Here is a 103,289-nt window from a genome sequence, read left to right as displayed (position 1 = left end):
ACTGCTGCCTCATCGCTGGACCTCGGGCCAGGCCTGAGCGCAGCGTCGCCGTCAAGATGGTGCGGCTAGCCGCTCACCCTGTTTGTGTAGTGGACGATCATTGGGGTACAGACCATTGGGTTTGGATTGGATTGGGTTCCACACTCATTCCCGGCTGGATTCGACACTGGGATCAATGAGCCACATGCAGTACGACGGTCACTGGTTGACGATGCAACTGAAGGCTACTGCTTGAAGACCGGGATATGCGCTCCGATTTTCAGGGGCAAAGGCGAAACTTCAGCGCTCCCTGCACCCAAGCACTCAGCGCAACTCCGCCTGCCAGAGATAGGGCAACTCGGCTATGCCCACATCACCGACCTGAAGAAGCACTTAAGAGCGTTCTGCCCATCGCTATTGCGCAGCATTCGATTATTGGATCATGCGATCTGAAATCGCTTGGAATAGATTCGTATGACACTGTGCGTCGAAGATGTCTCAAACCGATAGCAACGCAGCATTTCCAACGAAACACCGATTGATTTCCAGCGATTTCGAACAGAGATCAAGCCCGGGTCTTCGTCGATAACTGAGGCACTGGCAATTCGCTCGCCAGCGATGACGCCGAAATTCATCTCGGCTGACATGGCATAACAGTCACAAAACAGAAGTGTCACTTCGTCACCTTGAGGCCAGACAACGCGCAGCCGGACCTCGTCACGCTCTCCAGCAGCACGCCGATCTACCAAGAGTTCCAACAACTCAGCATCATGCCAAGGCAGTGAATTGAAGATGTCGCTCATGGATCAAACCCTGGATCTTTGTCGCCCGGTTTAGGGCTGTAGTGTGTGCCTTTGCTGTCCCGATGATAGTGCGAATAGTTCGGCCCCTTTTGCCCTGGCGGCGTTGGCGGGTCAATGCGAAGTCGTTCCTTGAATCTCCCTTCAACGACCTCGCCATAGCTACCGGCGCGATACGGGTTCTGAACATAACCATCAGGAATCTGATGCTTTGCGCCGGGAGGAAGGGCAACGCCATCCTTTGTAATATGAATCGCCTCACTCGAACTCTTCGCGAAAGTGCCCCCTACACTAGGTGCAACTGGTAAGGCGGTATCCACCGATGCACTGCCGCCCGCAAGCCCCGATACCGCCCCCAGCGCCGGCCCCAGTATCGCCCCATCTCCCGCCGCATCCAACACCCCAGCCACGCCTCGCCACTGCACCTGGCCCGTGCTCAGGTATTGCGTGGCCGCGTTGATGGCCCCGCTGATCGCCGCGTTACCCACGGTCCAGACCAGAGGGATCAGCAACACCGGCGATCGACCGTCCGGGTCCACGTACTTGAACGGGTTGTTGTTGGCGTAGGCGTAGCGATTGAAGCTGTGCACATCCTCCGGGTCCACCTCTTTGGGGTCCATGCCGATGAAACGGCCCAGCGCCGGGGCGTAGTAGCGCGCCCCCATGTAGCTCAGGCCCGTGCTGGGCTCATACAACTTGCCCGTGAACCAAAGGCTGTTGTTGGCGTTGGCAACGGCGCCACCCGAACCCGTGTTGACCGTGCGCTCACCGAAGGGGCGGTAGCTCTCCTTCCACAATGGCCGGCCTGTCGCGTCTGTGGCCATCAGGGGCGTGCCCGCAATGTCGTTGTGGAAGTACGTGACGGTGGGGGTGCTGCTGCCCGTGACCTTCAGGGTCATTGAGGGCGAAGTGCTGGAGGCCCAGGAGGGCGTGCCGGCGTAGCGGGCCACCAAGGTCCGATTGCCCACCACGTTGAACGAGGTGCTCAGGCTTGCCACACCGGCGTTCAGCGCGGCCGAGCCGAGTGTGGTGTCACCGTCCATGAACGACACAGAACCCTCGGCCTGAGGTGGATCCACCTTGGCGGTGAGGGTGACCGTGGCACCCACAGAGACCGGGTTGGGTTTTGCAGTCAGGCTGAGTGCGGTGGCGCAGGTTGCCGCAGGCGGGCATACGGTCTGCACCATGGCCGCCGAGGCACTGGGGGCGAACTGGCCATCACCACTGTAGGCGGCCGTCAACGGGTGACTGCCAAGCACTTTGAAGATGGTGCTCAAACGGGCGGCCCCTGCACTGACGGTCGCACTGCCCAGGCTGACGCCATTGTCCAAGAACACCACGGTTCCGGTGGCCTCAGCCGGGGTCACACGGGCCGTCAATTGGGTGGGGGCCCCCAGAGGAACCGGGTTGATGGAACTCGACAGCGTGGTGGTGCTGGCGGTGCTGCCTTGAGCCTGAACGACCTGATCGAGCACGACAGATGCGCTGGGCCCGTGGTTGGCATCGCCGGCATAGGAGGCCGTCAATGCATGGGTGCCGGCGGTGTTGAAATTGGTCATGAGCGACGCCAGCCCGCCCGTCAAAGGCACTGCGGCCAGCACAGTCGCCCCGTTCTTGAAGGTCACCTGCCCGGTGGCTTCGGGGGGGGAGACTCTGGCGTTCAAGCCGACGAGCCCCCCCACCGTTGCCGGGTTCGCAGAGGTGGTGAGTAGGGTCGTGGTGTCGGCAGCGACGACTTTCTGCACCCAGGCTTCAGAGGTGGCCGCAGCGTAGCCATCACCGCCCTGGTACCGGGCAGTCAACAGATGCTCGCCCACCGAGGCCAACCGCGTGCCCTGAGTCGCAAGGCCTGCCGTGAGCCGCGCCGTGCCCAGCGCGACGCCTTGACCCATGAAGATCACCTCGCCCGTCGCCTCTGGCGGGGTCACCTTGGCACTGAGCGTCAGCAATTGCCCGACCTTGATGGGGTCAGCCGCCCCAGTGATCGTGATGCGGGTGGCCAACGGACTGAGGGCCGTCAGATTCAGCACGTCGGACGTGCTGGGAGCATAGTTGGCCGTGCTGCTGAACCGAGCGCTCAAGGCATGCTCACCGACCGAATCGAGACGGGCATCGAGCGTGGCGACGCCTGCAAGAAGTTCAGCACTCCCAAGTGGGATGTCCCCATCCAAAAAGACGACCGTCCCTGGTGCTTTTGCCGGACTCACATGGGCTGACAGGTTGAAGACTCTCCCCACAGGCATGGAGCCAGCAGACGCCTTAAGGATGACCGAGGTAGGGCTGGGCGGATCTTTGAAAACCAGTTGCGCCAATTGAGGCGAGGAACCGGCCGAATGGTCGCCGTCACCGGAATAGCTCACAGTGAGGGTGTGAAGGCCCTCCGTATTGAATCGGGTGCTCAAGGTCGCGACACCGCCGATGATTGCGGCGGTCCCCAGCGCAATCGACCCGTCACTGAAGGCCACGGTGCCGGTAGCACTGGAGGGAGTGAGCACGGCTTTCAAAACGGTGTCCTGGGCGAGTTGGCTCGGGTTGACCGACGAGGTCAAACGGATCGAACTGGACGACTGCCCGACGGTGACATGAGCGACAGGTGAAGTGCTGGGGCCGTAAGCCGCCGTCGCCCCTGCAAACGATGCCGTGATGGAGTGAATGCCTGCCGTGTTGAGCTGGGTGCTCAACTGGGCCTGCCCCTCTGACACCGGCACAGCTCCCAGCACCAGACTGCCGTCGAGGAAGGTCACGGTCCCGGTTGCCATCGCAGGACTGACCTGAGCCGTTAATTGAAGCGGCTGTAAGACCTTGACGGTGTCGCTTGAGACCTTCAGTGACGTCGAAGTGGTGGTGGGGGATACGACGTTCACAGTCAGGGCATTCGAATCACCCCCCGCAAAATCGCCATCACCTCTGTAGGCGGCAGTCAGTCGATGCGCGCCCGATTGAGAGAACTTGACGTTGAAGGTGGCTATACCAGAGGAAAATTCGCCTGTACTGATCCAGGTATTGCCGTCGTAGAGGTAGACGATTCCAGTGGCGGATCGAGGGTCAATGTGGACCGCTCCGGAGTTGGGCTGAAGGTCCAGCTTGACCGCCAGAAGGTGGCTTTGCCCGACGATGGCGGGATCTCCGCTGGAACTCAAGGTCAGATTGGTCGGCCAGCCGTTGTAAACCGTCTGCTTCAGAGCGGACGAGCTTGTCGTCCAGGCTTTGGAGACAGGGGTGAAGGTGGCGGTGATGGTTCTATCGCCGACCCAGGACAGGATGCCGGCCTGGACAGTGCTCAAGGCAGCGATGCCATTGACCACCACGTTGGAGCCAATGTCGTAGAGGTCTGCTTTGAAAGTGACGTAGCCGTTGGCATTGGGGGGTGACACCTGGGCGGTCAAGGCAAATGACTGTTTGGTGAGAACAGGGTTGCGCGAGGATGTCAGCTGCAATGAGGTCTGAACAGGTTCGACAAAGCTGATCGACCAGGGGGGGGACGTGCCAGCCGCGTATTGGGTGGATCCGCTGTAAACCGCATGGGCTGTGTAGGTCCCTGGCCCCGGTGCCGTGAAGCGGGTCGCCGCATTGCCATTCATGTTGAGCGGAACGGTCGCGACAGCGGCGGAGTTCACGTAGAAGGTGAGCGTTCCTCCATCGGGGACGGGCGTGACACTGGTTGCAAGTGTCATCGGCTCGCCCAGTGCCTGCGGATTTGGGGTCGCAGTGACGGGCTTCACTGACGTCGGAGTCAACAGAGGCGGCAACGCCGAAACGGACAAGCTGGACAGCAAGGTGCCAGTCCAACGACCTGTATCCGTGGCAGGGGGGACCCCGGCGTGATTGCGCAACTCGAAGAAATTGCCTTCTGCGCCGACCCAGGGCCAGGTTTGGGTCTGCGTCCCCGGCCCTGAACAAGCCCACAACTGACCCGGTGCCGGGACTGTCTTCCAGACACAGGCCATCTGGGTGTTCTGTGACGACCAGGTGATTTGCGTCGAACACAGGGCCTGTCCTCTGAGAAGAACACAACGGCTTGGATTGGCCGACAGGCCGCCTGACACCTGCGCATGGACAAGGCCACTGAAGGCAATGATGAACATCACCAACAATGGCGCGAATAGGGACCGGAGGCCCGTGAAGAGCTTGTTCATGAGCGGTCCTCAATAACTTACTTTTTGGGCGATGCGCTGACGCCCCAGGTAGATGTATTCGGTCGTCGCCTGGGTGGTGGGCGAATAGCTCATGAGGAGCCGGTCTTGCCAGTCATGAAACTCGTAGGTCTTGACCCCCTCTTGGGTCACCAACACGCGGTGGCGATCTGGGTCATAGGCGTAGTCGATCCGGGCGCTGTGGTTGCACTGAACACATTTCAGGTTGGGGCTGTCGTCCCAGAGGTAATTGGAGTCAGACACCGCGCTGACGTTGCCGTAGGCGTCATATTGGAAGGTCTGACTCTGAGAGTCCATCGAGAGCGTCGTGAGGCGGTTGCTGCCGTCGTAGCCGTAAGTCCGGCTCAAACTGCCCCAATTGGCCTGCCTCAGATTGCCGGTCGCGTCATAGCCGACCCCACCAGCGCCCCATGGCCCGGAGCTGGTGATCAGCCGATTCATGGCGTCGTAGGTTGATGCACGATTGAAGATGGCATCGGCTGCGTCGCTGAGGGAGGTGAGGTTGCCGACGCCGTCGTAGACATAGCTGCTGTCGATACCTGCGCCGGTGAGGACGCCCACAACCTTCATGCTGCTGGGAAACAAGCGACTGTTCTGGCCGAAGCTGGTACGGCTGCCATTCAGGTAGGCGATCTGCTGCAGTTGGCCGGAAGGCCAGAAGGCCACCTGGCTGGCATAGCCCGAAACCTGGGTGGGTCGCCCAAGGGGGTTGGGCGCATAGTTCACCTGGCTGGCTGTTTTCGGGTAGGTGAGGGCGCTGAGTTGATCATTGCCGTCATAGGCGTAGGCGGCCGTCCAATTGAAGCCGTCGAGCGCCAGGGTTTCAGAACGGAGGTTCCTGTTGCTGTCGTAGGTGTAGGTCCGCGTGGCGACCGAGCTGACAGAACTGACGCGCTGATTCGCACGATCGTAGGTATGGGTGATGGCAGGTGTGCTTCCGGGATAGGTGACGCTGACCAGCCGGTTCTGGCCGTCATAGACGTAGCTGGTGACGCCTGAGGAGCCGACAGATCGCGAGATCATGTTGCCGGCCTCATCGCGGCCAAATTGTGTGGTCCCTGTTTCAGGGTGGATGGCGCTGATCAGGTACCCGGCACCGTTGTAGCCGTAGCTGCGCGTCAGACCTGCCTGGGTGATCGAAAGCACCTGATCCCGGGTATTTCGGGTGAGGCGAAGTGCGGAGCCCGTATCCGGAGGCGTCAACGCCATGAGGACACGATATTCCGGATCCCCATAGGATCGGTATTCACGGGACCAACTGTTGTTGCGCTCATCCGTGATTGTGTGGCGGCCTGGACCGAAGGCCACACCGATTCGAGCGCCATCGGCATGAGTGACTCCGATGACGCGGTCCAACGCGTCGTATTGATAGGAGGTACCGCTCCCCGAACCCGGGTTGGAGGCAAAGACGATCCGGCCCAGGCTGTCGACCCGGTAGGTGTGGCTGATGCCACCGCTCTCGACACCGATGGTCCGACCGAAGCCATCATGGCGGGTGACTTGCGTCAAGGCCCCCCGGGTCGCGGTTTTGCTCGTGGCGTCGTAGGTGATGGACACCGGGTTGCCCATCGGATAGCGGATCGAGGTCAGACGGCTGAGTGCGTCGTAGGCATAGCTGGTGCTGTGCCCATTGCCATCGGTCTGCTGGGTCACGTTGCCAAAGCTGTCCACGGTGCGGGACAGTTCAATGCCCTCGGGCTGGGATTCAGATTGCGCGATGCCGCGCAAATAGGAGCGATAGCTGTGCGTCTTGTTGCCCGGCAAGGTGACCGAGGCCACGTTACCTTGGGAATCGTAGCTGTAGCGCGTGCTGATGCCGTTGCGCGTCTCAAAGAGCAGATTGCCACTCGGATCAAAGCCTCGCTGAATCTGGACACCAGAACTGCTCTCATTCTGTCGTTGACGGAAGATCCATTTGTCCGTACTGACAAAGTAGCTGATGCTGGTGTTGCGGCTTCCGCCACCCGGACCGGTCTCGGACACTTCAGCTGGGTTGCCATAGCGGTCGAAGCTACTGTAGTTGGTGGTGTACGTTGCACCATCACGCACCACGACTTTTTGGCCCATCACTGGGGCAAGAACAGCACCAGCGTCAACTTTCAGAACAAACGCACCTGGCCGAAAGTTGTTTTGGCTGGATATCTTGATGGGTGTCCAACTGTAGGTTTCACTCTGCTGAGTACCAATGGTCTTGGACATCAGCAAGCCCACCATCCAGACCTTGCCAGAACTCGAAAAATTGGGGCCTATGTGTCGATATATGGCCAAGCCACCGGGCGAGTTGACGCTGGTGGTGTCGTATTGACCAGGTGCACCAGGCTGATAGCGAAAGCTCCAGTTGCCACCATCACTCGCGTTCTTTCGGGTGACCACATCGCTGCGACTCATTGGATTCGCCTGGGAATCGAAATAGACCCAGTCGTACCCATAGCTGACGGAGCCACCTTGGGGATAGACCATCGAGCGCATCAAGAAGCTGCCGGCAGCACTTGTACCCAGGTTGGCGTTGTAGACATAGCTCCAGCTGCGGCCATCAGGACGGGTGACCGAGCTCAATTGGTAGGTGTCGAGATAGCCCTCGATGCGGGTGTAGCTGTAGAGCCATGTCGCGCCGCCACTGGTAATGCTTGTGATGCGGCTGCCGGCCCGACCCAGGTCGGTGTAGTTGAAGAGGACCGTGCGGTTGTCGCTGCTCGTGACGCTTCTGATCTCAGGGCCCGCAGGGTTCACATAGCTGATGTTGAGCGTGTTGCCATTGCGATCGGTGATCCGGGTGGCGTACCAGGCGAAGGTGTTGTTGGTGCCACTCGATGCCCTCACCTGCTGGGTCATGTCGTAGCGCATGCCAGTGGGCGAGTAGACCGTCAGACCCATTCCGGAACCAGCGCAATCCGCACGCCAAAAGCGTGTGGACAGCAGCAGTGGAGAGACCTGTCCGGTGACCGCCAGAATCTGGCGACTGCCATCTGGTAGCTCGAGGACCGCATTGTTGGCGATCGTGGCCCCCTGGTAATTGCAGATGTTGGTGCCGACACGGAGCACCCTTCCGAAATGCAAGGTCCAGCCGACCCCAGCATTGCCGAAATAGGTCGCAGGGTTGCTGGTGTCCACCCCTACGCTGTTGTAAGAGCGAACGATGTCGATATCCAACCCGCCGTTGCCCGGAACACGCAAGTCGACAGCATGGATCTGCAAACTGCCGGTGAAGGGATCGATGTGTTCGTTGACGCTCTGGTTGAGGTAGTCGCGATTGGGATAAAGGCCTGGATCCTTGTAGAAATCGGGGACCACGCTTTGGGCACCGACCCACAACGGAAAGCAGAGCGCGAGGGTGAGCATCACACCGACCATCCAGGTCAGCAGTCGGCTCTGATGGTGATGGCATTGCATGAATCCCCCCCACAGGCAAATTGAAGGCAGTACGGCAGTCGGCCCGGAGATGACATGACCGCTTCATTCGAACGGAACGGGGCAGGCGTACTACGAAGACCCGGATCTGTCCGTCTTGGTTTGCCAATTTAGGAGGGGGGAGGCGTTACAGACTGCTGCGATTCCGTGACATCGTTCTCATCGAGATTGCAACAAGTAAGTTGGGCCCGCGATCGGTGCCGTTAGCTGGACAGACTGGGGCTCACCGAAGTCGCAAAAACCAGCGTCAGCGAAATCACGGATGCCCAGGCGCCGCCCTCAGCCGCGCCAGCGCCCCCGGCAGATCCGCCCAGGCGGGCTGCCCCGGCGCATAGCGCTGGCGCAGCCAACCCGCCAGTTCGACGATCTGGGTGTCGCTCAGGGCCTGGTCGAAGGCGGGCATGAAGCCCAGCTCGGCGGTGGCGGGCTCGCGCACGCCGTGCAGCAGGGTGCGCAGCAGGTTGTCGGGGCGTTCGCTGTGCAGCTTGCTGCTCAACGCCAGGGGCACGTTGGCGCCCAGCAGGCGCGGGCCGTCGCCGTCGTGGTGGCAGGCGGCGCAGGCACCTTCGAACAGGCGTTGCACCCGCCCCGGGGCCGGGGCCTGGGCGGCTGCGGTGGCCACCTGGCGGGCAGCGCGCTCAGGGGCGTCGGGCACGGCAGGGTTGAAACTGGCCAGGTAGGTGGCCATGGCGCGGATGTCGCTGTCGGGCAGGGCCTGCAGCTCGCGCACCACCGGGGCCATGTGGCCCAGGGCAGCGCCATGCTGGGCACTGTGGCCGTGGCGCAGGTAGTCGTACAGGGCCTGGCCTGTCCAGGGCACGGGGGCGCGCGACAGGCCGGTGAGGGCCGGGGCTTCCCAGCCGTCGATCAGGGCACCTGACAAAAACGCCGCCCCGCCCTGCTCGGCCCCCAAGGCGTTGCGCGGGGTGTGGCAGGCGCCGCAGTGGCCCAGGCCCTGCACCAGGTAGGCGCCGCGGTTCCATTCGGGGCTCTGGCCAGGCTCGGGCTGCCAGGGGCTGGGGTCATGGTAGAGCGCGTTCCAGCCCGCCATCAGCCAACGCTGGTTGAACGGAAAGCGCATCTCGGGCGCCGGGGTTTCGGCCCGCACCGGGGGTTGCGACATCAGCCAGGCGTACAGCGCGGTGAGGTCGTCATCGCTCATCTTGGCGAAGGCGGTGTAGGGGAAGGCCGGGTACAGGTGATGGCCGTCGCGCGACAGGCCCTCGCGCATGGCGCGCTGGAAGGCACTGAAGGACCAGCGGCCCAGGCCGGTCTCGGGGTCGGGCGTGAGGTTGCTGGTGTAGAGACGGCCGAAGGGCGTGTCCATGGCCCGCCCGCCCGCGTTGACGGCCCCGCCCGGCGCGGTGTGGCACACCGCACAGTCGCCTGCCGCGGCCAGCAGCCGCCCTCGCTCCAACGTGGCCGCGTTGTAGACCGAGGCCCCGCCTGTGCTCTGCACCGGTGCGATGGCCGGGCGCCAGCCCAGCACGCTGAGACCGAGGCCGACCCCCGCTGCCAGCAGCGCCCCCACACGGGCCCAGGGGCGACGCGGGCGTGGCAGCACGGCGTCCGGTGGCAGACCGGCGGGGGCTGGCAAGGCTGGAGGCAAGGCCTGGGGCGGCGTTTCAGCGCCCGCCCCAGGCCCGGTCGACGGCAAGGGGTTGAGCGCGGCACGCACCACCTCGGACGTGAAGGGCGGCGCCCGAAAGCGCACGCCGGTGGCATCGAAGATGGCGTTGGCAATGGCCGCCGTGCCGGGCACCGACGACGATTCACCGGCCCCCAGCGGGGCTTCGCCGGGGCGCGGCATGTGGACGATCTCGACCACCGGCACTTCGCGGAAGCTCAGGATGGGGTAACTGCCCCAGTCGCGGCTGGCCAGCACCGGCGCAGCCGCCGGAGCCCCCTCGGTGCGCAGCGGGGTCTCGAACTGCAGTTGCTCTTTCAGGGCCCGGCTGGTGGTCTGCACCACGTTGCCATGCACTTGGCGTTCGATGCCCGCGGGGTTGACCATGAGTCCCGCATCGTGCCCCACCACCACCCGGCGCACATGCACCTCGCCGGTTTGGCGGTTCACGTCCACATCGGCCACCCAGGCCGCCCAGGCGGCGCCGAAGCCGGGCCACTGGCTGTGCACATAGCGCGCATAGGCAAAGCCCTGGCCGTGCAGCCAATCGGGCTGGGCCGGGTCGGCCTGCAGGCGGGGGCCGGTGCGGGGCTGCCAGCCGGCCTTCTGCGCCGTGGCCTGCACCAGTTCGATGGCACGCGGGTCGCTCAGGTGCTGCAGCCGGTAGGCCACCGGGTCGATGCCAGCGGCGGCGGCCAGTTCGTCGATGTAGCTTTCGTGGGCAAAGGAGTTGGGCAGGGCCGAGACGCCGCGCAGCCATGAGGCACGGATCACGGGCGGCATGTCGTTCACCGCCACGCGCAGGTTGTCGTAGTCGTAGGGCGGGCGGGCCGTGCGGTCGCCCATCTCGTAGGCCTGGGCCGTGGGCTCGATGCGGCGGGTGAGCAGCAGCGCCAGCGTGGGCGCGCCATTGCTGGGGTAAGAGGTCTCGAAGTCGTAGGCGGCCACCGAGCCGTCGGCATTCAGGCCGCCGCGCACCTGCATGAGTTGGGCCGTGCCCTTGGGCTCCCAGAGATGCTCCTGCTCGCGGGTGAGCTGCACGCGCACCGGGGCCCCCACGGCCCGCGACAGCAGGGCCGCATCGGCGGCCACGTCGTCGGCGCCGTTGCGGCCATAGCAGCCCGAGGCCTCCAGGCGAACCAGGTCGATGTCGACATCGGGCAGTTCCATCAGCCGGGCCAGGTCGGCACGCAGCACATGCGGGTTCTGGGTGCCGGCCCACACGGCCAGGCGCGGGCTGTGCCCCGCCGGCTGCCAATGGGCCACCGCACACGAAGGCCCCAGCGAGGCATGCAGCTGGTAGGGCCAGACATAGGTGCGCGGCATGGGCTGGGCCGCCTGTGCCAGGGCGGCCTCCACATCGCCTTCATCGACCAGGCGGCGCTGGGTGGCCGGGTTGTTGCGCAGCGCCTGCTGCACCGCCTCGGGGTGGCCCAGATCAGGCAGGCCGGGAAAGGGCTTCCAGCGCACGCGCAGCTCGCGCAGGGCCTGCTCGGCGTGCTCCTCGCGCTCGGCCACCACGCCCACGAAATCGCGGATCACCACCACTGCCCGCAGGCCCGGGATGTGGGCTACCGAGGCCTCGTCCACCGACTCCAGGGTGTTGCCGATGAAATCACCGTGGTCGGCGCCCGCATAGGGCGGGCGCAGCACCCGCCCATGCAGCATGCCGGGCAGACGGAAGTCATGCACGAAATCACCCTCGCCCCGCACCTTGGCGGGGATGTCCACCCGGGGCACGGATTGGCCAACCAGGCGGTAGTCGGCGGCCGGCTTGGTGGGGGTGGCCGGGTCCAGCCGCAGCGAGGCCTGGCGGCCTTGCAGCAGCCGGCCCAGGGGCCAGGCCTCGGTGAGGCCGGGCCCTTGCAACAGACCGTCGCGCAGGGTGAGGGACTCGGGCGGGCAACCCGCTTGGGCCGCGGCCTCGGCCAGCAGCCAATGGCGGGCCTGGGCGGCGGCCTGGCGCAGTGGCTGGGCATGAATCTGCAAGGTGGCACTGGCGATGGTGGCGCCCTGGTTGGGCGCCCGCGTGGTGTCGCCCAGCACCATGTGCACGGCGGCCATGGGCAGGTCGAGTTCTTCGGCCACGATCTGCGCCAGGGCGGTGCCGATGCCGGTGCCCAGGTCAACGTGGCCATTGAGCGCGGTGACCGAGCCATCGTCCCACACGGCCAGCAGCAACTCGGGGCCTTCGGCGGGGTTGCTGGGCACGGACAGAGGTTGGCCTGGCGTGGGGGTGCGGGGCGGCGGCGGATCGCGCCAGACCAGCAACACGCCCTGGGCGGCAAAGTAATCGGCGCGGTGCTGGGGGATCTCGGCGCGCCGGGTCAAGGGCCGGGGCGGGGTCATGGGCAGTGTCATTCATCCACCCCAGCGCCACGCAGCAGCACCGCAGCGCGCTGCACCGCGCGCACGATCTCGACATGGGTGCCGCAGCGGCACAGGTTGCGCGAGAGTTCACGCCGGATGGCGGCCTCGTCGGGGTCGGGCTCACGCGCCAGCAGGGCCGCCGCCATCATGACCATGCCGTTGAGGCAGTAGCCGCACTGGGCCGCCTGTTCGTCAATGAAGGCCTGTTGCACCGGGTGCAGACCCGCCGCGTCCGAACCAGGGGCCAGCCCCTCCAGCGTGGTGATGCGGCGCCCGGCCACGCCCTGGGCCGGGATCACGCAGGCCCGTGCCGGCACGCCGTCCACCCACACGGTGCAGGCGCCACACTGGCCCAGGCCACAGCCGTACTTGGGGCCATTCAGGCCGAGGTCGTTGCGCAGCACGTGCAGCAGGGTGGCCTGGGCCGAGTCGGGCAGGGTCACGGCCTGGCCGTTGACCTCAAGAGCGGGGGTGGGCATGGCAGATCTGGCAAGCGGGGCAGAGGTGATAGCAGCCGGTTCATTCAGTGTTCACTGAACTTGAAACGCGTGGCTGCCCAGTGTGGCCGGGCGCGCCCGGTCCGCACAGGGGGTTTTCAGCAGGTCAGGCCAAGGCCAGGTCGCTGGACTGGATGCGCTTGACGCCCTTGGCCGCCATCTGCTTCCAGGCGGCGTCGAGCGAGCCGTTGAGGTCGATGCCGCGGCAGGCGTCTTCGATCACATAGGTGTTGAAGCCCAGGCGCCGGGCATCGAGTGCCGTCCAGGCCACGCAGAAGTCGGTGGCCAGACCGGTCACGAAGACGGTCTTGATGCCGCGGGCCTTGAGGTAGCCGGCCAGGCCGGTGGCCGTCTTGCGGTCGGCCTCTTCGAACGCCGAGTAGCTGTCGACATGCTGGTGAAAGCCCTTGCGCAGAATGATCTGGGCCTGGGGCACCTTGAGGTCCTTGTGCAGGGCCGCGTCGTCGGTGCCTTGCACGCAATGGTCGGGCCACAGCACCTGCTGGCCGTAGCTGAGCTTGGTGGTTTCAAAAGGCTTCTTGCCGGGATAGCTGCTGGCAAACGAGGCATGGGCCTGGGTGTGCCAATCTTGCGTGACCACCACGTTCTCAAAGGCGGGGGCGATGCGGTTGATCACCGGCACCACCTCGTCGCCCTTGGCGACGGGCAAGGTGCCACCGGGCACAAAGCAGTTCTGCACGTCGACCACGATCAGCGCGCTGTCGGCACCGGGCTTGATGGCGGCCGCGAAAGCGCGTTGCGACAGGCCGGCGCCCGCCAACCCGAGCAGGGCGGCAGACTGGAGAAACTGGCGGCGTTGGGACATCGAAAGCGGCAAAGACATGGCATCACTCCTGGGGGTTTGGATGACTGACACAACAACAGATGGGGGACGCACCACGGCAAGCATGAGCCGTGCCGCCCCGCGGGCTTTCACACACTCAGGTAGGCCCGGCGCACCTCTTCGTTGGCGGCCAGTTCGGCCATCGAAGCCTGGTAACGGATCTGGCCTTTTTCAAGCACATAGGCGCGGTCGGAGACCAGCTCGGCAAAGTGCATGTTCTGCTCGGACAGCAGGATGCTCACACCCTGGGCCTTGAGCTCAAGGATCATGTGCGCCATCTGCTCGACGATGACCGGGGCCACGCCTTCGCTGGGCTCGTCAAGCAGCACCAGGTAGGGGTTGCCCATCAGGGTGCGCGCCACCGTCAGCATTTGCTGCTCGCCACCGCTCATGCGGCCACCGGCACGCTGGCGCATCTCGCCCAGGTTGGGGAACAAGGTGTACAGGCGATCGGGCGTCCATTCGGGGGCGGCACTGCCATCGGGCCAACGGCGCGGCGGCTGGCGTCCCACCTCGAGGTTCTCAGTCACGCTGAGGTCGGTGAAAACGCGCCGGTCCTCAGGCACAAAGCCCAGGCCCAGGCGGGCCGCCACATGGGGCTCGCTGCGTGAGATGTCCTGGCCCAGGAACTCGATGTGGCCGCGGCGCTTGGCCAGCATGCCCATCAAGGCCTTGAGGGTGGTCGACTTGCCAGCGCCGTTGCGGCCCATCAGGGCCACCACCTCGCCGCGCTTCACGTCGAGGTCGATGTCGTAGAGGATTTGCGCTGCGCCGTACCAGGCGGCCAGGCCACGGGCCTGCAACAGTGCCGGGGCCAAGGCTTGGGAAGCGGTGCTGGGGTTGCTCATGCCAGGGCCGTCTCTTTCTTTTCGAAGGTCTTGCCGGAGCCGAAATACACCTCCTGCACCTTGGGGTGGTCGCGCAGTTCAAGGGGCTTGCCCTCGGCGATCAGGCGGCCGCGGGCCAGCACGATCATGCGGTCGGCGTAGGCGAACACCACGTCCATGCTGTGCTCGGTGAACAGCACGGCCATGCTGCGGTCGATCACCAGCTGCTTGGTCAGGGCCATCAGATCGTTGCGCTCCTTGGGCGCCATGCCGGCGGTGGGTTCGTCCATCAGCAACAGCTTGGGCGAGTTGGCCATGGCAATCGCCAGTTCGACGCGTTTGACGTCGCCATAGGCCAACTCGCTGCAGGGGCGGTCGGCCTGGGGCTTCATGCCCACCTGATCGAGCAGGGCCAGGGCCTCGTCGCGCTTGTGATCCGAGGCCTTGCGCCAGAACGAAAACAAGCGGTCATCCACCGAGATCAGCGCCATCTGCACGTTCTCGACCACCGTGAGAGAGGCAAAGGTCTCGGCGATCTGGAAGGTGCGCCCCACACCCAGGCGCCAGATGTCGCGCGGCTTGCGGCCCACCAGCTCATGGCCATCGAGCACGATGGAACCACTGTCGGCCGGCAGTTGGCCGTTGACCATGTTGAAGGTGGTGGACTTGCCAGCGCCGTTGGGGCCAATCAGGGCCAGCAGTTCACCCGCCGCCAGTTCGAAATGAATACCGTCGACGGCCTTGACGCCGCCAAAGGCCTTGCCCAGGCCGGACACTTTGAGCAGGCTCATGCGGCCTCCTTGGATGCAGAAACAGGGCTCACCGAGACAGAGGCCTTGGCGCCGCCCCTCTGGTTGAGCGGTTCGCGGGGCTTGCGCCCCTCGCGCCAATGCTCCACCGCATGCTTGATCGAGCCCGCAATGCCCTGCGGGAACAGCAGCACCAGCAGCAAGATGATGCCGCCCAGCATGGCGCGCCAGTAGTCGGTGTTGCGGGCCACGGTGTCGTGCAGCCAGGTGAAGGTGACGGCCCCCACCACCGGGCCCGACAGGGTCTGCAGGCCGCCCAACAAGACCATCACCAGGCCATCGACCGATTTGCCCACAGCCAGGCTTTCGGGCGAGATGCTGCCCTTGGAGAAGGCGAACAGCGCCCCGCCCAGGCCGGCAAAGCCCCCGGCAATGATGAAGGCCACCCACTGCATGCGCTTCACGTCGATGCCGATGGCGTCGGCCCGCAAAGCCGAGTCGCGCCCGGCTCGCAAGGCATAGCCGAAGGGCGAGAACAGCACGCGGCGCAACAGCAGCACGCCGGCAGTGACCAGGGCCAGCGTCAGGTAGTAGTAGTGGGTCTTGTCGGACAGCCACTCGGCCGGCCACACCCCGGTCAAGCCGTTGCTGCCGCCGGTGAAGCCATCCCATTGGTAGCAGATGGCCCAGGTGATCTGGGCAAAGGCCAGGGTCAGCATGGCCAGGTAGACGCCCGACAGTCGCACGCAGAACCAGCCATACAGAAAGGCCCCGGCCGCGGCCACCAGGGGCGCCAGCAGCAGGGTCAGCTCCATGGGCAGGCCGGCGCTGCGCACCAGCAGGGCGGCGGCATAGGCCCCGATGCCAAAGTAGGCGGCGTGGCCGAACGAGTGCATGCCGGCCGGCCCCATGATGAAGTGCAGGCTGGCCGCGAACAGGGCCGCGATCATCAGGTCGATGGCCAGCACCGACAGGTAGGGCGAATCGGCGGCGAGCCAGGGGAGTGCCACCAGCGCCAGCATCAGCAAGGCCCCACCCAGCTTGAACCAGCTGCCGGGGTGACGCAAGGGCGCCTCGGGCAGGCCCACGTTGCGGCTGTTGGCCTGGGGCTTGCCCATCAGGCCCCAGGGGCGCACCACCAGCACCACAGCCATCACCAGGAACTCGACCACCAGGGTGAGCTTGGAAAACGACACGCTGTAACCGAACAGCTCGACCACGCCCAGCCAGATGCACACGGCCTTGATCTCGGCAATCAGCAAGGCGGCGGCGTAGGCGCCCGGGATCGAGCCCATGCCGCCCACCACCACCACCACGAAAGCGGCACCGATGGTGTTGAGGTCCATCTCCAGGGTGGCCGGTTCACGCGGCAATTGCAGGGCGCCCCCCAAGCCGGCCAGCAGGGCCCCCAGGGCGAACACCGCAGTGAACAGCCAGGCCTGGTTGACGCCCAGGGCGCTGACCATCTCGCGGTCTTGCGTGGCAGCGCGCACCAGGGTGCCCCAACGGGTGCGGGTGAGCAGCAGCGTGAGCGCGCCCAGCACCACCGGGCCGACCACGATCAGGAACAGGTCATAGGCCGGGAAGTGGCGACCCAGGATGCTGACCGAGCCGGCGAGGCCTGGCGCCCTTGGGCCCAGCAGTTCCTCCGGGCCCCAGATCCACAGCGCGGCGTCCTTGATGACCAGCACCAGGGCAAAGGTGGCCAGCAGCTGAAACAGCTCGGGGGCCTTGTAGATGCGACGCAGCAGCAGCATCTCGACGGCCGCGCCGATCAGGCCGGCCCCCAACGCGGCCAGCAGCAGGGCGGGCCAGAAGCCCAGGCTGTTGCCCAGCGCGCCCACCAGGCTGTAGGCCAGGTAGATGCCCAGCATGAAAAACGAGCCATGCGCAAAATTGACGATGCGCGTGACGCCGAAGATCAGCGACAAACCCGCAGCCACCAGGAACAGCGAGGACGCCCCCGCCAAGCCGTTGAGCAGCTGCACCACGAAACTCGAAAAGCCCATGCCAAACCCCTCAGGACGTGTCACACCCGGCGGCTCTGCCCGCCAGGGGACGGCGGCGCCAGCGGCGCCGCATTGATCACCCGACCTTCAACCGAACTCAGTCGGCCGGACGCATTTTCTTGACTTCGTCAGCGCTGGGCTGGAACTTGGCGCCATCGAGGTAACGGTAGTCCACCATCACGCCCTTGCCACCTTCGTTCTTGGTGCGACCGATGAAGCCGCCCATCGTGGACTGGTTGTCTTCGGTGCGGTAGGTGATGCGACCGAACGGAGTGGGCACTTGCAGGCCCTTGAAGGAGACCACCAGTTTCTCGGTGTCGGTGCTGCCCGCCTTCTTGATGCCCTCGGCCAGCGACTTGATGGCGCTGTAACCCACGATGGAGCCCAGGCGCGGGTAGTCGTTGAACTTGGCCTGGTAGGCGCTCAGGAAAGCCTTGTGCTCAGGCGTCTGCAGGCCATACCAGGGGTAGCCGGTGACGATCCAGCCGTTGGGGGCTTCGTCCTTGAGCGGGTCGAGGTACTCGGGCTCGCCCGTCAGCAGACTGACCACCGAGCGGCCTTCGAACAGGCCACGGGTGTTGCCCTCGCGCACGAACTTCGAGAGATCGGCGCCGAACAGCACGTTGAACACCGCATCGGGCTTGGCATCGGCCAGGGCCTGCACCACCGAACCGGCATCGACCTTGCCCAGCGGGGGCGCCTGCTCGGCAACAAACTCGACATCGGGCTGCGCCGCCTTGAGCAACTGCTTGAAGGTGGCGGCGGCCGACTGGCCGTATTCGTAGTTGGGGAACACCAGGGCCCAGCGCTTTTTCTTGAGGGCAGCGGCCTCGGGCACCATCATGGCCACCTGCATGTAGGTGGAGGGGCGCAGGCGGTAGGTGTAGCGGTTGCCGTTCTGCCAGACGATCTTGTCGGTCAGCGGCTCGCCGGCCAGGAAGAACACCTTCTTCTGCTTGGCGAAATCGGTCAGTGCCAGGCCGATGTGCGACAGGAACGACCCGGTCAGCACGTCCACCTTCTCACGTGAGAGCAGCTCTTCGGCGGCGCGCACCGCGTCGCCCGGGCTGGCGTTGTCGTCGCGGCTGATCAGCTCGACCTTCTTGCCCAACAGGCCGCCGCCGGCATTGATCTCGGCAATCGCCAGCTCCATGCCTTTCTTGTAGGGCTCAAGGAAGGCGGGCTGCGCCTTGTAGCTGTTGATTTCACCGATTTTGATGACATCGGCCGCGTGAACTGTGCCCAGCACGCCGGTCAGGGTGACCAGGGCGGTGGTGCGGATGAGGTGGGGGGTCAGCTTCATGGTGGGGCTCTCCTGGGTGTGGGGGTGAGATGAGCGGAAAAGCAGAACAGGCAGGGTGAAGAATGGGTCTGGGTCAGCGCAAGCCGTCCTGGCCCTTGATCTCATGGGCCTGCAGGCCGCCGATGCGGGCCAGCGGGCGACCACTGTCGGTGACCACCACGGCCACCACGATCTCGTTGGCCCGCGGGGCATCGGCGACGCGGGCTTCCATGGCGTCGAAATGACTGCGCACATAGGCGGCATCCTTGTGGCCCAGCGGCACGTCGATGGCGGTGCCCAGGCCGCCCAGCTTCTTGGCCGAGGGCACCAGGGCGGCGCCTTTTTCAACGGCCACGCGCAAAGGAGCGCCCAGCTTGGGGTGCAGGATGGCGGCGGCGTGCTCCAGCTCGCCAGCCTCGCCCACGATGGCGGCCTTGCCGTAGCTCTGGGCCTGGGCCGGGGTGATGCCCAGCGCCTTGACGCAGCGCTCACCGAGCAGGCCACCCAGCTCTTCGCCGATGGCAATCAGCTCGTCCAGGTTCTCGGCGTAGCGGCCGGCAAAGGGGTTTTCGATCACGGCCATGGCCAGGGCTTTGCGCACAGGGGGCTGCACGTCCTGGCCCATTTCACGGCGGACTTCGTCGACTTGCACGATGATTTTTCGGATCTTGGCAGACATGGGGGGGGGTTCCTCGGGCTCGGTGTTCTGGACAGGTGGGCGGCAGCGCTCAGCGCAGGCCATCCCACAGGCTGATGTCGGCGGCCTTCAGGCCGCCGACGCGGGCATGCACGCGCGGGCCGGTGCTCATGGCCAGGATGAAGACGATCTCGTCGGCGCGCGGTGCCCCGGGCACGCGCACCTCGATGGCATCGAAATGACTGCGCACATAACTGGCGTTGATGTGCGTGAGCGGCACGTCAAGTGCCGCCCCCGGGCCCCCCACCTTCTTGGTGGACGGCACGATGGCCAGCGCATTGGCAGGCTGCCCGGTCTTGACCTCGGCCTGGCCTTTTTTGTAGGCGTCGCGGTCGCCCTTCCAGCCCAGCAGTTCGCGCATGGCATAGCCACCGGGCACATGCCACAGTGCGCCATGCTCCAGCTCACCCGCCGCCCCCACGATGGCGCCTTTGCCGTAGCCCTCGATGCGCTCGACCGGCACGTCCATGGCAGCGCGCAGCCGCTGCGCCATGTCCAGGCCGACGGACTGCAGTGCCTCCATCATGGGCAGGATGTCTTCCACGTAGCGGCCGGCAAAGGGGTTGGTCAACACGGCGCCGATGGCACCACGCTGGAGCGGCACGGCCGCCGGGGGCCCGAATTCGTGCCGTATTTCTTCAACATGGGTGAAAACGCGTCGGATGTCGATCATGCTGTGAGCCTGTGCATTTCGTTAAGCAAATACTGAACCAACTTTGGCCGAACCGGCCAGGGACAAGGGCTTTGCCGGGCCATCTCCGGTTTCAGGTCCGCCGGTGGCCCGGCTCTGCCCCTGGCAGCAGAGCAAGGCGAACCATACCAGCCCGGCGTCCCTCAATTCTTCCGCTTTTTTCAAGCCCTGGTGCAAAGCGTCGGCCACCACCCCTGCGGGCAGCGAGCCCACCTGCACGGTGACCAGGCGCGCCCCCAGATCGGTGTCGTCACGCAGCGTGTGCGCCGGGGCGCGTTCGATCGCGGGGTGTTCGGCCTGCACCGCGTTGGCGATCACGGTGGCGGCGGCATCGGCCTGGGCAGCCGTGGCGGCCAGCACCGTGACGCTGTCGGCGATGCCCAGCGAAAAGCTGCGCCCGCGCCAGCCACTGGTGGCCACGCCCCGCACCGGCCAGTGGGGCTGGATTTCGAGCTGACCGTCCAGGCTCAGGCCGTGCCGCAACTGGGCGCCATCAAGCCGGGCCAGGTCGGCGTACAAGCCCACACGGACCGACTGGCCCGGTGTCAGGTGCAGGGCGATGTCGCCGCCGTTGTTGACCCAGGCGCGGCGCACGCCGGGGCGACGGTAGGCTTCGAGCACGGTCTGCGCCACGGCACCGGCCACGGCGGCCATGGAGGTGATGAAGGGCTGGCGATAGGGGAAGCAGGCCTGCCACATCAAGCGGGCCACCGGGCCTTGGAGCGGGCAGTTCGCCGCCACGGGCGCACGCAGCGCAGGCAGCTCGGCCACCAACTCGGCCAGCAGGCCCTGAAAGCGTTGCCAGGCCTGCTCATGCGCCTGCGCCACGGCCGGGGCCTGGCCCTCGGCCGCGATCACCAGGTCGATGGGGCCATGCTGGAAGTGCCAGCGTTCGCCTTCGAGGGCCTGTCGGGTGGCTTGCATGGGGCGCGCCTCAGCCCAGCAGGGGCGGACGGCCCAGGGGCCAGGGGTTGGCATCGGACTGGCGCTGCCACTGCAGGGCCTGGGGGGCGCCCTCGTTGTGCCAGGCGCCACGCGACAGCACCTCGGCCAGTGAGCGGATCTGATCCACATGGCCACCCAGCGCGGCATAGTCGCTGCGCCGCATGCTGAATTCGATGGGCGCGACGATGGCCGGCGTGGGCACGGTGCCGAAGCTGTTGTCGGGCATGCGCAACACATCGGCCATCACGGTGATGCCGCCGCCGGGCCACACATAGGCCGGCGCGCCGCCGCAGGTGACATTCACCAGGGCCTGCTTGATGGAGCGGGTGAGCAACACCGGGTTCTCGGTGACGCCGGCGCGCAAGCTGCCCCCGGCCCCGGCCAGGAACAACACCGAGGCCAGCGAGGGCTCGCAGTTCTCGCCAATGCGATCGACGATGCGGCGCACGTCGGTGGGCATCTCGGCCTCGACCGGGCGCAGTTGCTCGTCGAGCACGTACCAGCTGGCGTGCTCACCGGTGGTGCTGGTCATCAGCAGGCGCAGGCCGGGCCAGGCCACCTCGGCGTTCCAGCCTTCGATGATGGCCAGCGGGTCGGCAATGTCGGTGCCACCCCAGCCAGTGCCCGGGTTGGCCACCTGGAAGTACCGCCCCGGGGTGGACTTGCGGCCCAGCATCTGGATGCCCGAGGGCCGCATGTCGAGGCAACGGCCGGCCTGGTGCTCGGTCAACACACCGGTGATGTGGTCGTCGACCACCACCACCTCGTCGGCCAGGCCAAACAACTGGCGCGCGAAGATGCCCACGGCCGCCGAGCCGCAACCCACCCGCATGCGTTGTTCCTCGACCCCGTTGACGATGGGCGCACGCCCGGCCTGGATGAGGATCTGCGAGCCGCCGTCGATGGTGAACTCGACCGCCTGCTTGTTGCCCAGGGCTTGCATCATTTCGGCGGTGATGCGCCCTTCCTTCTTGCTACCCCCGGTGAGGTGGTGCACCCCCCCCAAAGACAGCATCTGCGACCCGTACTCGGCCGTGGTGACGTGCCCCACCACCTCGCCCTTGCAGCGCACATTGGCCTGTTCGGCGCCCAGGAAGCGGTCGGTGTCGATCTTCACCTTGAAGCTGCAGTAGCTGAAGATGCCCTCGGTGACCACGGTGACCATGTCCACCCCCTGCACCTGCGAGCCCACAATGAAAGGGGCCGGCTTGTAGTCGGGGTAGGTGGTGGACGAACCCACACCGGTGACGAACACCTGATCAGCCAGCAGCAGATCACCTGACCAGGCGGGTGTGGCTGCGGTGCCCTGGGTATCAGGGGTATCAGGGGCGTCAGGGCTTGGGGTGCTGTCGGTGCTGCGCCCGGCAAAAGGCACCAGCGGGGTTTCTCCGGCCTCCAGCGTGCGGCGCAACAGCACCACCGGGTCAAGCCGCACCAGCGTGCCGCCCTGGTTGGCATAACGGTCGCAGGCACCGGCGCGGCCTTCGGAAATCTGGCACAGCACCGGGCAGGCGTTGCACTCGACCTTGGCGGTGTTCATGCGTTCGTTGCGCGGGCGGGCCCGCTCGGCCAGCGGTGGCAGGCCGGGCGATTCGAGGCCGGGCAGGCCGTCGGTCTTGGTGTGTTCAGTCATCGCAGGATCCGAATTTCCAGGCCCATGGGGGCACATCGAAGGCTCGAAAAGACAGCTTGTGAAGGCCATCCCATTTGTGTAGCATTCACCAAACAAAAATGTGGTGTTCACTACATTTCCGGCACAATGTAACGTATCGAAACCCTTGCCGCAACCGTATTTTCGCGTGCCCCGCAAGGGTGCCAAAGTGACCCGACCAGGAGCCCCGTTTTGATGCAGAACCTCCGCCACGCCCCGCTTCGGTGCCGTCCCCGACGGACTGGTGAAGCCCCGAAAACCAGGGCTTTCCCGACTTGCGGAACAATGGAGGGTTGCGAGTTCCCTGTTCGAGGTGTGCCAAAGGCCCGAAATCGGCCCCATCAGCACCTCGGCAGCCCCTGTTTATCCACCATTGCCATCTGAAACCATGAGTGCTTTTCACGAAGAACGCGTGCTGACGGTTCACCACTGGACCGATCGCCTTTTCTCCTTCACCACCACGCGCGACCCCGGCCTGCGTTTCTCCAATGGCCATTTCACGATGATCGGCCTGCGCGTGAACAACAAGCCGCTGCTGCGCGCCTACAGCATCGTCAGCCCGAACTACGAAGAGCATCTTGAGTTTCTGAGCATCAAGGTGCAGGACGGCCCGCTGACCTCGCGCCTGCAGCACATCCAGGTGGGCGACAGCATCATCGTCGGCAAGAAGCCCACCGGCACCCTGCTGATCGACTACCTGCTGCCCGCCAAGCGCCTGTACATGCTGTCCACCGGCACGGGCCTGGCCCCCTTCCTGAGCCTGATCCGCGACCCCGACACCTATGAGAAGTTCGAGGAAGTGGTGCTGGTGCACGGCGTGCGCCAGGTCGACGAACTGGCCTACCACGACTACATCACCGAAGAACTGCCCAAGCACGAGTTCCTTGGCGAGATGGTCAGCAAGCAGCTCAAGTACTACCCCACCGTGACCCGCGAGCCCTACAAGCACCAGGGCCGCGTGACCACCGTGATCGAGAACGGCCAGCTGGCCACCGACCTCGGCCTGCCCGCGCTGAACCCGGCCGAAGACCGCGTGATGATCTGCGGCAGCCCCGAGATGCTGCGTGACCTCAAGCACATGATGGAAGCCCGCGGTTTCAAGGAAGGCAACACCACCAAGCCCGGCGACTTCGTGATCGAACGCGCTTTCGCTGAACAGTGACCCCCTGACCAGGCCCGCCCGCCCGGGCTGGCCCGGCCCTTGCTCTGGACCCTTTCATGTCGGCCACCCCCAGAAAGACCCGGACTGCTGCGAAGAAAAGCCCCACCGGCCGCCGTGCGGTCGGCGTGCGCGAGCAGGCAGCCCAGACCACGCGGGACAACATCCTCAAGGCGGCCATCAAGGTGTTCGCCCGCTACGGCTATGACGGCGGCAGCGTCGAGAAGATCTCCAAGGCGGCGAAGTCTTTCGACCGCATGATCTACTACTACTTCGGCAGCAAGGAAGGCCTCTACATCGAGGTCATCGAAGAAATCTACCGCCGCATGAACGAGGCCGAGGAGCAGCTCAACCTGCGCCCCGATCAGCCCCTGGAGGCGCTGCAGGCGGTGATCCGCTTCGTGGTGGGCTATTACCGGCGCCACCCAGAGTTCGTCACCTTGCTCAACACCGAAAACCTGCACAAGGGGCGTCACATCGTGAAGTCGGTGCGGGCCCGCGAGTACTCCTCCCCCGCCATCGAGATCATCCGCCAGCTGCTGGCCAGCGGCCAGGCCCAGGGCCTGTTCCGGCCCGACATCTCGGCCCGCGATCTGTACCTGCTGATCGCCGCCAACGGCTATTTCTACATGTCCAACCGGCACACGCTGTCGGCCTTCCTGGGCGAAGACCTGGAGGCCCCCGAGGCCCTGGCGCACTGGGAAGAGTTCGTGGTCGACACGGTGCTTCGGGCGGTGGCGCCCGCATCCCCTCCCGCACAGCCAGGCTGACGGGCTGACCGATTTCCGGCCGGCAGCCCCTGGCGGCGGCTGGCGTTTTCACCCCACAGAAGCACAGGAGCACACCATGGCAGAAGCAGTCGCCGGCGAGAAGTCCGGCAAGGTCGTCATCCAGAACATCGGTCTTTTGCTGTCGGGCGATCTGGACCGCCCCATCCTCGACGCCGACACCGTGGTGGTGCACGACGGCCTGATCACAGCCGTGGGGCGTTTCAAGGACTGCGACACCGAGGGCGCACGCACCGTGATCGACGCGCGCGGCACCTGCCTGGCCCCCGGCCTGATCGACAGCCACGTGCACCCGGTGTTCGGCGACTGGACGCCGCGCCAGAACCAGCTGGGCTGGATCGAGTCGACCCTGAACGGCGGCGTGACCAGCATGATCTCGGCCGGCGAGGTGCACCTGCCCGGCCGCCCCAAGGACATCGTGGGCCTGAAGGCCCTGGCCATCACGGCGCAACGTGCCTTCGACAACTTCCGCCCCGGTGGGGTGAAGGTGATTGCCGGGGCCCCGGTGATCGAAAAAGGCATGACCGAGCACGACTTCAAGGAGTTGGCCGAAGCCGGCGTGACCCTGCTGGGCGAGGTGGGCCTGGGTTCGGTCAAGGCCGGCTACGAGGCCAAGGAGATGGTGGCCTGGGCCCGCAAACACGGCATCCAGAGCACCATCCACACGGGCGGCCCCTCGATCCCGGGTTCGGGCCTGATCGACAAGGACGTGGTGCTGGAGGCCGACGCCGACGTGATCGGCCACATCAACGGAGGCCACACCTCGCTGCCCTGGAAGCATGTGTGCGAGCTGTGCGAGAAATCGTCGCGCGCAATCGAACTGGTGCACAACGGCAACGAGAAGATCGCCATCGAAGCGGCCCGCGCCGCCATCGAGCTCAAATGCCCCCACCGCGTGATTCTGGGCACCGACGGGCCCGCGGGCTCGGGCGTGCAACCGCTGGGCATGCTGCGCATGATTGCGCTGATCTCCAGCTTTGCCAACATCCCGGCCGAGCTGGTGTTCTGCTTTGCCACCGGCAACACGGCGCGCATCCGTCAGCTGAACTGCGGCCTGATCGAGGTCGGCCGGGCCGCCGACTTTGTCTTCATGGACCGGGCCCAGCACACCGCCGGCGCCACCCTGCTGGAAAGCGTGCAACTGGGCGACCTGCCCGGCATCGGCATGGTGATGATCGACGGCCTGGTGCGCTGCGGGCGCAGCCGCAACACGCCACCCGCCACCGAGATCCCGGTGGTGCTGCACGGCGGGCACTGAGGCCAGGCGTCGCCAGGGCGACGCCCGGGGCGCGGGGCCTTCCTAGAATCGGCTCCACCGACCCATCGACTGATCTCGAGGCCCTGATGCATCCCCCTGCCCTGCTCCACCTGCAAGCCGCTCTGCAAGCCCCCATCGACCAGGGGCTGCTGCCCGGTGCGGTGGCCCTGATCGAGCACCGGGGCCAGCGGGTGCTGCACGCCGCCCTGGGGGCCCAGGGCCCGGCCACAGGCGCCCCGCCCATGGCCCGCGACACAGTGTTCCGCATCTATTCGATGACCAAACCCATCGTCTCGCTGGCGGTGCTGATGCTGATGGAGCAGGGCCGGCTGCAACTGGCCCACCCCGTGTCACGCTACCTGGGCAGCTTTGCCGGCCAGAGCGTGTACAGCCCCGAAGGCGGCCGCCCCGTGCGGCGCGAAGCCACCTTGCATGACCTGCTGCGCCACACCGCAGGCCTGAGCTACGCCTGGGACGAAACCCCGGTGGCCCAGGCCTACCGGGTGGCCCGCATCGGCTCGCGCCAACACAGCAACCAACAACTGGCCCAGAACCTGGGCCCCTTGCCCTTGCTGCGCGACCCGGGCAGTGCCTGGGAATACAGCCGTGCCACCGATGTGCTGGGCGCGGTGCTGGAGGTCATCGAGGGCCAGCCACTGGGCGCCGTGCTGCAGCGCCTGATCCTGGAGCCGCTGGGCATGGACGACACGGGCTTTTCCGTGCCCGAAGCGCAACAGCACCGACTGGCCGAGCCTTTGGCCAAAGATCCCGCCACAGGCACCGCCGTGAACCTGATCGATGTGAGCCGGCCACCGGTGTTTGAGTCGGGCGGCGGCGGTCTGGTGTCCACGGCCGGCGACTACGCCCGTTTTCTGCAGCTGATGCTGGGCGGCGGCGAGCGCGAGGGCGTGCGCCTGGTCAGCCGAGCCACCCTGGCCTTCATGACGGCGGACCACCTGGGCAGCATCCCGGTGGCGGGCGACATCCTGCCGCCCGGCCACGGCTTTGGCCTGGGCGTGTCGGTGCGCCGTGAAACCGGACTGGCCGCACGCCCGGGCTCGGCCGGCCAATACGGCTGGAGCGGCCTGGGGGGCACGGTCTTCTTTGTCGACCCGGCCGAAGAACTGTTCGCGTTGCTGCTGACCCAGGCGCCCGGCCTGCTCAACCACTGGATCGAGCTGTACCCGGCCCTGGTGTACGCGGCGCTCTGAACCCGACCGGCCGGGCCTGGCGTTCAGCGGGAGGTGCCGTAAGCCTTGCCGGTGCCGGTGCCGGTGCCGGTGCCGGTGCCAGCGCCCGTGCCCACACCTGTGCCAGCGCTGGCGGCAGCGCCCCGGTCGGGCGCCAGACGCGGTACCCCGCCCTCCACCACCACGGCGGCCCCCAGGGGCAGGGGCTCAGGCAGTTCAAACACGCGCTGGCTGCCGTCTTCCATGCGGATGTTGACCTCGTAGGCCGCTTGCTGACGCGGCCCGGTGCGCGCACCCACGTTGGCCCCCAGAACGGCACCTGCGGCCGCCGCTGCAGCGCTGCCGCCATACGCACCTGATGTGCCGCCCCGGTTGGCCCCCGCCTGCGCCCCCAGGGCCGCGCCTGCCGCCACGGCAGCCCCGGGTGGCAAGCCGCCCGAGCCCACCGACAAGGACTGCACCGACTCGACCCAACCGCACTGGGCGCAGGCATTCTGGGTGCCATACACCCCCTTGAGCGAGGCGGTGCCCGGCGATGGCGGCAGGGATGCGTGGCGCGATGGCCCCTGCCGCGGCAAGGCAAAGGAAAGCGGAGGCGGGCCGCCCGGGCGGGCCCCCGCCAAGGCCGGCATGCGGGGGGGCGTGGGGTGCAAGTCGGGCGGCGTGAAGGACGACGGATGACCCGGCGCCGGGGCCGTCGAGGTGGCGGCAGGCACGCTGGAGGCGCTCGGAGCGACGGCGGTCTTGAACTCGGCCGGCCGTGTCTTGACCAGCACCAGGCTGGCCGCCACGGCCAGGGCCACCACCCCCAGCAGGCCGGCAAAAGACCTCAGCAGCGCGGGCGTCGCCGCGTCGCCCTGGGGTGGCAGGCCGGGGGGATGAGGGGGGAGATGGGCAGACATCGTCATGATCAGCCTCCTTCAGCAAGGCCCCACCAGGGGCATGGCGCACAGGCTGCCAATGTAGCGCGTCTGTGCTGCACTGCGTCTGCGCCCCGCCAAGCCCCTGTCATGCGCAGAGGCATGGCCGCCCTTCGCCCGGCTCAGAGCTGGGGCGCCAGCAGGCGACGCAGCGCATCCTCGGGCAGGCCGCGGCGCTGGGCCATGTCCTGCAACTGGTCTTCGGCGATCTTGCCCACATTGAAGTAGGTGCTGTCGGGGTGGCTCAGGTAGAAGCCACTGACGCTGGCCGCAGGGGTCATGGCCAGGCTTTCGGTCAGGCCCATGTCGATCTCGGCGCATTGCAGCAGCTCGAACATCTCGCGCTTGACGCTGTGGTCCGGGCAGGCCGGGTAGCCGGGCGCGGGTCGGATGCCCTGGTACTTCTCGTCAATCATGTCCTCGTTGCTGAGCGCCTCCTGGGCGGCGTAGCCCCACAGGTCGCTGCGCACCCGATGGTGCAGGCACTCGGCAAAGGCCTCGGCCAGGCGGTCGGCCAGGGCCTTGAGCATGATGGCGGAGTAATCGTCGTGCTGGTCCATGAAGGCCTGCTCACGCTTTTCAACCCCCAGGCCGGCGGTGACGGCAAACACCCCCACGTAGTCGGCACGCCCGCTGGCCTTGGGAGCCACGAAATCGGCCAGGCAGCGGCTGGGGCGCATCACCCCGTCAATGGCCTGCTTTTCGGTCTGCTGACGCAAACCGTACCAGGTGAGTGCCACCTGCTGGCGGGTGTCGTCGGTGTAGAGCTCGATGTCGTCGTCGTTCACGCTGTTGGCCGGGTAAATGCCCATCACTGCACTGGCACTGAGCCAGCGGCCGTCAATGATCTTCTGCAGCATGCGCTTGCCGTCTTCAAACACCTTGCGCGCCTCGATGCCCACGATCTCGTCGTCCAGGATGGCCGGGTAGGGGCCGGCCAGATCCCAGGTCTGGAAGAACGGGCCCCAATCGATGTAGCGGGCCAGCTCGGCCAGGTCGAAGTTCTTGAACACGCGGCGGCCGATGAACTTGGGCACCGGCGGGGTGTAGGTGACCCAGTCCAGCGGCGTCTTGTTGGCGCGGATCTTGGCCAGCGGCCACATCGGGGTCTGCTTCTTGCTGGCATGCTGGGCGCGCACCTTGTCGTAGTCGGCATTGAGCTCATCCACATAGACCTGGACGTTGTCGGACAGCAGGCTCTGCGCCACGCTCACGCTGCGTGAGGCATCGGGCACATAGACCACGGGGCCCTCGTAGTGCGGCGCGATCTTGACCGCGGTGTGCACCCGGCTGGTGGTGGCGCCTCCGATCAGCAGCGGGATCTTCTTGACGCGGAAATGCGCGTCCTTCTGCATCTCGGCGGCCACGTACTGCATTTCTTCGAGGCTGGGGGTGATCAGGCCCGACAGGCCCACGATGTCAGCGCCCTCGACCTTGGCTCGGGCCAGGATCTCATGGCAGGGCACCATCACGCCCATGTTGACCACCTCGAAGTTGTTGCATTGCAGCACCACGGTGACGATGTTCTTGCCGATGTCGTGCACATCGCCCTTGACGGTGGCGATGATGATCTTGCCCTTGCTGCGCACATCGCGGCCGGCGGCTTCGTCCTGCCGCTTTTCTTCTTCGATGTAGGGGATCAGGTGGGCCACGGCCGACTTCATCACGCGGGCGCTCTTGACCACCTGGGGCAGGAACATCTTGCCCTGGCCGAACAGGTCGCCAACCACGTTCATGCCGTCCATGAGCGGACCTTCGATCACGTGCAACGGGCGCCCACCCTTGGCCAGGATGCCACGGTAGGCCTCTTCGGTGTCTTCGGTGATGAACTCGGTGATGCCGTGCACCAGCGCGTGCGACAGGCGCTGCTCGACCGTGCCGACACGCCATTCGTATTTCTTGCTGTCGTCCTTGGCCGCACCCTTGGCGGTCTCGGCGATTTCGACCAGGCGCTCACCGGCATCGGGGCGGCGGTTCAGCACCACGTCTTCGACGCGCTCGCGCAGCACCGGTTCAAGCTGGTCGTACACGCCCACCATGCCGGCATTGACGATGCCCATGTCCATGCCCGCCTGGATGGCGTGGTACAGGAACACGGTGTGGATGGCCTCACGCACCGGGTCGTTGCCGCGGAAGCTGAAGCTCACATTGGACACGCCGCCCGACACCTTGGCGCCGGGCAGGTTCTGCTTGATCCAGCGCGTGGCGTTGATGAAGTCGACCGCGTAGTTGTTGTGCTCTTCGATGCCGGTGGCAATCGCAAAGATGTTGGGGTCGAAGATGATGTCTTCGGCAGGGAAGTCGACCTGGTCGACCAGCAGGCGGTAGGCGCGTTCGCAGATCTCGATCTTGCGTTCGTAGGTGTCGGCCTGGCCTTTTTCATCGAAGGCCATCACCACGGCGGCAGCGCCGTAGCGTCGCAGCAGCTTCGCCTGCTGGATGAAGGCCGCCTCGCCTTCTTTCATGCTGATCGAGTTGACGATGCCCTTGCCCTGGATGCAGCGCAGGCCGGCCTCGATCACGCTCCACTTGGACGAGTCGATCATGATCGGCACGCGCGCGATGTCGGGCTCGGAGGCGATCAGGTTCAGAAAGCGCACCATGGCGGCCTGGCTGTCGAGCATGGCCTCGTCCATGTTGATGTCGATCACCTGGGCGCCGTTCTCAACCTGCTGGCGGGCCACCACCAAGGCTTCTTCGAACTGCCCGTTGAGGATCATGCGGGCGAAGGCCTTGGAGCCGGTGACATTGGTGCGCTCGCCGATGTTGACGAACAGGCTGCCCTCGCCAATGCGCACGGGCTCCAGGCCGGACAGCAGCATCGGAGGCACAGAATTTGCAGCGTGGTTATCGGCGTCGTTGTTTTCGAGGGCTTGATCAGACATGGGACTCACCTGGAGGGTCGTGCGGAATCAGGTGAGCGTCGTTGACATCGCGTAAACATCTCAAGCCTGACAAGCCCGCGGGCTTGCTGCAACGCTCCTTGAGATACCATTGATTTTACTGTGTGATCCCCTGGCTCACCCCCTGCCCACCACCCACTACCCCCTGCCGGCCTGTTGCGGTCCTCGCCCAAGATGCTCGAAGCCCTGCTGAAGTCACTCAAATCGCGCAAACGCCGTCGCCTGTCGGTGCAGGACTCACCCGCGGCCGAACTGGCAGCGCAGATGTTGCATGCCCCCAGCGCGCTGATCCAGCTTTCGGCCGATGACGCGCGCCGCATCGTCAGCTACATGGAGCCCGTGCGCCTGCTGTCCGGCCAATGCTTCATGCGCGAAGGTCAGACCGAAGACACCGATTACATGCTGCTGATCCTGGAAGGCGACGTGATGGTGGAGAACTTCATCGTCAGCCGCCGCACCCCGATCACCACGGCCGTGATCGGCGCAGGCGCTCTGGTCGGTGAACTGGGCCTGCTGGATGGCTCACCCCGGTCGGCCACCTGCACCACCTGTACCGAGGTGCTGGCGGCCAAGCTCGGTCGGGTCGCACTGGGCGAGTTGCTGGAAGAAGACCCTGCCCTGGGCGTGAAACTGCTGCTCGCCATTGGCGTGCACATGAGCAACCGGGTGCGCGAGCGCACCGAAAAACTGAAAAGCTACGCGGCCCTGATCCAGACCATGCAGCAGGAGATGGACCGGATGTCCTGAACCGGGGCGCTGGCCGCCCGAGGCCGGTCAGGCCGCGCTGCCGGGCAGGCCGAAGACACGGTCGAAGCACCAGTTGAAAACAAAGGTGTAGATCAAGAAGAACACCAGCAGCCCCAGGTCCATGACGAAGGACTGCCAGAGACTGACGTCGAACCACCACGCGAACAGCGGTACAAAGTAGAGCAACAGCCCGCCTTCAAAGCCGATGGCGTGGGCAGCGCGGCGTGCAAAGCCGCGGCCCCGCACGGACTGACGGGCTTCCCAGCGCTCGAACAAGGCGTTGAAAACCAGGTTCCACAGGATCGCGATGGCCGAGGCCGCCAGGCCCATCACGCCGGCATGCGCCAGGCCGTCGCCCGACATCTGGGCCAGGCCCCAACTGGAAAACGCAATGGCGATCGCCTCGTAGAGCGTCACGAACAGCACCCGACGCCGCCAGCCCTGCAGCACAAACAGCCAGGGGCGTGGGAGGGCTTGGGCGGTGGGAACGGATGCGGCGGATGCCGTAGAAGCCGGGGTGGGGGATGGGCAAGACATGGGTTCACTTTATGTTCATCACGCTGACAGTTAAAGTCATCTCCTTTCAGATTTATTGATACATCATGGCTTTCAGTGCCGACAACGTGGATCTGTTTCTCAGCGTGCTGGACCGGGGCTCGTTTTCGGCCGCCGCCCGGGCGCTGGGGCGCGTGCCTTCGGCCGTGAGCATGGCTGTGGCCCAACTGGAGGCCGAGCTGGACCTGGTGCTGTTCGACCGCAGCGGCCGCGAACCCCGCCCCACGGCCGCTGCCCGGGCGCTGGAACCCCAGGCGCGCCTGCTGGCGGTGCAGCTGCGCCAGCTCAACTCGCAGGCCCGCTCGCTCAACCAGGGGCTGGAGGAACGCCTCACGTTGGCCATCGCGCCCGAACTGCTGGCCGGCCCCTGGAGCGGCCCGCTGGCCGCACTGGCGGCCGAACACCCGCTGCTGCAGCTGGAACTGCTGGCAGCCCCGCAGGCCGATGCGCTCAAGCTGCTGCACGAGGGTCGCGCCCAGCTGGCCCTGGTCTTCGAACGCCCGAGCCTGGACGGCCGTGAGGGCTTTCAGGAGGTGGGCAGCGAGACCCTGGTGGCCGTCATGGCCCCAGGCCATCCCATGCTGGCCCACCCACCGGCGCCCGGCGAGCCGGCCCAGACCTTTCGCGAAAACCTGCTGACCGAGGTGCGCCAGATCGTGGTGGCCGGTCGGGACCTGGGCCAGAGCGACCCCCGCTTCGTGTTTGCCCGCCACCACTGGCGCACCGACAACCAGGTGGCCGCCTTGCGCCTGATCGAGGCCGGCCTGGGCTGGGGCTGGCTGCCGCAGTCTTTTGTGCGCAGCCAGGTGGCTGCCGGCAGCCTGGTGGTGCTGCCGTTCGAAAACCTCACCAACGGCCTGGCGCTGTGGGTGGACGTGGTCTGGTCCAAGGAGCGCCCGCTGGGCCTGGGGGCCCGGCGCTTCATCGAGTTGATACAAGACGTCCGCGGCGAACGCTGAGGCCCGCCGCGCGACCCGGCTCGGAGCGATCGCCTGACCCGACCAAGGTCTGAATCTGTCGACCCAACGGTTGGGCGACCGCATCGAACGGCCTCTACGCTCTCTGGGCTCTGACCGCCGGCACCGCTGCCCACGCACGCAGCGCCATTCGGCCCCCGCCTCACAACGGCGGCGCCCCACCCGGGCGCCTGCGTCGAATCCGGCGGCTCAACAACCACCTTGGCATCAACAAGGGCCCGCACGCGGGCTCCGGAGACTCTATTCATGAAATTTCACGCTCGTACTGCCTGCATGGCAGGCTGTCTGGGTTGGCTCGGCCTGATGGGGCCATTCGCCCAGGCCCAGACAGCCGGAAACGGCGTCACCGTGTATGGCATTGCCGACATGGGCTTTCGACAGGCCAGCGGCCTCACGCCGGGCAATGCCCCCAGCACGGGAGACAGCAGCCTGGTCGGCAGCGGCATCGACACCACCAGCCGGCTGGGCTTTCGCGGCCGCGAAGACCTTGGCGCCGGACTGGCTGCGCTCTTCAACCTGGAAACCGGCCTCAACCTGAACGACGGCACCAGCATCAACCGCAACAAATGGTTTGACCGGGCCGCCTTTCTCGGCCTGTCGGGTGAGGCGGGCACGCTGACACTGGGCCGTCAGACCACGCTGCTGGGAGACTCCCTCGGCAAGATCGACCCCCTGGGCTTTCGTTTTGCGCCCTTCAACCCCAATGTGGCACTGGCCGGCTTGAGTGCCCACGGCCTGGGCCAGGAGTACGGACCGGCAGGCTCCGCAACAGGCTCGTTCCGACTGGACAACACCCTCAAATACAGCCTCAAGACCGGGGCCTATGAATGGCGGGCCCTGCGCGCCCTGGGGCAGCGACAAAGCGACGCCCCTTCGCAGGCCGGCGCCACCGAGCTGGGCCTGTTCTACGACACGCCCGACCTGAACGGCAGCCTGTCCCTGAGCCAGTTCAAGACCGCTGAAGGCCTGAACCTGAAAGCCGTCAGCGCCGGCCTGGGCCTGGCCGCCTGGGGCGGGCGCTGGTCCGCCAGCTATGCACGCCACATCGCCCAGACCAGCACCACCCAGGAAACCCGGCGCGACATCCTGTCTTTCGGGGGCGTGCTGCCCTTGAGCGCCCAATTGGACCTGGTGATGGCGCTCTACCACGTGAAACGCCAGCAGACCGGCCTGGCCAACGATGGCTTCAACAGAGCAGTGGGCTTCCTCGAATACAAGCTCTCGCGGCGCAGCCTGGTGTACGCCGAACTGGACCAGACCCAGTGGCAAGGCGCGGCCCACCTGCCGGGCACACGCCGCACCGCCACCGGCGTTTCGCTGGGCATCAAGCACGTGTTTTGAGGCCGCCCAGGACTCACCAACCCGCGCCCAACAGGAATGGCAGGCGCCAAGCCAACTGGGTCGGTCCCCCGAGCTCGGCGCAGGCCCCGGCCCCCAGGCAGGGGTGCAGGGCCTGCGGCCGTCCTGGCGGCAGCACCAGCGCCCGCACGGCCACGCCCTGGCGTGCGGCCTCACGGCAGGCCCGGGCCAGGTCAGCCTGCAGGTAGCCCGCCTCGTGCACATCGATGTCGTGCAGTTCGCCATCGGTGAGCAACACCATCACCCGGCGCCAGCCCGGGTGCCGGGCGGCATCCGCCAGTTGGGCCTGCAAGGCCTGGCGCAGCACGGCGCCCAAGCGGGTTGAGCCGCCGCTTTGCAGGCCCGCCAGCCGCGCCTGCACCTCGGGCGCCAGGGCCGATTCATTCCAATCCTTGAGGCCTTGCAGCGTCACCTGCAGGCGCCCGCGCGACGAAAATGCCCAGGCCGCCTGCCGGTGCCCCAGCGCCTGCAGGGCGGCCAGCGTGTGCGCCACCGAAGGTCGCAAGGCCGCCAGCAGGGGCAAGCCCCCGGGCCCGGGCTCGGCCGTGGAGGCCGACATGTCCAGCAACAGGCTGACCGCCAGCGGCGCCCCCTGCACCCGCTGACGCTGGTACAGCCTGGGGTCGGGGGGCTGGCCGCGGCGCAGGTCCAGCGCGGCTTCGACCAGGGCGGCAGGGTGCAGCACCTCGCCCTCGGCGGCGCAACCCGGGGCACGCTGGCGCGGCCCGGGCAGGCGGGCCAGCGCAGCGCGCAAGGCTGGCGGCGCCGGGGCCCCCGCCAGCGCCGGCCCGCGTGGCAATGCCGGCTCCACCCGCACGCAGCACCAGGCCGGCCGATAGCGGCCGATGCGCTGGTCCCACTCAGGGTGCCAGGCCCCGGCCCCTGTGGGCGGGCTGGCCGGTTCGACCGGCCGTGGCGCAGCCGCCTGCAGGCTGGGCGGCGCCTGCAAATCAAGCTGGGGATCGCGGCTTTGCGCGGCCTCTCCCTGCAGCGGCAGATCGGACGGCGGCAGCTCGGGGTCCCAGCACCACAGGTGCTGGTTGTCATCGCGGTACGCGGGATGGGGCCGGTAGGTGCGGGGGTTGAAGGGCAGGCGCATCTGACCGATGTCATGCCCCAGCACCGATGCGGCCTGGCGCAAAGAGGCGGGGGTGGCCAGCAGCAGGCCCCCGCCATCAGGCCCTTGCACGCCACGGCGCACCTTGTCGACCCAAGGGTGCGGGTCGCGCCAGGCGGGGTCGAGCAGCACCCGGGCCAGGCGGGCCAACAAGGCCTCGAAGCCCAGGCCCTGCAAGGCATCCGGCCCGCCATGAAAGGCTTGCCAGAGCCCACGCAGGCCCGGCAGTTCGGCACAGGCCAGCGCCTCGACACGGGCGTCCTCCAGCACCCCGTACAAGGCTTGCTGCACAGGCTTGAGTCCGGCCCGGGGTTGGGGTACCGCACCAAAACGCTGATGCGCCGCCGCGTGGCTGACCACCGCCTCAGCCCAGCGACGCGGCGGTGCCGGCGCAGCCCAGGGCAGGTGCAGGGTGGGCGTCGTGCCCGGCAAGCCTGCGGGGCCTCCGGTCAGGACCGGCGCCTGCCCAGCACGCGCGTCATGGGCGTCATGGGCGTCCCACAGCACCAGCCGCGCCGGCAAGCCCCACAAGGCTTGCTGGTAGGCGCCCAGCCCCGCCGCAAGCGAGGGCGCCAAAGGGGGCGGCACCCGACCCGGGTCAATCTGGTGGACCAAACACGGCCTCCACCAGCGCCCGCAAGGTGCGCTGCAGACCGGGCTCGTCGCTGAGCGGCGTGGCCACCGCTTGCAAGGCCGCCGCCGCTGGGGACAGGCCGGCGCGCACCAGGGCCGCGGCGTGCACCAGCATGCGCGTGGAGGCGCCCTCTTCCAGCCCATGGTCCTGCAGCCGCCGCGTGCGCTGGCCCAGGGCCACCAGTTGCTGTGCCAGCCCAGGGTCGGTACCCGCCTCGCGGGCCACCACGGCGGCCTCCTGGGCGGGCTCGGGGTAGTCAAATTGCAAGGCCGTGAAACGCTGCCTCATGGAAGGCTTGAGGGCCTTGTGCAAGCCTTGGTAGCCCGGGTTGTAGCTGACCACCAGCAGAAAGTCGGGATGGGCGTTCAGCAGCTCGCCGCGCCGCTCCAGCGGCAGCACCCGGCGGGTATCGGCCAAAGGGTGCAGCAGCACCGTGGCATCGGCGCGGGCTTCGACCAATTCGTCCAGGTAGCAGATGGCGCCGTGGCGTGCCGCCAGGGCCAAGGGACCGTCCTGCCAGTGGGTGCCTCGGGCATCGAGCAACCAGCGCCCAGCCAGGTCGCCGGCACTCAGGTCCTCATGGCAGGCGACGGTGACCAGGGGGCGTTGCAAGCGCCAGGCCATGTGTTCGACAAAGCGGGTCTTGCCACAGCCGGTGGGGCCCTTGAGCAACACCGGCAAGCGGCAGGCGGTGGCGGCCTCGAAGGCCTTCACCTCATCACCTACCGGCTGGTAGAAGGGCTCGCTCTGCAAGCGCCAGGCAGCCAGGGCGTCCGCCCCCGTCGCACAGGGGGCGGACGCCTCAGCGGTGGCCCGCATCGCCCGGGTTGGGAATGCCCTCGATGGGGCATTCCTCGGTCCCCACCATGGGGCGGGTGAAGGCCTCGACCGCCTTTTGCGTGCCTTCGGGATCGTTCACCCAGCGGCTGTAGAAGTCGTAGGGGCAGGTGGCCACGCCCTTGTCGCCATCACGCGAGTTGATGGTGCCGGTGTAGCCGCGGTGCAGCAGCTTGAACAGGTGGTTCTCCGATTGGCCGTTCTTGCGGAAGTCGCGGATCAGGCTGGTCGACAGGGCCGCATACTGCACCCCGTACTCCTCTTCGCCGCATTCGCCGCATTCGCCGAGGGTGCGCCCATCGAAGCCGATCAGCGCGCTGTGGCCGAAGTAGCTGTACACCCCGTCCCAGCCGGCAGCATTGGCCACGGCTACATAGGTGTTGTTGGCAAAAGCCATGGCCTTGCTGATCAGGATCTGCTGCTCTTTGGCCGGGTACATGTAGCCCTGGCAGCGCACGATGAGTTCAGCGCCCTTCATGGCGCAGTCGCGCCAGATCTCGGGGTAGTTGCCATCGTCGCAGATGATGAGGCTGATCTTCAGGCCCTTGGGGCCTTCGCTCACATAGGTGCAGTTGCCGGGGTACCAGCCCTCGACCGGCACCCAGGGCATGATCTTGCGGTACTTCTGCACGATCTCGCCCTGGTCGTTCATGAGGATCAGGGTGTTGTACGGCGCCTTGTAAGGGTGCTCTTCGTGCTGTTCGCCGGTGAGCGAGAACACGCCCCAGACCTTGGCCTTGCGGCAGGCCTCGGCAAAGATCTCGGTCTCGGCCCCGGGCACGGTTGCCGCCGTGTCGTACATCTCCTGGGCGTCGTACATGATGCCGTGGGTGCTGTACTCGGGAAAGATCACCAGGTCCATGCCCGGCAGGCCGGCCTTCATGCCGACCAGCATGTCGGCGATCTTGCGTGCGTTGTCCAGCACCTCGGCCTTGGTGTGCAGGCGTGGCATCTTGTAGTTGACCACCGCCACACCGACGGTGTCTTTGCTGCTGGATATGTCGCCGTGAATCATGGCTTGTGCTCCTTGCCGGCCTGGCCGGTCTTCAGTGACTGATCATCCAGGGCCGCTTGCTCGGGAAGGCCTTGGCCCCGCTGGGTGCGGTGTAGGTGGCGCTGCGTTTTCCGCTGTTGCCGCCGTTGCTGCTGCAGCAACCGCAGCCCGCCGGGTGGCGCATGCGCCCATAAGAGCCTTCAGTGCCGTCGCGTGAGCTGCTGCGGGGCTCATGACGCGCCCGCTCATTGGTGTCATGGGCACGGCGCTGCTCGGGACTGACGCAGGCCAGGTGCGGCGCGTGGGCAAACACCCGCGGCGAGGCCCCGCCGCACTGCGGGCAGGCGGCGGGCTCGTTGCGCTGCGCGAGGCTGCGCAGGGCGTCGAAGCCGCCGCAGGCCGCGCAGTCATAGTCGTAGGTAGGCATGGGCGGTCTCCTGCTGGGATGGCTTACTTGTCTTGCGCAATCGGCAGGTCGACCCCGCCGGTGATGATCTTCTGGGGCCCCGCGGCCGTGGGGTTGATGTCGAAGTCGAAGATCTCGGTGGGCAGCCACAGCGTGGCGCAGGCATTGGGCACGTCGACCACCCCGCTGATGTGGCCTTGCACCGGCGCCGTGCCCAGCAGGGAGTAGGCCTGGGCGCCGCTGTAGCCGAACTTCTTCAGGTACTCGATGGCGTTCAGGCAGGCCTGACGGTAGGCGATGGTGACGTCCAGGTAGTGCTGCTTGCCCGACTCGTCGACCGAGATGCCTTCGAAGATCAGGTAGTCCTTGTAGTTGGGTGTGATCGGGCTGGGCTTGAAGATCGGGTTCTTGATGCCGTACTTGGCCATGCCGCCCTTGATCAGGCTGACCTTCATGTGCACCCAGCCGGCCATCTCGATGGCGCCGCAGAAGGTGATCTCGCCGTCGCCCTGGCTGAAGTGCAGGTCGCCCACCGACAAGCCGGCGCCTTCGACGTAGACAGGGAAAAACACCTGCGAGCCACGCGACAGGTCCTTGATGTCGCAATTGCCGCCGTGCTCACGCGGGGGCACGGTGCGGGCGCCTTCGGCTGCGGCCTTGGCGGCGGCCTCACCCTGCAGCTTGCCCATGTGGGCGGTGCTGGCGAACGGCGGGTTGGCCAGGCCGGGCACGCGCGTCGGGTTGGTGGCAATCAGGTCGGCTTCACGGGTGTTCCAGGCATCGAGCATGGCGCGGTCGGGCAGGCAGCCGATCAGGCCCGGGTGGATCAGGCCGGCAAAGTTGACGCCAGGGATGTGGCGGCTCTTGGTGTAGAGGCCATGGAAGTCCCAGATCGACTTCTGCGCCAGCGGAAAGTGCTCGTCCAGAAAGCCACCACCGTTCTGCTTGGAGAAGAAGCCGTTGAAGCCCCACAGGCTGTCGTCACGTGCCCCGATGTCGAGCAGGTCGACCACCAGCAGGTCGCCGGGCTCGGCCCCCTTGACCCCCACCGGGCCCGACAGGAAGTGGACCGTGGACAGGTCCACGTCGCGCACGTCTTCCGCACTGTCGTCGTTCTTGATGGCACCGCCAGTCCAGTCGTAGGTCTCGAGCTTGAACTCAGCCCCGGGCTCGACCCACACGGCCATCGGGATGTCGGGGTGCCAGCGGTTGTGCACCAGCGGGTTGTCGTAGGGGGACTGGTTCAGGTCAACCTTGATCAGGGTCTCAGCCATGGTGTGCTCCTTGGGAATGAAAGTGGAGAGGTGAAAAAACGTGCGGCGCAGCCCGGTTCATACCGACAGGTAGGCCTTGATGTGCTGCTGGTCGGTGTCGGCGCGGGCGGTTTCATGCACCAGGCGGCCGCCCTCGATCACGAACAGGCGATCGGCCACGTCCATGGCAAAGGACAGCACCTGTTCACTCACGATGATGGTGATCTCGCGCAGCTTGCGGATCTCGTTCAGGGCCTTGGCGATGTCCTTGATGATCGAGGGCTGAATGCCTTCGGTGGGCTCGTCGAGCAACAACACCTTGGGGTCGGTGACCAGGGCGCGGGCAATGGCCAGTTGCTGCTGCTGGCCACCCGACAGGTTGCCGCCCTTGCGCCGGCGCATGTCCCACAGCACGGGGAACAGGGCGTAGATTTCTTCGGGGATCTGGCGCGTCTTCGAATTCTCCAGACCGGTCTGGATGTTCTCCTCGACCGTCAGGGTCGGAAAGATCATGCGGCCTTGCGGCACATAGGCAATGCCCTTGGCGACGCGCCGGAAGCTCTCGTCGCGCGACACGTCCTGGCCGGCCACGCGGATGCTGCCGCTCTTGAGTGGCATCACGCCCATCAGGCTTTTGAACAGCGTGGTCTTGCCCATGCCGTTGCGGCCCATGATGGCCACGGTTTCATTGGCCCGGCCCTCGAACGAGATGCCATGCAGGGCCTCGCTCTGGCCGTAGGCGACAAACAGATCCTTGACTTCCAGCATGCTGCGCTCCTGTGGGTTCGTTTTTCAGTGGTGCTTCAGTGGCCAAGGTAGACGTCGATCACCTTGGGGTCGGCCTGCACCTTGTCCATGGAGCCTTCGGCCAGGATCTTTCCCTGGTGCATGACGGTGACCTTGTGGGCGATGCGCTTGACGAACTCCATGTCGTGCTCGATCACGATCACGGCCCGGTTCTGGCAGATGCGTTGCAGCAGCTCGGCCGTCAGCTCGCGTTCGCGCGCGCTCATGCCGGCGATGGGCTCGTCGAGCATCAGCAGCTCGGGCTCTTGCATCAGCAGCATGCCGATCTCCAGCCACTGCTTCTGGCCGTGCGACAGCAGGCCGGCTTCGGTGTCGAGCTTGTCGCCCAGGCCGATGTCATCGGCCACCGTCTGCACACGCGTTCGCACGGTATCGGTGCACTTGAAGGCCAGGGCTCCGAACACCGAGCGGCCCGACGGAAAGGACACCTCGAGGTTCTGGAACACCGAGAGGTTCTCGTAGATCGAGGGGGTCTGGAACTTGCGGCCGATGCCCAGGCGCACGCGCTTGTGCTCGGCCATCTGGGTGAGTTCTTCGTTCTTGAACTTGATGCTGCCCTTGGTGGCGCGGGTCTTGCCGCAGATCAGGTCCAGCAGGGTGGTCTTGCCGGCGCCATTGGGGCCGATGATCACGCGCAGCTCGTTCTTGTCGACGTACAGGGTCAGGGCGTCGATGGCCTTGAAGCCGTCGAACGAGACGGTCAGGTCTTCCACGGCCAGGGCGAAGTCGGTGTTGCTCATGGGGGGCTCCGTGGGGGTCAGACGCTTTGGCTGCTCACGCCGTCAGGCAGCGTGGCCGGGAGAGGATCGGCGGCGACTGGGGCGGCGACCTGGGCAGCGTTGGCCGGGGTGCTGGCGGGGGCCTGGACGGCGGCCTCCTTCAGGGCCTGGCGGCGGCCCTTCCACCAGGGCACGATGTGCTCCTCCCAGACCCCGGCCAGGCCCATGGGGAAAGCCATGGTCACGCCGATGAACAGGCCGGCCATGAGGAACAGCCAGAGGTCGGGAAAGCTCTCGCTGAAATAGGTCTTGCCCGCATTCACCAGCAAGGTGCCGTACACGGCGCCCACCAGGCTCATGCGCCCGCCCACGGCGGCATAGATCACCATCTCGATCGAGGGCACGATGCCCACGAAGCTGGGCGACATGAAACCCACCTGCAGCGAGAACAGCGCCCCGCCGATGCCCGACAGCGCAGCCGCCAGGCAGAAGGTGAAGATCTTGAAGTTGGCCACGTCGTAGCCCGAGAAACGCACCCGGTCTTCCTTGTCGCGCATGGCCAGCAGCAGGGTGCCGAGCTTGCTGGTCTGGATGAAGCGGCACAGCACGATGGCGCCGATCAGCAAGGCCACGCACAGGTAATAGAGGATGTATTTGGCGCTGTCGGTGCGGGTGTCCCAGCCGAGCACGGTCTTCAGGTCGGTCATGCCGTTGACGCCCCCGGTATAGCCCTGCTGGCCGATGATGAGCACGGTGAGGATCAGGGCCACCGCCTGGGTGATGATGGCAAAGTACACCCCGCCCACACGGCGCTTGAACATGGCAAAGCTCACCAGCCAGGCCAGCAGGGTGGGCACCGCGATCACGGCCGCCAGCGAGAAAGGCAGGCTCTTGAAGGGCACCCAGAGGGCCGGCAACTCAGTGATCTGATTCCAGTCCATGAAGTCGGGGATGCCCGGGGTGGACTGGATCTTGGTGCTGATCGGATCCGAGGCCTCGAGCTTGAGGAACATGGCCATGGCATAGCCGCCCAGGCCGAAGAACACGCCCTGGCCCAGGCTGAGCACGCCGCCGTAGCCCCAGACCATCACCAGGCCGATGGCCACGAAGGCATAGGTGAGGTATTTGCCCACCAGGTTGAGACGGAAGATGTCGAGCGTCAGGGGCAGCACCACGGCGAGCAAGACGGTCAGCAGCACCAGGCTGGCAAGCTGGTAGCGCTGGATCCAGGCTTTGAGGGCATTCATGGGGAGGACTCCGGTGAACTCAGGAACAGGGAAACACGCAGCGACTCAACGCAGCAACTCAACGCAGCAACTCAGCGACGCACCTTGGAGGCGAACAAGCCTTGCGGGCGCACCATCAGGATCAGCACGATCAGCGACAGGGTGATCACCTTGGCCATCGAGCCGGCCAGGAAAAATTCGGTGATCGACTGCGTCTGTGCGATGCCGAAGGCCGACACCACGGTGCCCAGCAGACTGGCCGCACCACCGAAGGTGACCACCAGGAAGGCATCGACGATGTAGAGCGAGCCCGAGGTGGGCCCCGTGGAGCCGATGGTGGTGAAGGCAGCACCGGCCACACCGGCGATGCCGCAGCCGATGGCAAAGGTCAGACGGTCCGTCTTCTTGGTGTCGATGCCGATGGCGTTGGCCATCACGCGGTTGCTCACCGTGGCCCGCACCCGCAGCCCCCAGCGGCTCTTGTGCAGGGCCAGCAGCACGCCCAGCGTGACCACCACCGTCAGGCCCAGCACGAACAGGCCGTTGATGGGAATGTCCAGCCCCTCGGCCGGGGCCCACGAGCCCAGCAGCCAGTCGGGCAATGTGGGGCTGACCTCTTTCGGGCCGATGAAGGTGCGGAACATCTGCTGGATCGCCAGGCTCACGCCCCAGGTGGCCAGCAAGGTGTCCAGCGGGCGCTTGTACAGATGGCGGATCAGCCCCCACTCCACCAGCCAGCCCGCTGCAAACGAGAACCCGAAGGCCGCCAGGATGGCCAGCGGAAAGTAGTAGGGCACCATCTGCGGCGCATGCGTGGACGCCAGCGTCGAGCCCAGGTAGATGGTGTAGGCGCCAATGGTCATGAACTCGCCATGCGCCATGTTGATCACGCCCATCTGCCCGAAGATGATCGCCAGCCCCAACCCCATCAGCAGCAGCACCGCAAACAGGCTCAAGCCGGCAAAGCCCTGCATGAGGCCGATGTTGAGCATTTCAGAAAAAGTCATGGCACGAACTCCCGAAGGGGTGGGTCTGCAAAGTCGAAAGCACGCTCAGGGCGCAGTGCTTGTGTCGCCAAAAACGGAGCCCCGGCAAGCGAAGCGAAGCCCGTTGGGGGATGCGGCGGACCGGCTTTGCCGGTCGGCACGCATCGCCCCCTGGGGGGTATGCCGGCTACACGCAGTGAGCAAGCAACGGGGGGGTCACTGGTACCCTTTGGGGAACGGATCGGGCTTGATCAGGTCCGGCGACTCCGACACCACCTTGAAGGTGGCATCGGGCAGGCCCATGGCGATGCGCGACTTGCTCCACAGGTGGTGGTTCTTGTCGAGCTTCACGTAGCCCTCGGGTGCGGTCTTGAGTTCAATGCCGGTCTCTGAGGCGGCCACCACCTTGTCCACATCGAAGCTGCCGGCCTTCTCGACCGCGGCCTTCCACAGCCACGGGCCCAGGTAGCCGGCCTGGGTCACGTCGCCGATCACCGCGCTGGCGCCGTACTTGGCCTTGAAGGCGGCCACGAACTTCTTGTTGTTCTCGTTGTCCAGGCTCTGGAAGTACTTCATCGACGAGTAGAAGCCGGCGAAGTTCTCGCCGCCCACACCGGTCATTTCGTCCTCGGTCACGGCCAGGGTCACCAGCAGTTGCTTGTCGCCGGTGATGCCGGCGGCCTTGAGCGCCTTGTAGAAGGCCACGTTCGAGCCCCCCACCACGGCGGCAAAGATGCAGTCGGGCTTTTGCACCTTGATCTTGTTCATCAGCGAGCCGAAGTTGGTGCTGCCCAGCGGGTAGTACTCTTCGCCCACGACCTTGCCCTTCTGGAAGTTCTCGATGTGCTTGCGGGCGATCTTCATCGAGGTGCGCGGCCAGATGTAGTCCGAACCGATCAGGAAGAAGGTCTTGGCCTTCTTCTCCTTCTGGGCCCAGTCCAGGCTGTACAGAATCTGTTGCGTGGCTTCCTGACCGGTGTAGATCACATTCTTGGACTGCTCCAGGCCTTCATAGAAGGTGGGGTAGTACAGCAGGCCGTTTTCTTTCTCGAACACCGGCAGCACGGCCTTGCGCGAGGCCGAAGTCCAGCAGCCGAAGACGGCGGCGCAACGGTCGTTGATGAGCAGCTTCTTCGATTTTTCAGCGAAGGTGGGCCAGTCGGAGGCACCGTCTTCCTTGATCACCTTGATCTTGCGGCCCAGGATGCCACCCATGGCGTTGATTTGGTCGATGGCCAGTTGCTCGGCCTGGATGGAGCCGGTCTCGGAGATGGCCATGGTGCCGGTGGCCGAGTGCAACTGGCCCACGGTGACTTCGGCGTCGGTCACGGCCAGCTTGGTGGTGTTGACCTTGTCGGTGGGCTGGGCAAAAGACCAGGCGGGCAGGCCGGCAGCAGAGGCCGTGGCCAAGGCCTGCAGCAGGCGGCGGCGGCTGATCTCAGCCTTGGTGGACCGGGGGTCTTGAACGTCGAAAACGTGCTTCATGAAACGCTCCTTGCAACAGGGTTTTGAAACCGGACGGCGGGAATCGCCGCGCTGGTGCAAAGATTAGGGAGAACCCTGGGAGCGGCCCATACGTCAATTAACGTAGGGGCCTGCGCAAACCCCATCGCCAGGGCATGGCCGGCCCACGCACCAGCACGGGGCGAGAACACTTCTTGCATGGCCCGGCGTCATGCCCAGCACGCCCCCCCGCCACAGCACCACCCAGGCCGCCCCGCAGACGATCTTTCGTTTCCGGCGCGACTACAACTCCTGGGTGGCCGACGAGACCATGGAGGACTACGCGCTGCGCTACACGCCCAAGAGCTTTCGGCGCTGGAGCGAGTTCCGCGTGGCCAACACGGCCTTCGGTTCGCTGTCGTTTCTGGCGCTGGAGGCCATTGGCGGTGCCATCGCGCTGAACTACGGCTTCAGCAACGCGATGTGGGCCATCCTGGTGGTGGGGCTGGTGATCTTTCTGACGGGCCTGCCCATCGCGTACTACGCGGCACGCTACGGGCTGGACATGGACCTGCTGACGCGGGGTGCCGGCTTTGGCTACCTGGGCTCGACCCTCACCTCGCTGATCTACGCGGTGTTCACCTTCATCTTCTTCGCACTGGAGGCGGCCATCATGGCGCTGGCGATGCAGATGGTGGTCGATTGGCCGCTGAACTGGTGCTATGTGCTGTCTTCGGTGGTGGTGTTGCCGCTGGCCATGCGTGGCATCACCCTGATCTCGAAACTGCAGGCCTGGACGCAGCCGCTGTGGCTGTTCCTGCTGGTGCTGCCCTTTGTGTGGATCGCCCTGTCGCAACCCGAGCTGTACCGCGAGTTCACCGGCCTGTCGGGGCTCAAGAGCGGCAGCAGCGGGTTTGATCCGCTGATGTTCGGTGCGGCCACAGCCGTGATCTTCTCGCTGGTGGTGCAGATCGGCGAGCAGGTCGACTTTCTGCGCTTTCTGCCCGCGCGCACGCCGGCCAACAACGCCCGGTGGTGGGGCGCGGTGCTGCTGGCCGGGCCAGGCTGGATCCTGATGGGCATGCTCAAGATGGCCGGGGGCGCCTTTCTGGCCTTTGCCGCACTGCAGTTCGAGGTGGGGGCGCAACGTGCGGCCGAGCCCACCCAGATGTTTCTGGCCGGCTTCACCCAGGCCCTGGGCATGCCCACGCTGGCCGTGGTGATCACCGTGGTGTTCGTGGTGGTCTCGCAGATGAAGATCAACCTCACCAACGCCTATGCGGGTTCGCTGGCCTGGTCCAACTTCTTTGCCCGGGTGACGCGCAGCCACCCAGGGCGCGTGGTCTGGCTGGTGTTCAACGTGGGCATTGCCACCCTGCTGATGACACTGGGCGTGTTCGGCGCCCTGGAGAAGGTGCTGGCCCTGTACAGCAATGTGGCGATTGCCTGGGTCGGCGCCTTGGTGGCCGATCTGGTCATCAACAAGCCGCTGGGCCTGAGCCCGCCGGGCATCGAGTTCCGGCGCGCCCACCTGTACGACTTCAACCCGGTGGGCCTGGGTGCGATGGTGCTGGGAGCCACCGTGGCCGGCTGTGCCTACGCGGGCTGGCTGGGCGAGCTGGCGGCCGCGTTCTCGCCGCTGATCGCACTGGCCTTGTCGATGCTGCTGTCGCCCCTGCTGGCCTGGGCCACCGGGGGGCGCTACTACCTGGCGCGCCAACCCGACACGCAATGGCAGCGCGGCGAGATCGTGCGCTGCGCCGTCTGCGAAAACGCCTTCGAGGCCGAAGACATGGCCCGCTGCCCGGCCTATGCCGCACCGATCTGCTCGCTGTGCTGCTCGCTCGAATCGCGCTGCCACGACCGCTGCAAGACGGGCTCGCGCGCCTCCGATCAGCTGCGTGCGCTGGCCGCCCGACTGCTGCCGGCGCGCTGGGCGCTGAAGGTCAACTTCCGCCTGGGCCAGTACCTGATGGTGACGCTGTCGCTGTGCGCACTGATCAGCTTCGTGCTGGCCGTGGTGTATGTGCAGGAGAGCCTGAACATGCCCTCGGAAGCGCTGCGCGTGCCCTTTCTCAAGGTGTTTGCCCTGCTGGCCCTGCTGGCCGCGGTGTGCGCGTGGTGGGTGGTGCTGAGCACCGACAGCCGCCGCATGGCGCAGGACGAATCCGAGCGTCAGACCCAGTTGCTGCTGCAGGAAATCGACGCCCACCAGCGCACCGATGCCGCGTTGCAGTCGGCCAAAGACCTGGCCGAATCCGCCAGCCTGGCCAAGACACGCTACGTGGCCGGCATGACGCACGAGCTGCGCTCGCCGCTCAACAGCATCCTGGGCTACACCCAGATCCTGCTCAAGAGCGCACGGCTGGACGCCACCACCCGCGAAACCCTGCAGACCATGCAGCACAGCGGCGAGCACATGCACGCGCTGATCGACGGCTCGCTTGAACTGGCCCGCATCGAGGCCGGCCGCCTGCGCCTGGACCCGGCCCCTTTGCCGCTGGCCGAATTGGTGGCCCAGCTCGAAGGCATGATGCGGCCGCAGGCCGAGGCACGGGGCCTGCGCTTCGTGGTCGAGACGGTGGGCATGATGCCGGGCTGGGTGCGGGTGGATGCGAAACGCCTGCGCCAGATCCTGATCAACCTGCTGTCCAACGCAGTGCGCTTCACCGAGCACGGAGAGGTGCGCCTGCGCATGGATTTCCGGCAACACGTGACGCGCTTCGAGGTCAGCGACACCGGCATCGGCATCGAGCCGCAGGACCAGGAACGCATCTTCCACCCCTTCGAACGCGGCAGCGCCGGGCGCCGCGTGAGCGAGGCGGGCACCGGCCTGGGCCTGACCATCACCCACCTGCTGACCCAGCTCATGGGTGGCGAACTGGTGCTGGCCAGCACGCCGGGCCAGGGCAGCACCTTCAGCGTGCGCCTTTACCTGCCGGGCGTGCCGCCCGACCCGAACTGGCGGCGCCAGCACGGCGAATCGCTGCACCCCGTGATCGGCTACCTGGCCCCCCGACGCACCCTGCTGGTGGTGGACGATCAACCCCTGCAGCGCCAGTTGCTGGCCGCCCTGCTGGTGCCGCTGGGCTTCGAGTTGCGCGAAGCCGCCAGCGGACGCGAATGTCTGGACATTGTTCAGGCCCAGAAGCCAGACCTGGTGCTGCTCGACATCACCATGGACGATCTGGATGGCTGGCAGACCGCCACCCGGCTGCGCGAGCGCTGGAGCGCGGCCGAGCTGCCCATCGTGTTCGTCTCGGCCAACCTGTTCGACCACCAGCCCGAGCGCCTGCAAGCCCTGCAATGCCAGGGCTTCGTCGGCAAGCCGGTGATCGAGTCCGAACTGTTGGAGGCGCTGGCACAGGCCCTGCAGCTGGAATGGATCCGCGACAACACCCCCCTGAAGCGCCCGGCCCCGATGCCGGAGCCCGCACTTCAGACACCGCTGCCGGCGCCCTGGCGCGAGCAACTGGCCCGCCTGGCCCGTCAAGGGCAGGCCAGCGCGCTCAAACAGGCCCTGCAGCAGGCGCGCGAGCAACTGCCGGCGGCGCACCAACCCTGCCTGGCACGCCTGCAGGCCCGGGCCGAACGTTTTGACTTTGCCGCCATCACCCAGGAACTGCGCGACCCCGAGCCCGAAGATGAACATGACCCTGAACCCCACCGCTGAACGCCAGGCTGAAGGCCCAGCCCAGCGCTTGCCTGCCGCGACCCCCGCCCGAGTGATCCTGGTGGTGGACGATGCCCTGGACACCTTGCGCATGTTGTGCGAAGCCCTGGCCGGCGAGGGCTATACCGTGCTGGTGGCGCGCGACGCCGAAGAGGCGCTGCAGCGCTTTGAACTCACCGTGCCCGACGGCGTGCTGCTGGATGCGGTGATGCCCGGGCAGGACGGCTTTGCCTTGTGCCGCCAGCTCAAGGCCACCCCGCCCTGGTCCCACGTGCCGGTGATCTTCATGACTGGCCTGTCGGACACCGAACAGATCCTGCAGGGCTTTGCCAGTGGCGGCGTGGACTACGTGGTCAAGCCGCTGCGCATTCCCGAGGTGCTGGCCCGCCTGGCCACCCATGTGCGCAATGCCCAAGCCGCACGTCTGGCCCGCGAGGCCGTCGATGTGGCCGGCATGGGGGTGTTGATGCTCGACGCCCAAGGCCGGGCCGCCTGGCGCTCACCCCAGGCCACGCAATGGCTGGAACAGGCTTTCGCCCCTGAGGGCCTGGCCGGCGAGGCGGCCCGCCAATGGCTGCGCAGCGCCGCCCTGGGCACACCGACCCGCCTGCCCCTGCCCCAACACCCGCCCGGAACCCAGGTCCTGAGGGCACGCCACCTGGGCGAAAGCGGCCTGGCCGAATCCATGCTGCTGCTCACCCTGGGCCCGGCCGACACCCCGCCCCCGCGCGCACAACCCGACGTGGCCCTGACCCCACGCGAGACCGAGGTGTTGTCGTGGCTGGCCAAGGGCAAGACCAACCGCGACATCGCCGACATCCTGGGCATGAGCCCGCGCACGGTGAACAAACACCTGGAGCACATCTTTGAAAAGCTGGGGGTGGAGACCCGCACCGCGGCAGCGGCGGTGGCGGCCCGGCTGCTGCCGGGCTGAAGCGCTGCGGTTCAGGCCCAGCGGGCACCGCCATCGAGGTGCAGCACCGCCCCGTTGAGTTGGCGATTGCCCATGGCAAACAGCGCCGTCTGGGCAAAGTCTTCCGCCTGGCCCAGGCGCTTGAGCGGCTGCAGATCGGCCAGGCCTTGCAAGGCCTGGGCCTGGCCACCCAGCGCCCGCTCCAGCAACGGCGTCTGCATGGGGCCCGGGTTGATCACATTGATGCGCCGCGGCGCCAGCTCGCTGACCAGGGAGCGCGCCAGCGACTCCACCGCGCTGGCCGCCGCGGCCACCATGGCCATGCCCGGGCGCGGACGCTGGCTGACCATGCCCGAGGTGAGCAACACCGACCCCTGAGGCGCCAGGCACGGGGCCACGGCGCGCAGAGCGTGCACCGCGCCCCAGAAGCGCGAGTCAAGGCTGGTGCGCAAGGCCGCCAGATCGCCATCGATCAAGCGCGCAGGCTGGTTGTTGGCCGCGCAGACCACCAGGTGATCGACCCGGGCAAATGGGGTGAAGAAAGCCTGCACCGAGCCCTCATCCGCCAGATCCACACACGCCCCGCCGGCCTTCGGCCCCAACTGGGCCAACGCCTCGGCCAGGCGCTGCGGATCACGCCCGCCGACATGCACCTGCGCGCCAGCCCGCAAGGCCCCTGCCGCCGTGGCCAGGCCCAGGCCCGAGGTGCCGCCCAAGACCAGCACCTGCTGACCTTGCAAAAATGAATCGAACATGACTGATGATCTCCAATCGGGAATGCAGGACGATGGCATTACGCCCCTGCTTGACCCCGCTGGGGACAGGGGGCGGGAAATGCCCCGCTCAGTCTGCCAACCAGAAGCCAGGGACCTTGGCTCACCCCGTCCCATCGGGACCGAAGGGCGCCCATCGGTTATCAAGATCAGATGAAAGGTAGTTCATGGCCCCTTGCCTCCGTCCAGTCAATGGGATTCCACGGGCTCGCGAAGCAACAGATACAGCGGCAAAGCCAGGGATGGGCCGATGAAGAACAAGGCTGCGATAACCCACCCTCGGTGCCTGACAGGGCGACGCTTGTTTTCATGCGCCATGAAAGCAAGTAAGGCCAAAGCCGACACCCCTACATCGGCCCAGGCAAATGCCGCCACCGGGGAGGCCCACACCTGTTGAATCAACAAAGGAAGATTCAGCCCATGCTGCCCCAGCCAAGGCAAGAAGAGCCCCAGAGGCACGGAAGCCCCCAACAAGCACAGGATGAGATAAAGCGTCTTCATGTCGCGGGCTCCAATCGACGTTTCAAAAGAGGGAAGGGCTACGGGTGCGTTCAGCCTGCGCCGGCCCAACCCCGCGCCACGTGAATGGCGGAAGGCCTGGCCGTCACGGACGGCCCTGAACGCCCCCATTCTCGGCCTGAGCAGCATTCCGGGCGGCAACCCTCAATCGCCTCGGGTGAAAAGTCGCCGAGTGGTCAGATGGCCGCCTCGATGGGCCCATCGCGCAGGACAAGCTGCCGTGACTTGAGCAACCCGCACAAGACACCTTTTGGATGCCTACATGCAGGAGACTGCCTTGCCCACACGTTCCCCCGCCCAGCAAATTGCCTTTCGCTACCGTGCCACGGACAGCGCCTGGCGGACCATCTGGGGGTCGACGAAGCCACGGCCATCCACATGGCGCTGCACGAACTGGCCATCAAGCTGCTGCCGCCATACGAAGCGGACGACGGAGCGCTCACGGCCGCCCAACTGGATCAGATCAAGAAGGCCGTACCGCGAGGCCGCAAGCGCTCGGTGCGTTCGAGCCTGATGGAGACCGAGTCGACATGACCCCGGTCTGGTGGCCGGAGCCCGCGGCAGGCGAGCGGGCCTGGTGCCATTTTCCCGACAACCTTCATCCGCGCCCGAAACCTCGGCCCGCCCTGGTTCTGGCCATCCCAGGAATGAAACCCCTCTTCAGGCATGAGGGCGCTCAGTCGCCAGCAAGCCGCAGCGACGGATGCGCCTTCAGGTAAGCGCCCATGACCTGCAGCAGCTCGGTGATGTCGCGCTGCACGGTGCCGAAGTCGGCGCTGCGCTCGCGGGTCTGCTCGTCCATGTAGATCGGGCGGCGGATCTCGATCTGCAGGCTGTGGCGGTTCAGGGCGGGCTGACCGATGCGGGCGATCAGGGCCACGCCCTTGTAGGGGTCGTTGCGGGCCACGGTGTAGCCCTTGGCGCGCAGATGCGCTTCAACCAGCGCCACAAAGCCGGGCTCGCAGGTGCTGCCGTCGCGGTCACCCAGCACAAAGTCGGCCAGCGGGCGGGGGCTTTTGATCTGCAGGCGCTCGTAGGCGTTGTTGGGCATGGAGTGCAGGTTCAGGTGCCAGAGGGCACCAAAGCGGGCCTGGGTCTGGGCCACCGCGTCCGACAGGGCGGCGTGGTAAGGCCGGTAGCAGCGGTCGATGCGTTGCTGCACCTCGGCCACCGACAGCGGACCGTCGTAGAGGGGCTGGCCTTTCACGCTGCGCCAGATCAGACCCGAGCCCAGGCGGGTTTTCTCGCCCGGCGACAGGGGGGTGGGCCAGGGGCCGTCGAGCAGGGCCGGGTCGATGTCGTCCAGGCTGCGGTTCAGGTCCAGGTAGCTGCGCGGAAAGTGGGCTTCAAGCAAGGTGGCGCCCAAGGCGGGCGCCGCGCCCCAGAGGGCTTCGACATGGGTGTCCTCGGCGGCGCGCAATTCGAGCCGCGGCAGCACCGTCTTGAAATCAAGCGGGTAGTTGGTGCCGCTGTGGGGCGAGTCGCACACCAAGGGGATGCGCGGCGCGGTAGGCTCGTGCACGGTGAACAAGGGGGGTGTATGCGGGCTCATTCGGCCTCCACCTTGGCCACCTTGGCCACTTCGAGGTAGCGCGCCACGGCCTGCTGGATCTGGCTCTGGAACTGCGCCGGGGTGGTGGGGATCAGGGTGGCGCCGGCCTCGTTCATCTTCTTGATGAAGTCGGGCTGCTGCATGGCCTGGTGGATGGCCTGGTTGAGCTTTTGCACCACCGGGGCCGGGGTGCCGGCAGGCGCCACCACCCCGAACCAACCACCGTTGCCCATCTGGGGAAAACCCAGCTCGCCATAGGTGGGCACGCCGGGCAGGGCCGGTGAGCGTTTGTCGGACAACACGACCAGCGCCCGCAAGCGCCCCGACTGGATGTGCGGCAAGGCGGAGGGCAGGTTGTCGGTGATGGCCTCGACCTGGCCCGCCACCGCGTCATTGAGGGCCATGCCCGAGCCTTTGTAGGGCACGTGCAGCAACTCGATCTTGGCCAGGCTGGAGAAGTACTCGACATTGGCGTGCCCCAGCGAGCCGGTGCCGGGCGAGGCGAAGGTGATCTTGCCGGGCGCCGTGCGGGCTGCGGCGATGAGATCCGCCAGGCTCTTGTAGGGGGTGCGGACATTCACGGCCAGCACGCTGGGCACCGTGGCCACATTGCTGATCGGCGCAAAGTCTTTCAGCGGGTCGTATTTGAGGCGGCTGCCGTAGGCGGCCACGTTGGAGCCATGGGTGCTCATGGTGGCCATGCCCAGGGTGTAGCCGTCGGGGCGGGCCTTGGCCACCTGCTCCATGCCGAGCGAGCCACCGGCACCGGCGCGGTTGTCCACCACAATCGCCTGCCCCAGGGCCCGGCCCGCGAACTCGGCGATCAGGCGGGCCGCCAGATCGGTGGAGCCGCTGGGGGCAAAGGGCACGATCAGGCGGATCGGCTTGTCGGGGTAGTCGGCCCGGGCCAGGGCGGGGGCCAGCGTGGCCGAGCCGGCGAGGCCGAGCACGATGAGGCGGCGGGTGATGGATGCGACGTTCGGTACGACGGGGAAAGGTGCGACGGATTTCATGGCATTCGGGCTCAACTCGGCATTGGATGGGAGGTGACCAGTGTCCGGACAGACGCCCGCCGGCACCAACGACAATCCGGTCAGCGGTCATGCGCAACAGTCATACCCATCCCTTTCGCCCCGTGCTCACCATGCGACTGCATTCACCTTCGATGTCCGAACTCCACGCCTTCGCGGCCGCCGTGCGGCTGGGCAGCTTCTCCAAGGCTGCGGTCGAGCTGTGTGTGACACAAAGCGCCATCAGCCGGGCGGTGGCGCGGCTGGAGTTTCACTACGGCAAGCCCCTGCTGCTGCGGCGTGCCAATGCGATTTCGCTGACCGCGGCCGGGCAGCAGTTGCTGGACGCGATCCGCGAACCGTTGGCCGCGATCGAGGCCGCCAGCGCCCGCTTGCGTGAAAGCCCCGCCGACCAGGCCCTGCATCTGTCGGTGGTGCCGACCCTGGCCAGCGTGTGGTTGATTCCGCGCCTGAAAACGTTTCAACAGCGACACCCCGAGGTGCACATCAACTTTGTGCCGTACCGCAAGGACGAGGACTTTTCAGGTGCCACACCGGATGCCGCCGTGCTGACCGGGCTGGGCCCCGGGCAATGGCCGCACTGGGATTGCGATTACCTGATCGGGCGCGAGGTGGTGCCGATCTGCCACCCAGCCCGCCTGGGACAACGGCAGGCTGCGGGCGCCTGGCTCACGCCGGGCGATCTGGCCGATGAACCCCTGCTCTACCACACGACCGCACCCGGCAATTGGGCGCAATGGCTACAGGCCGCCGGGGCGGCGGACCGCCCGCCACGGCTGAGCACGGCCTTCGACCAGGTGGCCATGCTGATCCAGGCCGTGATCGCGGACATGGGGGTGGCGCTGGTGCAGCGCTGTCTGGTCCAGAAGGAATTGGCCGCGGGGGCCGTGGCCGTGCCATTTGACCTGCCGATCACCCTGGCGCGGGGCTACTTTCTGTGTGCCCCCTCAGGGCAGCGCCGCAAGCCGGCGTTGGCCGCCTTTCGGCGCTGGCTGCTGCAGACGGCCCAGACCGACGTGGCCGCCCTGAACGCGGCCCACGGCGCGCGGCGACCGGAGGCCTGAAGCGTGCGGCCTCAGGCCGCCTCGCGGTAAGCCGCAAAACGGCCGGCGATCGGCAGTTCACGGGTGGCCAGGAGCTGCACCGCCTGGGCAATGGCACCGATGTGGTCCGGGGTGGTGCCGCAGCAGCCGCCCACGATGTTGACCAGGCCTTCGGCCGCAAACTCGTGGATCAGGCGGCTGGTGACGTCAGGGGTCTCGTCAAAGCCGGTGTCGCTCATGGGGTTGGGCAGGCCGGCGTTGGGATAGCAGCTGATGAAGGTGTCGGGGGCGACGCGGTTGAGCTCCTGGATGTAGGGGCGCATCAGCGTGGCGCCCAGCGCGCAGTTGAGGCCGATGGCCAGGGGCTGTGCATGACGCACGCTGTGCCAGAAAGCGGTCACGGTCTGGCCCGACAGGATGCGGCCCGAGGCGTCGGTGACCGTGCCACTGATCAGGATGGGCAGGCGCTGGCCACTGGCCTCGAAGTACTCGTCGACGGCGAACAGGGCGGCTTTGGCGTTCAGGGTGTCAAAGATGGTCTCGACCAGCAACACGTCGGCACCACCTTCGACCAGGGCCTGGGTCTGTTCGTAGTAGGCCGCGCGCAACTCCTCGAAATTGACGTTGCGGGCGCCGGGGTCGTTCACATCGGGGCTGATGCTGGCGGTTTTGGGCGTCGGGCCCAGGGCGCCGGCCACGAAGCGTGGCTTGTCGGGCGTGCTGTACTTGTCGCAGGCAGCGCGGGCCAGGCGGGCCGACACCAGATTCATCTCACGGGCCAGTGGCGCCATGTCGTAATCGGCCTGGGCGATGGTGGTGGCGCCGAAGGTGTTGGTCTCGATCAGGTCGGCCCCGGCGGCCAGGTAGCTTTCGTGGATGCTGCTGATGACGTCTGGCCGGGTCAGGCTGAGCAGCTCGTTGTTGCCCTTGACGTCCTTGTGGAAGGCACTGAAGCGGTCCCCCTGGTGCCCTGCACCGGTGTAACCAGCGCCGCGGTATTGCTCTTCGGTGAGCTTGAAGCGCTGGATCATGGTGCCCATGGCGCCATCGAGGATGACGATGCGTCGGGACAGGATTTCGGGCAGCGCCTGCGCGCGCGTGTAGACAACGGGTTTCATGCCGCCATTGTAGAAACTCGCTCGCTGCACGGTTTCGAGCCTGAGAACTACCCCCAAATGGGCTATCTATTTCTCTGTTACAAGACAGCACATTTTGCTAGACTGATCGGTTACTCGGTGCAGGATTGATGCGTTGAAACTCAAGTCTGCCCACGCCCCTGCAGACCAGCCTGCGCCCATCTCGGGCCCGCAGCTGCCTTCGACCCAAGGAATCGCATGGCCATCTGGCACAAGCAAGTCTGGAGCCCCATCGAAAGCGCGGTTGACAATGCCGACGTGGTTGCCTTGCATCGTCTGTGGCTGGGCCTGAGCGCCGCCCCCGGGCAACTTCCGACCTTGGCCGATCTGGCCCTGGACGGCCCCCTGTCCGCCTTTGCGGCACGCATGACCGTGTACCGCCCCCTGCCCGACGGCGACTACCTGGGCCATTTCTGCGGAGATGAGTTCCGCCACGACTCGCTGAGCGACCCCACCGGCCTGCGGCTGAGTCAGCAGGCGCCCGAGCTGGCCGACTTCCAGCGCTGCCATTTCGACGAGGTGGCGGCGCGTGGCCTGCCGCTGTACGTGGTTCATTTCGCTCACAGCAACCCCTGGGTGCTGACCTGGGAGCGCCTGGTGATGCCGGCGCAAGGCGACGACGGCCGGCCCTGGATCCTGGTCTTCAACCAGCCCATGGAGGCCCGCGCCAAGCTGCTGGAGACCGTGCTGAACTGTGCCAGCGAAGGCGTGGTGGCCTTGCGCCGCGTGCGCGGCGCTGGGCACGAAGGCACACCTTGGCTGGTGACGGTGGCCAACCTGCCGTTTGCAACGCTGGCGGGCAATGCCGAAGAGCCGCCTCAGGGGCGGCTGGCCCATGAGGTGTTTCCAAACTGGCACCGGCTGGACCTGGACGCCGATTGCCTGGCCGTGGTGCAGGCGCGCACCCCGCGCGAACGCGAGCTGGAACTCACCCAGGATGGCGCCAGTCGCTGGTTCAAGGTGTTCATCGGCCCACTGCTGGACGGCTGTGTGGTCCGCCTGACCGACGTCACCGCCATCAAGGACAAAGAACAGGTACTGCACGACAACGCCCGTCGCCTGCAGGCCGACAACGAACAGCTGCGCCAATTGGCCTGGCGCGATGGCCTGACCGGCCTGCTGAACCGGCGCGCACTGGATGTGATCCTGGAGCGCGAGGTGGCGCGCAGCCTGCGCCTGAGCGAACCCCTGGCCCTGGTGATGTGCGACATCGACCACTTCAAGGCGTTCAACGACTTCTATGGGCACCTGATCGGCGACGATTGCCTGCGCGAGGTGGGCCAGGTCCTCAGTGGGGTGATCCAGCGCGCCACCGACATGGTGGCCCGCTACGGCGGCGAGGAATTCACCCTGGTGCTGCCCAACACCGTGCTCAACGGCGGGCTGGATCTGGTGCAGCGCATCCAGCATGCGCTGCACGAGCGCGGGCTGCCCGACGCCACCTCGCCCGAAGGCAAGTTGCTCACACTGAGCTTTGGCGTGGCCGAATTCGACCCGCGCCGCGATGCCACGGCCCATGCTTTTCTGGAGCGGGCCGACAGTGCGCTGTACCGTGCCAAGCACCAGGGGCGCAACCGGGTGGGCCTGGCCTACCCGCAGGGCATCCAGGTGCTGGAGAGCCAGCTCTCCCCCGCGGGCTGAGATAATCCCCGGCCACGGCCCTTGTCCGCCCTGATCGGCGACGCGGCTGCGCGCTGTCGTGCCGGCTCGTCCAGTCAGCCTTTGGCGGACGCAGGCACGCGCTGCCCGACGCTGAATCGCTGTTGAATACCGCTTTGCCTCCCACCCCACCCGAGTCCGCCTTGCCACACATTCCCGAGTCCTCTGCCCAGTCCGTGTTGCGTGAGGTGTTCGGCTACGAGCAGTTTCGCGGCCCCCAGAAGGCCATCATTGACCATGTGGTGGCCGGGGGCGATGCCCTGGTGTTGATGCCCACGGGCGGCGGCAAGTCGCTGTGCTACCAGGTGCCGGCCATCGTGCGCCAACGCGCGGGCCTGGGCATCACGGTGGTGGTGTCGCCGCTGATTGCCTTGATGCACGATCAGGTCGGGGCCTTGCATGAATCAGGGGTCGATGCGGCCTTCCTCAATTCGACCCTGTCGTACGACGAGGCCAGCGAGGTGGAGCGCCGGCTGCTGCGCGGCGAGATCACGCTGCTGTATGCGGCGCCCGAACGCATCACCACGCCGCGCTTCCTCTCCCAGCTCGACTCGCTGCACGAACGCGGCATGCTGAGCCTGTTTGCCATCGACGAAGCGCACTGCGTGAGCCAATGGGGCCATGACTTCCGGCCCGAGTACCGGGCCCTGACGGTGCTGCACGAACGCTATGCCGGCGTGCCGCGCATGGCCCTGACCGCCACGGCCGACGCCACCACCCGCGCCGACATCGTGGAACGCCTGCAACTGCAGGAGGCAGGCCAGTTCGTCAGCAGCTTCGACCGGCCCAACATCCGCTACACCATCGTCGAGAAAAAGGACGTGACGCAGCAGCTGCTGCGCTTCATCGAAAGCGAGCACACCACCCCCCAGGGCCATGATGCGGGCGTGGTGTACTGCCAGTCGCGCAAACGCGTCGAGGAGCTGGCCCAGACCCTGTGCGAGAACGGGCTCAACGCCCTGCCCTACCACGCCGGCCTGGACGCCGGCGTGCGCCAGCACCACCAGGACCGTTTCCTGCGCGAGGACGGCATCATCATGTGCGCCACCATCGCCTTCGGCATGGGCATCGACAAGCCCGACGTGCGATTTGTGGCCCACGTCGACATGCCCAAGAACATCGAGGGCTACTACCAGGAAACCGGCCGCGCCGGCCGCGATGGTGGGGCGGCCAACGCCTGGATGGCCTACGGTCTGCAGGACGTGGTGAACCAGCGCCGCATGATCGACGAAAGCCCGGCCAGCGAAGAATTCAAACAGGTGATGGTGGGCAAGCTCGATGCCCTGCTCGGCCTGGCCGAGGCCATCGACTGCCGGCGCGTGCGCCTGCTGAGCTACTTTGGCCAGCACAGCGAGGCCTGCGGCAACTGCGACAACTGCCTGACCCCGCCCGCCGTGTGGGATGGCACCGACGCGGCTCGCAAGTTGCTGTCCACCATCTACCGGGTGCAACAGGCCAGCGGCATCAGCTTTGGTGCCGGCCACATCATGGACATCCTGCGCGGCAAGAAGACCGAGAAAGTGACGCAGTACGGCCACGAGCAGATCAGCACCTTCGGCATCGGGGCTGAATTCTCAGAGCAGCAACTGCGTGGTGTGCTGCGCCAGTTGATCGCCATTGGTGCCCTGGCCGTGGATGCGCAGGCCTTCAACACCTTGCAGCTCACCGACTCAGCGCGGGCCGTGCTGCGTGGCGAGGTGCCGATCCGGCTGCGCGAAAGCACGGCGGCTGCGCCGCGCAGCCGACGCACGCGCAACAGCACCGGCAGTGGCAGCGCGGCCAAGACAGCGATCGCCCTGGAAGGCGGCGCGCTGCGCCGCTTCGAGGCCCTGAAGGCCTGGCGCACCGAGGTGGCCCGCGAACACAATCTACCGGCCTACGTGATCTTTCACGACGCCACCCTGGCGGCCATTGCCGAGCGTTTTCCGGCCACGCCCGAAGACCTGCAGGGCATCAGCGGCATCGGAGCGCGCAAGCTCGAAGCCTACGGCGCCGAAGTGCTGCGCGTGTGCCAGTTGTGAGGCTGGGGGCAGGTGAGAGGGTCAGGCCAAATCAGGTATTGACCCGGAAGATGCGCACAGCCCGCTGAAGCGTGTCGGCACGGCGCTCCAGGGTCTCGCTCGACACCGCCGAGGCACTGGCCAGCTCGGCATTGCGATGGGTCACGTCGTCGATCAGCTGCATGGCCTGGTCGATCTGCGTCACGCCGTGCAACTGCTCGCGCGCCGCCGTCTCAATGGACTGCAGCATGCCGCTGACACGCTGAACCGAACCCACCACGCCTTGGATGGTGCGGGCAGCCTCCTCGACCCGGAGCCCGCCGGTATCCACATCCGACACCGAGGCATCGATCAGACTGCGGATCTGGGTCGCTGCGTCGGTGCTGCGGCGAGCCAGCGCCCGCACCTCGGCCGCCACCACCGCAAAGCCCCGCCCCTGGTCACCGGCATGGGCCGCCTCGACCGCCGCATTGAGGGCCAGCAAATTGGTCTGAAAGGCCAATTGCTCCATCAACTCGATGATGTCGGTGATGCGCTTGGACGAGCCACGGATGCGTTCCATCGAACTCGACACCTCACCCGTCGCATGGCTGCCGGCATCGGCGTGCCGATGGGCATCGGCACTGAGCTGGGCCAGCTCGCTCACGGTGGAGGAGGTCTCGCTCAGCGAGGCGGTCATCTCGGTGACCGAGGCCACCGTTTCGGCCACGGCCTGGGCTTGCTGCTCGCTGCGGGCCGACAGATCCAGCGTGCCGTCGCGGATGGTGCGCGCCTCGGACACCATCTCGTCCACCTCGGCGCGCACATCGGTCACGATGGCGCGCATGTTCAGGTTCACCAGCCACAACTGGCGCTTGATCTGGCCAATCGGATTGGTCGGGTCGTAATCAAGCATGCCGTCCAGGTTGCAGGCCGCCAGATTGCCGGCCACATCCGCAGCCTCGGCCAGCGGCTTGGCCGTGCTGTGCAGGAACCAGGCCTGAAAGCCCCCCCAACCCAGTGCCGCGCCAAGGCCTTGCCAGAACAGCAGCGGCAACCCAAGGCCCGCGAGGCCATCGGCCACGGCCGAGCCACCCCACACAGCCAGGGCCAGGGCCGCTGCGGCAGCCAGGCCGGTGCGCTGCGACAGGGTCAGTCGGTAACGGCGCTTGGGCCAGTCGCGCCACCCCACGCCACGGATACCGCCGGCATGCAGGCGGAACGAGCGCCGCCCGCTGGCCTTTTCCTCGGCCATGGCCCGGTACAGTTGCTCGGCCTCGCGCACCTGTTCACGCGTGGGCTTGAGCCGCACCGACATGTAGCCGGCCGGCTTTCCGCCCTCCATCACCGGCGAGACATTGGCCTGCACCCAATAAAAATCACCGTTTTTGCAGCGGTTCTTGACGATGCCCGACCAGGGACGCCCCCGGCCGATCGTGGACCACATGTCGGCATACGCCTCGGGCGGCATGTCCGGGTGCCGCACTAGGTTGTGCGGCTGCCCCAGCAGCTCGTCGTAGGAAAAGCCGCTGATCTGCACAAAGGCCCGGTTGCAATGGGTGATGCGCCCCTGGGTATCCGTGGTGGACACCAGTACCGCGCCGTCAGACATGACGACTTCGTTTGGGGTGATCGGTAAGTTGATCTTCATGAAATAGTCGGAAGCCCGACGAACGAAACATGCTAGCGTCTGATTGGATCGTGAACCTCGCCCAAAAAGCTTGACAAAAGTCATGATCGCTTCATCAGATCTCACAAGTGATTCAGATTTATCATTTCAGGACACCCCCATGTTGACACTGCAGGACATCCAACAAGCCGCCGCCCGGGTGAGCCCCCACGTTCTGGACACCCCTTTCGTCGAGTCGCGCACGCTGTCACAACTGACCGGAGCCCAGATCTTCCTGAAGTTCGAGAACCTGCAGTTCACGGCCTCTTTCAAGGAGCGCGGCGCCTGCAACAAACTGGCCCAGCTCAGCGACGAGCAGCGCCAGCGGGGTGTGATCGCCATGAGCGCCGGCAACCACGCCCAGGGCGTGGCCTACCATGCGCAGCGCCTGGGGCTGCGCGCCGTGATCGTGATGCCGCGCTTCACCCCAGGGGTGAAGGTGGAACGCACACGGGGCTTCGGCGCCGAGGTGGTGCTGCACGGGGACACTCTGGACGAGGCCCGCCAGCATGCCCAGGCCCTGGCCGAGGCGCAGCAGCTCACTTTTGTGCATCCCTATGACGATGAAGCCATCATGGCCGGCCAGGGCACCGTGGCACTCGAAATGCTGCGCGTGGTGCCCGACCTGGACGCCCTGGTGATCGCCGTGGGCGGGGGTGGGCTGATGGCCGGCGTGGCCACGGTGGCGCGCGCGCTGCGCCCCCAGATCGAGCTGGTCGGGGTGCAGACCTCACGCTTTCCGGCCATGGTGAATGCCCTGCGCGGCACCCACCATCCGCAGGGCAGCAGCACGATTGCCGAGGGCATCGCCGTGGGCACCCCCGGCCTGCTCACCCGCGCCGTGCTGGCCGAGCGCATCGACGACCTGGTGCTGGTGGACGAGGGCGACATCGAGCAGGCGCTGGTCATGCTGCTGGAAATCGAGAAGACGCTGGTCGAAGGTGCCGGTGCCGCCAGCCTGGCGGCCATCCTGAAACAACCTGAACGCTACCGCGGCCGCAAGGTGGGCCTGGTGCTGTGCGGCGGCAACATCGACCCGCTGCTGCTGGCCGCCATCATTGAACGCGGACTGGTGCGCTCGGGTCGCCTGGCCCGCATCCGCGTGAGCGCGCGCGATGTGCCCGGCATGCTGGCACGCATCACGGCCATCGTGGCCGAATTGGGGGCCAACATCGAAGAGGTCCACCACCAGCGCGCCTTCACCAGCCTGGCGGCACAGAACGTCGAGATCGAACTGGTGGTGCAGACCCGCGGCCCGGACCACATCGATGCCCTGCTGGACCATTTGCACGACGCCGGACTGGAAGCCGTCCTGCAGGGTCATCACTGACAAGACGCCCCATCCCGGCCTGGGTAGAATGCAAGGCACAAACCCACCCACGAGGAGACACATGTCCAACCACCACGCCGCAGCCTCCACCGACGCGCCCCAGGATCCGGTCGAAGCGATTGTTCCCCTGATCCCCTTCGTGCTGCCCATTGTGGGCGGTCTGCTGATTTTCCTGCTGGCTTTCATTGCGGTGACCATGGCTTGAAGCCCCTCCCGCGCTGAATAAAAACCGCCCATCGAGGCGGTTTTTTGTGGCCTGAACCACCACCCGGCCTCAAAAAACCACACATAACCTCATGCAATTTTTGCATGAACTTTCAAAGTAACTGCGAGACTTTCCGCGGCTGGCTTCATAAAATCGTCATCCCAGCCGACCCGCGGTGCCCGGAAGTCCTGTCCGTTCACCCCGAGACCCGCCCGCCGACTGAGCAGTCAAGCCGTTTTCTCAAAAGGTTCCGTGGCGCCCAGGGGGTCCATCGGCAGATCAGGCTCCCGCGAATGCTCATCGCCCTACGCGGAAAGCCCATCAGGCCCATCGAGCTCTTTTGAAAAGACGACTTTTCAACTTAGGAGCCTCCGATGAACTCACCCGTGATGCAGGGCCTGACCCTCAACACCCCTTCGTACGTCAAAAACGCCAAGCTGATCGCCTGGGTGGCTGACATGGTGGCCCTGTGCAAGCCTGCCAGCGTGGTGTGGTGCGACGGAAGTGACGAAGAGTACCAACGCCTGTGCCAGCAACTGGTGGATGCCGGCACCTTCAAGAAGCTCAACGCCGCCAAGCGCCCCAACAGCTTCCTGGCCTGCTCCGATCCGAGCGACGTGGCCCGCGTGGAAGACCGCACGTTCATCTGCTCCGACAAGAAGGAAGACGCCGGCCCGACCAACAACTGGAAGGCCCCGGCCGAAATGCGCGCCCTGCTGCAGCCGCTGTTTGACGGGTGCATGGCTGGCCGCACCATGTATGTGGTGCCCTTCAGCATGGGCCCGCTGGGCTCCAACATCGCCCACATCGGTGTTGAACTGACCGACAGCGCCTACGTGGCCGTGAACCAGAAGCTGATGACCCGCATGGGCAAGGCCGTGTACGACGTGCTGGGTGTGGATGGCGAGTTCGTGCCCTGCCTGCACACCGTGGGCGCCCCCCTGGCCGCCGGCGAGACCGACAAGACCAGCTGGCCTTGCAACCCCACCGTCAAGTACATCGTCCACTACCCGGAAACCCGCGAAATCTGGTCCTACGGTTCGGGCTACGGCGGCAACGCGCTGCTGGGCAAGAAGTGCCTGGCCCTGCGCATCGCCTCCAACATGGGCCGCGAGCAAGGCTGGCTGGCCGAGCACATGCTGATCCTGGGCGTGACCAACCCGCAAGGCAAAAAGTACCACGTGGCAGCCGCTTTCCCCAGCGCCTGCGGCAAGACCAACTTCTCGATGCTGGTGCCCCCGGCAGCGTTCGTCGGCTGGAAAGTCACCACCATCGGTGACGACATCGCCTGGATCAAGCCGCAGGCCGATGGCTCGCTGCGCGCCATCAACCCCGAAGCCGGTTACTTCGGCGTGGCCCCCGGCACCAACACGCTGACCAACCCCAATTGCATGGCCAGCCTGGACAAGGACGTGATCTTCACCAACGTGGCCCTGACCGACGACGGCGATGTGTGGTGGGAAGGCATGGAAAAGGACAGCGGCAGCACCCCGGCCCACCTGATCGACTGGCAAGGCAAGGACTGGACGCCCGCCATCGCCAAGGAAACCGGCGCCAAGGCCGCTCACCCGAACGCCCGTTTCACTGTGGCTGCCACCAACAACCCGGCGCTGGACAGCGCCTGGGATGATCCGGCCGGCGTGACCATCGATGCCTTCATCTTTGGTGGCCGCCGCTCGACCACCGTGCCGCTGGTGACCGAAGCCCGCAACTGGACCGAGGGCGTGTACATGGCCTCGACCATGGGCTCGGAAACCACGGCTGCGGCCTTCGGCCAGCAAGGCGTGGTGCGCCGCGACCCCTTCGCCATGCTGCCCTTCTGCGGCTACAACATGAGCGACTACTTCCAGCACTGGCTCAACACCGGTGACAAGATCACCGCCGCCGGTGGCAAGCAACCCAAGATCTTCACCACCAACTGGTTCCGCAAGGGCGAAGACGGCAAATTCGTCTGGCCCGGCTATGGCGAGAACATGCGCGTGCTGAAGTGGATGATCGACCGCATCGAAGGCCAGGCCCAGGGCACCGACACCATGTTCGGCGTGGCCCCGACCTATGCTGAAATCAACTGGAACGGCCTGGACTTCTCCGAAGCCCAGTTCAACACCGTGACCAGCATCGACCGCGCCGCCTGGACTGACGAGCTCAAGCTGCACGCCACCCACTTCGAGCAGTTGGCCTACCACCTGCCCCAAGCCCTGGTGGACACCAAGGCCGAACTCGAAAAGCGCCTGGCCGCCTGATCTGGCCCACCGCGCACCGACCCTGAGTGGGTTGGACACCGCCGCCGCCCCGCCAGGGCCGGCGGCTTTTTTTTGTTCAGCCGGTGGGTCAGACAAGAAAAAAGCCGTGGCCCTTGCGGGACACGGCTTGAAGCCTGTTCTATCTCAGCGGTTCACCGGGCGCAGGCCCGGCCCAGCCTCAGAAGTAGCCGCGCACGTCGCGGGCTGCGTCACGGCTCATGGCACGGCTGATGTCGGCCATCACGCGAGCATCCGTCAGGGCCAGGCTCCACAGCTTGCGGTCTTCCGCAGCTTCGCGACGGGCACGACTCCACGAGGCCAGACCGGCGCGCAGACCCACCGAGGCGCGGCGGATCGGGGTGGCCAGCAAGGCCAGGGCGGCAAAAGCCACGGTCCACAGACCGATCCAGGCGGCCAGCAGGTGGCCGTCCGACCAAGTGTCGATCACCTGATTGGCAGCGACCACCAGAGCGGCCACCACGGCGGCCAGCAGCAGCGTCGCCGTGCCACGTGGGCCGTCGAACTGGCGCGATGCATCACGCAGGGTTTCGGCGGCCTTCTCGGCACGGGCCACACCGGCGTGGTGGAAAGAATGGGGGACGTGAACAAAGCTGGTCATGGTGTATTCCTTTCGCTGTCGGGACAGTTGCCCGAGTCATGGGCTCAATACTAGGGTTAACCCTAGACTTGTTCAAATTTATATTACTGATGATGATCATTCACACTGATGATGTTTCAAGGAAACCCCATGCACCAGGGCCGATTCAGAAACCTTGACCTCAATCTGCTGCGCGTCTTTGACGAGGTGATGGCCGAGCGCAGCCTGACCCGCGCCGCCCACAAGCTGGCCCTGACCCAGCCGGCCGTCAGCAACGCGCTGCGGCGCCTGCGGGACAGCCTGGGCGACGAACTGGTGCGGCGCCACGGGGCCGGTGTCGAGCCCACCCCGATGGCGCTGGCCTTGTGGCCCACCGTGCGCGAGGCGCTGCAGCGCCTGCAATCGGCCCTGGTGCCCGAAAACTTTGACCCGGCCGAGGCCAACACCACCTTTGTGCTGACCATGGCCGACGCCACGGCAGCCTCGCTGATCCCGGGCCTGGTGGACATCATCGAAGAAGAGGCGCCAGGGGTGTCGATCCGGGTCGTCCCCTTGTCCACCCGTGACCCGCGCCGGCTGCTGGACGAGGAGTCGGTGGACATGGCCATTGGCTACTTCCCGGCCGTGCTCGCCGACCTCACGGCGCGCAGCCAGGCGGGCGAAGCGGTGGCCTATGCCAACCAGCGCCTGTACGACGGCGAATACGTGTGCGTGATGCGGCGCGATCATCCCCTGGCCAGCGGCCCGCTCACCCTCAACCGCTACTGCGCCGCACGTCACCTGCTGGTCAGTTTTTCGGGTCGACCTTATGGCTTCATCGACGAAGCCCTCACCGCTGTGGGGCGCGAACGTCGCATCGTGCTCACGGTCAACCAGTTCTTCACGGCAGGGCGGGTGGTGGCCAACTCCAACTTGCTGACGGTGCTGCCGAGGCACTTCATCAACGTCACCGGCATTGCCGACCGCCTGGTCTGGCGCGAACTGCCCTTGAAAGTGCCCACGGTGCACGTGGATGCGCTATGGCACAAACGGCTGCACAACGGCCCCGGACACGACTGGCTGCGGCAAGCCATTGCGCGTGCGGCCCAGCGCAACCCCGGGGCCGCCTGAGGCACGGCACAGGCCCGCCGATGGGCAGGGTGAGGCATCGAACTTGCTTGGGGCTTGGCCAGGCCCTGACAGGAGACGCCATGACGGATACCCGCACCCAGCCCACCCCCCGCACGCACCAGTACGCGGTGACTCGCCGCCGCTTTGCCACCGCACTCGGGGCCAGCGCCTTGAGCCTGCCCGCCTGGGCCTCCTGGCCTGACAAGCCGATCCGCATCGTGGTGACGTTTCCGGCGGGCGGGGCCAGCGACATCGTGGCCCGTGTGGTGGCCGAGCAGTTGGCCCGCAAGCTGGGCCAGGCGGTGGTGGTGGACAACCGCCCAGGCGCTGGCGGCAGCGTGGGCGGGCAGGTGGTGCAACAGGCCGCCCCCGATGGCTACACGCTGATGCTGTCGAACTCGACCCCCATCTCGATCGGGCCTTTCGCCCTGGACAAGCAGCCCTATGACCCCGTGCAGGGCTTCACCCACATCGCCATGATCGGTACGGCACCGTGCGTGCTGATGGCCAACACGGCGGCCCCGATCCGCACCATCGCCGATCTGGAATCGGTGGCCCGCAAGAGCGGGCGACTGGATTTTGGCTCGGGTGGGCCGGCGTCGATCGGCCACATCTACGGCGAGTTGATGCGCAAGGCCATGGGCGTGAACCTGGTGCACGTGCCCTACCGCGGCGGGGCCCCCATGACCACCGACCTGATCTCGGGCGTGATCCCGATCGGCATCGACGTGCTGACCGCTTATGTGCCCTATTTCAAGAGTGGGCAACTGGTGCCCCTGGCGGTGACTTCAGCCAACCGCTCGCCCCTGGTCCCGGAAGTCCCCAGCGTGGTCGAGTTCGGCTATCGCAAGCTGGTGCTGGACAATTTCTTCGGCCTGAGCGGGCCGGCCAACCTGCCAGCCGAGGTGGTGACACGGCTCAACAGCGCATGCAACGAGGTGCTGATGCTGCCCGAGGTGAAACGCAAGATGCTGGAATTGGGCGTGACGGTAAACCCCGGGACACCCGCCACGTTTGCCGCCTACGTGAAAGACCAGGTCGGGGTACTGGCCCCGGTGGTGAAGGCCGCCGGTGCGCGCCTTTGAAGCCCGGAAAGAACGCCTGGGCGGCGTCGATCAGCGCAGCACGCGCAGGTAGGCGTGGGCGGCCTCGCGCAGTTCATGGGCCTGGCGCGGGTCGTGGCCGGCACGGGCGTCTGCGGATTCGAGCAGCGTGTTGGCAATGGCGGCACTGCCACGGTCGGCACGGCGGGCGGGCACCAGGGGATCCACCCGGGTGGCCAGGGTCAGGCTGCGGGCGATCAGGGCAAGAAACGGAGACATGAAAGAGGCGCCTTGTGAGCGCGTGATGAACAGGTCTCTAGAGTAAGGGTTAACCCGTATTTTTAACAGCCCCAGTCCATGCAGCTTTGGCATGAGGCCTGAGCGCACCCGGCATGGCTGCGCTGCCGCGACAATGCAGGCACCATGAAAGTACAGCTGTTGTCCGATCTGCACCTGGAAGTGCACCCCCAATTCACTCCCCTGCCCCATCCCGAGGCCGATGTGCTGGTGCTGGCGGGCGACATCGGCTCCTACCAGAGCGGCAGCCTGCTCAGCGACGACGACTTCGGTCTGGCACGGTTTGCGCCACGCAGCGCGGGCGGCCATTGGCCGGTGCCGGTGATCTTTGTGCCCGGCAACCACGAATACGACCAGCAGGACTTCGACCAGGCCCACGCCCGTCTGCGCGAATGCTGCGAGCGCCTGGGTCTGCACTGGCTGGAGCGCGAAAGCCTGGTGCTGCAAGGCGTGCGTTTTGTTGGCACCACCTTGTGGAGCGACTTTGACGCGCTGGCGATTCAGGCACAGGCCCCCACGACCCGGGCGCTGCAGATGCGCGACAAGGCGTTCCGGGCAGCCAATTTCTACCTGCGCAAGACCGGCGGCACCCGCTTGGGGGCCCCCTGGCTGGCTGAAGGCGTGCGCGAACAGGCTCTGCTTTGCCAGCAGTGGCTGCGCGACGCCCTGCACACCCCGCATGAGGGCCCCACGGTGGTGGTCACCCATTTCGCCCCCAGTCTGTTGAGCGCCGATCCGCGCTATGGGCTCACCCCAGGCACGGCGGGCTTCTGCAACGCGCTGGACGAGCTGCTGCCGCACGCCAACCTGTGGTTGCACGGTCACCTGCATGCCCCCAGCGACTATGTCAGCCAGGGTTGCCGGGTGGTGGCCAACCCGCTGGGCTATGCTCGCAAGAACGAGCAACTCCACTTTCAGCATCAGCATTGTGTGGAAGTACCGCGGCCGGCACATTCACGGCCGGCTTGATGTCGATCAATTTCAGGCCATCGCCGGGCGCTATGCTGGAACCATCAACAAGGAGCACATTGCATGAAGATTCTTCTCGCCGTTGACGGCAGCGCCTATACCAAGAAGATGCTGGCCTACCTGAGCACCCATGAGGCCTTGATCTCGGGTTCGGTGGAATACACCGCCCTGACCGTGCAAGCGGCCCTGCCGCCGCGCGCTCGCGCCGCGCTGGGCAAGCCGATTGTCGACGAGTACTACGCCGATGAAGCGGCCAAGGTGCTGAACCCGGTGAGCAAGTTTCTGGGTCGCCACGGGATCGTGCCTCAGCAGATCAGCAAGGTGGGCGTGGCCGGCGAGGTGATTGCCAAGGTGGCCGAAACGGGCAAGTTCGATCTGGTGGTGATGGGCTCACATGGTCACAGTTCGCTGGGCAACCTGGTGATGGGCTCGGTCTCGACCCAGGTGCTGGCGCACTGCAAGGTGCCGGTGCTGCTGGTGCGTTGATGCAGTTTGTGGCGGGCCAATGCAGGCCTGCCACCTTGACGCGGAGGTGGCCCGAGCCTCACGCCGTGCGGATCTCGGGTGGCGTGGCCAGCCCTTCGAAACAGGTGCGCAACACCAGATCGACGATCTGGGCATTGCTGTACTGCGAACCCTGGCGCAAGAAGCTGACCACCGGGTCGCAGGCGCGGGCGTACAGGGTGTAAAGCACCACCAGGGGCGGCAAGGTGGGGTTGATCAGGCTCTGGGCCTGGGCTTCGGTGATCCAGGCACCCAGCTGGTCGCTGAGGGTGATCAGCCCGTTCATGTATTCAGCATTGCCCATCAAGACCTGACGCAACGTGGAGTTGCGGCTGGGCAGCGAGGGCATTTCATCGGCCAGTTGCAAGGACATGGCCCAACCCACCACCGACTTGAGCTTGTCGACCGGGGAAATCTCCGGCGGCACGATCTGCAAAAAATCCTGCGCCCGCTTGATCACATGCACCATGGCGGCAGCCGCCAGTTGCTCTTTGCCAGGAAAATGCTTGTACAGGCTGGCCTTGGCAATGCCCACCGCGGCGGCGACTTCGTCGACCGTCATGGCGTCATAACCCTTTTCGCCCAACAGGCGAATGACGGTCTGCACAATGGCCTCTTCGCGCACCTGGTGCATCTGGGCTTTGAAGGAAACGCGGGCGGGGGTGGTGGTGTTCACGGTTCGATTTTAAACAAAGCCGGCTGAATCACGACTGGACGGCCTAAAAAGCCTGTGTCGACGGCAGGTACAAACAGGGTCGCACGCCTCAACGAGCGGCCACCCAACTCACACCAAGGCCTGTGCAGCGGCCGAGGTGAGGGCCGAGCTGAGCGTGTCCAGCACCTCGGATTCGAGGTTCCAGCAATGCCAGTACAGCTGGATGCTCAGGCTGTGCGCCGGCACCAGATTGACCAGCCGCCCCTGCGCCAGGGGCTCACGCGCCAGCAACTCGGGCACCACGCTGGCCCCCCAGCCCGCCAGCACGGCCCGCAACTGGCCCTCAGAGCTGGGCACGAAGAGTTGGCTCAAGGTGACGCGCTTGAGCCCGAAACACTGGCTGACGAACTCGGTCTGCATGTCGTCCTTGCGGTTGAAGGCCACAAAGGGAATGTCCCGGAAATTGTGCGGCGACAAGCCCCCGGGCAGCCGCTGTTGCGCCAGTTCGGGCGCCGCCACGGCCACATAGCGCATGGCGCCAAGGGGCACCACCTTGCAACCGCGCAAGGCCTGCTTGAGGGTGGTGACACAGCCCAGCACCTGGCCCGAACGCAGCCACTCATCGGTGAAATCCTGGTCGTCGGTGATGATTTCAAGCGGCAGGCCTTGGCACACCAGGCCATCGAGTGCCGGCAAAGCCCAGCTGGCGATGCTGTCGGCATTGATGGCGATCGAAATGCGTTCGTCTTCCCGGGCGCGCTTGCTGCCGCCCGGGGTCAGCTCGCGCAGGTCGCGGTCCAGGTCGACGCGCAGCAGGCGCATCTGCTTGGTGTGCTTGAGCAGCAGTTGCCCGGCGGGCGTGGCCTTGAGCGGACGGCTGCGCACGATCAGCACCGTGCCAGCCTGGGCTTCCAGGGCGCGCAGGCGCTGCGATACCGCCGATTGGGTGATGCTCAGGCGCTGGGCGGCGCGCTCGAAACCGCCCTCTTCGACGATGGCCGCCAGGCATTCAAGGGCGTGGGGATCAAAGGTGTTCATGGGTCCGGGGCAAGGTGATGTCAGGGCAGGACTGAATATTAGCAAGACTGATGAAACTGCCAAGAGTTTAATTTTGCTTTTCAAGCAGCTACCGCCTGTCGCACACTGCAACGCATGAAAATCATCGTCCTCGGCGCCGGCATCATCGGCATCAGCACCGCCTGGCATTTGCGAGAGCGGGGTCACGAAGTCACGGTCATCGAGCGCCAGCCGGCGGCGTCGCTGGAGACCACATTCGCCAACGCGGGCCAGATCTCGGTCAGCTACTGCGAGCCCTGGGCCAACGCCGAGGCACCGCTGAAGGTGCTGAAGTGGATGACCAAGCCCGATGCACCGCTGCTGTTCCGCCCGCAGTGGCCGGTGGGCGAAGGCCTGCAACAGTGGCTGTGGGGTCTGCGCTTCCTGGGCCAGTGCAACGACGCCGCCTTCGAGCGCAACGTCAGCCAGTTGGTGGCCCTGGGTGCCTACAGCCACGCCGCGCTGAAGGACATCGTGAACGCCACCGGCATCGAATACCACCGGCTGGAGCGCGGCATCGCGCATTACTACACCGACACAGCCTCGTTCGACACCGCTGGGGCGGCCGCCGAACTGATGCGCCGCCATGGCGTGTCGCGCCGTGTGGTCAGCCGCGACGAACTGCTCAAGATCGAGCCCGCCTTCAAGCCCTTTGCCCACCGCATCGTGGGCGGCACCTTCACCGACACCGACGAGAGCGGGGACGCGCGCCTGTTCACCCAGGGCCTGGCCCGCCTGTGCGAACAGCGTGGCGTGGAATTCATGTACGGCCACGCCGTGCAACAACTGGACGTGGCGAACAACCGGGCCCGCGCCGTGCGCGTGACCCCTGTGGACGAACAGGCTCGTGCCAGTGGCCCGGCCCGCGAGCTGAAGGCCGACGCCATCGTGGTGGCGACCGGCTCGTACACGGCACCGATGCTGCGCCAGGTCGGCGTACGCCTGCCCATCTACCCGGGCAAGGGCTACAGCGCCACCTTCAAGATCCTCAAGCCCGAGGCAGCCCCTTGGGTCTCGGCCATCGATGACGAACTCAAGGTGGCCATGAGCCGCCTGGGCGACGAACTGCGCGTGGCCGGCACCATTGAGGTGGGCGGCTACGACCTGGACTTGAACGGTCCGATCGCCCGCGCCCGCTGCGAGATGTTGGCGCGCCGCATCGAAATGGTGATGCCCGGCGTGTGCGACACCCGCCTGGAGCACGAAGGCGGTCAGCCCAATTTCTGGTGCGGCCTGCGCCCCGCCACGCCGACCAACATCCCCTTCATTGGCCAGACCCGGATCCCGGGCCTGTGGGTGAATGCCGGCCACGGCACCCTGGGCTGGACCCATGGCGCCGGCTCGGGCAAGGCCCTGGCCGAGCTGATCAACGGCGAGGTGCCCCGCATTGCCGACCGCTTCGGCTTTCTGGGTTCGGCCACGCCGCGTGCACCCAAGCCCGCCCTGGCCTGAGCTAGGCGCAGGCCACAGGGATCAGGCATGGGCCCGGTGACGCTCTATCATCCGGGCCCATGAGCACCTCGCAACGCCACACCCTGTTCCTCACCACCTCCAGCCGCGAGCCCGGCCACCCGGGCAACAGCGAATGGCTGGCCCGGCAGGCCGCCGCCGCCCTGCCGCCCGACACCGCCCAGACTTGGCTGTCCCTGGCTCACCTGGATCTGCCCCCATTTGTGGACCTGCGCCACACCGTGGGTCAGTACCCGGCCCCTGTCGGGGACCTGAAAACCCTGTTGGACGCCACGCTGGCCGCCACCGACATCGTGTTTGTCAGCCCGGTGTACTGGTTCAGCATTCCGGCCCCGCTGAAAACCTACCTGGACCATTGGAGCGGCTGGCTGCGCGTGCCGGGCCTGGGCTTCAAGGAGCAGATGGCGGGCAAAACCCTGCGCGTGATCAGCACCAGCGGCGACCGGGCCAAGGCCCAGCCCATGTTCGACTCGCTGCGCCTGTGCGCGCAGTTCCTGGCCATGAACTGGGGCGGCGAACTGTGGGGCAAAGGGGGCGCACCGGGCGCTGTGCAGGCCGATACAGCCGCCGTGGCCCAGGCGGCCACCTTTCTCCTCTGAGGCGGGCCTCAGGCGCGGGCAGGCGCCAACACCAGCCGCCCCAGCCACTCGTGCAGGGCGATCTGGCTGGCCAGCAAGGCCTCGGCGCTGGGCAAATACCATTTCCAAGCGCTGCCAGGCCGGGTGCGAAAGCCGGTGGGCGCCGGCAGCACGGTGAAGCCCTGCGCCTCGAACAAGGCCACGGCGCGCGACAGATGCCAGGCCTGGCTGACCAAGGCCACGCGCTGCACCCCGGCGGCACGCAGCAAGGGGGCGGACAGGGCGGCGTTGCCCGCCGTGTCCAGCGAGGCTGATTCAACCCAACGCACCGGCACCCCAAACTGCTGCGCCAGCACCTGCTGCATCACCTCTCCTTCGGGCCGCCCCCCTTCAGGCGCGCCCCCCGTCACCAGAATGGGCAATTGGCTTCGCCGCTGCAAGGCGGCGGCGTACTGAAGGCGCTGCAAGGTAGGGCGGGCCACGCTGTCCTCGCCACCGTATTCCGGCGCCTGAGGGTAGATGCCGCCGCCCAGAACCACAATGGCCTGGGCCTGCTTCAGCGCCTGCGCCGACAGGGGTGGGTGGCTTTCAAGACTGCCCACCAAGGCATCGGCCACCGGCGGCCACGACAGGGCACTGAGGACCAGCAGAGCCAGTCCGGTGACCCAGCGCCCCAGGCGCGGCCGGCGCCGCCCCAAGACCAGGCCCAGTGCGGCCAACAACACCAGGCAGATGGGCGGCATCAGCAGGGCCGTCAGGCCTTTCTTGAGGAACAGAAACAACAAAGAGTCCACGATCAGGGCGACAGCTAAAAAGGGTATTGTTCCGGGTTTTCATGCGGGCTCGCTGCAGCCCAGGATCCATGCTTGCTTCACCGACGTTCTCCAGCCCTGAAGCCTTCGCCTTGTGGCTGGCCCCTCACCTGCTCACGCTGTGGGCCTTGCTGCTGCTGACCTTGAGCGCTGCCGTGTGCCTGCGGATGCACTCGCTGACCCAGGCGGCCACCCCGGCCACCCCGGCCCATGCGCGCCCGTCGCCTTGGCGGCGCCTGATCTGGGCGCTGCCCGCCCTGGTGGTCTTCGCCGGCTTGGCCAGCCAGATCGGCCCGGGTCAGCCCCTGACCCGCTTTGACAGTGCGCTGGCCCAGGCCCTGGGTCAGCAGATGGACCGGTTCACCTTGCAGGCCTTTGCCCTGCCCACCTGGCTGGGCAACCCGGCACCCGTGACCGTGCTGACGATCGCGGTGACGTTGTTCCTGTGGCGGCGGCGCGAGCGGCTTCAGGCCGGCATCTGGCTGCTGGGGGTGCTGGGCAACACCTTGCTGAACTGGAGCCTTAAGCAGGGCTTTGCCAGGGTTCGCCCACCCCATCTGCACAGCGTCGTGGTGGAGACCGGGTACAGCTTTCCCAGCGGCCATGCCTCCGGCGTGCTCGTCACCTACGGCCTGCTGGCCTGGCTGCTGCTGCAGCACAGCCCCAGGCGCTGGCACCTGCCCGTTCTGTTGGGCTGTGGGGCGCTGGTGCTGACCGCGCCGGTCAGCCGCGTGCTGTTGCAAGTGCATTACGCCAGCGATGTGATGGCCGGGCTGGCCAGTGGTTCTGTGGGGCTGTTGCTGTGCCTGAGCCTGGCGGACTGGCTGCGCCGACGACAGTCCCTGGACCGCTGAGGCCACGGCTCAAGGAGCGCGCAAGGGCTGCGCCGCGCTGGCCGTCCTGGCCGGCAGGTGTTCGCCCATCCAGCGTTGCAGGTCCAGCCACATCTGGCGGGTTTCGGCCTGCAAGGGGGCCCGTTGCGCATTGGGCAACTCGATGGTGACCACCGGCACCCCCTTGTGCATGCCGCCGTAATAGCCCAGCGAGCCCGGGAACACGCCCACCGGGTCGAGCATCAGGCGGCCCAGTCGGCGTGGCGGATCGGTGGGGCCATCAAAGTCGAGCACGCCGTAAGGCGCGTGGATGCTGACGATCAGATCGGGCGTGAAGGCGCTCATCTGCTCGTGCACGAAACGGCTCTCCGGTTCGGACAGCGGCTTGTTGCCGGGCCAGCGGCGTGGGTCTTTGCGGGTGCGCTGGGCCCAATAGCGGGGAGCCTCCTGCGCCCAGCCGGGGGTCGGAAAGTTGCGGTTCAGGTCGACGCCATGGGCGTTGACACGCCGGGCCGGTTGCACCATCACCCCATCGGGGTTGAGCATGGGCACAAAGCGCCATAGGGCTTCAGCCCCGTTGTCCTGGGCCAGGCCCATCCACTGCAGGGCCACCGTGCTGGCAGTAAGCTCGTCGCCGTGGATGGCCCCGAGCACCAGCACCTTGACGCGCGAGTTGTGCGCCCCGACGTCGCCCATCCACAGCTCACGCCCCTGCACCGAACGGGTGCCCGAAGGCTGCAGCTTGAGCGCCGAACACTGGGCCGCCGTGAGCCCGGGCAGACGGGGCACCCATTGCTTGCAGGGCTCGACCAGGTTGGCAGCCGGCGCGGCCTTGCCCGCTGGGGCATGGGGGGGCTGAGGCTTGGCATGGGCCGAAACATGCCCCCCCGCCTGAGGTGCCGCCAGAGCCTGCGTGAGCAGGCCGGGCCAGGCCCCCATCAGCAAGCTGGCCCCCAACAGCCCCCGGCACAGCCGCGCCACAGCCGCCTGGCCAGCCCGAGGACGAACACGGCGCCCCCCCGGCCCTGCGGCACCTGCGCCTGGCAACTCGCGCTCACTCACCTCGAACATCCGATCCGCTCAACTCAATGCAACAGACGCGGCAAGGCCAAAAAGCCCAGCAAGGTGGTGTCGAAGTCTTCAGGGGCCTCCAGCTGCGGCATGTGGCCGGCCCCGCGCAGCACGGCCAGGGTGCAACTGCGGCCGATGCGGTCGGCCATCGGCTTCATGAGCTCAGGCGGCGCCACGCGATCGAACTCGCCCGCCACCAGCAAGGTGGGCACATGGATGCGCTCCAGATCCTCCTGGCGATTGAAATACGTGGCTTCTGCGCTGATGCGGCGGTAGGCCGAGGGGTTGATCTGGGCCATGGCATGGCTGGCCAGCAGCACGCCTTCAGGGAGGGCACCGGGCCCGACCAGCCGGGGAAGGTTGAACTCGGCCCATTGAGCCAGGTTGTGACTGACCTCCAACTCGGGCAGCGGCTCGCCCTCGGTGCCGCCGGAGGCATCAAACCCCCGGGCCAGCGAGGCGCACAGAATCAGACGGTTGACCAGTTCGGGGCGGCGCGCCACCACTTCCTGGGCCACCATGGCGCCCACCCCTTGACCGATCAGCACCACGCTGCCCGCCTTGAGGGCCTCGATCAGGTCGATGCAGCTTTGGGCCAGCCCCTTGAAGGAACAAGGATCGATGGGGGTGCTGCGGCCATAGCCCGGCATGTCCCAGGCCACGGCGCGGTAGCCGGCAGCGGCCAAGCTTTCCACCTGCGGCGCAAAGGTGAGGTGCCCGCCCAGCACATCGTGCAGCATGAGAACGGTCGGGCCGGCGCCCAAGGTGGTGAAGGCGGGGAGAGCGTTCATGTTGGATCGGGCAGGACGGAGGTGGGACGCGGAACACAGAAGCCCGGGCTGACTGCCAGCACGGTCATCGGACCAGGCGGCGGCAGGCAAAAGGCTGACGGCCCATAATAGCCCATCCATACCCCATTGATCGCCTGTGACCGCCCTCACATCTGCCCCAGCGCAAGCCCGTGCGCCCAGTTTCTCAACCCGCGAGTTCCGCAACTCGCTGGGCATGTTCGCCACCGGCGTGACCATCGTGACCGCACGCGCCGCCGACGGGGTGCTGGTGGGCCTGACAGCCAATTCGTTCAACTCGGTTTCCCTGGATCCGCCGCTGGTGCTGTGGAGTCTGGCGCGCGCGGCGGCCTCGATGGGCGTGTTTGCCACCGGGTCACACTATGCGATCAATGTGCTGGCCGCCGACCAGAAGGATCTGGCCGAGCGCTTCGCCTCGAAGACGGTCGATCGGTGGGCCGGCGTGGCCTATTCAGAGGGCGTGGGGGGTGCGCCGCTGCTGGCCGGGGCCGCTGCCACCTTTGAATGCTTCAACCGCAGCCGCTACGAAGAGGGCGACCACGTGATCTTTGTGGGCGAGGTCGAGCAGTGCGCCCACCGCGATGGCGCGTCACCGTTGCTCTACCACGGTGGAAAGTTCTACACAGAACACCCTTTATGACCGTTTAACGCGCGTCGGGGAGTTCGATCTTGACTTCGAGGACTTCGAGGTTGTCCTGGCGTTCGAGGTGGACCTTGATGTCGTCGGCGTTGATGGAGACGTACTTCGAGATCACGGCCACGAGTTCGCGTTGCAGATCGGGCAGGTAGTCGGGGCTGGCAGCGCTGCGGCCGCTGCGCTCGTGGGCCAGGATGATCTGCAGCCGTTCCTTGGCCACACTGGCGGTCTTCTTCTTTTCACCGAGCAGGAATGACAGGAAGGACATGGGTCAACGTCCTCCGAACATGCGCTTGAAGAAGCCGGGCTTGACCGCCTCGACGAAACGCATCGGCTTGTCTTCGCCCAGGAAGCGGGCCACCACGTCCTTGTAGGCCTCGGACACATCGGTGCCCTGGGCGTGGATGGCGGGGGTGCCCTGGTTGGAGGCCTGCAGCACAGCCTCGGACTCGGGGATGACGCCGATCAGCTTGATGCGCAGGATGTCCTGGATGTCTTCGAGCGACAGCATCTGGCCGTCTTCGACACGGCTGGGGTTGTAGCGCGTGATGAGCAGGTGCTCCTTGATGGGCTCCTTGCCTTCGATGGCGCGTTTGGTCTTGGAGCCCAACATGCCCAGGATGCGGTCCGAGTCGCGCACCGAAGACACCTCGGGGTTGGTCACCAGCAGGGCCTCGTCGGCAAAGTGCATGGCCATGAGCGCACCGGTCTCGATGCCGGCCGGCGAATCGCACACGATGAACTCGAAACCCATGCCGATCAGGTCGTTGAGCACGCGCTCGACGCCGTCCTGGGTCAGCGCGTCCTTGTCGCGGGTCTGCGAGGCGGCCAGCACGAACAGGTTGTCGCACTGCTTGTCCTTGATCAGGGCCTGGTTGAGGTTGGCCTCGTTGTGGATCACATTGATCAGGTCGTACACCACGCGACGCTCGCAACCCATGATCAGGTCGAGGTTGCGCAGGCCGACGTCAAAGTCGATCACGGCGGTCTTGTGGCCGCGCAAGGCGAGGCCGGATGCAAAGCTGGCGCTGGTGGTGGTCTTGCCCACGCCACCTTTGCCGGAGGTCACGACGACGATCTTGGCCATGTGTTGCGAGTCCTTGGTTCTTGTAGAAATAGCTTGAATGAGGGCGGGCTCAAAGCGCTTCGATGAGCAGCTTTTCACCCACCAGGCGGATCTGGGCAACCTTGCCGGCCACTTCGGGCGGCAGGGCCACTTCGGTGGTGCGGTAGATGCCGGCGATGGACACCAGCTCGGGCTCCAGGCAGGTGCTGAAGATGCGAGCCTCGGTGTTGCCGCGGGCGCCGGCGATGGCCTTGCCACGCAGCGGGGCGTAAACGTGCACGTTGCCGTCGGCAATCACCTCGGCGCCATTGCTGACCAGCGCCAGCACCACGATGTCGGCGCCACGCGCATACACCTGCTGGCCCGAACGCAGGGGCTTGTCGATCACCACGGTGCCCGGGCCGGCCACCGGCACTTCGACCTTGACCTCCCGGATCACCTCTCGCACGACTTCCTGGACCTCGATCTGGGGCGACTCATGGCGCTGGGACAGCACCACCTCGGGCACGTCGATCAGACCGGCCGCAACGGCAGCGGCCGTCTGGGCCGGGTTGCCGCCGCGCACGGCGACCGGGAGTACCCGGTGACGCCGCAACAGGGCGATGAGGGCCGGAAAATCGAGCGAAGCCTCGCTGTCGCGGACCGCGCTCAGATCGATGACCAACGGGTCGTTGGAAAAAAAGTCGGGCGTGTCGCTCAGGCGGCGTGTCAGGTCGGCCACCAGCGCCGCAGCGTCGGTGGTCTTGATCAACAAGGCCACCAAGGGCAAGGTGGCGCTCTTGAAATCAAAATGGGCGCGGGCAGAGCCCGTGGTCACACCGGTCATGGATGGCTTGTGGTACGCAAAATGGGTCAAGTTTACAGCGCGACACAAGGCCGGCCACTGGCAATTGATCGGGAATGGCAGCGCCACCTCGGTGACCACTCATGCATTGACGACGTCCTATCATCCAAAAATGAGTGTCACGCGCAAAAACCACCTCGACGGCCTGGCCCTGAGCCTGTTGCTGGCCTGCTGTCTGTTCTGGGGCTTCCAGCAAGTGCTGGTGAAGGCCACGGTGCCCGAGATGGCGCCGGTGTTCCAGGCCTGGCTGCGCTTTGCGCTGGCAGCCGCCCTGCTCTGGGCCTGGTGTCGCTGGCGTGGGGTGGCGCTGTTCCAGCCCGATGGGGCGTTGGGCTGGGGTCTGTTGGCCGGCGCCCTGTTTGCCGGCGAGTTCGTGTGCATCTATGTGGGGCTGCAGCACACCACGGCCTCGCGCTTGACGGTGTTTTTGTACACCTCGCCGTTCTGGGTGGCGCTGATCCTGCCGCGCTTCCTGCCTACCGAGCGGCTGCGCCGGGTGCAATGGGGGGGCCTGGTGCTGGCCTTTGGCGGCGTCCTGGCCGCCTTGGGCGAACGATTGGGGGCCGGCCCTGGCGGCCAGTGGCTGGGCGATCTGCTCGGACTGATGGCCGGCCTGATGTGGGGGCTGACCACCGTCGTGCTGCGCAGCACGCCGCTGGGCCGGGTGGGGCCTGAAAAACAACTGTTCTACCAGACCGCGGTGTCGGTGGCCTTGCTGCCCCTGGTGTCGCTGGCCCTGGGCGAAAGCTGGGCCTGGCCGCCCAGCGCGTTTGCACTGGGGTCGGTGGCCATCCAGGCGGTCGTCGGGGCCTTTGCCAGCTACCTGACGTGGATGTGGGTGCTGGGCCATTACCCGGCCACCAAGGTGTCGGCCTTTGTGTTCCTGACCCCGGTGTTCGCGCTGGCCGTGGGGGCCGGCTGGCTCGGCGAAGCGGTGACCCCTGGCCTGGTCGGGGCCCTGGCCCTGGTGGGCACGGGCATCGTGCTGGTGAACCGGCGATGAAACCGATGCCCAGCCCGACACCCGCCCCTCAGGCCGGATGGGCCGCGGCCCGACGAGCCGCAAAGTCGACATACCAGTCGAGGCAGGCGGCATTGGCCATGGCGTCCTTGTTGATGACTTTGTCGATCGGCTGACCCAGCAGCAACTTCTTGATGGGCAACTCTTGCTTCTTGCCGGTGAGGGTGCGCGGGATCTCGGCCACCTGAAAGACCTCGTCGGGCACGAAGCGCGGCGACAAAGCCACCTTGACGGCGTCGTTGAGACGCTGGCGCAGCGCGGCATCGAGGGTCAGGCCCTCGCGCAACACCACGAACAAAGGCATGTAGCTGTCACGGCCCAGGTACTCGAGGTCGACCACCATGGAGTCGAGCACCTCGGGCAAGGCCTCGACCGCGCGGTAAAGCTCGCTGGTGCCCATGCGCAGGCCATGGCGGTTGATGGTGGCATCCGAGCGGCCATAGATCACGCAGCCGCCGTCAGCACCGATGCGCAGCCAGTCGCCGTGACGCCACACGCCACCGGCCTCGGGCCCGGCATCGCCCCCCCCGGGCCGCCGGCCATGGCCGGCGGGGTACATGTCGAAGTAGCTCGACAGATAACGCCGCCCGCCCTCATCGCCCCAGAAGAACAGCGGCATCGACGGGATGGGCTGGCTGCAGATCAGCTCGCCCACCTCGCCCTGCACGGGTTGGCCCTGCTCGTTCCAGGCCTCGACCGCACTGCCCAGCATGCGGCACTGCATCTGGCCCGGCACCTGGGGCAGTTCGCGGTTGCCACCGATGAAAGCCCCTGCAAAGTCGGTGCCACCGGAGATGTTGCACCACCAGATGTCGGCCTCGGGCGCATAGGCCTCGCGTCGCTCGTGCTCGCCCGAAGCAGCCGCCCGGGCCTGGCGCAACTGATGGAACTGTGCCGTGCCCCAGCGCTGCACCTCCTCGGACAAGGGTGAGCCCGTGGTGCCCAGGGCCCGCACCGCGCCGAGGTCGCCCACCGAGGGCAGGTCCACCCCGGCCTTCATGCAGTTGGCGAAAAAGGCCGCGCCCGCACCAAAAAAGGTGACCCCGGTCTCAGCGGCAAAGCGCCACAACGTGTGCCAGTCCGGCTTGTCGCGGCTGCCGCCGGGGTTGCCGTCAAACGTGACGCAGGTGGTGCCACTGAGCAGGCCACTGACCTGGGCGTTCCACATCACCCAGCCGGTGGAGCTGTACCAGTGGTAGCGCTCACCCCAGGAGTTGGCCTCATAGCTGCAGCCGATGTCGTTGTGCAAGGTCTTCAGGGCCAGGGCCACCAGCACCGTGCCGCCATGGCCATGCACGATGGGCTTGGGCAAGCCGGTGGTACCGCTGGAGTAGACGATCCACAAGGGGTGATCGAAGGGCAGCCACTCGGGCTCGAAGGCTGCGGTGGCCGCCGCATCGGCCACCAGGGTTTGCGCCCAGGGCGTGGCCCCGGGCAGCTGGGCCGCAGGGTCGAGGTTGCCGTGCAGCACCAGGTGCTGCACGCTGGGCAGGGCCTGGCGCAATTCAGCCACCACCGACAAGCGGTCATGGTCGCGCCCGCCGTAACTGACCCCATCGCAGGCGATCAGCACCTTGGGTTCGATCTGCTTGAAGCGGTCGAGCACCGCATGGGTCCCCATGTCGGGCGCACACAGGCTCCACACCGCCCCCAGGCTGGCGGTGGCCAGAAAGGCGATCGTGGCCTCCGGGATGTTGGGCAGATAGGCGGCCACGCGGTCTCCCCGCTGCACGCCCTGGGCACGCAGGTGCAGGGCCAGGGCCGCCACCTGACGGCGCAGTTCGGGCCAACTGAGCTCGCGTTGCTCACCCTTCTCGTTGCGGCTGATCCAGGCCGCAAAGCCGGCCTGGTGAGCAGGCTGCACGTGGCGGAACACCTGCTGCACGTAATTGACCTGAGCCCCCGGAAACCACACGGCCCCCGGCATGGTGTTGCGCGCCAGCACTGCCGCGTGCGGGGTCGGCGACTGCAGCTCGAAATAGTCCCAGATGCTCTGCCAGAAAGCGTCCAGTTCGGTCACCGACCAGCGCCACAAGGCGTCATAGCGGTCGAAGGCCAGGCCGCGCTCGCGCTGCAGCCACTCGCGGTAAAGGGTCATCTGCGGGCGGAACGGGGCCGGGCCCGGGGGGCTCATGGTCATGTCTTGCTGTCTCCTTGAGACCCAAGGGTAGCAGCGGCCCAGGCCGCCCGTCAGCCGGGATGTCCCGCGGTCTGGCGGCCTGCGTGTCACGGGTTTGACAAGGCGCCCCTCATCTGATGGACCGGGCATTCCGGCCCCTGGCGCCCCACAAGGCCTTGGCGGGTCTCCACCATAGGCACCATGGCCAGCGCCCACGACAGCCATTACAAGCTTTTGTTCTCACACCGCGAGATGGTGCGCGATCTGCTGCTCGGCTTCGTCCCGGGCGAGTGGTCGCAAGCCGCTCAATTCGACACCCTGGAGCGCGTCAACGCCAGCTACGTGAGCGACAACGACCGGCAGCGCCACGATGACATGGTGTGGCGACTGAAGGTGGGGCCGCATTGGGTCTGGGTGTACCTGTTGCTTGAGTTCCAAAGCCAGCCCGACGAATGGATGGCCGTTCGGATGATGGCCTATGTGGCCTTGCTGGCTCAGCACCTGATCAAAGAGGGTCAAATGGCGCAGGGCAAGCTACCTGCCCTGATCCCCCTGGTGCTTTACAACGGTGGCCGCAGTTGGAAAAGCCCGACCAACGTGGCCGAATGCTTCAGCCCCAGCTTGCCGGGTCTGGCGCCGTTCCGCCCCCAATTGCGCTACCACCTGATCGACGCCACCCGGCTGCAACTGTCGCCCACCCCAGGCGCGCGCAATGTGGCGGCCGCTCTGTTTCAGCTGGAGCGCAGCAATACGCCAACCGACATCGCGCGCTTGGCCGCCGCCGTGGGCGACGTCCTGCTGGCCCCTGAACATCAAGCCCTGCGCCGAACCGTCAACCTCTGGCTGCGACGCCTGATCCGGCGCAAAATGCCGGACATCGCCGCCGCCGAACTCGATCAGATCGACGACCTTTTGAAAGGCCCCACCATGCTCGAAGAAACCCTGGAGCGTCTCTACACCGAAGCGATTGAAAAAGGCCTGGCCAAAGGACAGTCGATCGGGATGTCCCAAGGCCTGTCTCAAGGTTTGTCCCAAGGCCTGTCCCAGGGCGCCAGCCAACTTCTGAGCCGACTCCTGGAGCAGCGTTTTGGCCCGCTGCCAACGTGGGCCAGCCAGCGCCTTCAGTCGGCGACGTCACCTCAGTTGGAGCATTGGGCCGATCAGCTGTTCACCGCTTCGACCCTGGAAACCCTGCTCGCAAGCCCGCACCCGGCCGGCTGAGGTTCACAGATGCACCGCCTCAAAGGCCGGGTGCAACTCGTCAATCCAGTGGTTGAGCTCATCCTGATTGACGTGAAGGTGGGCCAGGCAGGTCTCGCCGTGCTGACCCCACTCGCGTGAGGGCGCCAGCAGTTCGTGCTGACCCACCAGGTACTCGGCCATCAGGCCCATGGCCACCAGGTGGCGCACGGTGTCCGGGAAGCGTTCATCGTCCAGGCAGGCAAAGTCATGGTGCAGCCAGATGGCCTGGGCCACCTCGTCCGACAGGCGCCAGGTGCGCGCCACGATGGCGCCGACCACGGCATGGTCGGTGCGGTGGTTGGCGTTTTCGGTCTGGGTGAAGGTGCGGTCCTTGCGGGCCAGGGCCTCGGTCAGCGTGCCCGAGTAACCCCGCACCGCACGCATCATCACCGGAATGCCCACATGGCAGAACAGCCCGAAGCTGTAACCCAGGCCCGGGTCCAGGCTGTAGAGCTGGCGCCCGATGTGCTCACAGGCAATGGCGCGGCGCTGTGAACTTTCCCAAAAATGCTCCAGCAGCGCCGAACGCACCGGCAAGGCGTGTGTGACCAGAAAACCGGTCAGCAACTCCACCGAAGGCCGAACCCCCAGCACCGTCAACGCCATGCCCACGGTGTTGACTGGCTGGGCCAATCCATGCAGCGGACTGTTGGCCTGGCGGATCAAGGCGGCGGCCATGGCCACATCGGCGGCGGCCACCTGGGAAATCTCCTCCACATCGGGCTCGCGTTGGGAGACCGCCTGTTGCAGACGCACCAGCAGCTCCGGGCAAGGAGGGATCAGGATGTCGCGCACAGCCGGGTTGCGGCGGGCAGCTTCGATGTCGGGAATGGGCAGCTTGGAAGTCACAAGGTGGCGGGCTGGAGGCCCGTCGCTGGTTGGCGCAAGAGCCCCGATTGTCGTATCAATTTGTTAACAGAACCAGCACAAAAACCACTGCTGGGTCAAACGCCTATCACGTTTGTCAAAGCGCGAACACTCCGTACTGCCCCTGCCATTTACCGCCCATCTCCCTGCTAGCATTCGCCGCATTTCTAACCAAGCAGACAGGATTTCAGCATGGGACTATTCGACTGGCGGCTGCGCAGCCCCGAGGTGTTGCAGCAGGGAGGGGTGATCGGCCCGGATGAACGGCTGCCCTGGGGGCAGACCGCGCTGATGGGGGTACAGCACGTGATCGCCATGTTCGGCGCCACCGTGTTGGCCCCGATCCTGATGGGCTTCGACCCCAACATTGCGATTCTGATGAGCGGCATCGGGACGCTGGTGTTCTTTCTGATCACCGGCGGCAAGGTGCCCAGCTACCTCGGATCAAGCTTTGCTTTCATCGGCGTGGTGATCGCGGCCTCCGGCTATGCCGGCAAGGGCCCGAACGCCGGCATGGCGGTGGCGCTGGGCGGCATCGTGGCCTGTGGCGCGGTCTACACCGCCATTGGCGCCCTGGTGCAGGCCGTGGGCACGCGCTGGATCGAACGCCTGATGCCGCCGGTCGTCACCGGTGCTGTGGTGGCCGTGATCGGCCTGAACCTGGCCAGCGTGCCCATCAAGAACATGGCGGCCAGCAACTTCGACAGCTGGATGCAGGCCGTGACCTTTGTCAGCGTGGGCCTGGTCGCCGTGCTGACACGCGGCATGCTGCAGCGCCTGCTGATCCTGGTGGGCCTGATCGTGGCCAGCGTGATCTACGCGGTGTTGACCAATGGCCTGGGCCTGGGCAAGCCGCTTGACCTGTCGGGCGTGGCCAACGCAGCCTGGCTGGGCCTGCCCGGTTTCACCAGCCCGGTGTTCAGCGCCAACGCCCTGCTGCTGATCGCCCCGGTGGCCATCATCCTGGTGGCCGAAAACCTGGGACACATCAAGGCCGTGACCGCCATGACCGGCAAGAACCTGGATGCCTACATGGGCCGGGCCTTCATCGGTGACGGTGTGGCCACCATGCTTTCGGGCAGCGCGGGCGGTACCGGCGTGACCACCTATGCCGAGAACATCGGCGTGATGGCCGCCACGAAGATCTACTCCACCGCCGTGTTCGCCTGCGCCGCCGTGCTGGCCGTGGTGCTGGGCTTCAGCCCCAAGTTCGGGGCCGTGATCCAGGCCATCCCGTTGCCCGTGATGGGCGGGGTGTCCATCGTGGTGTTCGGCCTGATCGCCGTGGCCGGGGCCAAGATCTGGGTGGACAACAAGGTTGACTTCTCCGACAACAAGAACCTGATCGTGGCCGCCGTGACCCTGATCCTGGGCACCGGCGATTTCACCCTGAAGTTCGGTGACTTCGGCCTGGGCGGCATCGGCACCGCCACCTTTGGCGCCATCGGCCTGTACGCCCTGCTGAACCGGCGTTCGGCCTGAGCAAGCGTCCCCGGCCTGCCTGGCCGGGGCATGGGGGCACCCTGCCCCCTGCGCACGCCGATTGCGCTACCCTCGGGCCTCCACACCTCAGGAGGATTCCCATGACCCCGACAGCCTCGACAGCCTCGACAGCACGTTCCCGTCTTGCCCGCCTGTTCGGCGGCGCCACCTTGCTGGCGCTGGCCCTGGCCGGCTGTGCCAGCGCCCCGACCGGTCCTCGGGCCGTGGCCGATCTGCAACCCACCCGGGGCAACAACGTCAGCGGCCGCCTGAGCTTCAGCCAGAGCGGCGATGGGGTGCGCGTGAGCGGCCAGATCACCGGCCTCAAGCCGAATGCAGAGCATGGTTTTCATGTGCACGAAAAAGGGGACTGCAGCAGTGGCGACGGCATGAGCACCGGCGGCCACTTCAACCCGGGCGGCAGTGCCCATGGCCGGCACGATGCCGGCGCCCACCACGTGGGCGACCTGCCCGTGCTCAAGGCCGACGCCCAGGGCGTGGCCCGGGTGGACTTCGAAAGCCGCGGCATCACCCTGGTGGCCGGCCCGCAGAGCATCGTCGGCAAAGGCCTGATCGTGCACCGCGACCCGGACGACTACACCACCCAGCCCACCGGCAACTCCGGCCCGCGCGTGGCCTGTGCCGTGATCCAGGCCGGCTGAGCCCCGGGCGAAGGCCGCCCGAGCCCCCTCTTGGGGGCGTCAGCCCACGAAGCGGCCCGAAGCCCCCAGCACCCCCAGCTCGACGTAGTGCGAGCCGACATAAGGCGCACTGCCGAAGTCGACCACAAAGCCCCCCAGGTCGAGCCCGCGCACCCCGGCCAGCGCCGAGCGCAGGCGGGCCCGGTTGACGTCCTTGCCAGCCCGGTCCAGGCCTTCGGCCAACACCCGGGTGTTGATGTAGCCCTCAAAACTGCCCGGTGAGAATTCGCTCTGTCCCGCGGCCCGCATGGCCGCCTGGTAGTCACGCACCACCGCGATCTTGGCCCGGTTCGGGTCAGGAAACACCATGGTCAGCGCCACGCCGCTGCCCAGGGGCCCGAGCGCCTTCACGCCTTCGTTGCTCAGTGCCACACTGAGGCCGACCACGGGCATGGACGGCGAGGGCTTGCGCAAGCTCGTCACCAAGGCCTGGGACACGGCCCCTGCCGTGGCCATGAACACCGCACTGGGCTTGGCCGCCAGCACCTGGTTCACCACTTCGGTCAGGTTCTTGCCCGCCGTGTCCAGCGCCACCTGGGCCACCGCCTTCATGCCCTGGCCCTCCATGGCCTTGAGGGCATCGCCCAGCACCTCGCGACCGAAACCGTTGTCCAGGTAGACGATGGCCAGCCCGTTGAGGCCCATCGAGCCCAGGCGCTGGATCAGGCGCTGCGTCTCGTCGGTGTAGCTGGCACGCACATGGAACAGGTTGCGGCTGCCGGCCTTGCGCAGCGAGCTGGCACCGCTCAGCGGCGCCACATACGGCAAGCCGTTGTCCTCGATGACGGGCAGGATGGCCGTGTTGTTGGGGGTGCCCACGCAGGACAACAAGGCCAGCACGCCCCCGTCGCCGGCCATCTTGCGCACATTGTCCAGGGTGCGGTTAGGCTGATAGGCGTCGTCCACCATCTGCAACTGCAGGCTGCGCCCCTGCACCCCGCCGCGGGCATTGATCTGCGCCATGGCGGCATCGATGCCCAGCTTGAGATCCTGCCCCAAGGCGGCCAGCGGGCCCGACAGGGCCGCCGAAGAGCCGATCACCACACTGCGGCCGGACACCCCCTCCTGCGCCCGCGCCAAGCCGATCAAGGCCGGCGCCGCGGTAGCGGCCAACAGCCGGGGAGCAAGGGACAGAAATTGACGGCGTTGAGACATACCAAGCTTTGAAGAATCAGATCTAAACCCCCAGTCTGCCATTTGAGCCCGTATGTCGTCATTGGGGATGGCCCGCAATGCCCGCCCCGCCCTGAAGCCAAGCCCGCGCACACCATATGCATGTCACTTTTATGTATTTGGACGTTGTATCAAACGACCGAATAATTACTTTTCCTTATTTAAAAGCCCTCAGCCCTTCAAAAAATGAACTTTCAGCAACTGCGCTCCGTTCGCGAAACCGTGCGCTGCGGCTTCAACCTGACCGAGGTGGCCAACGCCTTGCACACCTCGCAGCCCGGTGTGAGCCGCCAGATCCGCGAGCTGGAAGAGGAACTGGGGATTGAATTGTTTGTGCGCGCCGGCAAGCGCCTGACCGGCCTGACCGACCCGGGCCAGCATGTGCTGCCCATCATCGAGCGCATCCTGCTCGACAGCGCCAACCTGCGCAAGGCGGGGCAGGAGTTCGTGGCCCAACAGAACGGCCAGCTCTCGATCGCGGCCACCCACTCGCAGGCCCGCTACGCCCTGCCGGCGGCGGTGCAGGAGTTCCGCCAGCAGTTTCCGAACGTCAAGCTCAACCTGCACCAGGGTTCACCGCGTCAGGTGGCCGAGATGCTGCTGTCGGGCGAGGCCGATGTGGGCATCGCCACCGAGGCCCTGGCCCAGTACGAGGCCCTGGTCGCCCTGCCCTGCTACCGCTGGACCCACTCGGTGCTGGTGCCGCCCGGCCACCCGCTGCTGGACGCCCCCCTGACCCTGGAGCGCTTGGCCGCCTGGCCCCTGATCACCTACGACAACGGGTTCACCGGCCGCACCCACATCGACGAGGCCTTCACCCAGCGCAAGCTCGCGCCCCACATCGTGCTCAGCGCGATGGATGCCGACGTGATCAAGACCTATGTGGAGCTGGGCATGGGCGCCGGCATCGTGGCCTCGATCGCCTACGAGGCCGAACGCGACACCGGCCTGCGCGCCATCGACGCCGGCCACCTGTTCGGCATCAACCTGACCCGGCTGGCCGTGCGCCGCGGCAGCTACCTGCGCGGCTATGTGTACGCCTTCATCGAGTCGTTTGCGCCGACGCTGAGCCGCACCATCGTGGAAAAGGCCCTGCAGGACGAATCAGGCACCAGCGCCGACTACGAAATCTGAAACGAGGCCGCCGGCACGTCAGACACCCCGTAAGCCCGTCCGGCCAGCGCCTGCGCCAGCACCTGGGCCGGATCGATCAAGGTGGCGCCCGCCACCTCGGGGGCCCCGGGCAAGGCCAGCGGGATCTCGGTGCAGGCCATCAGCAGCGGCTGGTCGCCGTGGCGCTGCAGCAGGGCCCCGGCCACCTCGGCAAAACAGGCCTGCGCCAACAACCGGTCGCCGCGCTTGACCCCCTCGTAGATGCCCTGCATCAGGCGCTCGCGCTGGGCCTGCTCGGGCAGGATCAGTGCAATCCCCGCCTGCGCCAACGCCTGCTCATACAACCCACTGCGGTACGTGCCCTCGGTGGCCAGCAGAATGGCCTGCCGGGCACCACGGGCCTGCAGGGCCTGTGCCACCTCCTGCGCCACGTGCAGCAACTCCAGTTGCGGAAAACGCTCCTGCAGCCGCCCGTGCCAGGCATGCGCCGTGTTGCAGGCCATGGCCACGCTGCGCGCGCCCAGGGCGGCCAGCCGCCCCAGGGCCTGCAGCATGGGCTCCAGCGGCTGGTGCGCCCCGCTGTCGCGGTTCAGCAAGGCCCCGGTGCGGTCCGGCACCGGCACCTGGGCCAGCCAATGCTCCGGAAAAGCCTGGTCCTGCACGCCTCGGCCCAGGGCCTGCAGCTGACGCGAGCAGGCTTCGACAAACAGGCGCACAAAATCGGCCCCTGCCGCCGGCCCCATGCCGCCCAGAATGCCGACCACCTGCGGCGCAGAGAGCAATGCAGGTCCCATGATCAGACGGCGGGCTTGTCGCTCAGGGCTTTCAGGTTGTCCTTGAGCTGCGGGCTCATGGGCAGGCCCAGGGGCACGCCGCGCGGCGGAATGGGCTGCATGAACCACTTGGTGTAGAGCTTCTCGAACTCGCCGCTCTTCATCATACCGCCGATCACGCCATCGACCAGGTGCTTGAAGCCGACGTCGTCCTTGCGCAGCATGCAGGCATAGGGCTCGACCTGCAGCGACTCGCCCACCACCTCGAACTCGTCCGGGTTCTTGGCGTTGGCCTTGAGCCCGAACAGCAGGATGTCATCCATGCCGAAGGCCAGCGCCCGGCCCGACTCCACCAGCAAGAACGAGTCGGCGTGGTCCTTGCCGAAGAGCATGTTGAAGTTCAGGTTCTTCTCGGTGCTGTACTTGCGCAACACCTGCAGGTTGGTGGTGCCGGTGGTGGTGGCCACGTTCTTGCCGGCCAGGTCGGCGTAGTCCTTGATGCCCGAGCCCTTTTTGACCAGCAGCCGGGTGCCGGTGTAGAAGTGGTTGATGGCAAAGGCCACGTCCTTGCCACGCGCTGTGTTGTTGGTGGTCGAACCGCACTCCAGATCGACCGTGCCATTCATGATCAGCGGGATGCGGTTCTGCGAGGTCACCGGCTGCCACTCGATCTGCAGATCGGGCTTCTTGAGCTGCTTGCGCACCGCGTCGGCCACCGCATTGGACATGTCCACGGCAAAGCCGATGGGCTTGGAGGGGCCATCCAGGTAGCTGAAGGGCACCGACGATTCCCGGTAGGCCAGGGTGATCTTGCCGGAGGCCGCGATCTTCTCCAGGGTATCGGCCTGCACCAGGGCAGAGCCCGTGACCAGGGTGGCAGCAGTGAGCAGCAGGGGGACCATTTTCATGAGCAGACCTCTAGAGGGGGTGAGGGATGAATGGAAGGGCGAACCGTGAAGGCCCAGTGTAGGAAGGCCTGCGCCCTGGGCGGTAATTCCTTTTCACGGCATGGGCATTACAAAAGGTAATGGACCTGCTGCCGCAGCGGGAAAGCCCTGAGCAGACCAGCCAGCCCCAAGCTGGCCAGGCCCTGAGCACCGTTGGTGCCCCATAACCTCGCTGCATGGCCCCGGCCTCGATTGGCATGAGCACAGGCGCCTGGCGCGCCCTACATTGGCAGCAGTCTTGAACCCAACAGAACAGAAGGATCGCTCATGCACGTCTGTGTGCTTGGCGCCGGCATCACCGGGCTGGCCGCCGCCTATTCTCTGCAGCAGGAAGGCCATCGTGTGACCCTGCTCGACTCGGCCGATGCGGTGGGCCAGGGGGCCAGCGGCGGCAATGGGGCCCAGCTCAGCTACTCCTATGTGCAGCCCCTGGCAGACCCGTCGATCTGGGGGCAGTTGCCCAAGCTGCTGCTGGCCGCCGATTCGCCGCTGAAGTTTCGCCTGCAGGCCGACCTGCACCAATGGGCCTGGGGGCTGAGCTTCATGGCCGCCTGCAACCGCCCGCGCTCGGAGCGCAGCACCGCCACCTTGCTGGGCCTGGCCGCGCGCAGCCGCGAGGGCTTCGAGCACATGCTGGCCGATCTGCGGCCCGACTGCGACCACAGCACACCGGGCAAGCTGGTGCTCTACCCCACCGAGGCCGGGCTGCAAGGGGCGGCGCAGCAGATCGAGCTGCAGGCCCGCCTGGGCGGCGCCGCCCAGCGCCTGGTCTCGCCCGCGGAATGCGTGGCCCTGGAGCCCGCACTGGCCCGCTACCAGAGCGCCATGGCCGGCGCGGTCTACACCCCCAGCGAAAGCGCCGCGGATTGCCTCAAGGTGTGCCAGGCGCTGGACCAGGCGCTGGCGCAGCGCGGTGCCGAGCGCCGCTACGGCCGCCCCGTGACCCGGCTGGAGCTGGCCGGTGGCCGCGTGGTGGCCGCCCACACGGCCCAGGGGCCGGTGCAGGCCGACCACTTTGTGCTGGCCCTGGGGGCCGCCAGCGTGGCGCTGTGCCGCCCACTGGGCCTGCCGCTGCCGGTCTACCCGCTCAAGGGTTACAGCATCACCCTGCCGGTGGGCCGGGATCCGGCCCAGGCCCCACGGGTCAGTGTGACCGACAGTGCCCGCAAGGTGGTGTTCGCCCGCCTGGGCGAGCGCCTGCGCGTGGCCGGCATGGTCGAACTGGTGGGCTATGGCCGCGACATTCCGGCCGAGCGCATCACCAGCCTGTGCCAATCCACCGCTCAAGTGTTTCCGGGCTGCCAGGACTTCAGTGACGTCCAGGCCTGGTGCGGCCTGAGACCGGCCACACCCACCGGCCTGCCGATCGTCGGCCGCCTGTCGAAGGGCCCCGACAACCTGTGGATGAACACCGGCCACGGAGCGCTGGGCTTCACGCTGGCCTTTGGCACCGCACGCCAGCTCTGCGAGGCCTTGCGCGCCTGATCCCGGCCTGATCCGGGCCCTGCCGCCGGTGCCAGAATGCGCGCTTGAACGTGCTGTCACGTGCTTTGTGAGGTGCCCATGGCCCATCCATCTTCTCGTCGATCCCGTCTTGGCGCCCTGCTGGCGCTGGCCACCACCGCCACGCTGCTGAGCGCCTGCGCCCAGGCCCCTGCCCTGCCCGAGCTGGGCGACACCCGCTGGCTGGGCGACGGCAATCCGCCCACCCAGTTGCGGCTGGACGCCAGTGGCCAGGCCAGCGGCTTTGGGGGCTGCAACCGGTTCAGCGGGCGCTGGCGCATCGAACAGGGTCAGCTGCGCGTGGGCCCACTGGCGGCCACCCGCATGATGTGCCTGACCCCGGGCGGGGAGCAGGAGGGCCCCTTCCTGGCCAGCCTGGAGGCCACCCGCTCGGCCCGCCTCGAAGGCGGTCGCCTGCTGCTGCTGGATGCCCAGGGGCAGGTGTTGCAAAGCTTGCGACCCGCGCCCTGAGGCTCGCCCGGCCTCCCCCCACCCCGCAGCGCCTCACAAGGCCTGACGGATGGCCTGCTGCATCTCTTCGGTGATGGCCCGCACCAGCACCGAACCAGGCTTGTCGGCCAGGCGCAGGGCCTGCACCGGAACAGCGATGGCGGGCTCCAGCGCCAGCACATCGACCTTGCTGCGGTCGGCCGACACGGCCGTGCAGGCGTCCACCAGGGCCACGCCCAAGCCGTGGTGGGCCATGGCCAACGCGGCATGGTAGGTCTGCACCGTGACGTAGGAGTTCAGGCCCACGCCGGCCTCGCGGCAGGCCTGGCTCAGGCGCGTGCCCACCGGATCGCGGGCATCGAGGTTGATCACCGGCACGTCCACCAGGTCGGCCAGGCTCAGCTGAGCCTGGCGCAGCTTGCGCACCGGCAGCAGCCCCTTGGGCACCACGCACACCATGGCGCATTCGGCCAGCGGCTCGTGGGTCAGGGACGGGTGGCTGAGCGTGCTGAAGACAAAGCCCACATCGGCCTCCTGCAACATCAGGCTGGAGATGATCTGGGGCGAATGCAGAGCCTCGACACTGACCACGATGTCGGGGTGCTTCTTCTTGAAACGGGCCAGGGCGCGGGGCAGGATGTCGTAGCTCAGCGCCAGCACCGAGACGATGCGCAGCTCGCCGGCCACCTGGCCACCGCGCAGGCTGGTGGCCAGGCGCTGCACCTCGTCGAGCTGGGCAAACAGGCGCTCGATGTGCGGGAACAGCGTCAGCGCCTCGGTGGTCGGGGTGAGCCGACCCTTGGCGCGCTGGAACAGCGCAAAGCCAAGCTGGATCTCGGCATGCTGCAGGGTGCGGCTGACGGCGGGCTGGGTGATGTTGATCAGCCGGGCCGCCGCGCTCACGCTGCCGGTCAGCATGATGGCATTGAAGACCTCGATGTGGCGCAGGCGCATGGGGGCCCCGGCTCAGCTGCCGCGCTGCAGGCGTTCGCTCTTCCAGTAGACGTCGTCGCCGCCATCCACCCGGTTGAGGACCCGGGCCAGCACGAACATCAGGTCTGACAAGCGGTTCAGGTACTGGCGCGGCGTGTCCTTCAGGGCCTCTTCATTGCCCAGCGCCACCACCGCACGCTCGGCGCGGCGCGCCACGGTGCGGCACACATGGGCCTGGGCGGCGCTGCGCCGGCCGGCCGGCAGGATGAACTCCTGCAGTCGCGGCAACTCGCCATTGAAGCGCGCCAGCGCCTCATCGAGCTGCAGCACGGCCTCGGCCTTGAGCAACTCGAAGCCCGGGATCGACAGCTCGCCGCCCAGGTTGAACAACTGGTGCTGGATATCGGTCAGCAGCTCGCGCACCGCCTCGGGCAGGCTCTCGCTGAGCAGCAGGCCGATGTGCGAGTTGAGCTCGTCCACATCGCCCATGGCATGCACGCGCAGGCTGTTTTTGGACACCCGGGTGTTGTCGCCCAGGCCGGTGGTGCCGTTGTCTCCGGTGCGGGTGGCGATCTGGGTCAGGCGGTTGGCCATGCGGGGGTCCTTGCAAACGTTGAAAAAGCGCGGGGCCACGCCCGGCGTGGGGGCGGGCCGACCGGCTGTCGGGTCCTCGATTTTGCGCGAGATCGCCGTCCCTCGCCGCAGCGCCAGGCCATCAGCCCCCGGGCTCGGCAGGAAGCCGCCCACGCTCCTAGAATGGCAGGCTGGCCGCACCCGGCCCCCTATTCAAGCCGTACTGGAGACACCATGAACGCCCCCACCGCCCCCCTGCACCTGCTGCCCGAAGTACAGCAGCGCGACGTGCCCGCCGCCCTGATCGATGCCCTCAAGGCCCGCTTTGGCGAGCAGTGCAGCACCGCCCTGGTGGTGCGTGAACAGCACGGCCGCGACGAGTCCTCGTTCCAGGTGCCGCCGCCGGCGGCCGTGGTGTTTGCCGAAAGCACCACCGACGTGGCCGATGCCGTGCGCCTGGCCAGCCAGTTCGAGGTGCCGGTGATCCCGTTCGGCGTGGGCTCCTCGCTCGAAGGCCACCTGCTGGCCGTGCAAGGGGGCATCAGCCTCGATGTCAGCCGCATGAACCGGGTGCTCAGCGTGAACGCCGAAGACCTGACCGTGACCGTGCAACCCGGCATCACGCGCAAACAGCTCAATGAAGAGATCAAGGCCACCGGCCTGTTCTTTCCCATCGACCCGGGGGCCGACGCCACCATCGGCGGCATGACCGCCACCCGTGCCAGCGGCACCAACGCCGTGCGCTACGGCACCATGCGCGAAAACGTGCTGGCCCTGGAAGTGGTCACCGCCAGCGGCGAGGTCATCCGCACCGGCACCCGCGCCAAGAAGAGCAGCGCCGGCTACGACCTGACCCGCCTGATGGTGGGCAGCGAAGGCACCCTGGGCGTGATCACCGAGATCACCGTGCGTCTGTACCCCCTGCCCGAGGCCGTGTCGGCCGCCATCTGCTCATTCCCGAGCATCGAGGCGGCGGTGCGCACCACCATCCAGACCATCCAGCTGGGCGTGCCGATTGCCCGTGTCGAGCTGATCGACCACCACACCGTGCGCATGGTCAACCAGTACTCCAAGCTGGGCCTGCGCGAAGAACCCATGCTGTTGATGGAGTTCCACGGCTCGCCCACCAGCGTCAAGGAGCAGGCCGAAACCGTGCAGGAGATCGCCAGCGAGTTCGGTGGCAACGCCTTCGAATGGGCCAGCACCCCTGAAGAACGCACCCGCCTGTGGACGGCGCGGCACAACGCCTACTTTGCCGCCGTGCAGTCGCGCCCGGGCTGCAAGGCCATCTCCACCGACACCTGCGTGCCCATCAGCCGCCTGGCCGACTGCCTGCTCGACTCGGTGACCGAGACCGACGCCAGTGGGATCCCCTACTTCCTGGTGGGCCACGTGGGCGACGGCAACTTCCACTTCGGCTACCTGATCGACCCCGACAGCGCCGAAGAACGCGCCAAGGCCGAAGAGCTCAACCACAAGCTCGTCACCCGGGCGCTGCAGCTGGGCGGCACCTGCACCGGCGAGCATGGCGTGGGCCTGCACAAGATGGGCTTTCTGCTCGACGAAACCGGCGCCGGCGCGGTCGACATGATGCGCACCATCAAACGTGCGCTCGACCCCAAGAACATCCTGAACCCGGGCAAGATCTTCGCGCTGTGAAAGAGGCCGCCGGCCTCACGCAGGCTTGACGTGCGCAGGCTCCTCAGCACTTGAAGCCAGCGGCTGCACCGCCAGCCGCTGGCCCAGTGCTTTCAGGATGAGCAACAAGTTGCTGAGTGCCGGGTTGCCACGGGGGGACAGGCGGCGTCATGCCATTGAATGGCCCGGCACACCCAAGCGAGCCAGATGAAAACCACCATCGCCCTGAATCTTCAACTTAAGCGGGTCAGGCAAAAAGTTCGGACTGCTCGTGCTTCAAAGCCTCGATCCGGCACATGAGGCCGATCTTTTCATCGGCTTTGCGCCTTGCGTGTTCAGACATGCAACTCGCCAATTCATCAAGTTGTTCAACGCCGCTGATGGTTCGGAACGTCTTTTCCTTGTTGACAAAGACAACCGACTTCTTCTTTTGCGCCAACAACTCAATGATGTTGCTCAATGTGCCGGTGCTCTTCGCATCCCAAACCATGAGGCCGACATCAGCGGCCGCAGCCATCGCGAGATCCTTGGCTGTAAAGAACGCCCTGGTTCCTGGCGCATGCTGGGTGGTGACGACATCCACAGGCCAATTGCCCACGTTGTTGCGGGGCACCCCGCCGCTGCAGTAGACGGTGGTGTTTTCGTGTCCGAGGGCCAGTAACTGCTGCTGGATGGAGGTGTCCGCCCCTTCAGCATCGCCCACAAGCACCTTGAACCCCAACGCGACGATGTTGCCAATACGATCCTTCACCTTCACATCAAGGTGCTTGATGTTCATGGAACCTGCAATGAAAACGGTGGTCATGGCGATCTCCAGGTCAGGGCGGCGACGTAAACATGCCTCACTTTAGGGTACTTTCGGAGAGCAGCGCAGGCGGCCTCCAGGGAGGCCCCGGTATGGAACAGGTCGTCAACCACAAGCACATTCCAGGGACCCGCTCCCTGAATCGTGTCGTGGACAGCAAAACTGTCGCCGATGGCCTCTATTTTCTCCTCTTTAGTCTGCAGATCCTTGAGGAGCTTGGCAGCGCGGCTTCTGTGTAGCAGGTCGGGAAAAACCGGGATACCTGACAAAGCACTCAGCGCTTGCGCAACTTCCGTCACCGGCTGTCGAGCACGTACCGTGGACGCTGGCATAGGAACAATGAACCCGATCCCGGCAAGCCTCGGGACGACATGGTCCAGCAATGCCTTTGCCAAGGGTTGCACCTGCCCCCAATCCTGACGGTACTTCAACTGGTAGGTGGCTTCACCGACATCGGTGCGGACTGATTCGAATCTCGGACGACCGTATTCATCGTCACCGAGGTGGGTGCTGCGAAGCATGTGCTTGTTCAATGCCCAACCGGCGTTCCAAGGTCCGTGCAACTGCCGCAAAACCACATCCATAGGGCCCCCTGTCGCGTCTGATCGCGATTATTCCCAGGGAAGCGAAGTCGAAGCTTTCCGACAACGTAACAAGGTGCCAGCGGTCTCTTGATCGACCTGCTCCCAAAGCCATGGACGTCGCCCCTCTTTCCGAAACACCTGTTTCGTACGGCTTGGCCGCCACAGTATTCACATCGGAGCATCAGGTCCTCCCAGCCATCTCGAACGCCCATGAAAAACCCCGCCGCGGCTCACGCCGGGCGGGGTTTTTTTGTGTGCCTGGACTCAGCCTGGCGGCGTGGATCAGTAAGTCAGTTCACCGTGCGGCAGCAGGCCGGCGCGGTTGGCTGCAGCGGCGGCCTGGCGCACTTCCTGGCGGGTGATGGCGGACTTCACGGCCGGCAGCACCTGCGAGTTGGTGTCCACGTCAGCGGCGTGACGGGCAGCGGCCACGGCCTGGGTCTTCACTTCGGCGCGGCTGTATTGCGACACCACGTCGGCGCGCTGGTTGTATTCGGCCAGGCCTTCGGCAAAGCTGGGTGCGGCGGCCACGAAGGCAGAGGCGGCAATCAGGGCGGAGGCGATCAGTTGGCGGTTCATGATGATGTTTCCTTTCAAAGTTGATGGACTTCCGGGCAGGGCGGAGGCCTCGATGGGCGCCGTCTTGTCCAGCTCGGTGAGTCTTTGCAGAGGTGTCTGGCTCATCGATGGGATGAACTTTATAGGGTTAACACCAACAATAAAACATCGTCATGCGCAAATGGCTATTCCGTTTTTAGAAACAATCAAAGCGGAACTTTGGGTGCCTCATCGGGCCTGCCCGGCAGCGGGCGGCCTCATGAAGGCAGCTGGTTGAGCAACAGGCGCAGCCGCACCACAGGCAAGCTGTGCTGGCGCCCGGCTGCGGTACCGAGGGGGGTGAGGCCAGGTTGCCAGGCTTCGATCAGGGCTTGCAAGGGCTGCAGCTGACCGGCCTCCACCGTTTGACCGCGCAGCTCGGGGTAGCGGCTGGGGTTTTGGGTACGGGCCTGCAGCCAGGCCACGCTGCGCGCCATCGAGGCCCCGGCTGGGGTGGCCCGGTGGTACAGGTCGTCGCCACTTTCACGCAGCGCCAGGGCCAGCGTGAGCAGGGGGCGCAAGGCGTCCACCTGGTCGACCAGTTGGCCGCTCTGGCGGTAGTCCAGGCTCTCGCCCGTGGGCAACAGCGCGTCCATCAACTGCTGCTGCAAGCCTCGCCGGGCCGATTCGACCAGGGTGGCGTCTCCCAGGGCCCAGCCGATCAGGCCAATGCTGCACAGGCGGTGGCTGTTGCGGCGGTCCAGCGCGTCGGGCCGGTCCAGTTGCCGGTCGCCTTGCTGGGCCAGCGCATGGGCCTGCCACCAGGCGTCGAGGCGGGTCCGATCGGCTGTGGCCATGTGGGGGCGCAACAGGCGGTAGGCCCACACCGCGGGCTCCAGCCAGCGCAGGCTCAGGGGCTGGGCCACCGGGGCCAGGCTGCGCGCCCAGGGGCGCAGCAGCTCCAGCGCCCGCTCCCGGTAGGCCGCCTGCCCATTGAGCGTGAACAGAAAGGCCAGGGCCTGCAGCTGCTCGAACTCGCCCAGGCTGTCGGCCACCCGGCGTGGCGGGGCCTCGCCTTGCCAACGGGGCTCGGCAGGCAGTTGGGCCAAGGCGTGCGGGGGCTGACTCCAGCCGCGGGCCAGCAACTGGTACTGGGCCTTCATGACGGCCTGCACCTCGGTGGATTGGGGTGCGCGCTCGCGCAGCAGCTGCCAGTGGCGCTCCGGGGGCCACCACAGGGCGGGCAGCTGGACCTGGGCCGGGGGATCCTGGGCCCACAGCGCACTGGCGGGCAGCCCGCCGACCACACAGGCCAGCCAGGCCCGGCGGTGGATGCTTTGAAGGCGGCTGGCGGTGTTCATGGTGGGCGCTCCTGGCGCGGTGGGCTGGCGGGTCGCCAGCGCTCGATGATAGGTTGCCCCGGCGCCAGGTGAAAGCCGGATCAGCCCCCCTTCAGAGCTGGTAGATCCAGACCGGACGCCCGTCGGGGGCCATCAGTCGGGCCTGGTGGGGCTGCTCCAGCACCTCGAACTCCAGGCTCACCAGCCAGCTGCCCGGGGCCATCTCGGCCTGGGCCTTGGCCAGGGCGCGCGCCATGCTCTCGGGGCGCTGGAACACATAGACCAGTTGGTACGGCGCCCAGGATTCACGCCAGATGTCACCGCGCCGCACCTGGGCCCAGGGGCAGCGCAAGGCGCACAGCAGGCGCAGCGGCCAACTCCACTCCAGGCCGTGCAGCACCGCCTCGGGCCAGGCCCGGCGCAGGGCCCGCAGACCGTCGCCCAAGCCACAGCCCGCGTCCAGCACCGCCGCACCCGCAGGCAAGGCGATCGCCTGGGGCAACCCCAGCAAGGCGCCCCGGGGGGTGGGGAAGATCGGCGCATCGCGCCAGGCATTGATGGGGTAGACCAGCAGCACCAGGCCCAGCGGCAGCAGCCACACCCAAGCTGGCAGCGTGACAGCGCCCGACACCAGCAACGACAGGGGAAAGCCCAGCGCGATCATGAAGCGACGCCACCAGTTGGGCCCCAGCACGCTGCCCAGGGCGCCCAGCGCCGCGGCACTGCCCAGGGCCAGCAGCACATCCACCCCGGCCTGCGCCAGCACGGCAAACAAGCCCCAGGCCGCGGCCCAGACCAGCAATGCCGGCAAGGGCCAGGGCAGGCGCAGTCGGGCAGGTGGGCGGCGGCCGGGCACGGTGCTCATGGGTTCGAGCTGCGCATCAAGCCCCCGCGGAGCTGCCGCGCAAGCGGTCGATCAGGCCGTTGAGTTCTTCCAGCGAACCGAACTGGATGGCCAGTTCGCCCATTTCCTCGGTGCGGCCAGCACGCTTGACGCGCTTCTTCACCCGCACCTCCACCGCCGCGGTCAGCAGGTCGGAGAGCTCCTCCTCCACCCGTTTGAGGTCACGCGACTTGTCTTTCTTGGTCGGTTTGGGCGAGGTCAGGCTGAATTCGGCGCTGATCTTCTTGACCAGGCCCTCAGCCTCACGCACCGACAGCTTCTTGGCCACGATCTGGTTGGCGGCGGTGATCTGGGTGGCCCGGTCGAGCGACAGCAGCGAGCGCGCGTGGCCCATGTCCAGATCGCCGGCCATCAGCATGGTCTGCACTGGCTCGGCCAGGTTCAGCAGGCGCAACAGGTTGGAGGCCGCGCTGCGCGAGCGGCCCACCGCCTGGGCGGCCTGCTCGTGGGTCAGGCCGAACTCTTTCACCAGGCGCTGCAGGCCCTGGGCTTCTTCGAGTGGGTTGAGGTCTTCGCGCTGGATGTTCTCGATCAGCGCCATGGCCGCGGCCGCCTCGTCGGGCACCTCGCGGATCAGCACCGGCACGCTGTCCAGACCGGCCAGGCGCGAGGCGCGGAAGCGGCGCTCACCGGCAATGATTTCGTACTTGCCGTCGTTCGGACCCGCGTGCAGGCGGCGCACCAGGATGGGCTGCATGATGCCCTGCGCCTTGATGCTTTCGGCCAGCTCGTACAGCGCCCCCTCGTCCATGCGGGTGCGCGGCTGGTAGACGCCGGGCACCAGCTGGTCCAGCTGCAGAGTGGCCGGCTGGCCGCTGTTGGCGGCAGGCACATTGCCGTCGGTCGCAGCTTCGTCCACCTTGGGGCCCAGCAGGGCTTCGAGTCCACGGCCCAGGCCCTTGGGTTTCTTGGTCGCCATCTTGGTCAGATCTTTCTTGGAACTTGGATTTCAGGGCCCATCAAAGCGCCTGAGGGGGTTGCAGGGGCGCTGACAAGGACTGCAGCAAGGCCAGCCCCTCGGGCCAGTCGCCCAGGCCTGATTCGGCATTCAGGTGCCCGCGTGGGCCCGCCTCCACCAGGCGGCTGCCCCAGGCCTGGGACAGGCCCTGGGCATGGGCCAGGCTGGCGTAGGGGTCGTTGCTGCTGGCCACCAGCACGCTCGGGAAGGGCAGGCGCTGGCGCGCCATCGGAGCCCAGCCGGGCAGCATCACGCGCAGGTCGTCGCGCGCCAGCTCGGGCGGCGCCACCAGCAAGGCCCCGCGCACACGGGCGGTGTTGCGCGAGTGCGCCGCCCAGGCCGCCACCAGGGCACAGCCCAGGCTGTGGGCCACCAGCCACACCGGCCCGGGCTGGGCCAGCAGCACTTCTTCGAGGCGGGCATTCCAGTCACCGCGCAGCGGGCGCATCCAGTCGTGCTGCTGCACCCGCACAAAGCCATGCTGCTGCTCCCACAGCGTCTGCCAATGGCCGGCGCCACTGTTCTGCCAGCCCGGCAGCAGAAGAACCTCTGAAGCCTGAATCATCGAACGCCTCCGGGGTTCACATGGTTTTGATGCGCTGCACCATTTCTTCGGCGAATTCGACGAAGGCCTGGCTGCCCTTGGCCTGCGGGTCGAACACCACGCCGGGCAGCCCGTAGCTGGGCGCCTCGGCCAGGCGCACGTTGCGCGGGATCACGGTGTTGAACACCTTGTCGGCAAAGTGGCCCTTGAGCTGCTCGCTCACCTGCTGTTGCAGCGTGATGCGGGGGTCGAACATCACGCGCAGCAGGCCGATGATCTGCAGGTCTTTGTTGAGGTTGGCATGCACCTGCTTGATGGTGTTGACCAGATCGGTCAGGCCTTCCAGGGCAAAGTACTCGCACTGCATGGGCACGATCACCCCGTGGGCAGCGCACAGGCCATTCAGGGTCAGCATCGACAGCGAAGGCGGGCAATCGATCAGCATGAAGTCGTAATCGGCATCGACCGCGGCCAGGGCGGTCTTGAGGCGCTTTTCACGCCGCTCCAGCTGCACCAGCTCGACCTCGGCACCGGCCAGCTCGCGGTTGGCACCCAGCACGTCATAGCCGCAGGCCTCGGCGCGCACCTTGGCCTCGGCCACCGAGGCCGACTCGATCAACACGTCGTACACCGTGAATTCGAGCTGGCGCTTGTCCACGCCCGAGCCCATGGTGGCATTGCCCTGCGGGTCCAGGTCGATCATCAGCACGCGCTGGCCGATCTTGGCCAGGCCGGCTGCCAGGTTGACGGTCGAGGTGGTCTTGCCGACCCCCCCTTTTTGATTGGCGACGCAAAAAATCTTGGCCATGAATTCGTTCTTGTTCTAGGGGTCAGGGGTTATTTGGAAAAGGCCAGCTTCAGGCCAAAGCCGATCAGAAACACGCCGGCCAGCTTTTCCAGCCCACGCGCAATCGCGGGGTTGGCACGCAGGCGTTCGGCCAGAAAATGCGTCAGCAGCACCACCACCACGCCATAGGCCAGGGTCAGCGCTGCGATGGTGGCCGCCATCACGCCAAAGGTCAGCAAACCCTGGTGGTGCACCGGGTCCACGAACAGTGGGAAGAAAGCCATGTAAAACACGATGGCCTTGGGGTTGAGCAAGGTGATGGCCGCCGCTTGTTGAAAATACTGGCGCGGCCGGATGTTCAGCACCGGGGCCGACCCCGGCTTGGCCGTGAGCATGCGAAAACCCAGCCAGGCCAGGTAGGCGGCGCCCAGCCACTGCACCGCATGGAAAGCTGGCGGCCAGGCCGCCAGCAAGGCCGCCACACCGGCCACCGCCAACCACATCAGCACCTGGTCACCCGCGATCACGCCCAGGGTGGCGGCCATGCCGCCACGCAGCCCACCCTTGCCGGTGGAGGTGATCAAGGCCAGGTTGCCCGGCCCCGGAATCGCCAAAAACAGGACGATGGCCGCCACGAAAGCGCCGTAATCTGCAACACCGAACATGATTGGATCCTCCACCCACTGAGCGGCCGAGTTTACGCGAGTGGCCTGCCCGCGAGATGTCAGAACGTGCAGACCTTCTCAGATCAGGCCGGCTTCATCCAGATGATGCAGCGTTCGGCCTCCAAGCCGGGCACCTTGAGCTGTTCCACGTGAAACACCTGCACTGCGGCCGGCAAGGCCGCCAGCTCATCCGCCGGGTGCTTGGCCTTCATGGCCAGCCAGACACTGCCCTCGCCCAGGGCTGCCTGTGACCAGTTCACAAAATCGGGCAGCGAGGCAAAGGCCCGGCAGCTGACCACATCAAAGGGGCCGCTGAGGTTCTCGACCCGGGCATGCACGCCACGCAGATTGCCCAGGCGCAGCTCGGCCGCCACCTGCTGCACAAAGGCAGCCTTCTTGGCCACCGTGTCCACGCAGCTGACCGACAGCGTCGGGCAGCAGATGGCAAAGACCACCCCCGGCAGTCCGCCGCCCGAGCCCACGTCCAGCAGCTTGCGGGCCATGCCCTCCCCCAGGCCGGCCAGGTGGCGCTTCAGTGGCGGCACCGCCGCCAGGCTGTCGAGCAGGTGGTGGGTCAGCATCTCGGCCGGGTCGCGCACCGAGGTCAGGTTGTAGACCTTGTTCCACTTCTGGATCAAAGCCATGTAGTCGAGCAAACGGCCCACCTGCTGATCGTCCAGCGACAGGCCCAGGGCCTGCAGGCCGGCCCGCAGTTCGGCTTCAAAAGCACGTGCGCTCATGGGGC

93 protein-coding genes, 1 pseudogene and 1 riboswitch (1 of these 95 only partly in view) are annotated in these 103,289 nt (G+C 66.5%); of the genes and pseudogenes, 32 read left to right on the top strand and 62 right to left on the bottom strand.

The features are described from left to right. Positions 1-419: 419 nt before the first annotated feature. From AC3WUT_RS23965 to AC3WUT_RS23900, 14 genes are all read right to left on the bottom strand, one after another. On the bottom strand, positions 420-782 hold the full coding sequence (locus tag AC3WUT_RS23965; RefSeq protein ID WP_492349584.1) for a hypothetical protein: 363 nt from the start codon (positions 780-782) through the stop codon (positions 420-422). After that, on the bottom strand, positions 779-4,915 hold the full coding sequence (locus AC3WUT_RS23960; RefSeq protein WP_492349583.1) for an Ig-like domain repeat protein: 4,137 nt from the start codon (positions 4,913-4,915) through the stop codon (positions 779-781). The genes AC3WUT_RS23965 and AC3WUT_RS23960 overlap by 4 nt, the downstream gene beginning before the upstream one ends. A 9-nt stretch (positions 4,916-4,924) precedes the next feature. Beyond that, positions 4,925-8,323, bottom strand: coding sequence for a hypothetical protein (locus AC3WUT_RS23955; RefSeq protein WP_492349582.1), 3,399 nt, complete (start codon positions 8,321-8,323; stop codon positions 4,925-4,927). 274 nt (positions 8,324-8,597) lie between these two features. Continuing rightward, complete coding sequence (locus AC3WUT_RS23950; protein WP_492349581.1) at positions 8,598-12,317, bottom strand: molybdopterin cofactor-binding domain-containing protein; 3,720 nt, start codon at positions 12,315-12,317, stop codon at positions 8,598-8,600. 8 nt (positions 12,318-12,325) lie between these two features. Next, positions 12,326-12,817, bottom strand: a complete 492-nt coding sequence (locus AC3WUT_RS23945; RefSeq protein WP_492349580.1) for a (2Fe-2S)-binding protein — start codon at positions 12,815-12,817, stop codon at positions 12,326-12,328. 124 nt (positions 12,818-12,941) lie between these two features. Beyond that, complete coding sequence (gene pncA, locus AC3WUT_RS23940; protein WP_492349579.1) at positions 12,942-13,679, bottom strand: bifunctional nicotinamidase/pyrazinamidase; 738 nt, start codon at positions 13,677-13,679, stop codon at positions 12,942-12,944. Between the two features lie 89 nt (positions 13,680-13,768). Beyond that, a complete protein-coding gene (locus tag AC3WUT_RS23935; protein ID WP_492349578.1) occupies positions 13,769-14,527 on the bottom strand; it encodes an ABC transporter ATP-binding protein in 759 nt (252 codons plus the stop codon). Next, positions 14,524-15,297 (bottom strand): ABC transporter ATP-binding protein, encoded by a 774-nt coding sequence (locus tag AC3WUT_RS23930; RefSeq protein WP_492349577.1) that lies wholly within the window; start codon positions 15,295-15,297, stop codon positions 14,524-14,526. Before AC3WUT_RS23930 ends, AC3WUT_RS23935 begins: the two co-directional genes overlap by 4 nt. Next, positions 15,294-17,264: an ABC transporter permease gene (locus tag AC3WUT_RS23925; RefSeq protein ID WP_492349576.1), complete on the bottom strand. Its 1,971-nt coding sequence runs from the start codon at positions 17,262-17,264 to the stop codon at positions 15,294-15,296. The genes AC3WUT_RS23930 and AC3WUT_RS23925 overlap by 4 nt, the downstream gene beginning before the upstream one ends. A 97-nt stretch (positions 17,265-17,361) precedes the next feature. After that, a complete protein-coding gene (locus tag AC3WUT_RS23920) occupies positions 17,362-18,567 on the bottom strand; it encodes an ABC transporter substrate-binding protein (protein WP_492349575.1) in 1,206 nt (401 codons plus the stop codon). A 73-nt stretch (positions 18,568-18,640) separates the two neighbouring features. After that, positions 18,641-19,225 (bottom strand): amino acid synthesis family protein, encoded by a 585-nt coding sequence (locus tag AC3WUT_RS23915; RefSeq protein WP_492349574.1) that lies wholly within the window; start codon positions 19,223-19,225, stop codon positions 18,641-18,643. A 49-nt stretch (positions 19,226-19,274) separates the two neighbouring features. Beyond that, positions 19,275-19,916, bottom strand: a complete 642-nt coding sequence (locus tag AC3WUT_RS23910) for an amino acid synthesis family protein (protein WP_492349573.1) — start codon at positions 19,914-19,916, stop codon at positions 19,275-19,277. 21 nt (positions 19,917-19,937) lie between these two features. Further along, on the bottom strand, positions 19,938-20,858 hold the full coding sequence (locus AC3WUT_RS23905; protein ID WP_492349572.1) for a UPF0280 family protein: 921 nt from the start codon (positions 20,856-20,858) through the stop codon (positions 19,938-19,940). A gap of 10 nt (positions 20,859-20,868) precedes the next feature. Further along, positions 20,869-22,512 carry a 6-hydroxynicotinate reductase gene (locus AC3WUT_RS23900; protein ID WP_492349571.1) on the bottom strand — a complete coding sequence of 548 codons (1,644 nt, stop codon included), beginning with the start codon at positions 22,510-22,512 and terminating at the stop codon, positions 20,869-20,871. Between the two features lie 406 nt (positions 22,513-22,918). On the opposite strand from AC3WUT_RS23900, the gene AC3WUT_RS23895 reads away from it, so the two are divergent. From AC3WUT_RS23895 to AC3WUT_RS23880, 4 genes are all read left to right on the top strand, one after another. Continuing rightward, positions 22,919-23,692 (top strand): ferredoxin--NADP reductase, encoded by a 774-nt coding sequence (locus AC3WUT_RS23895; protein WP_492349570.1) that lies wholly within the window; start codon positions 22,919-22,921, stop codon positions 23,690-23,692. A gap of 56 nt (positions 23,693-23,748) precedes the next feature. Then, positions 23,749-24,459, top strand: coding sequence for a TetR/AcrR family transcriptional regulator (locus tag AC3WUT_RS23890; protein WP_492349569.1), 711 nt, complete (start codon positions 23,749-23,751; stop codon positions 24,457-24,459). A gap of 76 nt (positions 24,460-24,535) precedes the next feature. After that, positions 24,536-25,735, top strand: coding sequence for an amidohydrolase family protein (locus AC3WUT_RS23885; protein WP_492349568.1), 1,200 nt, complete (start codon positions 24,536-24,538; stop codon positions 25,733-25,735). A gap of 86 nt (positions 25,736-25,821) precedes the next feature. Continuing rightward, positions 25,822-26,946, top strand: coding sequence for a serine hydrolase domain-containing protein (locus tag AC3WUT_RS23880; protein WP_492349567.1), 1,125 nt, complete (start codon positions 25,822-25,824; stop codon positions 26,944-26,946). A gap of 23 nt (positions 26,947-26,969) precedes the next feature. On the opposite strand, the gene AC3WUT_RS23875 is transcribed toward AC3WUT_RS23880, so the two are convergent. Further along, positions 26,970-27,833: a hypothetical protein gene (locus tag AC3WUT_RS23875; RefSeq protein ID WP_492349566.1), complete on the bottom strand. Its 864-nt coding sequence runs from the start codon at positions 27,831-27,833 to the stop codon at positions 26,970-26,972. 134 nt (positions 27,834-27,967) lie between these two features. Continuing rightward, positions 27,968-30,730, bottom strand: coding sequence for a methionine synthase (metH, locus tag AC3WUT_RS23870; RefSeq protein WP_492349565.1), 2,763 nt, complete (start codon positions 30,728-30,730; stop codon positions 27,968-27,970). Positions 30,731-30,756: 26 nt separating this feature from the next. Continuing rightward, positions 30,757-30,836: riboswitch (S-adenosyl-L-homocysteine riboswitch) on the bottom strand. Between the two features lie 86 nt (positions 30,837-30,922). Between metH and AC3WUT_RS23865 the strand changes: the two genes are divergently transcribed. Then, a complete protein-coding gene (locus AC3WUT_RS23865; protein ID WP_492349564.1) occupies positions 30,923-31,495 on the top strand; it encodes a cyclic nucleotide-binding domain-containing protein in 573 nt (190 codons plus the stop codon). A 27-nt stretch (positions 31,496-31,522) separates the two neighbouring features. Here AC3WUT_RS23865 and AC3WUT_RS23860 read toward each other — a convergent pair whose 3' ends face one another. Further along, a complete protein-coding gene (locus AC3WUT_RS23860) occupies positions 31,523-31,942 on the bottom strand; it encodes a PACE efflux transporter (RefSeq protein ID WP_492349586.1) in 420 nt (139 codons plus the stop codon). 155 nt (positions 31,943-32,097) lie between these two features. On the opposite strand from AC3WUT_RS23860, the gene AC3WUT_RS23855 reads away from it, so the two are divergent. After that, positions 32,098-33,009: a LysR family transcriptional regulator gene (locus AC3WUT_RS23855; protein ID WP_492349563.1), complete on the top strand. Its 912-nt coding sequence runs from the start codon at positions 32,098-32,100 to the stop codon at positions 33,007-33,009. A gap of 264 nt (positions 33,010-33,273) precedes the next feature. Next, positions 33,274-34,368, top strand: a complete 1,095-nt coding sequence (locus tag AC3WUT_RS23850; protein ID WP_492349562.1) for a porin — start codon at positions 33,274-33,276, stop codon at positions 34,366-34,368. 13 nt (positions 34,369-34,381) lie between these two features. Here the strand turns inward: AC3WUT_RS23850 and AC3WUT_RS23845 are convergent, their stop codons facing one another. From AC3WUT_RS23845 to urtA, 10 genes are all read right to left on the bottom strand, one after another. Beyond that, positions 34,382-36,118 (bottom strand): VWA domain-containing protein, encoded by a 1,737-nt coding sequence (locus tag AC3WUT_RS23845; protein ID WP_492349561.1) that lies wholly within the window; start codon positions 36,116-36,118, stop codon positions 34,382-34,384. Beyond that, the gene (locus AC3WUT_RS23840; RefSeq protein ID WP_492349560.1) at positions 36,102-36,956 is read right to left on the bottom strand and encodes a CbbQ/NirQ/NorQ/GpvN family protein; all 855 of its coding nucleotides are present in this window, start codon (positions 36,954-36,956) and stop codon (positions 36,102-36,104) included. The genes AC3WUT_RS23845 and AC3WUT_RS23840 overlap by 17 nt, the downstream gene beginning before the upstream one ends. Next, positions 36,940-37,989 carry an aliphatic amidase gene (locus tag AC3WUT_RS23835; RefSeq protein WP_492349559.1) on the bottom strand — a complete coding sequence of 350 codons (1,050 nt, stop codon included), beginning with the start codon at positions 37,987-37,989 and terminating at the stop codon, positions 36,940-36,942. Before AC3WUT_RS23835 ends, AC3WUT_RS23840 begins: the two co-directional genes overlap by 17 nt. A 31-nt stretch (positions 37,990-38,020) precedes the next feature. After that, positions 38,021-38,395 (bottom strand): zinc ribbon domain-containing protein, encoded by a 375-nt coding sequence (locus AC3WUT_RS23830; RefSeq protein WP_492349558.1) that lies wholly within the window; start codon positions 38,393-38,395, stop codon positions 38,021-38,023. Between the two features lie 23 nt (positions 38,396-38,418). Then, positions 38,419-39,648 (bottom strand): formamidase, encoded by a 1,230-nt coding sequence (fmdA, locus tag AC3WUT_RS23825; protein ID WP_492349557.1) that lies wholly within the window; start codon positions 39,646-39,648, stop codon positions 38,419-38,421. A gap of 57 nt (positions 39,649-39,705) precedes the next feature. Next, positions 39,706-40,395, bottom strand: a complete 690-nt coding sequence (gene urtE, locus AC3WUT_RS23820) for an urea ABC transporter ATP-binding subunit UrtE (RefSeq protein ID WP_492349556.1) — start codon at positions 40,393-40,395, stop codon at positions 39,706-39,708. A gap of 35 nt (positions 40,396-40,430) precedes the next feature. After that, the gene (gene urtD, locus AC3WUT_RS23815) at positions 40,431-41,174 is read right to left on the bottom strand and encodes an urea ABC transporter ATP-binding protein UrtD (protein WP_492349555.1); all 744 of its coding nucleotides are present in this window, start codon (positions 41,172-41,174) and stop codon (positions 40,431-40,433) included. Positions 41,175-41,191: 17 nt separating this feature from the next. Beyond that, a complete protein-coding gene (urtC, locus tag AC3WUT_RS23810; RefSeq protein WP_492349554.1) occupies positions 41,192-42,400 on the bottom strand; it encodes an urea ABC transporter permease subunit UrtC in 1,209 nt (402 codons plus the stop codon). A gap of 71 nt (positions 42,401-42,471) precedes the next feature. Continuing rightward, positions 42,472-43,386: an urea ABC transporter permease subunit UrtB gene (gene urtB / locus AC3WUT_RS23805; RefSeq protein WP_492349553.1), complete on the bottom strand. Its 915-nt coding sequence runs from the start codon at positions 43,384-43,386 to the stop codon at positions 42,472-42,474. A gap of 195 nt (positions 43,387-43,581) precedes the next feature. Continuing rightward, positions 43,582-44,850 (bottom strand): urea ABC transporter substrate-binding protein, encoded by a 1,269-nt coding sequence (gene urtA / locus AC3WUT_RS23800; RefSeq protein WP_492349552.1) that lies wholly within the window; start codon positions 44,848-44,850, stop codon positions 43,582-43,584. Between the two features lie 190 nt (positions 44,851-45,040). Between urtA and AC3WUT_RS23795 the strand changes: the two genes are divergently transcribed. Both AC3WUT_RS23795 and AC3WUT_RS23790 read left to right on the top strand, forming a co-directional pair. Continuing rightward, entirely contained in the window at positions 45,041-48,481 is a 3,441-nt protein-coding gene (locus AC3WUT_RS23795; protein ID WP_492349551.1) for a hybrid sensor histidine kinase/response regulator, read from the top strand. After that, positions 48,453-49,415, top strand: coding sequence for a response regulator (locus tag AC3WUT_RS23790; RefSeq protein ID WP_492349550.1), 963 nt, complete (start codon positions 48,453-48,455; stop codon positions 49,413-49,415). Before AC3WUT_RS23795 ends, AC3WUT_RS23790 begins: the two co-directional genes overlap by 29 nt. A gap of 11 nt (positions 49,416-49,426) precedes the next feature. On the opposite strand, the gene AC3WUT_RS23785 is transcribed toward AC3WUT_RS23790, so the two are convergent. Together AC3WUT_RS23785 and AC3WUT_RS23780 are read right to left on the bottom strand one after the other, a co-directional pair. After that, the gene (locus AC3WUT_RS23785) at positions 49,427-50,149 is read right to left on the bottom strand and encodes an SDR family oxidoreductase (protein ID WP_492349549.1); all 723 of its coding nucleotides are present in this window, start codon (positions 50,147-50,149) and stop codon (positions 49,427-49,429) included. A gap of 207 nt (positions 50,150-50,356) precedes the next feature. Further along, on the bottom strand, positions 50,357-50,668 hold the full coding sequence (locus AC3WUT_RS23780) for a DUF2834 domain-containing protein (protein WP_492349548.1): 312 nt from the start codon (positions 50,666-50,668) through the stop codon (positions 50,357-50,359). A 396-nt stretch (positions 50,669-51,064) separates the two neighbouring features. Between AC3WUT_RS23780 and AC3WUT_RS23775 the strand changes: the two genes are divergently transcribed. Next, the gene (locus AC3WUT_RS23775; RefSeq protein ID WP_492349547.1) at positions 51,065-51,220 is read left to right on the top strand and encodes a hypothetical protein; all 156 of its coding nucleotides are present in this window, start codon (positions 51,065-51,067) and stop codon (positions 51,218-51,220) included. A gap of 142 nt (positions 51,221-51,362) precedes the next feature. On the opposite strand, the gene AC3WUT_RS23770 is transcribed toward AC3WUT_RS23775, so the two are convergent. Continuing rightward, positions 51,363-52,238 carry an N-formylglutamate amidohydrolase gene (locus AC3WUT_RS23770; protein WP_492349546.1) on the bottom strand — a complete coding sequence of 292 codons (876 nt, stop codon included), beginning with the start codon at positions 52,236-52,238 and terminating at the stop codon, positions 51,363-51,365. Further along, entirely contained in the window at positions 52,235-53,251 is a 1,017-nt protein-coding gene (locus AC3WUT_RS23765; protein WP_492349545.1) for a Bug family tripartite tricarboxylate transporter substrate binding protein, read from the bottom strand. Before AC3WUT_RS23765 ends, AC3WUT_RS23770 begins: the two co-directional genes overlap by 4 nt. A 152-nt stretch (positions 53,252-53,403) precedes the next feature. On the opposite strand from AC3WUT_RS23765, the gene AC3WUT_RS23760 reads away from it, so the two are divergent. After that, entirely contained in the window at positions 53,404-54,333 is a 930-nt protein-coding gene (locus AC3WUT_RS23760) for a LysR substrate-binding domain-containing protein (RefSeq protein ID WP_492349544.1), read from the top strand. A gap of 11 nt (positions 54,334-54,344) precedes the next feature. Here the strand turns inward: AC3WUT_RS23760 and AC3WUT_RS23755 are convergent, their stop codons facing one another. Beyond that, positions 54,345-55,430, bottom strand: coding sequence for a homocysteine S-methyltransferase family protein (locus AC3WUT_RS23755; protein WP_492349543.1), 1,086 nt, complete (start codon positions 55,428-55,430; stop codon positions 54,345-54,347). Between the two features lie 216 nt (positions 55,431-55,646). On the opposite strand from AC3WUT_RS23755, the gene AC3WUT_RS23750 reads away from it, so the two are divergent. Then, positions 55,647-57,089 (top strand): GGDEF domain-containing protein, encoded by a 1,443-nt coding sequence (locus tag AC3WUT_RS23750; RefSeq protein WP_492349542.1) that lies wholly within the window; start codon positions 55,647-55,649, stop codon positions 57,087-57,089. A gap of 161 nt (positions 57,090-57,250) precedes the next feature. Next, complete coding sequence (recQ, locus tag AC3WUT_RS23745) at positions 57,251-59,128, top strand: DNA helicase RecQ (RefSeq protein WP_492349541.1); 1,878 nt, start codon at positions 57,251-57,253, stop codon at positions 59,126-59,128. Positions 59,129-59,159: 31 nt separating this feature from the next. Here the strand turns inward: recQ and AC3WUT_RS23740 are convergent, their stop codons facing one another. After that, positions 59,160-60,737, bottom strand: a complete 1,578-nt coding sequence (locus AC3WUT_RS23740; RefSeq protein ID WP_492349540.1) for a methyl-accepting chemotaxis protein — start codon at positions 60,735-60,737, stop codon at positions 59,160-59,162. 139 nt (positions 60,738-60,876) lie between these two features. On the opposite strand from AC3WUT_RS23740, the gene AC3WUT_RS23735 reads away from it, so the two are divergent. From AC3WUT_RS23735 to AC3WUT_RS23725, 3 genes are all read left to right on the top strand, one after another. Continuing rightward, complete coding sequence (locus AC3WUT_RS23735; RefSeq protein WP_492349539.1) at positions 60,877-62,085, top strand: threonine ammonia-lyase; 1,209 nt, start codon at positions 60,877-60,879, stop codon at positions 62,083-62,085. Between the two features lie 61 nt (positions 62,086-62,146). Continuing rightward, positions 62,147-62,290, top strand: a complete 144-nt coding sequence (locus AC3WUT_RS23730) for a hypothetical protein (RefSeq protein WP_492349538.1) — start codon at positions 62,147-62,149, stop codon at positions 62,288-62,290. A 374-nt stretch (positions 62,291-62,664) separates the two neighbouring features. Beyond that, positions 62,665-64,533, top strand: a complete 1,869-nt coding sequence (locus tag AC3WUT_RS23725) for a phosphoenolpyruvate carboxykinase (GTP) (RefSeq protein WP_492349537.1) — start codon at positions 62,665-62,667, stop codon at positions 64,531-64,533. Positions 64,534-64,711: 178 nt separating this feature from the next. Here the strand turns inward: AC3WUT_RS23725 and AC3WUT_RS23720 are convergent, their stop codons facing one another. After that, entirely contained in the window at positions 64,712-65,152 is a 441-nt protein-coding gene (locus tag AC3WUT_RS23720) for a hypothetical protein (protein ID WP_492349536.1), read from the bottom strand. Between the two features lie 129 nt (positions 65,153-65,281). Here AC3WUT_RS23720 and AC3WUT_RS23715 point away from each other — a divergent pair, with 129 nt between their 5' ends. Beyond that, on the top strand, positions 65,282-66,241 hold the full coding sequence (locus AC3WUT_RS23715; RefSeq protein WP_492349535.1) for a LysR family transcriptional regulator: 960 nt from the start codon (positions 65,282-65,284) through the stop codon (positions 66,239-66,241). Positions 66,242-66,321: 80 nt separating this feature from the next. Further along, entirely contained in the window at positions 66,322-67,326 is a 1,005-nt protein-coding gene (locus tag AC3WUT_RS23710; protein WP_492349534.1) for a Bug family tripartite tricarboxylate transporter substrate binding protein, read from the top strand. A gap of 30 nt (positions 67,327-67,356) precedes the next feature. On the opposite strand, the gene AC3WUT_RS23705 is transcribed toward AC3WUT_RS23710, so the two are convergent. Beyond that, positions 67,357-67,563, bottom strand: coding sequence for a hypothetical protein (locus AC3WUT_RS23705; RefSeq protein ID WP_492349533.1), 207 nt, complete (start codon positions 67,561-67,563; stop codon positions 67,357-67,359). Between the two features lie 144 nt (positions 67,564-67,707). Between AC3WUT_RS23705 and AC3WUT_RS23700 the strand changes: the two genes are divergently transcribed. After that, a complete protein-coding gene (locus tag AC3WUT_RS23700; protein ID WP_492349532.1) occupies positions 67,708-68,550 on the top strand; it encodes a metallophosphoesterase in 843 nt (280 codons plus the stop codon). A gap of 63 nt (positions 68,551-68,613) precedes the next feature. Beyond that, complete coding sequence (locus AC3WUT_RS23695) at positions 68,614-69,036, top strand: universal stress protein (RefSeq protein WP_492349531.1); 423 nt, start codon at positions 68,614-68,616, stop codon at positions 69,034-69,036. A 58-nt stretch (positions 69,037-69,094) separates the two neighbouring features. On the opposite strand, the gene AC3WUT_RS23690 is transcribed toward AC3WUT_RS23695, so the two are convergent. Together AC3WUT_RS23690 and AC3WUT_RS23685 are read right to left on the bottom strand one after the other, a co-directional pair. Beyond that, a complete protein-coding gene (locus tag AC3WUT_RS23690) occupies positions 69,095-69,730 on the bottom strand; it encodes a TetR/AcrR family transcriptional regulator (RefSeq protein ID WP_027474933.1) in 636 nt (211 codons plus the stop codon). A gap of 108 nt (positions 69,731-69,838) precedes the next feature. Beyond that, entirely contained in the window at positions 69,839-70,747 is a 909-nt protein-coding gene (locus AC3WUT_RS23685; protein ID WP_492349530.1) for a LysR family transcriptional regulator ArgP, read from the bottom strand. A gap of 114 nt (positions 70,748-70,861) precedes the next feature. Between AC3WUT_RS23685 and AC3WUT_RS23680 the strand changes: the two genes are divergently transcribed. Both AC3WUT_RS23680 and AC3WUT_RS23675 read left to right on the top strand, forming a co-directional pair. Continuing rightward, complete coding sequence (locus AC3WUT_RS23680; RefSeq protein WP_492349529.1) at positions 70,862-72,217, top strand: D-amino acid dehydrogenase; 1,356 nt, start codon at positions 70,862-70,864, stop codon at positions 72,215-72,217. Between the two features lie 59 nt (positions 72,218-72,276). Next, entirely contained in the window at positions 72,277-72,834 is a 558-nt protein-coding gene (locus AC3WUT_RS23675) for a flavodoxin family protein (RefSeq protein WP_492349528.1), read from the top strand. A gap of 8 nt (positions 72,835-72,842) precedes the next feature. Here AC3WUT_RS23675 and AC3WUT_RS23670 read toward each other — a convergent pair whose 3' ends face one another. Further along, the gene (locus tag AC3WUT_RS23670; RefSeq protein ID WP_492349527.1) at positions 72,843-73,607 is read right to left on the bottom strand and encodes a YdcF family protein; all 765 of its coding nucleotides are present in this window, start codon (positions 73,605-73,607) and stop codon (positions 72,843-72,845) included. Between the two features lie 68 nt (positions 73,608-73,675). Between AC3WUT_RS23670 and AC3WUT_RS23665 the strand changes: the two genes are divergently transcribed. Further along, positions 73,676-74,479: a phosphatase PAP2 family protein gene (locus AC3WUT_RS23665; RefSeq protein WP_492349526.1), complete on the top strand. Its 804-nt coding sequence runs from the start codon at positions 73,676-73,678 to the stop codon at positions 74,477-74,479. A 9-nt stretch (positions 74,480-74,488) separates the two neighbouring features. On the opposite strand, the gene AC3WUT_RS23660 is transcribed toward AC3WUT_RS23665, so the two are convergent. Together AC3WUT_RS23660 and AC3WUT_RS23655 are read right to left on the bottom strand one after the other, a co-directional pair. Further along, positions 74,489-75,529 (bottom strand): M14 family zinc carboxypeptidase, encoded by a 1,041-nt coding sequence (locus AC3WUT_RS23660; RefSeq protein WP_492349525.1) that lies wholly within the window; start codon positions 75,527-75,529, stop codon positions 74,489-74,491. Between the two features lie 14 nt (positions 75,530-75,543). Next, complete coding sequence (locus AC3WUT_RS23655; RefSeq protein ID WP_492349524.1) at positions 75,544-76,320, bottom strand: alpha/beta fold hydrolase; 777 nt, start codon at positions 76,318-76,320, stop codon at positions 75,544-75,546. 136 nt (positions 76,321-76,456) lie between these two features. Between AC3WUT_RS23655 and AC3WUT_RS23650 the strand changes: the two genes are divergently transcribed. Further along, complete coding sequence (locus tag AC3WUT_RS23650) at positions 76,457-76,978, top strand: flavin reductase family protein (protein WP_492349523.1); 522 nt, start codon at positions 76,457-76,459, stop codon at positions 76,976-76,978. Between the two features lie 4 nt (positions 76,979-76,982). On the opposite strand, the gene minE is transcribed toward AC3WUT_RS23650, so the two are convergent. The 3 genes from minE to minC are packed head-to-tail and all read right to left on the bottom strand — an operon-like array spanning position 76,983 to position 78,867. Next, complete coding sequence (gene minE, locus AC3WUT_RS23645) at positions 76,983-77,243, bottom strand: cell division topological specificity factor MinE (RefSeq protein WP_019573655.1); 261 nt, start codon at positions 77,241-77,243, stop codon at positions 76,983-76,985. Positions 77,244-77,246: 3 nt separating this feature from the next. Further along, on the bottom strand, positions 77,247-78,062 hold the full coding sequence (gene minD / locus AC3WUT_RS23640; protein ID WP_492349522.1) for a septum site-determining protein MinD: 816 nt from the start codon (positions 78,060-78,062) through the stop codon (positions 77,247-77,249). Positions 78,063-78,111: 49 nt separating this feature from the next. After that, positions 78,112-78,867 (bottom strand): septum site-determining protein MinC, encoded by a 756-nt coding sequence (minC, locus tag AC3WUT_RS23635; protein WP_492349521.1) that lies wholly within the window; start codon positions 78,865-78,867, stop codon positions 78,112-78,114. 130 nt (positions 78,868-78,997) lie between these two features. On the opposite strand from minC, the gene AC3WUT_RS23630 reads away from it, so the two are divergent. Further along, on the top strand, positions 78,998-79,888 hold the full coding sequence (locus tag AC3WUT_RS23630; protein ID WP_492349520.1) for a DMT family transporter: 891 nt from the start codon (positions 78,998-79,000) through the stop codon (positions 79,886-79,888). 28 nt (positions 79,889-79,916) lie between these two features. On the opposite strand, the gene AC3WUT_RS23625 is transcribed toward AC3WUT_RS23630, so the two are convergent. Further along, positions 79,917-82,046, bottom strand: a complete 2,130-nt coding sequence (locus AC3WUT_RS23625) for an acetoacetate--CoA ligase (RefSeq protein WP_492349519.1) — start codon at positions 82,044-82,046, stop codon at positions 79,917-79,919. Between the two features lie 180 nt (positions 82,047-82,226). Between AC3WUT_RS23625 and AC3WUT_RS23620 the strand changes: the two genes are divergently transcribed. Next, positions 82,227-83,246 carry an Rpn family recombination-promoting nuclease/putative transposase gene (locus AC3WUT_RS23620; RefSeq protein WP_492349518.1) on the top strand — a complete coding sequence of 340 codons (1,020 nt, stop codon included), beginning with the start codon at positions 82,227-82,229 and terminating at the stop codon, positions 83,244-83,246. A 3-nt stretch (positions 83,247-83,249) separates the two neighbouring features. Here AC3WUT_RS23620 and AC3WUT_RS23615 read toward each other — a convergent pair whose 3' ends face one another. Continuing rightward, positions 83,250-84,116, bottom strand: coding sequence for an HDOD domain-containing protein (locus AC3WUT_RS23615; protein ID WP_492349517.1), 867 nt, complete (start codon positions 84,114-84,116; stop codon positions 83,250-83,252). Between the two features lie 210 nt (positions 84,117-84,326). On the opposite strand from AC3WUT_RS23615, the gene AC3WUT_RS23610 reads away from it, so the two are divergent. Together AC3WUT_RS23610 and AC3WUT_RS23605 are read left to right on the top strand one after the other, a co-directional pair. After that, positions 84,327-85,616 (top strand): solute carrier family 23 protein, encoded by a 1,290-nt coding sequence (locus AC3WUT_RS23610; RefSeq protein ID WP_492349516.1) that lies wholly within the window; start codon positions 84,327-84,329, stop codon positions 85,614-85,616. 101 nt (positions 85,617-85,717) lie between these two features. Beyond that, positions 85,718-86,278, top strand: a complete 561-nt coding sequence (locus AC3WUT_RS23605) for a superoxide dismutase family protein (protein ID WP_492349515.1) — start codon at positions 85,718-85,720, stop codon at positions 86,276-86,278. Positions 86,279-86,317: 39 nt separating this feature from the next. On the opposite strand, the gene AC3WUT_RS23600 is transcribed toward AC3WUT_RS23605, so the two are convergent. Then, on the bottom strand, positions 86,318-87,472 hold the full coding sequence (locus tag AC3WUT_RS23600) for an ABC transporter substrate-binding protein (RefSeq protein WP_492349514.1): 1,155 nt from the start codon (positions 87,470-87,472) through the stop codon (positions 86,318-86,320). 204 nt (positions 87,473-87,676) lie between these two features. Between AC3WUT_RS23600 and AC3WUT_RS23595 the strand changes: the two genes are divergently transcribed. Further along, positions 87,677-88,624, top strand: a complete 948-nt coding sequence (locus tag AC3WUT_RS23595) for a CysB family HTH-type transcriptional regulator (RefSeq protein ID WP_492349513.1) — start codon at positions 87,677-87,679, stop codon at positions 88,622-88,624. On the opposite strand, the gene AC3WUT_RS23590 is transcribed toward AC3WUT_RS23595, so the two are convergent. Continuing rightward, positions 88,612-89,397, bottom strand: coding sequence for an aspartate/glutamate racemase family protein (locus AC3WUT_RS23590; RefSeq protein WP_492349512.1), 786 nt, complete (start codon positions 89,395-89,397; stop codon positions 88,612-88,614). The genes AC3WUT_RS23595 and AC3WUT_RS23590 overlap by 13 nt on opposite strands. A gap of 2 nt (positions 89,398-89,399) precedes the next feature. Beyond that, positions 89,400-90,284 (bottom strand): transporter substrate-binding domain-containing protein, encoded by an 885-nt coding sequence (locus AC3WUT_RS23585; RefSeq protein WP_492349511.1) that lies wholly within the window; start codon positions 90,282-90,284, stop codon positions 89,400-89,402. Positions 90,285-90,590: 306 nt separating this feature from the next. Between AC3WUT_RS23585 and AC3WUT_RS23580 the strand changes: the two genes are divergently transcribed. After that, on the top strand, positions 90,591-91,808 hold the full coding sequence (locus AC3WUT_RS23580; RefSeq protein ID WP_492349510.1) for a D-amino acid dehydrogenase: 1,218 nt from the start codon (positions 90,591-90,593) through the stop codon (positions 91,806-91,808). A 78-nt stretch (positions 91,809-91,886) separates the two neighbouring features. Then, complete coding sequence (locus tag AC3WUT_RS23575) at positions 91,887-92,297, top strand: META domain-containing protein (RefSeq protein WP_492349509.1); 411 nt, start codon at positions 91,887-91,889, stop codon at positions 92,295-92,297. A 33-nt stretch (positions 92,298-92,330) separates the two neighbouring features. On the opposite strand, the gene AC3WUT_RS23570 is transcribed toward AC3WUT_RS23575, so the two are convergent. Then, positions 92,331-93,230 carry a LysR substrate-binding domain-containing protein gene (locus AC3WUT_RS23570; protein ID WP_492349508.1) on the bottom strand — a complete coding sequence of 300 codons (900 nt, stop codon included), beginning with the start codon at positions 93,228-93,230 and terminating at the stop codon, positions 92,331-92,333. 12 nt (positions 93,231-93,242) lie between these two features. Then, positions 93,243-93,803 (bottom strand): cob(I)yrinic acid a,c-diamide adenosyltransferase, encoded by a 561-nt coding sequence (locus AC3WUT_RS23565; protein ID WP_492349507.1) that lies wholly within the window; start codon positions 93,801-93,803, stop codon positions 93,243-93,245. 213 nt (positions 93,804-94,016) lie between these two features. On the opposite strand from AC3WUT_RS23565, the gene AC3WUT_RS23560 reads away from it, so the two are divergent. After that, positions 94,017-95,441: an FAD-binding oxidoreductase gene (locus tag AC3WUT_RS23560; protein ID WP_492349506.1), complete on the top strand. Its 1,425-nt coding sequence runs from the start codon at positions 94,017-94,019 to the stop codon at positions 95,439-95,441. Between the two features lie 15 nt (positions 95,442-95,456). Here the strand turns inward: AC3WUT_RS23560 and AC3WUT_RS23555 are convergent. The 12 genes and pseudogenes from AC3WUT_RS23555 to mnmG all read right to left on the bottom strand — a co-directional run. Continuing rightward, positions 95,457-95,588 (bottom strand): annotated as a pseudogene (locus AC3WUT_RS23555) (addiction module antidote protein); the annotation flags it as partial. A 79-nt stretch (positions 95,589-95,667) separates the two neighbouring features. Continuing rightward, complete coding sequence (locus AC3WUT_RS23550; protein ID WP_492349505.1) at positions 95,668-96,225, bottom strand: hypothetical protein; 558 nt, start codon at positions 96,223-96,225, stop codon at positions 95,668-95,670. Further along, a complete protein-coding gene (locus tag AC3WUT_RS23545; RefSeq protein ID WP_492349504.1) occupies positions 96,222-96,746 on the bottom strand; it encodes a ComF family protein in 525 nt (174 codons plus the stop codon). The genes AC3WUT_RS23550 and AC3WUT_RS23545 overlap by 4 nt, the downstream gene beginning before the upstream one ends. Before the next feature lie 345 nt (positions 96,747-97,091). Then, positions 97,092-97,388 carry a hypothetical protein gene (locus tag AC3WUT_RS23540; RefSeq protein ID WP_027474907.1) on the bottom strand — a complete coding sequence of 99 codons (297 nt, stop codon included), beginning with the start codon at positions 97,386-97,388 and terminating at the stop codon, positions 97,092-97,094. 236 nt (positions 97,389-97,624) lie between these two features. Then, positions 97,625-98,707, bottom strand: a complete 1,083-nt coding sequence (locus AC3WUT_RS23535; protein ID WP_492349503.1) for an alginate lyase family protein — start codon at positions 98,705-98,707, stop codon at positions 97,625-97,627. Between the two features lie 91 nt (positions 98,708-98,798). Then, entirely contained in the window at positions 98,799-99,551 is a 753-nt protein-coding gene (locus tag AC3WUT_RS23530) for a class I SAM-dependent methyltransferase (RefSeq protein WP_492349502.1), read from the bottom strand. Between the two features lie 16 nt (positions 99,552-99,567). Continuing rightward, complete coding sequence (locus tag AC3WUT_RS23525) at positions 99,568-100,509, bottom strand: ParB/RepB/Spo0J family partition protein (RefSeq protein WP_492349501.1); 942 nt, start codon at positions 100,507-100,509, stop codon at positions 99,568-99,570. A 40-nt stretch (positions 100,510-100,549) separates the two neighbouring features. Then, the gene (locus AC3WUT_RS23520; protein WP_492349500.1) at positions 100,550-101,113 is read right to left on the bottom strand and encodes an RBBP9/YdeN family alpha/beta hydrolase; all 564 of its coding nucleotides are present in this window, start codon (positions 101,111-101,113) and stop codon (positions 100,550-100,552) included. Positions 101,114-101,129: 16 nt separating this feature from the next. Beyond that, positions 101,130-101,900 (bottom strand): ParA family protein, encoded by a 771-nt coding sequence (locus AC3WUT_RS23515; RefSeq protein ID WP_492349499.1) that lies wholly within the window; start codon positions 101,898-101,900, stop codon positions 101,130-101,132. A 29-nt stretch (positions 101,901-101,929) separates the two neighbouring features. Then, positions 101,930-102,544 (bottom strand): LysE family transporter, encoded by a 615-nt coding sequence (locus AC3WUT_RS23510; RefSeq protein ID WP_492349498.1) that lies wholly within the window; start codon positions 102,542-102,544, stop codon positions 101,930-101,932. 83 nt (positions 102,545-102,627) lie between these two features. Next, a complete protein-coding gene (rsmG, locus tag AC3WUT_RS23505) occupies positions 102,628-103,284 on the bottom strand; it encodes a 16S rRNA (guanine(527)-N(7))-methyltransferase RsmG (protein WP_492349497.1) in 657 nt (218 codons plus the stop codon). Further along, positions 103,281-103,289 carry the 3' portion of a tRNA uridine-5-carboxymethylaminomethyl(34) synthesis enzyme MnmG gene (gene mnmG / locus AC3WUT_RS23500; RefSeq protein ID WP_492349496.1) on the bottom strand. It continues 1,989 nt past the right edge of the window, so only the last 9 of its 1,998 coding nucleotides appear in the window; the start codon falls outside the window, past its right edge — the gene reads right to left on this strand; its stop codon occupies positions 103,281-103,283. The genes rsmG and mnmG overlap by 4 nt, the downstream gene beginning before the upstream one ends.

This window comes from Curvibacter sp. EU05-FHT14A10 (assembly GCF_058791075.1).
This window is presented reverse-complemented; position numbering and strand designations above follow the sequence as displayed.

Coding starts and splice junctions, on each gene's coding strand:
- AC3WUT_RS23960 (WP_492349583.1), bottom strand. CDS start 4,915: ATGAACAAGCTCTTCACGGGCCTCCGGTCCCTATTCGCGCCATTGTTG.
- AC3WUT_RS23625 (WP_492349519.1), bottom strand. CDS start 82,046: ATGACCATGAGCCCCCCGGGCCCGGCCCCGTTCCGCCCGCAGATGACC.
- urtE (WP_492349556.1), bottom strand. CDS start 40,395: ATGCTGGAAGTCAAGGATCTGTTTGTCGCCTACGGCCAGAGCGAGGCC.
- AC3WUT_RS23510 (WP_492349498.1), bottom strand. CDS start 102,544: ATGTTCGGTGTTGCAGATTACGGCGCTTTCGTGGCGGCCATCGTCCTG.
- AC3WUT_RS23720 (WP_492349536.1), bottom strand. CDS start 65,152: ATGACCAGCTTTGTTCACGTCCCCCATTCTTTCCACCACGCCGGTGTG.
- AC3WUT_RS23965 (WP_492349584.1), bottom strand. CDS start 782: ATGAGCGACATCTTCAATTCACTGCCTTGGCATGATGCTGAGTTGTTG.
- AC3WUT_RS23715 (WP_492349535.1), top strand. CDS start 65,282: ATGCACCAGGGCCGATTCAGAAACCTTGACCTCAATCTGCTGCGCGTC.
- AC3WUT_RS23920 (WP_492349575.1), bottom strand. CDS start 18,567: ATGAAGCTGACCCCCCACCTCATCCGCACCACCGCCCTGGTCACCCTG.
- AC3WUT_RS23895 (WP_492349570.1), top strand. CDS start 22,919: ATGAGTGCTTTTCACGAAGAACGCGTGCTGACGGTTCACCACTGGACC.
- AC3WUT_RS23530 (WP_492349502.1), bottom strand. CDS start 99,551: ATGAGCACCGTGCCCGGCCGCCGCCCACCTGCCCGACTGCGCCTGCCC.
- AC3WUT_RS23705 (WP_492349533.1), bottom strand. CDS start 67,563: ATGTCTCCGTTTCTTGCCCTGATCGCCCGCAGCCTGACCCTGGCCACC.
- minD (WP_492349522.1), bottom strand. CDS start 78,062: ATGGCCAAGATCGTCGTCGTGACCTCCGGCAAAGGTGGCGTGGGCAAG.
- AC3WUT_RS23725 (WP_492349537.1), top strand. CDS start 62,665: ATGAACTCACCCGTGATGCAGGGCCTGACCCTCAACACCCCTTCGTAC.
- AC3WUT_RS23760 (WP_492349544.1), top strand. CDS start 53,404: ATGTCCGAACTCCACGCCTTCGCGGCCGCCGTGCGGCTGGGCAGCTTC.
- AC3WUT_RS23865 (WP_492349564.1), top strand. CDS start 30,923: ATGCTCGAAGCCCTGCTGAAGTCACTCAAATCGCGCAAACGCCGTCGC.
- AC3WUT_RS23585 (WP_492349511.1), bottom strand. CDS start 90,284: ATGAAAATGGTCCCCCTGCTGCTCACTGCTGCCACCCTGGTCACGGGC.
- AC3WUT_RS23630 (WP_492349520.1), top strand. CDS start 78,998: ATGAGTGTCACGCGCAAAAACCACCTCGACGGCCTGGCCCTGAGCCTG.
- AC3WUT_RS23770 (WP_492349546.1), bottom strand. CDS start 52,238: ATGAGCCCGCATACACCCCCCTTGTTCACCGTGCACGAGCCTACCGCG.
- minE (WP_019573655.1), bottom strand. CDS start 77,243: ATGTCCTTCCTGTCATTCCTGCTCGGTGAAAAGAAGAAGACCGCCAGT.
- AC3WUT_RS23785 (WP_492349549.1), bottom strand. CDS start 50,149: ATGTTCGATTCATTTTTGCAAGGTCAGCAGGTGCTGGTCTTGGGCGGC.
- AC3WUT_RS23780 (WP_492349548.1), bottom strand. CDS start 50,668: ATGAAGACGCTTTATCTCATCCTGTGCTTGTTGGGGGCTTCCGTGCCT.
- AC3WUT_RS23605 (WP_492349515.1), top strand. CDS start 85,718: ATGACCCCGACAGCCTCGACAGCCTCGACAGCACGTTCCCGTCTTGCC.
- AC3WUT_RS23905 (WP_492349572.1), bottom strand. CDS start 20,858: ATGCAAGCCACCCGACAGGCCCTCGAAGGCGAACGCTGGCACTTCCAG.
- AC3WUT_RS23685 (WP_492349530.1), bottom strand. CDS start 70,747: ATGAACACCTTTGATCCCCACGCCCTTGAATGCCTGGCGGCCATCGTC.
- AC3WUT_RS23885 (WP_492349568.1), top strand. CDS start 24,536: ATGGCAGAAGCAGTCGCCGGCGAGAAGTCCGGCAAGGTCGTCATCCAG.
- urtA (WP_492349552.1), bottom strand. CDS start 44,850: ATGAAGCACGTTTTCGACGTTCAAGACCCCCGGTCCACCAAGGCTGAG.
- AC3WUT_RS23835 (WP_492349559.1), bottom strand. CDS start 37,989: ATGATTCACGGCGACATATCCAGCAGCAAAGACACCGTCGGTGTGGCG.
- AC3WUT_RS23620 (WP_492349518.1), top strand. CDS start 82,227: ATGGCCAGCGCCCACGACAGCCATTACAAGCTTTTGTTCTCACACCGC.
- AC3WUT_RS23520 (WP_492349500.1), bottom strand. CDS start 101,113: ATGATTCAGGCTTCAGAGGTTCTTCTGCTGCCGGGCTGGCAGAACAGT.
- AC3WUT_RS23765 (WP_492349545.1), bottom strand. CDS start 53,251: ATGAAATCCGTCGCACCTTTCCCCGTCGTACCGAACGTCGCATCCATC.
- AC3WUT_RS23775 (WP_492349547.1), top strand. CDS start 51,065: ATGGCGCTGCACGAACTGGCCATCAAGCTGCTGCCGCCATACGAAGCG.
- AC3WUT_RS23595 (WP_492349513.1), top strand. CDS start 87,677: ATGAACTTTCAGCAACTGCGCTCCGTTCGCGAAACCGTGCGCTGCGGC.
- AC3WUT_RS23570 (WP_492349508.1), bottom strand. CDS start 93,230: ATGCGCCTGCGCCACATCGAGGTCTTCAATGCCATCATGCTGACCGGC.
- minC (WP_492349521.1), bottom strand. CDS start 78,867: ATGACCGGTGTGACCACGGGCTCTGCCCGCGCCCATTTTGATTTCAAG.
- fmdA (WP_492349557.1), bottom strand. CDS start 39,648: ATGGCTGAGACCCTGATCAAGGTTGACCTGAACCAGTCCCCCTACGAC.
- rsmG (WP_492349497.1), bottom strand. CDS start 103,284: ATGAGCGCACGTGCTTTTGAAGCCGAACTGCGGGCCGGCCTGCAGGCC.
- AC3WUT_RS23680 (WP_492349529.1), top strand. CDS start 70,862: ATGAAAATCATCGTCCTCGGCGCCGGCATCATCGGCATCAGCACCGCC.
- metH (WP_492349565.1), bottom strand. CDS start 30,730: ATGTCTGATCAAGCCCTCGAAAACAACGACGCCGATAACCACGCTGCA.
- AC3WUT_RS23910 (WP_492349573.1), bottom strand. CDS start 19,916: ATGATCGACATCCGACGCGTTTTCACCCATGTTGAAGAAATACGGCAC.
- AC3WUT_RS23790 (WP_492349550.1), top strand. CDS start 48,453: ATGAACATGACCCTGAACCCCACCGCTGAACGCCAGGCTGAAGGCCCA.
- AC3WUT_RS23695 (WP_492349531.1), top strand. CDS start 68,614: ATGAAGATTCTTCTCGCCGTTGACGGCAGCGCCTATACCAAGAAGATG.
- AC3WUT_RS23655 (WP_492349524.1), bottom strand. CDS start 76,320: ATGAACGCTCTCCCCGCCTTCACCACCTTGGGCGCCGGCCCGACCGTT.
- AC3WUT_RS23875 (WP_492349566.1), bottom strand. CDS start 27,833: ATGACGATGTCTGCCCATCTCCCCCCTCATCCCCCCGGCCTGCCACCC.
- AC3WUT_RS23565 (WP_492349507.1), bottom strand. CDS start 93,803: ATGGCCAACCGCCTGACCCAGATCGCCACCCGCACCGGAGACAACGGC.
- urtB (WP_492349553.1), bottom strand. CDS start 43,386: ATGACTTTTTCTGAAATGCTCAACATCGGCCTCATGCAGGGCTTTGCC.
- urtC (WP_492349554.1), bottom strand. CDS start 42,400: ATGAATGCCCTCAAAGCCTGGATCCAGCGCTACCAGCTTGCCAGCCTG.
- AC3WUT_RS23535 (WP_492349503.1), bottom strand. CDS start 98,707: ATGAACACCGCCAGCCGCCTTCAAAGCATCCACCGCCGGGCCTGGCTG.
- urtD (WP_492349555.1), bottom strand. CDS start 41,174: ATGAGCAACACCGACTTCGCCCTGGCCGTGGAAGACCTGACCGTCTCG.
- AC3WUT_RS23880 (WP_492349567.1), top strand. CDS start 25,822: ATGCATCCCCCTGCCCTGCTCCACCTGCAAGCCGCTCTGCAAGCCCCC.
- AC3WUT_RS23755 (WP_492349543.1), bottom strand. CDS start 55,430: ATGAAACCCGTTGTCTACACGCGCGCGCAGGCGCTGCCCGAAATCCTG.
- AC3WUT_RS23660 (WP_492349525.1), bottom strand. CDS start 75,529: ATGTTCGAGGTGAGTGAGCGCGAGTTGCCAGGCGCAGGTGCCGCAGGG.
- AC3WUT_RS23700 (WP_492349532.1), top strand. CDS start 67,708: ATGAAAGTACAGCTGTTGTCCGATCTGCACCTGGAAGTGCACCCCCAA.
- AC3WUT_RS23740 (WP_492349540.1), bottom strand. CDS start 60,737: ATGAAGATCAACTTACCGATCACCCCAAACGAAGTCGTCATGTCTGAC.
- AC3WUT_RS23830 (WP_492349558.1), bottom strand. CDS start 38,395: ATGCCTACCTACGACTATGACTGCGCGGCCTGCGGCGGCTTCGACGCC.
- AC3WUT_RS23545 (WP_492349504.1), bottom strand. CDS start 96,746: ATGCTTCGCAGCACCCACCTCGGTGACGATGAATACGGTCGTCCGAGA.
- AC3WUT_RS23890 (WP_492349569.1), top strand. CDS start 23,749: ATGTCGGCCACCCCCAGAAAGACCCGGACTGCTGCGAAGAAAAGCCCC.
- AC3WUT_RS23675 (WP_492349528.1), top strand. CDS start 72,277: ATGAGCACCTCGCAACGCCACACCCTGTTCCTCACCACCTCCAGCCGC.
- AC3WUT_RS23525 (WP_492349501.1), bottom strand. CDS start 100,509: ATGGCGACCAAGAAACCCAAGGGCCTGGGCCGTGGACTCGAAGCCCTG.
- AC3WUT_RS23600 (WP_492349514.1), bottom strand. CDS start 87,472: ATGTCTCAACGCCGTCAATTTCTGTCCCTTGCTCCCCGGCTGTTGGCC.
- AC3WUT_RS23515 (WP_492349499.1), bottom strand. CDS start 101,900: ATGGCCAAGATTTTTTGCGTCGCCAATCAAAAAGGGGGGGTCGGCAAG.
- AC3WUT_RS23575 (WP_492349509.1), top strand. CDS start 91,887: ATGGCCCATCCATCTTCTCGTCGATCCCGTCTTGGCGCCCTGCTGGCG.
- AC3WUT_RS23935 (WP_492349578.1), bottom strand. CDS start 14,527: ATGAGCAACCCCAGCACCGCTTCCCAAGCCTTGGCCCCGGCACTGTTG.
- AC3WUT_RS23750 (WP_492349542.1), top strand. CDS start 55,647: ATGGCCATCTGGCACAAGCAAGTCTGGAGCCCCATCGAAAGCGCGGTT.
- AC3WUT_RS23735 (WP_492349539.1), top strand. CDS start 60,877: ATGTTGACACTGCAGGACATCCAACAAGCCGCCGCCCGGGTGAGCCCC.
- AC3WUT_RS23795 (WP_492349551.1), top strand. CDS start 45,041: ATGCCCAGCACGCCCCCCCGCCACAGCACCACCCAGGCCGCCCCGCAG.
- AC3WUT_RS23855 (WP_492349563.1), top strand. CDS start 32,098: ATGGCTTTCAGTGCCGACAACGTGGATCTGTTTCTCAGCGTGCTGGAC.
- AC3WUT_RS23710 (WP_492349534.1), top strand. CDS start 66,322: ATGACGGATACCCGCACCCAGCCCACCCCCCGCACGCACCAGTACGCG.
- AC3WUT_RS23930 (WP_492349577.1), bottom strand. CDS start 15,297: ATGAGCCTGCTCAAAGTGTCCGGCCTGGGCAAGGCCTTTGGCGGCGTC.
- AC3WUT_RS23610 (WP_492349516.1), top strand. CDS start 84,327: ATGGGACTATTCGACTGGCGGCTGCGCAGCCCCGAGGTGTTGCAGCAG.
- AC3WUT_RS23915 (WP_492349574.1), bottom strand. CDS start 19,225: ATGTCTGCCAAGATCCGAAAAATCATCGTGCAAGTCGACGAAGTCCGC.
- AC3WUT_RS23850 (WP_492349562.1), top strand. CDS start 33,274: ATGAAATTTCACGCTCGTACTGCCTGCATGGCAGGCTGTCTGGGTTGG.
- AC3WUT_RS23950 (WP_492349581.1), bottom strand. CDS start 12,317: ATGACCCCGCCCCGGCCCTTGACCCGGCGCGCCGAGATCCCCCAGCAC.
- pncA (WP_492349579.1), bottom strand. CDS start 13,679: ATGTCTTTGCCGCTTTCGATGTCCCAACGCCGCCAGTTTCTCCAGTCT.
- AC3WUT_RS23665 (WP_492349526.1), top strand. CDS start 73,676: ATGCTTGCTTCACCGACGTTCTCCAGCCCTGAAGCCTTCGCCTTGTGG.
- AC3WUT_RS23540 (WP_027474907.1), bottom strand. CDS start 97,388: ATGAACCGCCAACTGATCGCCTCCGCCCTGATTGCCGCCTCTGCCTTC.
- AC3WUT_RS23550 (WP_492349505.1), bottom strand. CDS start 96,225: ATGACCACCGTTTTCATTGCAGGTTCCATGAACATCAAGCACCTTGAT.
- AC3WUT_RS23925 (WP_492349576.1), bottom strand. CDS start 17,264: ATGGGCTTTTCGAGTTTCGTGGTGCAGCTGCTCAACGGCTTGGCGGGG.
- AC3WUT_RS23580 (WP_492349510.1), top strand. CDS start 90,591: ATGCACGTCTGTGTGCTTGGCGCCGGCATCACCGGGCTGGCCGCCGCC.
- AC3WUT_RS23840 (WP_492349560.1), bottom strand. CDS start 36,956: ATGCGGGCCACCGCTGAGGCGTCCGCCCCCTGTGCGACGGGGGCGGAC.
- AC3WUT_RS23900 (WP_492349571.1), bottom strand. CDS start 22,512: ATGACTGAACACACCAAGACCGACGGCCTGCCCGGCCTCGAATCGCCC.
- AC3WUT_RS23730 (WP_492349538.1), top strand. CDS start 62,147: ATGTCCAACCACCACGCCGCAGCCTCCACCGACGCGCCCCAGGATCCG.
- AC3WUT_RS23560 (WP_492349506.1), top strand. CDS start 94,017: ATGAACGCCCCCACCGCCCCCCTGCACCTGCTGCCCGAAGTACAGCAG.
- AC3WUT_RS23590 (WP_492349512.1), bottom strand. CDS start 89,397: ATGGGACCTGCATTGCTCTCTGCGCCGCAGGTGGTCGGCATTCTGGGC.
- AC3WUT_RS23955 (WP_492349582.1), bottom strand. CDS start 8,323: ATGCAATGCCATCACCATCAGAGCCGACTGCTGACCTGGATGGTCGGT.
- AC3WUT_RS23945 (WP_492349580.1), bottom strand. CDS start 12,817: ATGCCCACCCCCGCTCTTGAGGTCAACGGCCAGGCCGTGACCCTGCCC.